Source organism: Paenibacillus sp. JNUCC-31 (genome assembly GCF_014844075.1).
Lineage (GTDB): Bacteria > Bacillota > Bacilli > Paenibacillales > Paenibacillaceae > Paenibacillus.
In genome coordinates, this window is record NZ_CP062165.1 from 3,746,517 (window position 1) to 3,861,859 (window position 115,343).

101 protein-coding genes, 17 tRNA genes and 3 rRNA genes (2 of these 121 cut by a window edge) are annotated in these 115,343 nt (G+C 48.2%); 84 read left to right on the plus strand and 37 right to left on the minus strand.

The features are described 5' to 3' along the window. Positions 1-177: the beginning of a DUF4073 domain-containing protein gene (locus tag JNUCC31_RS16170; protein WP_192272571.1), read on the minus strand. 3,630 nt of this gene lie to the left of the window's left edge; only the first 177 of its 3,807 coding nucleotides appear in the window; the start codon lies at positions 175-177; the stop codon falls past the left edge of the window. Positions 178-401: 224 nt separating this feature from the next. Here JNUCC31_RS16170 and JNUCC31_RS16175 point away from each other — a divergent pair, with 224 nt between their 5' ends. After that, the gene (locus JNUCC31_RS16175; RefSeq protein ID WP_192272573.1) at positions 402-851 is read left to right on the plus strand and encodes an SRPBCC family protein; all 450 of its coding nucleotides are present in this window, start codon (positions 402-404) and stop codon (positions 849-851) included. A gap of 168 nt (positions 852-1,019) precedes the next feature. Then, positions 1,020-2,546 carry a methyl-accepting chemotaxis protein gene (locus JNUCC31_RS16180; RefSeq protein ID WP_192272575.1) on the plus strand — a complete coding sequence of 509 codons (1,527 nt, stop codon included), beginning with the start codon at positions 1,020-1,022 and terminating at the stop codon, positions 2,544-2,546. Positions 2,547-2,632: 86 nt separating this feature from the next. Here the strand turns inward: JNUCC31_RS16180 and pyk are convergent, their stop codons facing one another. Beyond that, on the minus strand, positions 2,633-4,048 hold the full coding sequence (pyk, locus tag JNUCC31_RS16185; RefSeq protein ID WP_192272577.1) for a pyruvate kinase: 1,416 nt from the start codon (positions 4,046-4,048) through the stop codon (positions 2,633-2,635). A 112-nt stretch (positions 4,049-4,160) separates the two neighbouring features. Between pyk and JNUCC31_RS16190 the strand changes: the two genes are divergently transcribed. Then, a complete protein-coding gene (locus JNUCC31_RS16190) occupies positions 4,161-4,940 on the plus strand; it encodes an AraC family transcriptional regulator (RefSeq protein WP_192272579.1) in 780 nt (259 codons plus the stop codon). 138 nt (positions 4,941-5,078) lie between these two features. Here JNUCC31_RS16190 and JNUCC31_RS16195 read toward each other — a convergent pair whose 3' ends face one another. Next, a complete protein-coding gene (locus JNUCC31_RS16195) occupies positions 5,079-5,750 on the minus strand; it encodes a phosphatase PAP2 family protein (protein ID WP_192272581.1) in 672 nt (223 codons plus the stop codon). 381 nt (positions 5,751-6,131) lie between these two features. Here JNUCC31_RS16195 and JNUCC31_RS16200 point away from each other — a divergent pair, with 381 nt between their 5' ends. From JNUCC31_RS16200 to JNUCC31_RS16215, 4 genes are all read left to right on the plus strand, one after another. Continuing rightward, entirely contained in the window at positions 6,132-6,833 is a 702-nt protein-coding gene (locus tag JNUCC31_RS16200) for a CPBP family intramembrane glutamic endopeptidase (RefSeq protein WP_228469677.1), read from the plus strand. 142 nt (positions 6,834-6,975) lie between these two features. Further along, positions 6,976-7,212, plus strand: coding sequence for a DUF6953 family protein (locus JNUCC31_RS16205; RefSeq protein ID WP_192272585.1), 237 nt, complete (start codon positions 6,976-6,978; stop codon positions 7,210-7,212). A gap of 385 nt (positions 7,213-7,597) precedes the next feature. Beyond that, the gene (locus JNUCC31_RS16210) at positions 7,598-7,798 is read left to right on the plus strand and encodes a cold-shock protein (protein WP_024633772.1); all 201 of its coding nucleotides are present in this window, start codon (positions 7,598-7,600) and stop codon (positions 7,796-7,798) included. A gap of 190 nt (positions 7,799-7,988) precedes the next feature. Next, positions 7,989-8,216, plus strand: a complete 228-nt coding sequence (locus tag JNUCC31_RS16215; protein WP_024633773.1) for a cold-shock protein — start codon at positions 7,989-7,991, stop codon at positions 8,214-8,216. 389 nt (positions 8,217-8,605) lie between these two features. Here JNUCC31_RS16215 and JNUCC31_RS16220 read toward each other — a convergent pair whose 3' ends face one another. Beyond that, entirely contained in the window at positions 8,606-8,953 is a 348-nt protein-coding gene (locus JNUCC31_RS16220; protein ID WP_192272587.1) for a hypothetical protein, read from the minus strand. A gap of 164 nt (positions 8,954-9,117) precedes the next feature. Here JNUCC31_RS16220 and JNUCC31_RS16225 point away from each other — a divergent pair, with 164 nt between their 5' ends. Continuing rightward, positions 9,118-9,858, plus strand: a complete 741-nt coding sequence (locus JNUCC31_RS16225) for a class I SAM-dependent methyltransferase (RefSeq protein ID WP_192272589.1) — start codon at positions 9,118-9,120, stop codon at positions 9,856-9,858. A gap of 183 nt (positions 9,859-10,041) precedes the next feature. Here JNUCC31_RS16225 and JNUCC31_RS16230 read toward each other — a convergent pair whose 3' ends face one another. Continuing rightward, positions 10,042-10,686 carry a GntR family transcriptional regulator gene (locus JNUCC31_RS16230; protein WP_192272591.1) on the minus strand — a complete coding sequence of 215 codons (645 nt, stop codon included), beginning with the start codon at positions 10,684-10,686 and terminating at the stop codon, positions 10,042-10,044. Between the two features lie 327 nt (positions 10,687-11,013). Here JNUCC31_RS16230 and JNUCC31_RS33375 point away from each other — a divergent pair, with 327 nt between their 5' ends. From JNUCC31_RS33375 to JNUCC31_RS16355, 27 genes are all read left to right on the plus strand, one after another. After that, the gene (locus JNUCC31_RS33375; protein ID WP_228469678.1) at positions 11,014-11,235 is read left to right on the plus strand and encodes a hypothetical protein; all 222 of its coding nucleotides are present in this window, start codon (positions 11,014-11,016) and stop codon (positions 11,233-11,235) included. Position 11,236: 1 nt separating this feature from the next. After that, the gene (locus JNUCC31_RS33380) at positions 11,237-11,473 is read left to right on the plus strand and encodes a type 2 periplasmic-binding domain-containing protein (protein ID WP_267132511.1); all 237 of its coding nucleotides are present in this window, start codon (positions 11,237-11,239) and stop codon (positions 11,471-11,473) included. After that, positions 11,454-11,681, plus strand: coding sequence for a hypothetical protein (locus tag JNUCC31_RS33385; RefSeq protein ID WP_228469679.1), 228 nt, complete (start codon positions 11,454-11,456; stop codon positions 11,679-11,681). The genes JNUCC31_RS33380 and JNUCC31_RS33385 overlap by 20 nt, the downstream gene beginning before the upstream one ends. Positions 11,682-11,817: 136 nt before the next feature. Next, positions 11,818-13,011 (plus strand): ornithine--oxo-acid transaminase, encoded by a 1,194-nt coding sequence (locus JNUCC31_RS16240; protein ID WP_192272593.1) that lies wholly within the window; start codon positions 11,818-11,820, stop codon positions 13,009-13,011. A 52-nt stretch (positions 13,012-13,063) separates the two neighbouring features. Beyond that, positions 13,064-14,032, plus strand: coding sequence for an arginase (gene rocF / locus JNUCC31_RS16245; RefSeq protein WP_228469680.1), 969 nt, complete (start codon positions 13,064-13,066; stop codon positions 14,030-14,032). A gap of 661 nt (positions 14,033-14,693) precedes the next feature. Continuing rightward, positions 14,694-16,245, plus strand: a 16S ribosomal RNA gene (locus JNUCC31_RS16250). Positions 16,246-16,583: 338 nt separating this feature from the next. Then, positions 16,584-19,508 (plus strand): 23S ribosomal RNA (locus tag JNUCC31_RS16255). Positions 19,509-19,587: 79 nt separating this feature from the next. After that, a 5S ribosomal RNA gene (rrf, locus tag JNUCC31_RS16260) occupies positions 19,588-19,704 on the plus strand. The 16S, 23S and 5S rRNA genes sit together here with 17 tRNA genes alongside, the layout of an rRNA operon. Before the next feature lie 59 nt (positions 19,705-19,763). After that, positions 19,764-19,837, plus strand: a tRNA-Ile gene (locus JNUCC31_RS16265). A gap of 28 nt (positions 19,838-19,865) precedes the next feature. Then, positions 19,866-19,941 (plus strand) — tRNA-Ala (locus JNUCC31_RS16270). A gap of 1 nt (position 19,942) precedes the next feature. Continuing rightward, positions 19,943-20,018: transfer RNA gene (locus JNUCC31_RS16275), tRNA-Asn, on the plus strand. 3 nt (positions 20,019-20,021) lie between these two features. Then, a tRNA-Ser gene (locus JNUCC31_RS16280) sits at positions 20,022-20,113 on the plus strand. 17 nt (positions 20,114-20,130) lie between these two features. After that, positions 20,131-20,202: transfer RNA gene (locus tag JNUCC31_RS16285), tRNA-Glu, on the plus strand. A gap of 7 nt (positions 20,203-20,209) precedes the next feature. Then, positions 20,210-20,285: transfer RNA gene (locus JNUCC31_RS16290), tRNA-Val, on the plus strand. Positions 20,286-20,305: 20 nt separating this feature from the next. Continuing rightward, positions 20,306-20,379, plus strand: a tRNA-Met gene (locus tag JNUCC31_RS16295). A gap of 27 nt (positions 20,380-20,406) precedes the next feature. Beyond that, positions 20,407-20,484: transfer RNA gene (locus JNUCC31_RS16300), tRNA-Asp, on the plus strand. 144 nt (positions 20,485-20,628) lie between these two features. Beyond that, a tRNA-Thr gene (locus tag JNUCC31_RS16305) sits at positions 20,629-20,704 on the plus strand. A 97-nt stretch (positions 20,705-20,801) separates the two neighbouring features. Then, positions 20,802-20,877: transfer RNA gene (locus JNUCC31_RS16310), tRNA-His, on the plus strand. Between the two features lie 11 nt (positions 20,878-20,888). Next, positions 20,889-20,963, plus strand: a tRNA-Gln gene (locus JNUCC31_RS16315). Positions 20,964-20,972: 9 nt separating this feature from the next. Further along, positions 20,973-21,048: transfer RNA gene (locus tag JNUCC31_RS16320), tRNA-Lys, on the plus strand. Positions 21,049-21,057: 9 nt separating this feature from the next. After that, a tRNA-Leu gene (locus JNUCC31_RS16325) sits at positions 21,058-21,144 on the plus strand. Between the two features lie 9 nt (positions 21,145-21,153). After that, positions 21,154-21,228 (plus strand) — tRNA-Gly (locus JNUCC31_RS16330). Positions 21,229-21,234: 6 nt separating this feature from the next. After that, positions 21,235-21,311: transfer RNA gene (locus JNUCC31_RS16335), tRNA-Arg, on the plus strand. A gap of 16 nt (positions 21,312-21,327) precedes the next feature. After that, a tRNA-Pro gene (locus tag JNUCC31_RS16340) sits at positions 21,328-21,401 on the plus strand. A 9-nt stretch (positions 21,402-21,410) separates the two neighbouring features. Further along, positions 21,411-21,481, plus strand: a tRNA-Gly gene (locus JNUCC31_RS16345). 87 nt (positions 21,482-21,568) lie between these two features. Beyond that, complete coding sequence (locus JNUCC31_RS16350) at positions 21,569-22,207, plus strand: pentapeptide repeat-containing protein (RefSeq protein WP_192272595.1); 639 nt, start codon at positions 21,569-21,571, stop codon at positions 22,205-22,207. Between the two features lie 337 nt (positions 22,208-22,544). After that, the gene (locus tag JNUCC31_RS16355; protein WP_228469681.1) at positions 22,545-23,153 is read left to right on the plus strand and encodes a short chain dehydrogenase; all 609 of its coding nucleotides are present in this window, start codon (positions 22,545-22,547) and stop codon (positions 23,151-23,153) included. Between the two features lie 170 nt (positions 23,154-23,323). Here JNUCC31_RS16355 and JNUCC31_RS16360 read toward each other — a convergent pair whose 3' ends face one another. Continuing rightward, positions 23,324-24,184 carry a CYTH domain-containing protein gene (locus JNUCC31_RS16360; protein ID WP_192272597.1) on the minus strand — a complete coding sequence of 287 codons (861 nt, stop codon included), beginning with the start codon at positions 24,182-24,184 and terminating at the stop codon, positions 23,324-23,326. Positions 24,185-24,329: 145 nt separating this feature from the next. After that, a complete protein-coding gene (locus JNUCC31_RS16365) occupies positions 24,330-25,238 on the minus strand; it encodes a LysR family transcriptional regulator (protein WP_192272599.1) in 909 nt (302 codons plus the stop codon). Between the two features lie 169 nt (positions 25,239-25,407). On the opposite strand from JNUCC31_RS16365, the gene JNUCC31_RS16370 reads away from it, so the two are divergent. From JNUCC31_RS16370 to JNUCC31_RS16385, 4 genes are all read left to right on the plus strand, one after another. Next, positions 25,408-26,424, plus strand: a complete 1,017-nt coding sequence (locus tag JNUCC31_RS16370; RefSeq protein WP_192272601.1) for an ABC transporter ATP-binding protein — start codon at positions 25,408-25,410, stop codon at positions 26,422-26,424. A gap of 72 nt (positions 26,425-26,496) precedes the next feature. Next, a complete protein-coding gene (locus JNUCC31_RS16375) occupies positions 26,497-27,573 on the plus strand; it encodes an ABC transporter substrate-binding protein (RefSeq protein ID WP_192272603.1) in 1,077 nt (358 codons plus the stop codon). Between the two features lie 115 nt (positions 27,574-27,688). Further along, a complete protein-coding gene (locus JNUCC31_RS16380; protein ID WP_192272605.1) occupies positions 27,689-29,374 on the plus strand; it encodes an ABC transporter permease in 1,686 nt (561 codons plus the stop codon). Then, entirely contained in the window at positions 29,371-30,933 is a 1,563-nt protein-coding gene (locus JNUCC31_RS16385; protein WP_192262467.1) for an MBL fold metallo-hydrolase, read from the plus strand. The genes JNUCC31_RS16380 and JNUCC31_RS16385 overlap by 4 nt, the downstream gene beginning before the upstream one ends. 157 nt (positions 30,934-31,090) lie before the next feature. Here the strand turns inward: JNUCC31_RS16385 and JNUCC31_RS16390 are convergent, their stop codons facing one another. The 3 genes from JNUCC31_RS16390 to JNUCC31_RS16400 are packed head-to-tail and all read right to left on the minus strand — an operon-like array spanning position 31,091 to position 33,951. Continuing rightward, positions 31,091-31,645 (minus strand): GerMN domain-containing protein, encoded by a 555-nt coding sequence (locus JNUCC31_RS16390; protein ID WP_192262470.1) that lies wholly within the window; start codon positions 31,643-31,645, stop codon positions 31,091-31,093. Positions 31,646-31,686: 41 nt separating this feature from the next. Next, positions 31,687-33,102: an N-acetylmuramoyl-L-alanine amidase family protein gene (locus JNUCC31_RS16395; RefSeq protein WP_192262473.1), complete on the minus strand. Its 1,416-nt coding sequence runs from the start codon at positions 33,100-33,102 to the stop codon at positions 31,687-31,689. A 24-nt stretch (positions 33,103-33,126) separates the two neighbouring features. After that, the gene (locus tag JNUCC31_RS16400; RefSeq protein ID WP_192262474.1) at positions 33,127-33,951 is read right to left on the minus strand and encodes a hypothetical protein; all 825 of its coding nucleotides are present in this window, start codon (positions 33,949-33,951) and stop codon (positions 33,127-33,129) included. 297 nt (positions 33,952-34,248) lie between these two features. On the opposite strand from JNUCC31_RS16400, the gene JNUCC31_RS16405 reads away from it, so the two are divergent. Both JNUCC31_RS16405 and JNUCC31_RS16410 read left to right on the plus strand, forming a co-directional pair. Further along, positions 34,249-35,478: an anhydro-N-acetylmuramic acid kinase gene (locus JNUCC31_RS16405; protein WP_192262476.1), complete on the plus strand. Its 1,230-nt coding sequence runs from the start codon at positions 34,249-34,251 to the stop codon at positions 35,476-35,478. A gap of 123 nt (positions 35,479-35,601) precedes the next feature. Continuing rightward, a complete protein-coding gene (locus JNUCC31_RS16410) occupies positions 35,602-36,441 on the plus strand; it encodes a MurR/RpiR family transcriptional regulator (protein ID WP_079348896.1) in 840 nt (279 codons plus the stop codon). Between the two features lie 154 nt (positions 36,442-36,595). Here JNUCC31_RS16410 and murQ read toward each other — a convergent pair whose 3' ends face one another. Both murQ and JNUCC31_RS16420 read right to left on the minus strand, forming a co-directional pair. Continuing rightward, positions 36,596-37,501: an N-acetylmuramic acid 6-phosphate etherase gene (gene murQ / locus JNUCC31_RS16415; RefSeq protein WP_192262478.1), complete on the minus strand. Its 906-nt coding sequence runs from the start codon at positions 37,499-37,501 to the stop codon at positions 36,596-36,598. A 22-nt stretch (positions 37,502-37,523) separates the two neighbouring features. After that, on the minus strand, positions 37,524-38,486 hold the full coding sequence (locus JNUCC31_RS16420; protein ID WP_192262480.1) for an N-acetylglucosamine kinase: 963 nt from the start codon (positions 38,484-38,486) through the stop codon (positions 37,524-37,526). 309 nt (positions 38,487-38,795) lie between these two features. Here JNUCC31_RS16420 and JNUCC31_RS16425 point away from each other — a divergent pair, with 309 nt between their 5' ends. The 7 genes from JNUCC31_RS16425 (at position 38,796) to nagZ (ending at position 47,341) form a co-directional block, all read left to right on the plus strand. Further along, positions 38,796-40,199, plus strand: coding sequence for an ABC transporter substrate-binding protein (locus JNUCC31_RS16425; RefSeq protein WP_228469037.1), 1,404 nt, complete (start codon positions 38,796-38,798; stop codon positions 40,197-40,199). 55 nt (positions 40,200-40,254) lie between these two features. Next, the gene (locus JNUCC31_RS16430) at positions 40,255-41,178 is read left to right on the plus strand and encodes a carbohydrate ABC transporter permease (RefSeq protein ID WP_192262486.1); all 924 of its coding nucleotides are present in this window, start codon (positions 40,255-40,257) and stop codon (positions 41,176-41,178) included. A 23-nt stretch (positions 41,179-41,201) separates the two neighbouring features. Then, positions 41,202-42,035, plus strand: a complete 834-nt coding sequence (locus JNUCC31_RS16435; RefSeq protein WP_192262496.1) for a carbohydrate ABC transporter permease — start codon at positions 41,202-41,204, stop codon at positions 42,033-42,035. Positions 42,036-42,172: 137 nt separating this feature from the next. Then, a complete protein-coding gene (locus JNUCC31_RS16440) occupies positions 42,173-43,282 on the plus strand; it encodes an ABC transporter ATP-binding protein (RefSeq protein ID WP_192262509.1) in 1,110 nt (369 codons plus the stop codon). Between the two features lie 432 nt (positions 43,283-43,714). Next, the gene (locus JNUCC31_RS16445) at positions 43,715-44,425 is read left to right on the plus strand and encodes a hypothetical protein (protein WP_192262511.1); all 711 of its coding nucleotides are present in this window, start codon (positions 43,715-43,717) and stop codon (positions 44,423-44,425) included. Beyond that, on the plus strand, positions 44,425-45,591 hold the full coding sequence (locus JNUCC31_RS16450) for a DUF1343 domain-containing protein (RefSeq protein ID WP_192262513.1): 1,167 nt from the start codon (positions 44,425-44,427) through the stop codon (positions 45,589-45,591). The genes JNUCC31_RS16445 and JNUCC31_RS16450 overlap by 1 nt, the downstream gene beginning before the upstream one ends. A 64-nt stretch (positions 45,592-45,655) precedes the next feature. Further along, positions 45,656-47,341 (plus strand): beta-N-acetylhexosaminidase, encoded by a 1,686-nt coding sequence (gene nagZ / locus JNUCC31_RS16455; RefSeq protein WP_192262514.1) that lies wholly within the window; start codon positions 45,656-45,658, stop codon positions 47,339-47,341. Between the two features lie 447 nt (positions 47,342-47,788). Here the strand turns inward: nagZ and JNUCC31_RS16460 are convergent, their stop codons facing one another. Then, a complete protein-coding gene (locus tag JNUCC31_RS16460) occupies positions 47,789-49,246 on the minus strand; it encodes a serine hydrolase domain-containing protein (RefSeq protein ID WP_416234442.1) in 1,458 nt (485 codons plus the stop codon). Between the two features lie 208 nt (positions 49,247-49,454). Here JNUCC31_RS16460 and JNUCC31_RS16470 point away from each other — a divergent pair, with 208 nt between their 5' ends. Together JNUCC31_RS16470 and JNUCC31_RS16475 are read left to right on the plus strand one after the other, a co-directional pair. After that, complete coding sequence (locus JNUCC31_RS16470; RefSeq protein WP_192262521.1) at positions 49,455-51,428, plus strand: methyl-accepting chemotaxis protein; 1,974 nt, start codon at positions 49,455-49,457, stop codon at positions 51,426-51,428. Positions 51,429-51,788: 360 nt separating this feature from the next. Then, a complete protein-coding gene (locus JNUCC31_RS16475) occupies positions 51,789-53,006 on the plus strand; it encodes a DUF2087 domain-containing protein (RefSeq protein WP_192262522.1) in 1,218 nt (405 codons plus the stop codon). 67 nt (positions 53,007-53,073) lie between these two features. On the opposite strand, the gene JNUCC31_RS16480 is transcribed toward JNUCC31_RS16475, so the two are convergent. Beyond that, the gene (locus JNUCC31_RS16480; protein ID WP_192262524.1) at positions 53,074-55,074 is read right to left on the minus strand and encodes a methyl-accepting chemotaxis protein; all 2,001 of its coding nucleotides are present in this window, start codon (positions 55,072-55,074) and stop codon (positions 53,074-53,076) included. Between the two features lie 416 nt (positions 55,075-55,490). Here JNUCC31_RS16480 and JNUCC31_RS16485 point away from each other — a divergent pair, with 416 nt between their 5' ends. The 5 genes from JNUCC31_RS16485 (at position 55,491) to JNUCC31_RS16505 (ending at position 58,643) form a co-directional block, all read left to right on the plus strand. Continuing rightward, entirely contained in the window at positions 55,491-56,165 is a 675-nt protein-coding gene (locus tag JNUCC31_RS16485; RefSeq protein ID WP_192273061.1) for an AzlC family ABC transporter permease, read from the plus strand. Next, positions 56,156-56,485: an AzlD domain-containing protein gene (locus JNUCC31_RS16490; RefSeq protein WP_192262527.1), complete on the plus strand. Its 330-nt coding sequence runs from the start codon at positions 56,156-56,158 to the stop codon at positions 56,483-56,485. The genes JNUCC31_RS16485 and JNUCC31_RS16490 overlap by 10 nt, the downstream gene beginning before the upstream one ends. Before the next feature lie 95 nt (positions 56,486-56,580). After that, complete coding sequence (locus tag JNUCC31_RS16495) at positions 56,581-57,384, plus strand: NAD-dependent epimerase/dehydratase family protein (protein ID WP_192262528.1); 804 nt, start codon at positions 56,581-56,583, stop codon at positions 57,382-57,384. Between the two features lie 198 nt (positions 57,385-57,582). After that, a complete protein-coding gene (locus JNUCC31_RS16500) occupies positions 57,583-58,239 on the plus strand; it encodes an SGNH/GDSL hydrolase family protein (protein ID WP_192262530.1) in 657 nt (218 codons plus the stop codon). A 176-nt stretch (positions 58,240-58,415) separates the two neighbouring features. After that, entirely contained in the window at positions 58,416-58,643 is a 228-nt protein-coding gene (locus JNUCC31_RS16505) for a glucose starvation-inducible protein B (RefSeq protein WP_192262532.1), read from the plus strand. Positions 58,644-58,751: 108 nt separating this feature from the next. Here the strand turns inward: JNUCC31_RS16505 and JNUCC31_RS16510 are convergent, their stop codons facing one another. Next, positions 58,752-59,144, minus strand: coding sequence for a hypothetical protein (locus tag JNUCC31_RS16510; RefSeq protein ID WP_228469038.1), 393 nt, complete (start codon positions 59,142-59,144; stop codon positions 58,752-58,754). A 256-nt stretch (positions 59,145-59,400) separates the two neighbouring features. On the opposite strand from JNUCC31_RS16510, the gene JNUCC31_RS16515 reads away from it, so the two are divergent. The 4 genes from JNUCC31_RS16515 to JNUCC31_RS16530 all read left to right on the plus strand — a co-directional run bounded on the left by JNUCC31_RS16515 (position 59,401) and on the right by JNUCC31_RS16530 (position 67,289). Next, positions 59,401-61,329: a heparinase II/III domain-containing protein gene (locus JNUCC31_RS16515; protein ID WP_192262534.1), complete on the plus strand. Its 1,929-nt coding sequence runs from the start codon at positions 59,401-59,403 to the stop codon at positions 61,327-61,329. Positions 61,330-61,442: 113 nt separating this feature from the next. Next, positions 61,443-63,338: a glycosyl hydrolase gene (locus JNUCC31_RS16520; protein ID WP_192262536.1), complete on the plus strand. Its 1,896-nt coding sequence runs from the start codon at positions 61,443-61,445 to the stop codon at positions 63,336-63,338. 12 nt (positions 63,339-63,350) lie between these two features. Next, entirely contained in the window at positions 63,351-64,493 is a 1,143-nt protein-coding gene (locus JNUCC31_RS16525) for a glycoside hydrolase family 88 protein (RefSeq protein WP_192262537.1), read from the plus strand. Positions 64,494-64,931: 438 nt separating this feature from the next. After that, positions 64,932-67,289 carry an Ig-like domain-containing protein gene (locus JNUCC31_RS16530; RefSeq protein ID WP_228469039.1) on the plus strand — a complete coding sequence of 786 codons (2,358 nt, stop codon included), beginning with the start codon at positions 64,932-64,934 and terminating at the stop codon, positions 67,287-67,289. 141 nt (positions 67,290-67,430) lie between these two features. Here the strand turns inward: JNUCC31_RS16530 and chrA are convergent, their stop codons facing one another. The 6 genes from chrA to JNUCC31_RS16560 form a co-directional block, all read right to left on the minus strand. Then, on the minus strand, positions 67,431-67,976 hold the full coding sequence (gene chrA / locus JNUCC31_RS16535; protein WP_192262539.1) for a chromate efflux transporter ChrA: 546 nt from the start codon (positions 67,974-67,976) through the stop codon (positions 67,431-67,433). Positions 67,977-67,979: 3 nt separating this feature from the next. Continuing rightward, positions 67,980-68,567 (minus strand): chromate efflux transporter ChrB, encoded by a 588-nt coding sequence (chrB, locus tag JNUCC31_RS16540; protein WP_192262541.1) that lies wholly within the window; start codon positions 68,565-68,567, stop codon positions 67,980-67,982. 11 nt (positions 68,568-68,578) lie between these two features. Further along, complete coding sequence (gene chrS / locus JNUCC31_RS16545) at positions 68,579-69,073, minus strand: chromate efflux transcriptional regulator ChrS (RefSeq protein ID WP_192262543.1); 495 nt, start codon at positions 69,071-69,073, stop codon at positions 68,579-68,581. 322 nt (positions 69,074-69,395) lie between these two features. Continuing rightward, positions 69,396-70,508: a PAS domain-containing sensor histidine kinase gene (locus JNUCC31_RS16550; protein ID WP_192262545.1), complete on the minus strand. Its 1,113-nt coding sequence runs from the start codon at positions 70,506-70,508 to the stop codon at positions 69,396-69,398. After that, a complete protein-coding gene (locus tag JNUCC31_RS16555; RefSeq protein WP_053780067.1) occupies positions 70,501-71,151 on the minus strand; it encodes a response regulator in 651 nt (216 codons plus the stop codon). Before JNUCC31_RS16555 ends, JNUCC31_RS16550 begins: the two co-directional genes overlap by 8 nt. Before the next feature lie 160 nt (positions 71,152-71,311). Further along, entirely contained in the window at positions 71,312-71,743 is a 432-nt protein-coding gene (locus JNUCC31_RS16560) for a GAF domain-containing protein (protein ID WP_192262547.1), read from the minus strand. A gap of 375 nt (positions 71,744-72,118) precedes the next feature. Between JNUCC31_RS16560 and JNUCC31_RS16565 the strand changes: the two genes are divergently transcribed. Further along, positions 72,119-72,895 carry a Crp/Fnr family transcriptional regulator gene (locus tag JNUCC31_RS16565; protein WP_228469040.1) on the plus strand — a complete coding sequence of 259 codons (777 nt, stop codon included), beginning with the start codon at positions 72,119-72,121 and terminating at the stop codon, positions 72,893-72,895. 174 nt (positions 72,896-73,069) lie between these two features. On the opposite strand, the gene JNUCC31_RS16570 is transcribed toward JNUCC31_RS16565, so the two are convergent. From JNUCC31_RS16570 to JNUCC31_RS16580, 3 genes are all read right to left on the minus strand, one after another. Then, positions 73,070-73,600: a GNAT family N-acetyltransferase gene (locus JNUCC31_RS16570; RefSeq protein ID WP_192262549.1), complete on the minus strand. Its 531-nt coding sequence runs from the start codon at positions 73,598-73,600 to the stop codon at positions 73,070-73,072. An 85-nt stretch (positions 73,601-73,685) separates the two neighbouring features. Continuing rightward, positions 73,686-73,841, minus strand: coding sequence for a hypothetical protein (locus JNUCC31_RS16575; protein WP_192262550.1), 156 nt, complete (start codon positions 73,839-73,841; stop codon positions 73,686-73,688). Positions 73,842-73,994: 153 nt separating this feature from the next. Continuing rightward, a complete protein-coding gene (locus JNUCC31_RS16580) occupies positions 73,995-74,285 on the minus strand; it encodes a hypothetical protein (RefSeq protein WP_192262551.1) in 291 nt (96 codons plus the stop codon). 223 nt (positions 74,286-74,508) lie between these two features. Between JNUCC31_RS16580 and JNUCC31_RS16585 the strand changes: the two genes are divergently transcribed. From JNUCC31_RS16585 to JNUCC31_RS16595, 3 genes are all read left to right on the plus strand, one after another. After that, a complete protein-coding gene (locus JNUCC31_RS16585) occupies positions 74,509-76,014 on the plus strand; it encodes a DUF6359 domain-containing protein (RefSeq protein ID WP_228469737.1) in 1,506 nt (501 codons plus the stop codon). Positions 76,015-76,161: 147 nt separating this feature from the next. Beyond that, positions 76,162-76,791, plus strand: a complete 630-nt coding sequence (gene cdaS / locus JNUCC31_RS16590) for a sporulation-specific diadenylate cyclase CdaS (protein ID WP_192262553.1) — start codon at positions 76,162-76,164, stop codon at positions 76,789-76,791. 201 nt (positions 76,792-76,992) lie between these two features. Then, a complete protein-coding gene (locus JNUCC31_RS16595) occupies positions 76,993-78,099 on the plus strand; it encodes a Leu/Phe/Val dehydrogenase (protein ID WP_192262554.1) in 1,107 nt (368 codons plus the stop codon). Between the two features lie 105 nt (positions 78,100-78,204). Here JNUCC31_RS16595 and JNUCC31_RS16600 read toward each other — a convergent pair whose 3' ends face one another. Next, positions 78,205-79,068 (minus strand): LysR family transcriptional regulator, encoded by an 864-nt coding sequence (locus JNUCC31_RS16600; protein ID WP_192262555.1) that lies wholly within the window; start codon positions 79,066-79,068, stop codon positions 78,205-78,207. A gap of 220 nt (positions 79,069-79,288) precedes the next feature. Between JNUCC31_RS16600 and JNUCC31_RS16605 the strand changes: the two genes are divergently transcribed. After that, positions 79,289-80,332 (plus strand): oxidoreductase, encoded by a 1,044-nt coding sequence (locus JNUCC31_RS16605; protein ID WP_228469041.1) that lies wholly within the window; start codon positions 79,289-79,291, stop codon positions 80,330-80,332. Between the two features lie 209 nt (positions 80,333-80,541). On the opposite strand, the gene JNUCC31_RS16610 is transcribed toward JNUCC31_RS16605, so the two are convergent. Continuing rightward, positions 80,542-81,747 (minus strand): MFS transporter, encoded by a 1,206-nt coding sequence (locus tag JNUCC31_RS16610; RefSeq protein ID WP_192262557.1) that lies wholly within the window; start codon positions 81,745-81,747, stop codon positions 80,542-80,544. A 305-nt stretch (positions 81,748-82,052) separates the two neighbouring features. Between JNUCC31_RS16610 and JNUCC31_RS16615 the strand changes: the two genes are divergently transcribed. Further along, the gene (locus JNUCC31_RS16615) at positions 82,053-82,628 is read left to right on the plus strand and encodes a TetR/AcrR family transcriptional regulator (RefSeq protein ID WP_192273071.1); all 576 of its coding nucleotides are present in this window, start codon (positions 82,053-82,055) and stop codon (positions 82,626-82,628) included. A gap of 102 nt (positions 82,629-82,730) precedes the next feature. Here the strand turns inward: JNUCC31_RS16615 and JNUCC31_RS16620 are convergent, their stop codons facing one another. Then, positions 82,731-83,855, minus strand: a complete 1,125-nt coding sequence (locus JNUCC31_RS16620) for an LLM class flavin-dependent oxidoreductase (RefSeq protein WP_192262559.1) — start codon at positions 83,853-83,855, stop codon at positions 82,731-82,733. A gap of 268 nt (positions 83,856-84,123) precedes the next feature. Between JNUCC31_RS16620 and JNUCC31_RS16625 the strand changes: the two genes are divergently transcribed. The 11 genes from JNUCC31_RS16625 to JNUCC31_RS16675 all read left to right on the plus strand — a co-directional run bounded on the left by JNUCC31_RS16625 (position 84,124) and on the right by JNUCC31_RS16675 (position 96,108). Continuing rightward, on the plus strand, positions 84,124-85,515 hold the full coding sequence (locus JNUCC31_RS16625; protein WP_192262561.1) for a transcriptional regulator: 1,392 nt from the start codon (positions 84,124-84,126) through the stop codon (positions 85,513-85,515). A gap of 401 nt (positions 85,516-85,916) precedes the next feature. After that, entirely contained in the window at positions 85,917-87,131 is a 1,215-nt protein-coding gene (locus JNUCC31_RS16630) for a transcriptional regulator (protein ID WP_192262563.1), read from the plus strand. Positions 87,132-87,204: 73 nt separating this feature from the next. After that, a complete protein-coding gene (locus JNUCC31_RS16635; RefSeq protein ID WP_192262565.1) occupies positions 87,205-87,381 on the plus strand; it encodes an aspartyl-phosphate phosphatase Spo0E family protein in 177 nt (58 codons plus the stop codon). A gap of 388 nt (positions 87,382-87,769) precedes the next feature. After that, on the plus strand, positions 87,770-87,958 hold the full coding sequence (locus tag JNUCC31_RS16640; protein ID WP_192262568.1) for an aspartyl-phosphate phosphatase Spo0E family protein: 189 nt from the start codon (positions 87,770-87,772) through the stop codon (positions 87,956-87,958). Positions 87,959-88,188: 230 nt separating this feature from the next. Then, positions 88,189-90,018 carry a cache domain-containing sensor histidine kinase gene (locus JNUCC31_RS16645; protein ID WP_192262570.1) on the plus strand — a complete coding sequence of 610 codons (1,830 nt, stop codon included), beginning with the start codon at positions 88,189-88,191 and terminating at the stop codon, positions 90,016-90,018. A gap of 5 nt (positions 90,019-90,023) precedes the next feature. Further along, the gene (locus JNUCC31_RS16650; RefSeq protein WP_192262572.1) at positions 90,024-90,791 is read left to right on the plus strand and encodes a response regulator transcription factor; all 768 of its coding nucleotides are present in this window, start codon (positions 90,024-90,026) and stop codon (positions 90,789-90,791) included. Between the two features lie 103 nt (positions 90,792-90,894). After that, positions 90,895-92,190: an ABC transporter substrate-binding protein gene (locus JNUCC31_RS16655; RefSeq protein WP_192262574.1), complete on the plus strand. Its 1,296-nt coding sequence runs from the start codon at positions 90,895-90,897 to the stop codon at positions 92,188-92,190. Between the two features lie 27 nt (positions 92,191-92,217). Next, entirely contained in the window at positions 92,218-92,922 is a 705-nt protein-coding gene (locus JNUCC31_RS16660; RefSeq protein WP_228469042.1) for a hypothetical protein, read from the plus strand. A gap of 41 nt (positions 92,923-92,963) precedes the next feature. Continuing rightward, on the plus strand, positions 92,964-93,878 hold the full coding sequence (locus tag JNUCC31_RS16665; protein WP_192262576.1) for a carbohydrate ABC transporter permease: 915 nt from the start codon (positions 92,964-92,966) through the stop codon (positions 93,876-93,878). Further along, positions 93,871-94,716: a carbohydrate ABC transporter permease gene (locus tag JNUCC31_RS16670; protein WP_416234443.1), complete on the plus strand. Its 846-nt coding sequence runs from the start codon at positions 93,871-93,873 to the stop codon at positions 94,714-94,716. The genes JNUCC31_RS16665 and JNUCC31_RS16670 overlap by 8 nt, the downstream gene beginning before the upstream one ends. Positions 94,717-94,746: 30 nt before the next feature. After that, positions 94,747-96,108, plus strand: coding sequence for an FAD-dependent oxidoreductase (locus JNUCC31_RS16675; RefSeq protein WP_228469043.1), 1,362 nt, complete (start codon positions 94,747-94,749; stop codon positions 96,106-96,108). 444 nt (positions 96,109-96,552) lie between these two features. Here the strand turns inward: JNUCC31_RS16675 and JNUCC31_RS16680 are convergent, their stop codons facing one another. From JNUCC31_RS16680 to JNUCC31_RS16695, 4 genes are all read right to left on the minus strand, one after another. Further along, complete coding sequence (locus tag JNUCC31_RS16680) at positions 96,553-97,203, minus strand: amino acid ABC transporter permease (RefSeq protein WP_192262580.1); 651 nt, start codon at positions 97,201-97,203, stop codon at positions 96,553-96,555. A 129-nt stretch (positions 97,204-97,332) separates the two neighbouring features. Then, a complete protein-coding gene (locus JNUCC31_RS16685; protein WP_192262582.1) occupies positions 97,333-98,055 on the minus strand; it encodes an amino acid ABC transporter permease in 723 nt (240 codons plus the stop codon). 103 nt (positions 98,056-98,158) lie between these two features. Further along, complete coding sequence (locus JNUCC31_RS16690; RefSeq protein WP_192262584.1) at positions 98,159-98,992, minus strand: transporter substrate-binding domain-containing protein; 834 nt, start codon at positions 98,990-98,992, stop codon at positions 98,159-98,161. Between the two features lie 63 nt (positions 98,993-99,055). Beyond that, complete coding sequence (locus JNUCC31_RS16695) at positions 99,056-99,784, minus strand: amino acid ABC transporter ATP-binding protein (protein WP_192262586.1); 729 nt, start codon at positions 99,782-99,784, stop codon at positions 99,056-99,058. 467 nt (positions 99,785-100,251) lie between these two features. Here JNUCC31_RS16695 and JNUCC31_RS16700 point away from each other — a divergent pair, with 467 nt between their 5' ends. Next, positions 100,252-101,865, plus strand: coding sequence for a glycoside hydrolase family 28 protein (locus JNUCC31_RS16700; protein ID WP_192262587.1), 1,614 nt, complete (start codon positions 100,252-100,254; stop codon positions 101,863-101,865). A 172-nt stretch (positions 101,866-102,037) separates the two neighbouring features. On the opposite strand, the gene JNUCC31_RS16705 is transcribed toward JNUCC31_RS16700, so the two are convergent. Next, complete coding sequence (locus JNUCC31_RS16705) at positions 102,038-102,898, minus strand: AraC family transcriptional regulator (RefSeq protein WP_192262588.1); 861 nt, start codon at positions 102,896-102,898, stop codon at positions 102,038-102,040. A gap of 259 nt (positions 102,899-103,157) precedes the next feature. On the opposite strand from JNUCC31_RS16705, the gene JNUCC31_RS16710 reads away from it, so the two are divergent. Then, a complete protein-coding gene (locus tag JNUCC31_RS16710) occupies positions 103,158-103,616 on the plus strand; it encodes a cupin domain-containing protein (protein WP_192262589.1) in 459 nt (152 codons plus the stop codon). Between the two features lie 90 nt (positions 103,617-103,706). On the opposite strand, the gene JNUCC31_RS16715 is transcribed toward JNUCC31_RS16710, so the two are convergent. Further along, positions 103,707-104,534, minus strand: coding sequence for an aldo/keto reductase (locus tag JNUCC31_RS16715; RefSeq protein WP_192262590.1), 828 nt, complete (start codon positions 104,532-104,534; stop codon positions 103,707-103,709). Between the two features lie 360 nt (positions 104,535-104,894). Between JNUCC31_RS16715 and JNUCC31_RS16720 the strand changes: the two genes are divergently transcribed. Beyond that, a complete protein-coding gene (locus JNUCC31_RS16720) occupies positions 104,895-106,151 on the plus strand; it encodes a DUF445 domain-containing protein (protein WP_192262591.1) in 1,257 nt (418 codons plus the stop codon). Positions 106,152-106,247: 96 nt separating this feature from the next. Here JNUCC31_RS16720 and JNUCC31_RS16725 read toward each other — a convergent pair whose 3' ends face one another. The 4 genes from JNUCC31_RS16725 to JNUCC31_RS16740 are packed head-to-tail and all read right to left on the minus strand — an operon-like array spanning position 106,248 to position 109,040. After that, positions 106,248-106,601 carry a YxeA family protein gene (locus tag JNUCC31_RS16725; protein WP_192262593.1) on the minus strand — a complete coding sequence of 118 codons (354 nt, stop codon included), beginning with the start codon at positions 106,599-106,601 and terminating at the stop codon, positions 106,248-106,250. 28 nt (positions 106,602-106,629) lie between these two features. Next, positions 106,630-107,361, minus strand: a complete 732-nt coding sequence (locus JNUCC31_RS16730; RefSeq protein WP_192262595.1) for an ABC transporter permease — start codon at positions 107,359-107,361, stop codon at positions 106,630-106,632. A 12-nt stretch (positions 107,362-107,373) separates the two neighbouring features. After that, positions 107,374-108,123, minus strand: a complete 750-nt coding sequence (locus JNUCC31_RS16735; protein WP_192262597.1) for an ABC transporter permease — start codon at positions 108,121-108,123, stop codon at positions 107,374-107,376. Beyond that, positions 108,123-109,040: an ABC transporter ATP-binding protein gene (locus JNUCC31_RS16740; RefSeq protein WP_192262599.1), complete on the minus strand. Its 918-nt coding sequence runs from the start codon at positions 109,038-109,040 to the stop codon at positions 108,123-108,125. Before JNUCC31_RS16740 ends, JNUCC31_RS16735 begins: the two co-directional genes overlap by 1 nt. Positions 109,041-109,196: 156 nt before the next feature. On the opposite strand from JNUCC31_RS16740, the gene JNUCC31_RS16745 reads away from it, so the two are divergent. The 5 genes from JNUCC31_RS16745 to JNUCC31_RS16765 form a co-directional block, all read left to right on the plus strand. Continuing rightward, positions 109,197-109,910 carry a response regulator transcription factor gene (locus tag JNUCC31_RS16745; protein WP_192262601.1) on the plus strand — a complete coding sequence of 238 codons (714 nt, stop codon included), beginning with the start codon at positions 109,197-109,199 and terminating at the stop codon, positions 109,908-109,910. Next, positions 109,910-111,292, plus strand: coding sequence for a sensor histidine kinase (locus JNUCC31_RS16750; protein ID WP_192262603.1), 1,383 nt, complete (start codon positions 109,910-109,912; stop codon positions 111,290-111,292). Before JNUCC31_RS16745 ends, JNUCC31_RS16750 begins: the two co-directional genes overlap by 1 nt. Before the next feature lie 276 nt (positions 111,293-111,568). Then, positions 111,569-111,751, plus strand: coding sequence for a type A2 lanthipeptide (locus tag JNUCC31_RS16755; protein ID WP_192262605.1), 183 nt, complete (start codon positions 111,569-111,571; stop codon positions 111,749-111,751). A gap of 103 nt (positions 111,752-111,854) precedes the next feature. Next, positions 111,855-115,265: a type 2 lanthipeptide synthetase LanM family protein gene (locus tag JNUCC31_RS16760; RefSeq protein WP_192262607.1), complete on the plus strand. Its 3,411-nt coding sequence runs from the start codon at positions 111,855-111,857 to the stop codon at positions 115,263-115,265. Beyond that, positions 115,258-115,343, plus strand: the beginning of a protein-coding gene (locus tag JNUCC31_RS16765) for a peptidase domain-containing ABC transporter (RefSeq protein ID WP_192262609.1). The gene runs 2,131 nt beyond the window's last position; the window shows 86 of its 2,217 coding nt (coding positions 1-86); the start codon lies at positions 115,258-115,260; its stop codon lies beyond the right edge, outside the window. The genes JNUCC31_RS16760 and JNUCC31_RS16765 overlap by 8 nt, the downstream gene beginning before the upstream one ends.

Sequence of the window (115,343 nt, forward strand, 5' to 3'; positions counted from 1 at the left end):
ATCTCCGCTAAGCAATCCTTTTTCTTGTGCTTCTTGAATAAAGGATTGAGCCCATGAGGATGCCTTGCTCAGGTCTTTGAATGACGTGGTACTGGACTCTGCAAAAGCACTTGAACTGCTTAATGTGAGTGCAATCGTTGCAGCAGCAGCGATACCAAATTTTTTGGGATAAATCAATGAAAATCCTCCTTAAAAATAAGACTATTTACTCATTAATGGTTAAATAATACATCTAAAGTCCTGTTAATCATAATACGAAAAATAATTTCTCACAATATCATTTTGCTGAATGTTCCGGTTGTCGCGTTTTTACAATACGGGGTTTGGGGTATAACGATAGGATAGTGTTGCAAACAAGTGTCAGCTATACCTTCAATACAACACCTAAAGGGAGTGAGTTCATGGATTTAAAATACGAGTTTTATATTAATGCGGGACGAGAAGATGTGTGGAATGCCCTGATTTCTCCGGATGGAACCCGCAGCAGCTTTTTTGGCAGCGAACTTCGTTCCAATTTTCAACCGGGTCAGCCTTTCGCTTATGTAGGGCCTGGGAATGACGGTCCAGAGACGGTCCATGTATACGGTGATATCCTGGAATTTGAACCTTTATCTATGTTAAGTTACCTTGAACATCCTGGACCTTCCTATCATGCCAATCACAGCGAGCTTCAGTCTCGAGTAGTATTCAAGCTGGAAACAGTGGGGGACTGTACGAAGTTGACATTGATCAATGATCAATTTACGGACAACCATCCATCTATCGCGAACGCGCAGAACAGCTGGTGGATGATATTGAGCAGTATCAAGACTTGGGCGGAGACAGGAAAAACGCTGAATTTCGGCTGGTAAAGGTCCTGATTTTTGAATCAAGAGAAAATAAATATAACATCATAACCACATGAACAAGCGCTGATCCGGCGCTTATTTGTGTTCGTTTCATAAATAAATGAGAGTCCTCTACAATTAATGTCTGATTATGTCGAAATATATAGAAATGACTTTAGAGGAGAAATGGAGATGTTTCGTAAAAGCACCCCAAAGATGAAGCCAGCCCCTGCAGGCTCGCTTCAACAATTATTGGAATACAGTCGTAAACTGGTTGAAGACGCAGAGCAAGGGATATATACCACTCTGCTGGAATCGACCGATGATTTGCAGGAAGCTGGTGAAATTGCACATAACATTAATAAAGCCGTACATATTCTGAAGCAGCAAAATGAAGCAGCTGAAATGCGCCTCAATATGCTGAATCAGGCATTGAACTTCGGACTATGGGAATCCGAAATTGTTGCAGGAGATCCTCTGGATGGCAATAATATCATTGCTTTTTCCAAAGAATTTCGCCAGATGTTAGGCTTCAGTAATACGAAGGATTACCCCGATGTTTTTGCTAGCTGGGCCAAATCAATCTATCCTGACGACAGAACACAGCTGGTGCAGGAGATTACGAAAAACGTTAATGAATCTGAAAAGGCCGCATACAACGTAACAAGTCGAATGATAACGAAAAGTGGGGAAGTACGCTGGTTTCGTTGTCTTGGACAAGTTATCAGAAATGATAATGGGGTTCCGATTAAACTCTTGGGAATCATGTTTGATATCCATGACGAGAAGAGCAAATCCGATGAACTGGAAGCACTCGTTACCCGTTATGATCTGGTAAATCGTGCATTGGTGGAAGCACCGTGGGATATGACCGTTGTTGCCGGAGATGTGGTTAATCCGAATAATGAATTCTGGTGGTCTCCGCAGTTCCGCCGGGAACTTGGGTTTACAGATGAGAAGGACTTTCCAAATGTATTTAGCAGTTGGAGCAGCCGTCTTCACCCGGAGGACCATGACCGGACCATCAATGAATTTGCCAAACACATGAATGATTACAGTGGACGAACACCGTATGATCTGGATTACCGTCTTCAGCGTAAAAATGGGGAGTATCGCTGGTATCATGCAGGCGGTGAGACAGTTCGGGATAGTAACGGAGTACCACTCCGAGTAGCGGGAACCATTCGTGATGTGACACATGAGAAGAATAAGGAACAGATCGTTGAAGCGATGAATCAAAAAACGAAACTTTTATCCGAATCCATCGGTGAGATGGTGCGTGGAATCAACTCGATTACGGATCAGGCCCAGGAACTGGTTACTGCGCAAGAGTTATCGGCGGATGCAGCCATCCAGGTGAAGAGCAGTGCGGATGATACCAAAAATATTACAGCGTTTATTCGGGAAATTGCCAGCCAAACCAATCTGCTTGGTCTAAATGCAGCGATCGAAGCAGCCAGAGCAGGCGAACTTGGCCTTGGTTTTGGTGTTGTTGCCGGAGAGGTGCGGAAGTTGGCTGACCATAGCTCGCAGGCTACCGTCAATATCGAAGATAGCATGCAGGCTATGAAGACGTTCATTGATCAGATTCTGGATCATATTGGAAACATGTCTACACTGACGCAGAGTCAGGCTGCCCTAACACAGCAGGTAAACGCCTCGATGGATGAGATCAATATGATGGCACAGGATCTGGTGAACTATTCACGGAATATGTAATACGTAAAAAATCCACCGAGACGTATTTCTGCTCTCGGTGGATTTTTGTATGTTCAACTATATAACCGAACTTCCATAAGTTGAATTTATACTTGTTGAACTTTGATCAAGTTGGTGTTACCGGATTGACCAATCGGTACGCCAGCGGACAAGACGATGATGTCCCCTTTTTCGATATAACCGGTTTTGATGGCATTGCGTGTAGCAGATTCGAACATTTCATCGGTCGTTGTTACCTTGTCGCCCATGACTGGAATGACACCGGAAAGCAGGCAGATTTTCGCAAGTACTTCTTCATGCTGTGTAACCGCGATGATCGGTGCTTTCGGACGATACTTGGAGATCATACGCGCCGTAAATCCACTCTCGGTAGAAGTGATTATCGCTTTGGCATTCAGGACGAGGGAAGAACTAACTGCTCCTTGACTGATAACTTCGGTGATGTCAGCTACTTGTTGAGCGGACTTTTGTCCGAATTGTTCTTTGTAATCAATCATCGTTTCAGCACGGCGAGCAACAGCAGCCATCGTGCGCACGGATTGTACCGGATATTTACCTGCTGCCGATTCACCAGACAACATCACAACGTCTGCACCTTGAAGAACAGCGTTAGCAACGTCACTAACTTCGGAACGGGTTGGACGCGGATTCACTTGCATGGATTCCAGCATGTGCGTTGCAACGATAACCGGTTTACCTGCACGGTTACATTTATCGATCATTTCTTTTTGCATCATCGGTACGTCTTCAATCGGTACTTCAACCCCGAGGTCTCCACGAGCTACCATGATCCCGTCAGATGCTTCAATGATATCGTCCAGGTTGGTCATGCCTTCCTGGTTTTCGATTTTGGAGATGATTTGTACATGTTCTACGCCGCGTTCTTTCAGGATACTACGAATTTCACGAATATCGTCGCCTTTACGAACAAAGGAAGCAGCGATAATTTCGACATCGTTTTCGATGCCGAATCCGATGTGCATCACGTCACGTTCCGTTACACCAGGCAATGTCGTCTTAATTCCTGGCAAGTTAACCCCTTTACGTGGTTTCAGAATGCCGCCGCTGATGATTTTACAGTGAATATCTGATCCTTTAACAGACAGTACAGTCAGATCCACCAGGCCATCATCGATGAGGATGCGATCTCCAGGTTTCACAACGAGGTTTAATTCCGGATAGTTTACCGAGATACGCTCAGCGTCACCGAGAATTTCTTCAGTAGTCAGAATCAGCTCTTTACCCGCTTGCAGATGGCAGGACGCTTCTTTCAGTTTACCGATACGAACTTCCGGTCCCTTGATATCCATCATGATCGGTACGTATGTGTTCAATTCGGAAGCCGCTTTGCGGATATTGTTAATCCGTGCCACGTGATCTTCCAGCTCACCGTGAGCCATGTTCAGACGGGCAACCGTCATCCCTTCCTGAATCATTACTTTCAACAAGTCGATTGAGTCACAAGCAGGTCCCATAGTACAAATAATTTTTGTTTTCAACATGCTATTTTCCTCCTCATATGTTTGCTTATATGTGTATTGTAGCGTTTTCTGTCGAATCAGGGTATGAACTATAGTACAATGGTTAGAGTATAGTCCAATAATGAGGTGTATTATGGTCACTCCATTAGAAGTGCGGCACATTAACGGTGTCGGTTGGTACGAAAAAGCAGTACAGTCACAGGCAACATGGCGGCTGAGCTTGGTTACTTATGGAAAATGTGTATATTGGGTGAACGGAGAGAAGCAGATCATGGAGAAGGGCGAGCTGCTGCTCATCCCTGCTGGCATTCCGTATTACGGCAAGAGTATTCCCACTGTAACCCATACTCAAATTGTTGTTCAATTACAGGGGGATCATGCACAAGGTTTGCCCGCGCTGGAACGCAAGGAGGTCTTGCGACATAAGCCCGCATGTTATGAACTGATTCATGAACGCATGAAAGCCATCCAACAGCAATGGCAGGAACGTCCGTCTTATTATGTCATGATGAGCCAAGCCTTATTGATGGAAGTGCTTATTTATATAAACAGGGAACTGGACCGGGGGGTTATTCCACCAGAGAGACATGTGCATGCCGAACGGATGAAGCGATACATTGAGCGGCATTACCGGGAGCGAGTTACGAAAGAAGAGCTTGGGGACGAGATCGGTAAAACACCTAATTACGCTGCTGCATTATTTAAAAGCATGACGAATCAGACGATCAGCCAATATGTTCATGATCAACGGATGAAAAGAGCGGTATATTTGCTTACTGAGTCACAGCTCTCCATCCAGGAAATTGCGGAATTTCTCGGTTACCGTGATCTGTCTTACTTTTACCGGATATTCAAGCGCTTAATGGGGAGACCCCCATCTGATTTGCTTCATGAACGTCCACCCATCGTGTGAAAGCAGGTTCGTCGTGGTCTCCTTGAAAAGTTCTTACATTTAAACATCAACTTAAATCACTCAAAAAAAAGAGGGCCTCGGCCCTCTTTTTGGTCTCAGGACAGTCGAATAACTCCTGCCTTTGTAATATAAATCACATTAAGCATTGCTGCTTGTATTTGTAGCCGTGATTGGCTGCTTTGCTTTTTTGCTTGCCAAACCTGTGCGAACCGCAAAAACATGCACAGCCCAGTAGGCAGCTTCAGCGAACAGAATTCCGCCTGCTACATCCAGCAGCGAATGCTGCTTCACAAATACCGTTGAAGCAATGATCAACCACAGCCATATCGACCAGGAAATCCGGGCCAGCGGTTTGAAGTTCAAGTGGCGATTGATGATAATGAAGAGAAGATAACTTGTGAGACAGTGTATACTCGGAAAACAGTTAAATGGAGCATCATTGGTATAGATGAACTGTACAAGCGTACTGCTTAGACCCGTTCCAATCTCTTCCGGACGCGGCACGTAAGTAGGGAAGACCGCAAAAACGACGTTGGCCGCGATCACACCTACGTTATAGGTAATTAGCATACGCCAGAATAGCGATTTGTTCGTCAGACCCAAATAAAGAAATCCAAGATACAGAATCGGCATCCAGCTGACGTAAGGATAAATAAATTCTTTGATAAAAGGAATCTGTGTATCAATCCATGCATAATTGTAGAAGACATCGCTTCCGGTGTTACTGCCCAACAATACATAAATGGAGCCTTGAAGCGGTATACATAAAATGGCCAGCAAATGTCCCCAGCGCAGAAATAATGCTTTCATAGTATCCCCCTGATTTCATTTTCATTGCACAGTTTGATCTTAACTCTTCATATATAAGACGTTGCAGATGAGGAGTATCCCTGCAGCGATTCGTTTCATTACTACTATAATGGACAGATAAGCAGTTGAGCCATACCTGATTGTAAGGTAAAAGCTGTAAGAGGAATTCTCTTTTTTGTTACTTTTATCATTTTATCCAAAAAAGGATATCTGAATATTCGTAAATATGATACAACTAAATTGTCATATCAAGTTCATGTGACAACGACTAAAAATGAAATGAGGCTGGTACACTCGATGAAAACCCCGCACTCCAGGCAAAACCAATCCTTCTCCTCGGGGAGACCCGTGCTAGCGGTAGTCATAATTGAACTGCTTCTCTTGTTGGCAGTATTTGCGGCCGGAGCCGTTGCAACCGTGAAGCAACTGGATTACACATCACCTGTGCTTATGTCGTTTACTCCAATTGCTCTTGTACTCATCATCTATCTAACGATGCGCCGTAAGTGGGGAGATACCGGATTCCGCTCCTTAAGAGCCATCTCGGCAAGTCATGCAAAGTATTATATTCCGCTACTCCTTGTACTGGGTACTCTCGTGCTAAAAGGATTTACAGAATTAACCCCTTCCAAGGTGACTTTTTTTATCTGCTTCACTTTGCTTGTCGCCTTTGTAGAGGAAACGATCTACCGTGGACTTATTTTCAAAATATTGCTTCGCAAGAGTGCGGTTGCTGCAGTCGTCACTTCAAGTGTGTTGTTTTCAATCACACATATCATGAATGCACTATCCGGTCAGAGTATGGCAGATACGATGTTGCAACTGATCTATGCATTGCTGCTTGGAGCGGCGCTTGCGCTGTTGATGTTGAAAAACGGAAATATCGTACCGCTTATCCTGTTCCATTTCATACATAATTTGATTCAATTCCTTGGCAATGACCGGCAAGATGCCGGAACGCTTCCTTACGATCTCTTCATATTGGCTGTGTTGGTTGTTCATTGCGTATGGTTAACATTTAGCGTTCGAACGAAGTCATCTTCTTCAGAGAGTAGTACACCGGGGGGTTCTGTGGTGCATTAAAAGGGTCTGAATTGATTGCTGCATAACTCTGTTTACCGCCAGCCATGGGATCGTGGTATACTTCAGTCTGGCGGCATGACAGGCTTGTTCATAATCGGAAGCCCGTCCCATCCGTACAAAGGATAGATGAATAGGTGATATTGTGGAAAAGACAGCACAGGCAGTGGCTGAATGGATGGTACAGGAGATCAAATTCACCGGTACGCTTCATCAGGAAGCTGCAATTGAATATGTAAAGTCCCATTTTGGAGAAGAATTTGTATTTGTGAATGAGAATGGAAATGCTTCTTTATCAAAAGAAGTGAAGAAAGCCTTTCGCAAGTTGCACCGTGGGCAAATTGCTTGGGATCGGGATGCCTTCATGTGGGCGTGGACTTAGTTTGTATCAAGTAAATTGAGCTTTCATGTTGGTATTGGATATGCATGTCAAAAAATTTTATAGAAAATGTATAAGTTGGTTCGGATCTGCATATCCTTTCATAAGACCGCAATGAGCGGCAGGGCAAGCAACAAACCTTGTTCCAGTGCGTGCCAATAACATGTATTTCCAAAGCTGTTTGAAAAGAAAATACAAAGATTTGCTTTTTGGTGGAAACGGAGTTATAATAAAAACAAGTTGTAGAGAGTGGAAAACCTAATTCACATATTGTAAAGGGCGATCACTTATAGGTTATGACTGGTACCTTTTTCAATGTGTGAATTTTTATTTGCTTGCTGCAAAGAACAAAGGAACATGTTAATCTTTATTTGGAGGTGTAATTCACATGCAAAACGGAACAGTAAAATGGTTCAACGCTGATAAAGGCTTCGGTTTCATCGAAGTTGAAGGCGGAGAAGATGTATTCGTACACTTCAGCGCTATTACAGGCGAAGGCTTCAAAACGCTGGACGAAGGTCAACGCGTGCAATTTAAAATTGTACAAGGAAACCGTGGTCCTCAAGCAGAAGAAGTTGTAAAACTGTAATTAAAGCATAGCTGCCTTTAACATGTTATAATGGTAAAGGCAGCTTCTTTTTTTTGAGCAGTTATAAATGTAAGTCGGCCCAATAGTTGTCGAGACAGAAGTCCAGGCAGGACAAAACTTCTGCTAAGTAGTGGCTTCTGTGAAATAACGTCGGTTTAGATGTTTTTCCATAACAAAGGGGGTAGAAGTCATGTATAATCGCAAAAAACCGTTGGAAGAGATTCCACAAGCGGATGCGGCAATCTGGGAATGTACGAGTGATACGTGCAAAGGATGGATGCGGGACAATTTTGCGTTTGATAGCGTGCCTACTTGTCCGATATGTGCTTCTGAGATGGTTAGCACGACCAGGATGCTGCCATTGCTTGAAAATTCGAATAGCAATCTGAAAACGATGCCTAAAGGAAATCGGATTTAACATAGCTTACCCGCCTCTAACGAGGTGTTTTTTTTTAAGTTGAACCTGACATCTTGCATAAAGGTAAGGGTATTAAATATGAAGTTCCGGCATTCGTTTTTGGCGAATGCCTTTTTTTACGATTTTTTTCAAGTGTCCAATGATGAATAGGGATATAAGCAATTTATATTTCAGTAAATTTGTTGACGCTTACACCACTCCGCTGCTGGATTAGAATATGTGGAATCCAATGATAGTAGATTGTAACAGGGCATCCAGGAAGCTCCGCCGGTGAAGGTGTTTCTATACAAACTGCAACAGTGGCTGAAGAAGAAACCTTAGGCTGTGCTAAAGAATACAAAGAACCTTCTCGCATGAAGCGAGAAGGTTCTTTGTTCTGTCTGGAGAGTTTAGATAAACAGGAATGGCAGCAGAAACAGCGTTGCTACCAGAGCCAGTTCGATTCCTGCTCCATAGCCGTAACCCCTACCGTATCCTCCATAACCATATGGACCGTAGGCCGAAGATTTAACTTTCTTTGTTGCAACTGCATTTTTCTTGCTGCTTTTTACAAGCTGCTGTTTAGATTTGACTGAACACAGCCGTGGTCCTTGGAAACATCCGTTCAAATAAATTTTGCCATCACGACATTGACCAAGCGTACCATACATATGCCTACCGTCGTTCATAACGAGACAAACGGAACGTCCAACGTGCGGAGAAACCGTTTCTTCACATATCGGATTAATTCTGTACATGTAAATCCTCCTCATTAGGTGCGGTTGCCGCTTGAAATCAACGGTTTGTATATCATAGTAAAGAGAGGACGAATTGGTATGGACGAGTACCCGGGATTTATATAGGGAGGAGCCGTTTTTCAGTCTGCTCCATACACTGGAGGGAGTGAAAGGGAGGGGATGTCATGGATTATCATGATTTGCTGGCCCGGCTTGGGGAGGGGAGTGCCCATCCGGGAGGGTTCACGGCGACGATGCAGCTGCTGGATAAGCTGTCTTTGCCTGCGCAAAGTAAGGTGTTAGAGGTGGGATGTGGTACAGGGAGGACGGCTTGTTATCTGGCTCGAAACGGTTATCGGGTAACTGCGGTTGATCTTAACCGACAGATGCTGGAGAAAGCGGTGCGACGTGCCCGGCGAGAACGTCTGGATATTCGTTTTATTCAGGCGGATGTGAAATCCTTGCCTTTTCCAGATCATTATTTTGATGTGATATTTGTCGAGTCTGTTACGATCTTCACTCATTGGCGCAGCGCACTTGCGGAATATAGAAGGGTTTTGAAGCCGGGAGGTCTCTTCATTGATCGAGAAATGATATTGTCTGGGAGGAAGACGGAAATGATGAGCCGGAGGCTCAAACAATTTTATGGAATAAAGACACTCGCAACTATGACCACATGGAAAAGACGCCTTAAACAGAGCGGATTCACTTCGGTATTGATAAAAGAAAAATCACGCTCTATGGAAATGTGGGGGACAGATCATGATCCTCATCGAGAGATGGACGTAACTCTGTTTGAGAATGAACAAGTACAGCGTATGAGCCGCACAAATGATCGTTTGCTTCTGAGATACCGCAAAAGACTGGGCTATGCTGTCTTTGAAGCGAGAACACCGATGGATAACGTTCGTAAACAGAACGTATAGGATTATCTGTTGGCGGAGAGGTCGCTCCAATAACGGATGTGAAAACGTTAGCTGATTCAAAACGGGCATCTAAAAAAGGCACCCCGCTCTTAAAGTGGAGGTGCCTTTTTCCATGTTCTCAGGCTTGAAGTCCTGTTCAGTCAGTTATAAAGAAACGTTCACTCAAGACTGGGGATGAGCCCATTACAGCATATCGTTGTCAATGATGCGCCAGTGGTGCTTCAGCAGTGCCTCCAGCTGCAGTTTATCCTTTGCCCGAAAAGCGCTAACGATTTGACGATGCTCTTCATTTACTTCATTGAGCACACCAGATAGCTTCGGCTTGTTGTCGCTAACATAAGACTGTCGTATAAAGCTGTTTTTCAAGGTGTTTAACATCTCGATGACAGTGGCGTTGCCGCAGCGCTGGATGTACAGGTTATGAAATTGATATTGATTTTTACTGTAAGCAGCCAGATCAAGCTGGGTAATATCTTCATCCATCCGTGCGACAAGGGTTTCCATCTCCAGGAGTTCAGACGGTTTGAGTTGATCGGCCGCAAGCGTGGCGGCCAGTGCTTCGAGCGCTCCGATCGCCTGGGAGAACTCGAGTTTTTTGCCAGCATCAAAAGGAGTGACGATAAACCCCCTGCGTGGGATGTATTGCAGAAGATTGTCAGAAGCGAGTTGGAATAAGGCTTCCCTAGTAGGCGTACGACTAATGTCCAACTTTTTGCAAATCTCCGCTTCATTAATCTTCTGATTGGGAAGTAATGTCCCGTCCTGAATTTTCTGCGCGATGTAATCGTAAACGTGATCTTTCAAGGACCGGTATTTGGGTGCTTCCATACCGAATCCCCCCTTCTGTATATAGTGATGATTGGATGTATGAGGGCGTGAGTCCCTTAATGGTGCGCCGTTCGGGAGTTTCAAGTTTTTATCATCTTAACACCGAGGGGGGAGTTGGGCAAGCAAACTTAATGATCCGAGCGGTGTTAGATATATGTGAAGTGAATAACTTTTTATGGAATATCATCTTGTAAATGTGTTAAATATATTGCCACACCAGAGAATGTTTGTTAGTATTACTTACATAAAAGCCCATATATTGGATTGTGTATATTGTATACAAAATTTACGTCTTTATCATTTCACAATAGAGCAGGAGTATGACGTGTGAAAAGAGTGCTTTTGTCAGCGATGCTGTTGTTAATGGTGATGGTTATGTCTGCTTGCGGACAGGAACAAACGACGGGTACCGGATTGGAATCTTATCCATCTGCGGAAAATGGCGCCGCAGAGAAGAAAGTGATCGTGCTTGGCACCAGTGCAGACTACACACCTTATGAATTTCACAAAAGCATTGATGGCAAAGACACTATTGGCCTCACTGGATAATTTGTCGGGCAAACAGGTAGGTGTACAGAAAAGCTCCATTCAGGAAGGGATTGCTCAGGACATTCAAGGAGCCAAACTTACTTCTCTTGCCAAAATCCCCGAATTGATTCTTGAATTGCAGACTGGACGGGTAGATGCACTTATTCTGGAAAAACCGGTTGCACAGCAGTCATGGCATGACACTTCGCTACATTATACTGCCACAGGCGTTTCGGAATATGCTCCCAGCTATAGGTAATGAATTCATTATTATTATTATTAAAGACTCTTCGCTTGTTTCCATGATCGGGATTGCCGAAATTATTTACACGGCCAGAGCCGTTCAGGGTGTTACCTTCCAGCCGATTGCCCCACTCCTTGTTGCAGCTGCGATATATTTTATAATCACATGTACACTGGCTAACCTGCTTACCTGGCTGGAACGCAAGCTCTCCACATCCCGTTAATACAAATTATATGCGAGAGAGAAGAAAGATTAGGTAATTGCGGAAAAAGCGAGCAGGAGTCGTAAATGGTCGTGGCGAAGCATACATTAATATTGTATTTTGTATACAATATAATCAAAGGAGGAGATGGGGGTATATGTCGGATTCGAAAATGTTAATGGATTGGTCGGAACGTTATGCTGCACCTAATTATCATCCACTCCCTATCGTCATAGAGCAGGCTGAGGGAGTATGGGTTGAGGACCCGGAAGGTCGCCGTTACATGGATATGTTGAGTGCATACTCGGCATTGAATCATGGGCACAGACATCCGGCAATCATCCAGGCGCTGAAGGATCAGGCGGATCGGGTAACATTAACATCACGGGCATTTCACAGCAGTGCTGCCTCCCATTTCTATCAGAAGCTCTCGCACTTTACCGGAAAATCCAAGATTCTTGCCATGAACACGGGAGCTGAAGCTGTTGAAACAGCCGTGAAAGCAGTGCGGAGGTGGGCTTATCGTTGCAAAGGTGTTCCTGAGAATCAGGCTGAAATCATCGTATGCTCTGGTAATTTTCATGGAAGAACTCTGACGGTTACCTCTTTCTCATCTTCAGCAGAGTATAAAAAAGACTTCGGACCGTTTACCCCCGGATTCAAAATCATTCCTTATGGCGACAATGAAGCGCTGAGGCTGGCCATCACACCGAACACGGCCGCTTTTCTTGTGGAACCCATTCAGGGCGAGGCTGGTATTGTCATTCCGCCTGAAGGTTATCTTGCCGAAGCCTTTACGCTGTGCAAACAGCATCGGGTGCTGACTGTGGCGGATGAAATTCAGACTGGATTCGGACGAACAGGACGCCGGTTTGCCTCTGATTGGGAGGGGATTGAGCCGGATATCTGGATTATGGGTAAAGCGCTGGGTGGGGGAGTGATGCCCATCTCGGCTATTGCTGCTAATGCAGAAATACTGGATTTGTTTGAACCTGGCTCTCATGGCTCCACATTTGGGGGTAACCCACTGGCTTGTGCCGTGGCTGTCGCAGCATTGGAAGTTCTGGAGAATGAAAAGCTTGCGGAGCGCTCGGAGCGCCTGGGGAATTATTTTATGAAAAAGCTTCAGGGACTTCAAAGTTCGGCTGTACGTGAAATTCGTGGTAGAGGATTGTTTATCGGTGTGGATCTGCATGTGCCGGCACGTTCATATTGTGAGAAATTAATGTCTGTCGGTCTGCTCTGTAAGGAAACCCATGATACAACGATTCGTTTTGCTCCGCCGCTGACCATTACGGAGACTGAGATCGATTGGGCGTTGGAACGAATTACTCAGGTGTTGGGTGACTGAATACTTTTCATTCTTTGAATACTTCATATAAGCAACGAAGGAGCTGGCCTACATGGGAATCAATGATATGGAATCTGCCGGATTGCTGAATGCTTTTAATGAAACAAGTCAATCGCTTTTGCGTCATCATGATGTTGCCATCATTAAGGTTCCTTTTGGATTAGGCGGGGCACGAGGTGGGGCCGAGTTAGGTCCGGATGAACTAATTACAGCCGGGCTGAAACGAGAAATTGCTAGCCTTGGGTTGAATGTATCAAAAGAGATACGTGTCGATTGTCCCTCAGAGTCTGTTGTTCCAATTGAACGCAATCGTGTAAAATATGTCTCCGAGGTTACCCAGGTGAGCGAGAGAGTGTGCAATGAAGTATCTGATGCGATAGCAGGAGGAGCTTTTCCGCTTGTTCTGGGTGGGGATCACAGTGTAGCCATAGGTTCTCTTGCCGGGTTGTCTGCGCATTATTCCAATCTGGGTGTAATCTGGTTTGATGCCCATGCAGATTTGAATACGGAAGAACGTAGTCTGTCTGGAAATATGCATGGGATGAGTGTGGCTGCCGCTTTGGGGCATTCTGCATTTAATTTGTCTCATATTCCGTATGCGGGGCCGTTTGTTGATCCTTCCAATCTGGTCTATATTGGCTTGCGTGATCTGGATGCATATGAGAAAGAACGGATTAGAAAGCTTGGTATCAAAAGCTTTACGATGCACGATATTGATCGGATAGGTATACAACAAGTTGTTGAACAAGCGTTGGCTGTGGTGGGTGAAGGGACGGATGGCATTCATATTAGCTTTGATATGGATTGTCTTGACCCGCGTGAGGCTCCAGGTGTAGGGACACCGGTACCAGGGGGATTGAATTACCGTGAGGCCCATTTTGCACTAGAACTACTCGCTTCCACAAACCGCATCACGTCTATGGATTTGGTGGAGGTTAACCCGTTGTTCGATCAGAACAGGCACACGGCCCGCCTTGGTGTGGAGTTAATTGCTTCATTACTGGGCAAACGAATTTTATAGTCATCAAAAGATTGGATTATATAGACGCTAAGGTTATATAAGAGCCAGGGTCTGTCTCGTCCGTACCATTCAATCAATTTATTGGAGGTAGGTGTGACTTCCCTGGTTATGGTTATTGGTTGTAGTTACTCGAGTGTTGGACGGAACTATAACTCCTAATTTGTTTATATATACTCCATAACGAAATACGAAGTAACACTCCGTCTATCTTCGCGGCCTATACAATATCAGCAACTAATCTGTAGGCACTGTATTATAGAAGAAAGGGATTCGGAATTAATAGATAAGAATATGGATTTAAACTTTATTGAAAATAAGGCTTGCAATCGAAACTTGTACATGGTATATTCTAATTCCGGCCAAGAAAACACAAGAAATTCGGTGCGGCAAGCAAATCAAATAAGCTTCGAAAGAAACTTAAAAAAAAGAGCTTGCAAAGTTGGTTCGGATGTGATAAGATATAAAAGTTGCTGTGGTGAACAATGAACGACAGCGAAACAAGTTTGATCTTTGAAAACTGAACAACGAGTGAGTAACGATCTTGCTTGCAAGATCGACGCTGAGAAATCGGTACACGTTTTCGGACGGTATGGTTTTGAAGCACAAATGAGATTTTTAATCTCGTCAGATTCAAAATGAGCTTATCGCTCTTTTCAATACTTTATTGGAGAGTTTGATCCTGGCTCAGGACGAACGCTGGCGGCATGCCTAATACATGCAAGTCGAGCGGACCATCTGAGAAGCTTGCTTCTCAGATGGTTAGCGGCGGACGGGTGAGTAACACGTAGGCAACCTGCCCTCAAGTTTGGGACAACTACCGGAAACGGTAGCTAATACCGAATAGTTGTTTTCTTCGCCTGAAGGAAACTGGAAAGACGGAGCAATCTGTCACTTGGGGATGGGCCTGCGGCGCATTAGCTAGTTGGTGGGGTAACGGCTCACCAAGGCGACGATGCGTAGCCGACCTGAGAGGGTGATCGGCCACACTGGGACTGAGACACGGCCCAGACTCCTACGGGAGGCAGCAGTAGGGAATCTTCCGCAATGGGCGAAAGCCTGACGGAGCAATGCCGCGTGAGTGATGAAGGTTTTCGGATCGTAAAGCTCTGTTGCCAGGGAAGAACGCTTGGGAGAGTAACTGCTCTCAAGGTGACGGTACCTGAGAAGAAAGCCCCGGCTAACTACGTGCCAGCAGCCGCGGTAATACGTAGGGGGCAAGCGTTGTCCGGAATTATTGGGCGTAAAGCGCGCGCAGGCGGTCATTTAAGTCTGGTGTTTAATCCCGGGGCTCAACCCCGGATCGCACTGGAAACTGGGTGACTTGAGTGCAGAAGAGGAGAGTGGAATTCCACGTGTAGCGGTGAAATGCGTAGATATGTGGAGGAACACCAGTGGCGAAGGCGACTCTCTGGGCTGTAACTGACGCTGAGGCGCGAAAGCGTGGGGAGCAAACAGGATTAGATACCCTGGTAGTCCACGCCGTAAACGATGAGTGCTAGGTGTTAGGGGTTTCGATACCCTTGGTGCCGAAGTTAACACATTAAGCACTCCGCCTGGGGAGTACGGTCGCAAGACTGAAACTCAAAGGAATTGACGGGGACCCGCACAAGCAGTGGAGTATGTGGTTTAATTCGAAGCAACGCGAAGAACCTTACCAGGTCTTGACATCCCTCTGACCGGTACAGAGATGTACCTTTCCTTCGGGACAGAGGAGACAGGTGGTGCATGGTTGTCGTCAGCTCGTGTCGTGAGATGTTGGGTTAAGTCCCGCAACGAGCGCAACCCTTGATCTTAGTTGCCAGCACTTCGGGTGGGCACTCTAAGGTGACTGCCGGTGACAAACCGGAGGAAGGTGGGGATGACGTCAAATCATCATGCCCCTTATGACCTGGGCTACACACGTACTACAATGGCCGGTACAACGGGCTGTGAAGCCGCGAGGTGGAACGAATCCTAAAAAGCCGGTCTCAGTTCGGATTGCAGGCTGCAACTCGCCTGCATGAAGTCGGAATTGCTAGTAATCGCGGATCAGCATGCCGCGGTGAATACGTTCCCGGGTCTTGTACACACCGCCCGTCACACCACGAGAGTTTATAACACCCGAAGTCGGTGGGGTAACCGCAAGGAGCCAGCCGCCGAAGGTGGGATAGATGATTGGGGTGAAGTCGTAACAAGGTAGCCGTATCGGAAGGTGCGGCTGGATCACCTCCTTTCTATGGAGAATCGTTTCCTGTAACGGAAACATTCAAATACAAGTCTTCAGGAAGCATGCTTCCGAAGCGAGCTTTACTTCGTAAAGCTTTTCACTCACTCGTTGCTCAGTTTTGAGAGCTCAAACTCTCAAACAGCTTGCTTTTGCATGGAGCTTGTTCTTTGAAAACTAGATATCGAAACGAAAAATGCGAATTAGAACATTCCTTTTTAGCTGAACTTGTGTAAACAAGTTTCAATAAATAGTGAAAACTGCATTGCGATGGTATCGGATGGGAGCGACTTTTGGCTTTGCGTAAGCAAAACAAGGGAAGCGAGCAGTCGAAACCGGAGCAAATATGGTTAAGCTACTAAGAGCACACGGAGGATGCCTAGGCGCTAGGAGCCGATGAAGGACGTGGCGAACAACGAAACTGCCTCGGGGAGCTGTAAGCAAGCTTTGATCCGGGGGTGTCCGAATGGGGAAACCCAGCTGGGGTAATGTCCAGTTACTCACAACTGAATACATAGGTTGTGTAGAGGCATACCAGGGGAACTGAAACATCTAAGTACCCTGAGGAAGAGAAAACAATAGTGATTCCGTCAGTAGCGGCGAGCGAACGCGGAGAAGCCCAAACCAGAGAGCTTGCTCTCTGGGGTTGTGGGACGTCTCACATGGAGTTACAAAGGAGCCGGTTAAACGAAGAGGTCTGGAAAGGCCCGCCAAAGAAGGTAAAAGCCCTGTAGTTGAAAGTCTGCTCTCTCCGAGACGGATCCCGAGTAGTGCGGGGCACGTGAAACCCCGTATGAATCCGGCAGGACCATCTGCCAAGGCTAAATACTTCCTAGCGACCGATAGTGAAGCAGTACCGTGAGGGAAAGGTGAAAAGCACCCCGGAAGGGGAGTGAAATAGAACCTGAAACCGTGTGCTTACAAAAAAGTCAGAGCCCGTTTTAGGGGTGATGGCGTGCCTTTTGTAGAATGAACCGGCGAGTTACGTTCCCGTGCAAGGTTAAGGTGAAGAGCCGGAGCCGCAGCGAAAGCGAGTCTGAATAGGGCGAATGAGTACGTGGACGTAGACCCGAAACCGGGTGATCTACCCCTGTCCAGGGTGAAGGTGCGGTAACACGCACTGGAGGCCCGAACCCACGCACGTTGAAAAGTGCGGGGATGAGGTGGGGTAGCGGAGAAATTCCAATCGAACTCGGAGATAGCTGGTTCTCCCCGAAATAGCTTTAGGGCTAGCCTCGGAAAACAGAGTCGTGGAGGTAGAGCACTGATTGGGTGCGGGGCCCGCAAGGGTTTACCAAGCTCAGTCAAACTCCGAATGCCATAGACTTACTTCCGGAGTCAGACAGTGAGTGCTAAGATCCATTGTCAAAAGGAAACAGCCCAGACCATCAGCTAAGGTCCCCAAGTGTGTGTTAAGTGGGAAAGGATGTGGAGTTGCACAGACAACCAGGATGTTGGCTTAGAAGCAGCCACCATTGAAAGAGTGCGTAATAGCTCACTGGTCGAGTGACTCTGCGCCGAAAATGTAACGGGGCTAAACACACCACCGAAGCTATGGCTTGATGCTTGCATCAGGGGTAGGGGAGCGTTGTATAAGGGTTGAAGGTGTACCGTAAGGAGCGCTGGACATTATACAAGTGAGAATGCCGGTATGAGTAACGAAAAGATCAGTGAGAATCTGATCCGCCGAAAGCCTAAGGGTTCCTGAGGAAGGCTCGTCCGCTCAGGGTAAGTCGGGACCTAAGGCGAGGCCGAAAGGCGTAGTCGAAGGACAACAGGTCGAAATTCCTGTACCACCGTAAGCCGTTATGAGCAATGGGGGGACGCAGCAGGGTAGTGACGCGGACTGATGGATGTCCGTCTAAGCAGTGAGGCTGATGTGTAGGCAAATCCGCACATCGTAAGGCTGGACTGTGATGGGGAGCGAAAATTATAGTAGCGAAGGTCATGATCTCACACTGCCAAGAAAAGCCTCTAGCCAGGTGATGGTGCCCGTACCGCAAACCGACACAGGTAGGCGAGAAGAGAATTCTAAGGCGCGCGGAAGAACTCTCGTTAAGGAACTCGGCAAAATGACCCCGTAACTTCGGGAGAAGGGGTGCCCCGGTAGTGTGAATAGCACGAGGGGGCCGCAGTGAAAAGGCCCAAGCGACTGTTTAGCAAAAACACAGGTCTGTGCGAAGCCGTAAGGCGAAGTATACGGGCTGACGCCTGCCCGGTGCTGGAAGGTTAAGGGGAGCGGTTAGGAGCAATCCGAAGCTGTGAACCGAAGCCCCAGTAAACGGCGGCCGTAACTATAACGGTCCTAAGGTAGCGAAATTCCTTGTCAGGTAAATTCTGACCCGCACGAATGGCGTAACGACTTGGGCGCTGTCTCAACGAGAGATCCGGTGAAATTTTAATACCTGTGAAGATGCAGGTTACCCGCGACAAGACGGAAAGACCCCATGGAGCTTTACTGCAGCTTGATATTGAATTTGGGTACGATCTGTACAGGATAGGTGGGAGCCTTTGAAACGTGAGCGCCAGCTTGCGTGGAGGCACCGTTGGGATACCACCCTGATCGTATCTAGGTTCTAACCTGGTACCGTAAATCCGGTGCGGGGACAGTGTCAGGTGGGCAGTTTGACTGGGGCGGTCGCCTCCTAAAGAGTAACGGAGGCGCCCAAAGGTTCCCTCAGAATGGTTGGAAATCATTCGAAGAGTGCAAAGGCATAAGGGAGCTTGACTGCGAGACCTACAAGTCGAGCAGGGACGAAAGTCGGGCTTAGTGATCCGGTGGTACCGCATGGAAGGGCCATCGCTCAACGGATAAAAGCTACCCTGGGGATAACAGGCTTATCTCCCCCAAGAGTCCACATCGACGGGGAGGTTTGGCACCTCGATGTCGGCTCATCGCATCCTGGGGCTGAAGTAGGTCCCAAGGGTTGGGCTGTTCGCCCATTAAAGCGGTACGCGAGCTGGGTTCAGAACGTCGTGAGACAGTTCGGTCCCTATCTGTCGTGGGCGTAGGAAATTTGAGAGGAGCTGTCCTTAGTACGAGAGGACCGGGATGGACGTACCGCTGGTGTACCAGTTGTTCCGCCAGGAGCACCGCTGGGTAGCTATGTACGGAAGGGATAAGCGCTGAAAGCATCTAAGCGTGAAGCCCCCCTCAAGATGAGATTTCCCAGTATGTAAGACCCCTTGAAGACGACGAGGTAGATAGGCTGGGGGTGGAAGTGCAGCAATGCATGGAGCTGACCAGTACTAATCGGTCGAGGGCTTATCCAAGTTGCAGGTTGTAATCGCAGGTTTCGTTTCGGATCTAGTTTTCAGAGAATAAACTCTGAATGTAAGGCTAAGCTAAGCGTTTGGTGGCGATGGCGGAGGGGTTCCACACGTACCCATCCCGAACACGACCGTTAAGCCCTCTAGCGCCGATGGTACTTGGACCGCAGGGTCCTGGGAGAGTAGGACGCCGCCAAGCGAATTCCCTTTGGGGTATTTTTTTTGCCCCCCTTGTAAGGAAAAAAGGGATACATATTAGGGCCCTTAGCTCAGTTGGTTAGAGCGCACCTCTGATAAGGGTGAGGCCGGTGGTTCGAGTCCACCAGGGCCCATAGTAATACCAGATATACTAAAGTATATGGGGCCATAGCTCAGCTGGGAGAGCGCCTGCCTTGCAAGCAGGAGGTCAGCGGTTCGATCCCGCTTGGCTCCACCATTCCCTGATAGCTCAGTTGGTAGAGCACTCGACTGTTAATCGAGTTGTCACAGGTTCGAGCCCTGTTCGGGGAGCCATATGGAGAGGTGTCCGAGCTGGCCGAAGGAGCACGATTGGAAATCGTGTAGGCGTCACAAGCGTCTCGAGGGTTCGAATCCCTCTCTCTCCGCCAGATAAATTTTATAACAAGGCCCGTTGGTCAAGGGGTTAAGACACCTCCCTTTCACGGAGGTAACAGGGGTTCGAATCCCCTACGGGTCATAAGTATGGAGGCTTAGCTCAGCTGGGAGAGCATCTGCCTTACAAGCAGAGGGTCGGGGGTTCGATCCCCTCAGCCTCCACCATATAGTTTTCTGAATAACGACGCGGGGTGGAGCAGCCCGGTAGCTCGTCGGGCTCATAACCCGAAGGCCGCAGGTTCAAATCCTGCCCCCGCAATTATACTTTCTTCATTGAAAGTGATCTGGAACCGTGGTGTAGTTGGCCTAACATGCCTGCCTGTCACGCAGGAGATCGCGGGTTCGAATCCCGTCGGTTCCGCCATCTTGATTTTTGCTTCAGGGATGAGAATCCGTTTTTGGGTTCGTCGGAGCATTCACTTCGAGAGCATCAGCTTCGCAGTCTCGAACGAAGTGAGAGTATCCCGTCGGTTCCGCCATTTTTAATCAAGTTTCACATTTACACCGTGCCGGTGTGGCTCAACTGGTAGAGCAACTGACTTGTAATCAGTAGGTTGGGGGTTCAAGTCCTCTCGCCGGCACCATTTATTGCATTTGCCTCTGAACCTATACTACAATGTATATTACAGGTACAGAAGGGAATACTGAGATACTCTCAGCGAATGTAAGGGATAGCTTATGGCGATCGTGGCGAAGTGGTTAACGCACCGGTTTGTGGATCCGGCATTCGGGGGTTCAATTCCCCTCGATCGCCCCATGTTTTCTTAATGGGGATTAGCCAAGCGGTAAGGCAACGGACTTTGACTCCGTCATGCATAGGTTCAAATCCTATATCCCCAGCCATTTTATTTTGAGTCATTAGCTCAGTTGGTAGAGCACCTGACTTTTAATCAGGGTGTCGAAGGTTCGAGCCCTTCATGACTCACCATTATATTTTGCGGTCGTGGCGGAATTGGCAGACGCGCACGGTTCAGGTCCGTGTGGGCTAACCCCCGTGGAGGTTCGAGTCCTCTCGACCGCACCAACTATTTTTGCGGACGTGGCTCAGCGGTAGAGCATCGCCTTGCCAAGGCGAGGGTCGCGGGTTCGATTCCCGTCGTCCGCTCCAATATTTGCGCCCTTAGCTCAGCTGGATAGAGCGTTTGACTACGAATCAAAAGGCCGGGAGTTCGAATCTCTCAGGGCGCGCCATTATTTTCATAAGTATCGGGATGTAGCTCAGCTTGGTAGAGCACCTGGTTTGGGACCAGGGGGTCGCATGTTCAAATCGTGTCATCCCGATCTTTATATGCGGGTGTAGTTCAATGGTAGAACTTTAGCCTTCCAAGCTAATAGCGTGGGTTCGATTCCCATCACCCGCTTCATGGTAACATCAAAAAGAGCTCTTGCTTACTGCAAGGGCTCTTTTTGATATAGTAATTGTAAATATGAAAATAGTGGGAGGGCTTATGAAAAATAAAATAGAAACGCCAAAGATTCCCTTGGAGCTGGAAGACTTATCGTTAGCCTTAGAAGCGTGGGAGAGCAAGGAAGAAATTAAGCAAAGTCGATTCAGTAATATCTTGATTGAACATCAGAGCGCCAGCAGGGTTTCATTTGATAAAGTGATTTTTGAGAATGTGATATTCAGCGAGTCCTCTCTACCGGAAGTGGAGCTTACCGATGTGATCTTTGATAAATGTGATTTGTCCAATATGAACTTTAATGGTTCTTTCCTTCATCGGACAGAATTTAGAAACTGTAAAATGCTTGGTACCAATTTCGCTAATAGCAGGCTTCAAAATGTAAGCTTTCAAGGCTGTGTAGCGGACCTTTCTTTATTCCGGTTCTCCAAGTTTAAACAGGTGAAGTACACGGAATGTTCTTTGGTGAGCAGCGATTTTTTTCAAGCAACACCACAGAAATTGGGGTTCTCTGAATGCAACATGGACCAGGCCTTTTTATCGGGTGTAAAGCTTAAGGGAATGGACCTCAGTGATTGTACCTTTGACAGCTTACATGTGGATATTGAAGATCTGGATGGATGTATGATCTCCGATGCACAGGCCGCTTCTTTCGTTGGGTTATTAGGATTAATTGTGAAATAGCCTTAGCCCTGCGTGAACTCGTAGTGAGAGATTGAATTCGCTCGCATTCGAGCTGTCACTTCCCTTATTTTGCTTGCGCAAAGCCAAAAGTCGTTCCATTTCGATCACTTGCTCATGCAATCTACCGTTTTATTGAAGCTTGTTTTCACAAGTCCAGCTAAAAGGAATGTCCTCATTCACAAGATTCGATTCGTTATCTAGTTTTCAAAGAACAAGCTCCATGCAAAAGCAATTGGCTATTTCTATAGTCAGCCGTTTGATTATGTGAGTGATCTTTGTTTAAATGAAGAGATCAACTAATCAAGAATTTCATGCTTTCACTGATAAAAGGAGGCGTATGATGAAAAGGGCTCTGGTTATTGGAGGAAATGGGACATTAGGCAAGGCCGTTGTTGCGAAGCTTAAAGAATATTCTGTTGAGGTAGTTACAGCCGGCAGGCAATCCGGAGATTATCAGGTGGATATGACCTCGACAGAGAGTATTACATCTCTCTTTGAAACGGTAACTAATATTGATTACGTCATTGTTGCTGCAGGCCAGACCCATTATGCGAAATTGGAAGAACTGACACCTGAGAACAACATGATTAGTGTACAGGGCAAATTACTCGGTCAGGTGAATATCGTGTTGATTGGACAGCACTATATTAACGACAAGGGGAGTTTTACGCTGGTCAGTGGCATTATACAGGACCATCCCATTCTGAAAGGCGCGTCCAGTGCTATGGTTAATGGTGCAATCGATTCATTTGCCAAAGCAGCAGCGTATGAGCTGCCCCGAGGGATACGTCTGAATTCCGTTAGTCCTAACCTGTTTGTTGAATCGGCGGAAAAATATAAAGGTGTGTTTATCGGATTTAATCCGGTGCCTGTGGAACGGGTCGCCAATACGTTTATCCAGAGTGCACTTGGGATCGAAACCGCCCAGAACTTTAAAATATACTAACTGTAAGGAATAGTAAATAAAAAGGAGATCAACAGAATGTTCCTGTTGATCTCCTTTTGTTTTGAATGAAAAAGAGCTGAGACTTTGAGTTATGGGGCAGACAGGCCCCTCTCCTACAATTAATGCAGGAAAAGAGGCCGGGGATAGATAGATTATTCATTCTGGAGCGATCAGTATCTTTCCAGAATCGTTTGTGTTTTCAGGCCATCGGCAGGTATAAGCCAGTTTTTGTTCTGGAGGACTTGCAGCAACTGGGCACGAAGTCCGGATACGGCTACAGCATCATCGGTTTTGAAGGAGATCTCTACCATGTTCTCAATACCTGTACCTGCTGCGTTACGGATTGGCCATACTTCAAGCGTAAGCTCTTGCCCATTCCATGTGCCTTCATAGCGTTGGAACGTTATTGGGCCGTAGGCGCGGGCTTGGGTGAGTTGTTGTTTACCCCAGTTGGAGGAGGACCAATTTTTTAATTTGCCAGGCAGCTTGTCCAATAACATGCTCAAAGCTTCCTGCTGTGATGGAAGTTGAACGCCTGTGGCTTTGGTATCCACCTTTTTGGTGTTGGAGAAGCTCAACGTTTGTTTGCCATATCCCCAGTCAATCTCAGCTTCATAGTTATCATCTGACGCATCAAATCCCTCTTGGTTAGCCAGAGTCAGCGCTGCATTAACATCGCCATTGATGACAGGATAACGCTTTTTATAAGTCAATTCATAATTGTTCTTGTCATCCTTCTTCCGAAAACGAACATCCCATCCCGCTTGATTCAGATTCAGGGAATTGGTATCAAAATACTCTGCACTAATGTTTCTTGCTGTGGAACTCAGGCCGAGTGTCTGAATGACTTCACTGCGTGGTGTCCCATCTGTGTTCAATACCAGTTCCGGCTTAGCCAGGAACTTCACTTCATAAGCTGGAACGGCATTGGCTGCTGCTGAAGCCTGTGGTGCTTCCAGAAACGTCAGTCCACTTCCCAATGTCACGATGCTCAGCATGAATGAGGCAGTTACCTTTTTCCATTTTTTCAAAACCAATCACTCCCTAGGCTGGATTAATGTACAGACTCACTTTATCCCCTGAGTATGTGAAAGCGATTAAATGGAAGGGCCCGTTGCGTTAATCCTGCATAGATTTGATGAATGCCAAGCGATAGTTTATATGGGACAGCAGGGATTATGAGCTGAAAAGAGAGAAGCTGTGACTCAAGTCCTGCAGTACTTCTTTGAAGCGATCGACTTGAACTGAAGGATGACGATCTTTATTGTGGACGGTGTAAATATGCCGCGGAGCTTGCTCCCCCGGAATGGGGAGGACCTTGATCAGCCCATGCTGCTCTTCCCACTTTACTGCCATTCGTGACATGAACGAGATATGACCGCCGAGTAGAACCAACTGCTTAATCGCCTCCAGAGAGTCCATCTCAACGGTGCTACGCAGACGAATATCATGTTGCTCCAGCCATTGGTTGGTTAAACGGCGAGTACTGGATTCATTCCCATGCAGCGCAAAAGGAACCTGTGCCATATGCTCGGGTTTCAATGCATCCCTTTGAGCCAAGGCATGCTGTGGAGAGCAGATTAATACCAGATCATCCTTACACAACGTTTCTGCTTGCAGTACTGGCCCTACAAACGGTTCGGAAGAGATTACACCCAGATCAATCTGATGGCGGATCAACATTTCGCGGATAATGGGTGAAGGCTTGACCGATAACATCATTCGAATACCGGGGAATTCTTGAGAAAATGTATTCAAAATAGGTGGCAACAGATACGTTGCAGGTACATAGCTCGCTCCAATGTGCAGGGTGCCCCGATATAGGCTGTCATATTCCTTTACTACTCGGCGTGCCTCCTGGGTCAGGGCATTAATTTTGACGGAATAATGTAAGAGGGCTTGTCCAGCCTCGGTGAGAAATGTCTTTCCACTACGCGATTCGAATAATCGCACTCCCATCTCCTCCTCCAGGGACTTCATATGAAAGGTAACGGTAGGCTGCTTGATCCCGAGAAGCTCGGCCACACTGGTCATATGATGATGCTTATCCATGAGTTCAACAATTTGCAGTTTAATCAGATTCAACGAACTCAACACTCCTCTCCGGTAACTTGAATCACCTTATATAGATTTAATCTATGAACATCAACAGAATTCATCTAAAAAGTTAATTCCAATTTTACATTCCTAACATACAACTCACGACAGCGGACGTTAGACTGAGAACAGTACAAGAAGACAGGCAGGGATGCTTATGAAAATGGAAATTAGGGGAATTCAAAAATCATTCAATCGCACTCCCGCGCTGCTGCCCACGGATCTAACGCTTCAGCATGGACAGTTTACGACACTGCTCGGCCCATCGGGCTGCGGCAAAACGACACTGCTGCGCATGCTGGCGGGGCTGGAGCAGCCGGATGCGGGAGAAATCGTCGCGGATGGCAAGAGTTTCTACTCGGCAACGAAGCGGATAGATGTACCGACCCATAAGCGTAATCTGGGTATGGTGTTTCAGGATTTTGCACTATGGCCGCATATGACGGTGTACGAAAATGTGGCGTTCGGCCTGAAGGCCGGAAAGCAGAAATTGGATCTGCGCCAGAAGGTGACCGAAGCACTTGGCATGGTTCGCCTGCAAGGCATGGAGGATCGGTATCCTCATCAGCTGTCAGGAGGACAGCAGCAACGGGTTGCTTTTGCCAGAGCGGTAGCGGTGAGACCGGGTATTATCCTGTTCGATGAGCCGCTAAGTGCGCTGGATGCCGTGCTGCGGGAAGAGATGCGAATTGAGATGATGTCATTGGTGCGGGATATGGGACTGACAGCCCTGTACGTCACCCATGATCAGGTTGAGGCGATGTCGATGTCAGATGAGATTGTGGTGATGGAGAAGGGACGGATATTGCAAAAAGGAACCCCGGAAACGATCTACGCATCGCCAAGCGATCCCTTTGTTGCTTCGTTTATCGGAAAGTCCAACTGGCTTACGCCTAATCAGTCCATGGTGAGACCGGAACATGTCTCCTGGAGCAAAACAGGTCATGATGATCTGTGTTATCAGGCGGTAGTGCTCAGCGTCAGTTATGTAGGAGAGCGTTATGAAATTCGGGTACAGATGGAGGGGCTGGGTGTGTGGACAGCCTATCTGGATCGAAGAGTGCGTGTCGGGGAAAACGTCCAGCTCTATGTGTCCCCTGAGCGGATCTGTCGCATGAACGGGCAAGAAAGCCCGGATGTGAAGCGGCGAGAATTCATAGCAGCAGCTAACTAACCAATAAGGACAGCGTGAGTTTGCAGAAACTTGAATACGAATATAATCAGAAACCAAGGGAGATGGAATGAGATGTTGGGTATGAAAACACGAAAAAAAAGCGCAATGCTGTTATTATCAGCGGTAATGAGTATCAGTTTGTTTGGATGCAGTACGGGTAATTCAACCACCGGGAATGCGGGTCAAGCTGCGGGGGAAGGCAGTAAGGCAGCTGCATCGGCGGAAACGACGAAACCAGCCGGTGGCAAGCTGGTGTTGTACAGTGCAGGGCCTCAGAAGCTCGCGGATAACATTATCAACGGATTCACAGCCAAGACAGGCATTGAAGTGGAGATGTTCCAGGGCACGACAGGCAAAATACTGGCTCGCATGGAAGCGGAAAAATCCAATCCGGTAGCGGACGTCGTTATCCTGGCCTCCCTGCCTTCAGCCCAAGCGCTGAAAGCGGATGGACTGACACTCCCGTATCCTGACGCGGAGAATGCAGACAAGTTGAACAAGGAGTGGTCGGATGCTGAAGGCAATTATTTTAGCTCCAGTGCTTCGGCACTTGGCATTGTCTACAATACCAAGCTGGTGTCCACGCCACCAACCAGTTGGGCTGAACTTGCAACACCGGCCTGGAAGGACGTAGTCAATATCCCGGACCCTACGCTGTCTGGTTCGGCGCTGGATTTCATTACGGGATACCTGAGTGTGAATGGAGATAAAGGCTGGGACTTGCTGGACAGTTACAAGGCGAACGGTGTAGCAATGGCAGGAGCGAATCAGGAAGCGCTTGACCCGGTCATTACCGGAGCGAAGAGCATCGTAGCAGCAGGTGTGGACTATATGGCGTATTCCTCCAAGGCTAAAGGTGAACCGCTGGACATCGTATATCCGGAGGAAGGGACTGTAATCAGTCCAAGACCGGCCGCGATTCTGAAATCGAGTTCGAATGTAGAGAATGCCAAGGCATTTATCGACTACCTGTTGTCCGATGAGGCACAAAAGCTCGTTGCAGATGCTTACTTGATTCCGGGACGTGAAGACATCGAGGCGACCAACCGGGCGAATCTGAAAGATATCCCGCAGCTCAAAGTGGATTGGAACTGGATGAGTGAACACGGAGATGAGACAGCGGCACGTTTCTCCGAGACTTTTAAATAAGATTATTTATTTTCCTGAGCATCTTTGAATTAGATATAACGGCTGGATCTTGAGAGTAATGGAAAGTAAGCAACATAGAGAGTGTCTTGTGGAAGTCATGTGAGGTGAAAGCATAGTGAAACCTGTTGTAGTAGACAACAACCGTATTTTTCGGAGAGTGGGCGTGATTCTGGCCCTCTTTCTGCTGACGATAAGCATTGGTGTACCGCTTTTGCTGATTTTCTGGCAAAGTGTGTATCCGAATGGGCAATGGGATTGGATGGCTCCCATTCGGACGATTACCGGCCATCACTTATCCGGGGTGCTGCTCAATTCGGTCTGGCTTGGCATCTGTGTGGTAGCTGTAACCACGCTGCTGGCGTTGCCACTGGCCTGGATGATGGCAAAGACCCGCATGGGACAGCATCGCTGGGTGGACGTGATCCTGATGATTCCGTTCATGACCCCGCCGTATATCGGCTCCATGGGCTGGATTCTGTTTATGCAAAAAGGGGGATACCTTCAGCAATGGGTGCCCTCCGCTGCAAGTTGGAGTGAGTTATTCTTCAGCTTCTGGGGCATGGTGCTCATTATGAGCTTGCATCTGTTCCCCTTCCTGTACCTGTTGCTTCGTGATGCGATCATTCGCATTGGAGGCAATCTGGAAGAAGCGGGAGCTGTGCACGGGGCACGTGCGGGATACCGGTTTAGACGCATTATTTTACCACTGCTGTTGTCTTCTTACGGCATGGGGATCATGCTTGTTTTCGTCAAAACGATTGCCGAATTCGGAACGCCAGCAACCTTCGGACGCAAGATTGGTTATTATGTCATGACCTCCGAGATCCACAAGTATATCTCCAGTTGGCCGATTGATTTTGGCAAGGCGACCTCGCTCGCTTCCGTGCTGCTGTCGGTCTGCCTGGTGATGTGGTACATGCAGTCGGCCATGAGTCGAAAGTTCACGTACCGTCTGGTCGGGGGCAAAGGCCAGCGTTCCAAACGATACTCCCTACGCGGCGGAGCGGGTTGGCTGTGCGGGTTGTATCTCGCGTTGCTGCTGATTCTGTCGGTGGGCATTCCGTATTTCTCCATTATTGCTGCGTCGACGATGAAACTGCGCGGGGCCGGATTGTCCTTCGACAATCTGACGCTGGATCATTACCGGGAGTTGCTGTCATGGGGATCAGTCAGTATGAAAGCCATCGGGAACAGTCTGGGGCTGTCACTAGCAGCTTCAACGGTTGCGGTTATTATCGGTACAGGTTTGGCCCTGACGATTGGCAAATCGTCTTCCTTGATAAAGCGTGTCATTGACCTGTTCAGTCTGCTGCCGAATACGGTACCGGGCATTGTCATGGTGGTGGGTCTCATCCTGTTCTGGAATTCACCATGGATGCCGTTCACGCTTTACAACTCGTACGGAATGGTTGTTCTGACGTATGTGGTGCTCTTCTTGCCGTACACAGTGCAGTATGTCAAATCAAGCTTCACCCAGATAGACGGAACGTTGTTCCAGGCAGGTCAGGTCTTTGGCGGAAGACCGTTGTATATTCTGCGACGCATTCTTCTGCCTCTGATTATCCCCGGTATGTTGGCCGGGTGGATGATGACATTTACGATTGCCACCCGGGAGCTGGTAGGATCACTGTTGATTTTGCCTCCATCGATGCAGACCTCGGCTACGTATATTTTTGCTCAATTTGAACAAGGTCAGGTCTCATTGGGGATGGCGATGGCCGTGGTTACTGTCGGTATGACGGTACTGATGCTGCTCGGCATCGAGGTTCTGAATTCGAAGAGAAAGTGGAATGCATCATGATCAAACTAAAGGTATGGGGCGGCGCCGGGGAGCACGGGCGCTCTGCCTATCTGCTGAGAGGGAGCCGGGTTCAACTTTTGCTGGATTGTGGCGTGAAAAAAGAAGGAGCCGGCGAGTACCCGTTGATTGAACCGGAAATCGTTAAAGAGCTGGATGTAGTTTTGTTGTCTCACGCCCATGAGGATCATTCTGTCGCTATTCCGTTGCTCTATAGGATGGGGTATGAGGGTGAAGTATGGACAACGCGGGAAACCAGAGAGCAATTAGACACCTACTTCAGAGCTTGGCGAAGAAATATGGAGAGGGCAGGACACACCCTCCCATATGAAGAAGGCGATGAACAACTGATTCGCTACCGATTTCTGGAGGATGAAGCCGAAGGTGGAACCTGGTTTGAAATGGTCCCTGGCGTCTCGGTGGTGTGGGGGCGTAGTGGCCACCTTGCAGGATCGGTATGGTTCGGACTGGAAATGGAGGATAGGCGGATATTCTATTCCGGTGATTACACCTCCGAATCCATGCTTTTGCAGGAGGATAGTCCAGCGGATGTATTGTGGCAGGCAAGGGTACCACGTAACAGGCATGGATTCGATGCTCCAGTTAGTCAACGTTGGAAAACGGATATACGAACCGTCGTGAATGGTGGGCATGTCTTGGCAGGAGAGCCATCCACGTCGCATACTCTTCCCTTTGCTGCATCCGAAGGGGTGTTACGATCCCATGTATCATTAGGTAGAACTGTGGAGCAAGAGGATGCCTATGCCGTATCCAAGGGAGTAGAAGTAAACAAAGCATCTTCAATCGGTCTGCTGGATTTGGTGATTATGGATGCCGCATATGGTACAGACCGCGATACGCAGGCCAACAAACTGGAGCAGCTGGAACAGGCCATTCATGAGACGATTGCTCGGGGTGGAAAGGTGCTAATGCCTATGCCCTCAGTGGGCCGTGGTCAGGAAATCATGCTGTGGGCACAGCAGCAGTTCCCGGACGTTCCAATTATAGTGGAACAAGGGCTGGTGGATGGGTTGAAACAGCTTCTACGTGCTCCATATTGGCTAAAGGAAGAGGAAGAACACATTCCAGGTGCCGTGAAGGAAGCGATTGGTTGTTTTTTGAAGGGGCATGGATGGGAGACGCCAGTGACAAAGGAAGAGCGGGAGCGGCTACTGAATCAGCATGGGGCCACATTGTGGTTCATTCCGGACGGGATGATGCAGTCCTCTCTTGCTCGCTGGTACTATAGCCAGTTTGCGGAGTATGAAAATAATCTGGTGCTGCTCACTGGGCATGTTTCTGCTGGCACCTATGCTCACAGGTTGTTGCAGAATCCTGCAAAACAAGGAGCGTGCGAGGTGCGGAAAATTCGTTATAAGGTGCATCAGGGCTGGAAGGATGTCGAGAAAATGCTGCATCAGGTTCCTGCGAGGCATACGGTGCTTGTGCATGCGGACAAGGAAGAGACGGATCGTTTGAGAGCGGGGTTACTCAGAGAACCACGTTTCTCGGGGAAAGGAATGCTGCATTCGCTATCTCCTGGAGATGAACTCTATCTGTAGGTTGGAGTTTTATAAGGATTGGATTATGCAGGGCGCCCGTGGGGGCGTCTTTTTGAATGTGGATTTTTATAAGAAATGCAGGATGAAAAGCTAGGCTTCTCATCCTGCATGGGAGATGACTCAAGGAGAGAATCATCCGATGTCTTTTAGAATTAGATTAGGGCTTGCGTTGAATAGGATGCTCCAGCTCTGAATGACCCATCAAGCTATCCAGGGCTTCACCGTCCACCAGTATATCGATACTTTCTACTTCATCATATTGAAACATCGTCTGGGTCAGTGCATCCAGTGCAAGCAATTCGCCACTGGTTCCCAATTTGGCCTCATCCGGAATATGAACATCCAAAGTGACTTTGCCCTCGCCGTACTGTATGGAGAGCAATTCAACCTTATCCCAGAGAGATACGAGCCCTGAATCGGTATTGTTTTGTAAAGCTTCAAATGTTTTTTTATATTTCTCGGAATCGTCCTTGTATTCAATTTCCTGCTCTTTTTTCTCAAGTTCCAGCACCTGTGAATCGGCGAAATACACATCAACCGTTTGTATGCTCATTGTGCCCAGATCCACCTTTGTTTCTGATTGATTTGGTGAAGGTCCCCCCTGTACAGCCGGATCGGCCGATCCGGATTCACTGACTGGCTTCTGAGCACAACCCATGCCAACAATCATGAAGAAGGATAAGACGAGTGCACATCCCAATTTCGTTTTCAATGGATCACATCCTCCAGCAAATTTACATTATGTTTTATCCTTTAATTTATACCCAGATATTCTTTAATCCCATCGGCTATCGCTTGGGCGGCTTTCATCTGAACAACATCGGACGACATCAGTTCTTCATCCACAACATTACTCAGGAATCCCACTTCCAAAAGTACAGCAGGCATGGTCGTATCTCTGATCACTTCCAAGTTGCCATTTTTCACACCACGGTCTTTGAGACCCAGGGCTTTAACCAAACGCTGATGAATGATATTGGCTAATTCCTTGCTGCTGCTCCGTTGATAGTAGAACGTCTCTGTACCTGTCGCGTGGGGTGATGACTCCACATTATTGCCATGGATAGATACAAATACATCCGCGTTTAATTGATTGGCGAGCCGAACACGCTCAGGGCGAGTGGGATAAGTATCACCGTCACGAGTCATGACTAATTCGATATCCGGCTCATTGAGAAGCAGTGCTTGTACTTTGAGAGCCAATGCCAGATTATATTCTTTCTCGGGTTTGTTGGTGATGCTGGTTGAACCTGGATCTTTACCCCCATGGCCGGGGTCGATGACAACAACCTTGCGTCCTGAGTCGCCTACAGGAGTTACAGGAACGGGTGTGACGTTATCTCCCGAAACATTTAGATCGATAATTAGTTTATCGGCAATGATGTTCTGGCTGTACTGTACATCCTTCACCTGATTCAATTCAACGACAATTCGGACTTGACCAGGGTCTTGTTTAAAAAGAGAATATCTAACTTCCGTTACATTGGGGTATGCGTCCACATCCAATTTGCCATTCATGTTTTGATTCAAAGGTTGCGATAGATCACCAAACACGGCTCCGGGCAGATCCACGACCAGACGATCGGGATTCTTCAAAGTCGTCATCACGGGTTTGGATTCACCATCCATAGACACGACGAGCTGATTGTTGGCAAATTGGATATCGGTAACCTGGGCTAACGAAGTTGGGTTGCCGTTCCCTGAACTGTTGCCAGGTTCGCTATTAGGCTCCTTATTGGTGTTCGTTAAGTATACGACTTTCTCCTTGTTGTCCCATTTCACTGTAAGCCCCATTTGTTCACTGACAAATCGAATGGGCACCACCAGAGTTTTATTCAAAATAAGTGGGGCTGTGTTCAGGGTAACTTGCTTGTCAGCAACCATGGCTTGTTTTTGATCTACGGTTAAAGATATCGTCTGGTCATCTTGCTGGATTTTTACATTGCGTGCTTGTTGATTCCAATCGACTTTGAATTTCAAATTCTCGGCAACGACACGAATCGGAATCATGACGTTCTTATTCACGATGGCCACCTGAACGTCACTTGGGAGGATTAATTCCTCACCGTCCAAAACAATTTTTGACGTGCTCACAGCGGCACTTCCCTCATTAGGGAGTACAACCAGAAAGAACAGACTCAAAAACAGAAGTAAAATCGTTTTTTTCATTATGCACCTCTACTATTTAGATCGTTACTGTATGGGATACTTATCCAGCTTGAACCATTCGGTAAACTCATTACGACTGATTTTCTTAACAGGCTTCACCTTGTTACTCTCTATGTTATATCTATAAAGTATCATTTGGTCGGATGGGTACTCACTGATGTAATCTAGTATTTTTCCGTTTTTTTGCCACAACATCAGGTTGGTACTAATATAATTGGTTGCCCTTGGTAGGTATTTGAAGCTCTCTTTCTGAACATTGTAGATGGCTAGTGAGCTCTTGGAGGGATCTCCGTATGAAAAGGCGATCTGATCTTCGTTGGGTGCCCAGTTATAGGTGGCAATGGTTTCTATGTTTTTCTTACCTGCTTTTTTCAATCGTTCATTTAATTCCATCACGTCACCCGTTTGAAGGTTAAGCAGCATCAGCGTGTTTCCTGCGCTACGTTTTGCGTGTATAGCAAGCCATGTATTGGAGTTGGAGGCAACAACACTTGTGATATCGAGCCAACTGTCCTCGAAATTACTCGTTTCAATCGTATGTTTCTGGCTCCCCTTGGTGACGACAATGGATTGAATTACGTTTTGTTCAAATGTGGGCTTACCTTCCAACTTCACTGTAGTAGCGGTTAAAGTCATATTTCCTCCTTTCCAGATGATTTTGTTGGTACTGTTGTTCCTTTTAAACGGTTTGATGCTTGAATAGATGGAAGGATTTACAGAAGTCTCATTAACGGAACGTTGTGAAATTAGTTCTGGTGCAGCTGGTTTAGCACCAACAATGGATGACGATGTAGTCGTCAACCCCCCCAGTAATAGCACTGTCGAAAACCAAATAGCAGCATGGTTCATCCTTATATCTCCTTCCACTTGTGACAGTTTATAACACCCAACATATCAATTCCAAAATATACCTCCATTATATAAACGGTAAAATTGTAAAAATGTTTCTTTTTTGATCGTTACTTATCTGTTTTTATTCATAGAAAGCATCCTGTGAGTATTCCAGCTGAGACAAAGGGTAGCTATGTTCGGAGTTGTGTAATTAAATTTCATAAAATATTTGACTTGTGAAATTTAATATCATATACTGGGTGAAATTATGGCAGGGTGACGTGTTCATCGGGTCTGGCGGGAGGTTGTGAATGGATGGATACAGGCAGCTATCCGATGTGGGAGCAATATCGCTTGAAACGGGAGCATTACATCATTGGACTGATGTCAGGCACGTCCCTCGATGGAACGGATGCGGCATTGGTGCGTATTTTGACAGATGAAAGCGGGGCACTAGAAAATATCGATCTGGTTGACTTCGTCTGCGTACCGTACTCCAATGAATTAAGAGAAGTGCTGATTCGATTATGTTCACCGGAGACGGCACGTGTGGATGAGCTGACGGCTGCACATTTTGGCGTATCGGAGTGGTATGCACACAGTGTCAGAGAGCTTATTCGGTCGTCAGGAATTACATCCGGGCAGGTGGATGCAATCAGTATGCATGGACAGACCGTATGGCACGCACCCGTTGCTTCGGCTTTTCCGGGGCCAACAGGCGAGATCCTTCCCGTGGTGTCCACGCTGCAGATTGGTGAATGCGCCGTTGTACGTGAACGAACGGGCCTGCCGGTGATCGGCAATCTGCGGGCACGGGATATGGCAGCTGGCGGGGAGGGAGCGCCCCTTACCCCTTATGCCGATGCGTTAATGTTTCGTAGCCCAACGGAAGGGCGACTGGTGCAAAACATCGGCGGCATTGGCAACGTGACAGTGCTTCCATCAGCGTCTTCTAATGAGGGTATTTCGGCTTTTGATACGGGACCTGGCAATATGGTGATGGACGCGATTGTACGCCAGGCGACAGGTGGGCGGCAGCATTATGATCCGAATGGAAGCATGGCCGCACAAGGGGCGTTTGATCAGGGTCTGGTGGATCTCTGTTTGGACGACGATTATTTCAAAAGGCTCCCTCCCAAGAGCACTGGACGTGAAGTATATGGTGCGGCATATGCAGTGCGCTTGATGGAAATGGCCTCTGCGCGTTCCTTATCCCTGGAAGATACGCTGGCTACCGCCACCTGTTTGACTGCGGAGACGATTGTGCGGGCAGTGGAGGATTTTGTATTGCCGAAGGTGCAAATTTCGGCCATGCTCGCCTGCGGTGGCGGCACTTCCAATGCCACGCTGATGGAGATGATCCGTCAGCGACTCCCGGAAGGCATCCGTTTGGAACGAACAGCGGATTATGGCATACCGGATGATGCCCGCGAAGCGATTGGGTTTGCCCTCCTTGGCCATGAGGCACTCATGGGCAGAACCAACACGCTCCCGGCAGTAACTGGTGCCAAACACGCCGTAATATCGGGCAACCTGACACTGTAGTTCAGCAAGGCTTTTGAATGAGTTGGATATCCAAGGGAGTTTAATCAATTAGACTCTATTGAAATTATAGGATAAAATGCTTGTACATGAAGGCAGTACGGAAAGGAGGAGCGGATGGAAGGCATGAAAGGTGGACTTGTACGTTTACGCGCATTAATGGATGACTTGACTCCGTCGGAACGAAAGATTGGAGCTTACATTCTGGATCATCCACAAGAGACGGTTCAGTCCTCGGTGGCACAGCTGTCTGAACGGAGCGGTGGCAGCCCGGCTGCCATTATCCGTCTCTGCAAATCGCTGGGTGTAACGGGTTTTCAGGAGCTGAAGCTGAAGATTGCCGGAGATCTGCAGACAGGTGAGCAATACCAATATACGGAGATTCGTCCCCAGGACTCCATGGAGAGCATTATTCAGCATGTGTCCGCAAACAATATTCAGTCGGTGAAGGATACCGTCCATATTTTGGACCCGCGTCTGGTGGAACAGGCAGTGGACGTGCTTCATCGGGCGAAACGAATCTTTTTCTACGGGGTGGGGGCCTCCAACCTGATTGCGCTGGATGCACACTATAAGTTCATGCGAATCAATCGCACAAGCTTTTCGTTCGCCGATCCGCATATGCAAATTTCGTCCGCAACGACGCTTCGCGAAGATGATGCGGTGGTATGTATCTCGTATTCAGGGGAGACTTCGAACGTGATCTCCTGTCTGAAGCATGCTCGTGAAGGCGGCGCTGCAACGATTAGCATTACCAAGTGGGGGAGCAATACGCTCAGCAGTCTGGCGGATGTGCCCCTGATGATTACTTCCACCGAAAGCGATATCCGGAGCGGAGCAACTTCATCACGGATTGCGCAGTTGAACGTGATCGACATTTTGTATCTGGCGATTGCCAGCCGCGACTACAACCAGTCGGTGGAATATTTGGAGAAGAGCCGGCAGGCTATTCTGGAGCATAAGTGAAGTAGAACCATATGAATCCCCTTTCTGTTTATACATACAGGAGGGGATTTTTTGACGAGAATTATATCCGCTTTTAGAATAAAAAAATTATAAAAAGAACCCAGACTAATGTCGGGCTCTTCTCTTTCAACCTCTAGAAATACCTCTGCATGGCTCAGGAAGGCCCTGCAATGGCGCTGCGGACAAATCCGTCAACCAGATCCAGCCTGCGCTGGGCTTCCACCGCGTCCACGCCTGCCATCAGCATGACGATTGCCGTTTTTACATGACCGTCTGCGCCGGCAAAAGCCTGTTCAATGTCCGCTTCATTCGCTCCGGTTGCCAGATGGATCATGCGTTTGGCCCGATGGACAAGCTTCTCATTGGAAGGATTCAGATCGACCATGAAATTACGGTAAACCTTGCCCAGACGAATCATGGCGGTCGTGGTCAGCATGTTCAGAATCATTTTCTGGGCGCTGCCTGCCTTCATACGTGTAGAACCCATGACAACCTCCGGGCCAACAACAGCCTCGATGCTTACATCTGCCAGTAGGGTCATCGGTGTACCTGCGTTGTTACTCAGACTGATCACAGTAGCTCCGATCTTTTTGGCGTGTCTCATCGCACCCAGCACATACGGCGTTCGCCCACTGGCGGCAATGCCAACCACGACATCGTTTTCGTCCAATCCATGTTCATCCAGGTCCGCAGCTCCTAATTCTTCGCTATCTTCAGCACCTTCCACCGGGTCTTTCACTGCCCGGAATCCTCCTGCAATAATGCCCTGCACCATAGAGGGAGGGGTTCCATAAGTTGGCGGACATTCTGAAGCGTCAAGTATCCCCAAACGTCCACTGGTACCTGCACCTACATAGAACAGCCTGCCGCCGGACTGGAATGCCTTCAATATGCGGTCCGCCGCTTGGGCAATGACCGGGATCAGGGGCTGAATGAGCTCTGCAATCCGTTGATCTTCCTTATTGATCAGTTCCATAATTTCTGCCGTTGGCAATTCATCTATGTGATCCGTTAGTGGATTGGGTTGTTCCGTTAATAATGAGTTCAGCATGTGATTCATCTGTATGGCCTCCTTCTCTCTTTTAAAATGATACATTCAGGGAACGGCGTCTTCTTGCCAGCAGTGCTGCACCTACCGATGGAGCAGGGGCATCTTCACGATATACAAATTCCAACTCTCCATAATATCCCGATAACTTCTGGATAAATGTATTTCGGAAAAGCTCAGCGTATCGAAACAGCGACCCGGACAGGACAACCTGAGTAGATGCAAATTCAGGATGACGGGCAATCAACGCTTTGGCGGTATCCGCCAATTGTAGAGCTTCATCGATGATCAGTGCCCGAGCAACCTCATCCCCCGAATCAGCAGCTTCTATAGCAAGACGGGCGATGGATGCTGTCTCGCTTTTGCCCCAATCAGCCTGGTACACCCGCGCCTTTAGCCCGGATATATCCCTAAGGTTCAGCTTCTGTATAAGAAGCGGAGTTAACCGGGTTGGAGGGAGAATGCCGTCATAGCTCTGCATGACTGCTTGAAGCACACGTTGTCCAATACGATATCCGCTCCCCTCATCTCCGAGCAGATGACCCCAGCCTCCTGCCCGGTACCGTTCTCCTTCCAGCGTAAATCCGTACACGATGGACCCTGTTCCAGAGATGCACAATACACCGTGAGTATGTCCGAGAGAGGCCATCAGGGCAATCTCTCCTTCGGATACAACCCAGACAGGACAGCTTTCTGATCCCTGTCGATTACGACTCTTCATATAGTTATTTACTGCGTCGGATATAAGTTGCCGTTCTTGAACTGTATCTACACCTGACATGCCGAGGCATATACCTTCACAATTTGTCGATAAATCACTTTTTAGATTAAATAGCTGTTCCAGCACTCGTTGCAGTTCGGAAAGGGCCTGTTCCAGTGGTACGCTGTGAGGATTCGTGGGACCGCCGCTGAGCCGGGCGAGAATTTCGCCAGATTCAGAAATGATTGCTGCATCAGTATTGGTACCGCCTCCATCCACGCCTACATATACTCGCAAAGTGGCTCACCTCGATTGCTTGAGTTTTCTTTTTACATAGTATAGAGGCATAAAATGAAAAAGTAAAATTAAATTTTATAATTAAAAATAATGTTGAATTTTTATTTCATAGCTCATATAATGAACTCAATCTACAATTTTGGAAGGAATTAATACTGTTAATGTCAACTAAGTTGACGCTATATTGCATTTAAGAGATTAATCCTGCGTACGTTCAGGTCTAATCCATAAGGGAGGTGCATTTTCCTTACTGCCACGCTCAATAGTCTGTTAAGCCGTTTAAGGATGGATGATTTCAAAAGGGGTAGCATGGTTAGGCAATGCAATTATCGGGAGACGACACGCGAAGGAGATGACGGGATGAAAAAGAAGGGTCTGGTATGGGCAATGTTGTTGATGATGGTCATGGTTACTGCCTGCGGGAATAGCGGGGGTGCTGCTTCAGATGATCCCAATGCAGAAGATACGGTGACCGTATGGACGTATCCAGTACATGGGACATATGAAGATGAACTGAAGGATCTGATCGTTGATTTCAATAAAGAACACCCAAATATTACCGTGAAGACGGAAATGCTCTCCTGGGCGGAAGGGCCCAAAAAATTCGATGTCGCTTTGAACGCGGGCAACCCGCCGGATCTTTACTTTCATAGTGTAGACGGCACATATGTGAATACAGGATTGGCACTTGAGCTGGACAGCTACCTGACACCTGAGATCAAGGATGACTATCTGCCAGGTACGCTTGAATTAGGTCAGATCCAAGGGAAACAGTACGGACTGCCGTTGTATCAATTCCAATGGGCATGGGGCGGCAACAAACGCATTCTCGAGGAAGCGGGCATGGACTGGAAATCGATTCAGCAAAATGGCTGGACCTGGTCCGAATTCAACGCTGCCGCAGCCAAGCTGACCAAAACGCTGGATGGCGGGGCTAAACAATATGCACTGGTTACCGACGGAACCTCGCTTGATTTCATTGAAATGCTGTCCCGAAACAACGGCATGATTGACGTTCTCGACAAAGCCGGCACGTTCCAATGGAATGATGGCCGTATTCTGGATACGCTCACTTTTATCAAAAATCTGATGGATCAAGGGTATATGCCGAAGGAAACGGCTGCACTTGCTCCAGCCAAACGGACGGATATGTTCTACGCCGGTGAAACGGCGATCATCTCCAAAGCGATTCCTTATTATGATGTGATGATTCAGAACCGCAACAAGGATATTGATGACGGCAAGGTACAAGGAGAGAAAATTGATTTTGTTCTGCTGCCTGTACCGCATAATGACGATCAACCTGCGGCGACAACGATGGGCGGCGAAGGATATGTAGCCTTCAAACAAAAGAAGGACAAAGGCGAGCAGCATGCCAAAAATACGTTCCTGGTGATGGAGGCGCTCAGTGGTGCCAAAGCAGGGAACTCGGCTAATGAATTGGCTCTTCCATTCGTAAGACAATCCCAGGTGGATCTGTTTAAAGGAAAAGAACTTGGTCAAGCGGATAATCTGGCTGCTGCGAAAGTCATGGCAGAGGATATTGCTATGCCGGTTGTACTGGAACTGGATATCGACAAAGCATCACAGCAAAAACAATTCAAGGAACAAGTGGTGAAGCCTAACATTCAGGCACTGTTCTCGGGTGAGAAAACACCGGAGCAGATCGCAGAAGACTTCAAGAACAAAGGCCAGCAGATGTTCGGACAATAACTTGGACAATCAAACATAACGTATAACCACACTGATTAGGAGAGGAGGATTCGCCATGCAGACCGCCCTTGCGCCAAAACCGTCTGTGCCTCGGACCTCCCGGGCTGCCCGGTTTTGGCGAGACTACGGGTGGGCGTATTTGTTCATTTTGGCGCCTGTCCTGCTGTTTCTCATTTTCACACTGTATCCCGTTCTGACGGCTCTCGTGATGAGCTTCCAGAAATACAACATTATGAACTCGACGTGGGTTGGATTGGATAACTACGAGCGACTGGTGAAAGATGAGACGTTCTGGAAGTCGATTAAAAATACACTCATCTTTACGGTAGGTACCGTACCAGTCAACATCCTCATTACATTTGTGCTGTCCTACTTCATCTTCCAGATGAAAAGCAAGTGGCAGACGTTCTTCAAAGCAACATTGTATCTGCCTGCGGTAGCATCCGGGGTAACGATTTCCATCGTATGGCTGGCGATCTTCGATCCAACCGATTCGGGACTGCTGAACCGCTTCCTCGGTCTGTTCGGCCTTGATCCGGTGATCTGGCTGGGCCAGTCGGGAACGGCACTATTTTCACTCATTCTGATGAACTGGCTCGGATCGCACGGAGCGGGTATTATCCTGTACCTGGCAGCCATGGGCGGTATTCCAAAGTCGTTGTACGAAGCGGCAGATATTGATCATGCCAGCGGCTGGACCCAGTTCAGCAAAATTACATGGCCGCTCCTCAAACCAACGACGCTATATCTGCTCGTGACAGGTGTGATTACGTCCTTCCAGGTGTTCATCTCGGTATATCTGATGACACAGGGTGGGCCGAACTTTGCGACCACAACGATTGCTTACCTGATCTACGAGACGGCATTCAAGTTTTATGAGTTCGGATTGGCTTCTGCACAGTCGTTCGTACTGGCGATTATCATCATTGTCATCTCCGTCATACAGTTCAAATATTTCTCCAGCGATATTGAGTATTAAGCATCCGGGGGTGAATGAAATCCATGAAATCAACTCAGAAAAAGACACTGCTTGTTGTTGCATCCATTCTGCTGGTGGTCTGGGCACTGGTGACGGTCATTCCGATGTACTGGATGCTGGTCGGTTCGGTGCAGGATAGTGCGATGTCGGCATCCTTCAAACCGCAGATGATCCCGGAGCAGCTGTCGTTATCACCATATGAGCGCTTTTTTGCCAAAACCGATGCCTGGCGCTGGTTATATAACTCGCTGCTTATCTCGGTCATTCTGACCGTGACGAATGTGTTCTTCGCCTCCCTGGCGGGATATGCGTTCGCCAAACTGAAATTCCCGGGAAGTCAGGCGGTATTCTGGACCTTACTGGGGACGATGATGATTCCGGCACAGGTGACACTGATTCCCTTGTACATTCTGATGGTCAACGTGTTTGACATGGGGGATACGTATACGGCCATTATTCTGCCTGCGGCTGTCAGTGTGGGCAATATTTTCTTAATGAAACAGTTCATGTCGACACTGCCCACATCGCTGATTCATGCGGCACGTATTGATGCATGCAGCGAGTTCGGCATCTTCTGGAAAGTGATTCTGCCGATGGCGAAGCCGGGGATCGCGGTGCTGGCGATATTCACGTTTGTCGCTTCGTGGAATGAATTTTTCTGGCCATTCCTGATCACTAATTCCAACGAGATGCGCACCGTTCAGGTGGGGCTGGCTTCGTTCGTATTTGCCGAATCAACGGACTTCGGCGCCATGATGGCAGGGGCAACGATTGGTGCACTGCCGATGATCATTCTGTTTTTCTCGCTGCAACGTTATTTCCTACAGGGCATTACGATCGGTGCGGTAAAAGGTTAACTCCTATATATGTTCAACTAAACATTTACACTAACAGCGATCGGAAGGTTGTTCTGTCATCGGAGTGCCAGTGTAAATAATCATTAGTTGAACTTATATAGTTCAGGACAAGCGACAACGTAAAGGGGGATCTACCTATGGCACGCGTGGAGTTTCGCCAAGTGCGCAAAGAATTCAAAGACGATCATAAAGGAACGTTCACGGCTGTGGCCGGCTCGGACTTTGTTATAGAAGATAAGGAATTCGTGGTTTTTGTGGGTCCTTCAGGTTGTGGCAAGACGACGTCACTGCGGATGATTGCGGGACTGGAAAAACAGACGAGTGGCGATATTGTCATCGGGGAACGGGTTGTGAACGATCTGCATCCGAAGGATCGGGATATCGCAATGGTATTTCAGGATTATGCACTCTATCCGCATATGACCATCCGTGAAAATTTGTCCTTTGGCCTGAAAAATCTCAAGAAGCCAAAGTCCTATATCGATGAAAAGGTACGGAACGCTGCCTCCATTCTGGGACTGGAAGCAATGCTGGAGCGCAAACCGCGCGAGCTGTCCGGTGGTCAACGCCAGCGTGTGGCGGTGGGCCGGGCAATCGTCCGTGATCCGCAGGTGTTTCTGTTTGACGAGCCGCTCTCCAATCTGGATGCCAAGCTGCGGGTGCAGATGCGGGTGGAATTGGGTGAACTGCATAAACGGCTCGGTGCCACGATTGTATACGTCACGCATGATCAGGTGGAGGCCATGACACTCGGGGAGCGCATCGTGGTCATGAATCATGGAGATATTCAGCAGGTAGCTTCACCGAAAGAACTGTATGCGAGTCCGCGCAATATGTTTGTTGCCGGATTTATCGGTTCCCCGGCGATGAACTTCATTGATGCCCGGATCGAAGGTACACAGGTCGTCGTGGAGGGAACATCCTTCACCTTGCCAGAGGATGTACTCGCTCGTCTTCAGGGTTATCAGGGTAGGCAGGTGATTATGGGCCTGCGTCCAGAGCATATTTTTGGTGACGACGTCGCTCCGAATATCCCGACAGATCATATGCTGAAGGCGCGGGTCCAGGTAGTGGAGCACCTGGGTTCCGAGAATCTGGTGTATTTCCATTCGGGTGCCCGTACTGTTACGGCTAAGGTCCACCCGGAAACACATGCTTATGTAGGCATGGACAAAAATTTTGTACTGGACCTGCGTAAGGCGCACTTTTTTGACCCGGAGACGGAATTGGCGATTGGACGGGAGTAAGCGGGGCTGTTCTAAAAGCAATGAGCGTGAATGTGTACTATTCTTTGCTCGTTATGATTTTGTTTTAAGGAACCTTACACACGTTATTCGCTCCCATTTGCACCGGTTTGAAATGTAACGAATCACAGAGACGTTATTTACTCGAGGATGTTGTTTTTTAGGCTCTGACGCCTTGTTTGTACCGAAATAACGGCACTGAAGTTCGTTAAAATTAGCATGCCTCGAAAATCCGTCGTTTAAGGTGCGGTAGATTCGTTAGCACGTTGCAAGTTGGGTACAACATACTAACCGGCGGTGCTGTCAAGCCAACCGAAATGGGGAGCCCTTTTAAGACAGCCCTTGTAGGCGAACGCTTCGCTTCTCCAGATTTGTTCTGTTTTCTCCGTTATCGTATAAATGTTTAGTCCAACTTATATAGAAGGGAGAATAAAAATGCGTAAGCTGAGTGAAGTGTTGGTCAAGTCGGGGGCGGAAATCTATCGGGATATTATTCCGGTCGCCCTGTACAGTATTGTCAGCTCCATCGTGCTGGTGCCCGTTCTAATGTTTGCTCCGCTACCGATCGCGGTGTTACTGCTGGCCGTGATGTATATGCCAATCCTGTTTGGTGTCAGTTATGCCGTACATCACAGGCTGGAACGAAGGGAACGCCGCAACGGGCTTAAGGATATTTGGAACGGAACGATGAAAGGATTTATCCCTGGAGGGGCAGTAGGTGTGCTTTTCGCCTTGCTTGGCTTCATTCTCTGGTCAACCTGGTGGTATTACGGCGGACAGGGCGGGATTACAGGTACAGCGGTGAGCATGTTCCAAACATTCTTTGTCCTCATGGCGTTGATGTCGCAGTTCTATACCTGGCAGCTTGTCTTGCAAAAGAACATGGGCATCTTTCAGGCGATGGGGGAAAGTGTGAAGCTATTCTTCCGTCATCCGGGGTACACGATGGGAGCCTGTTTTCAGGCATTATGTCTAACGGCCCTGTTGATGCTGACGGTTGTTGGCTTCGGAGCGTTGTTCGCGGGCATGTTTGCCATCTATCAGTATAAGGTCGCCCTTAATGTGCTCGAACCTGAAGAGGAACCTGTCCCATCCAGCGGCAATGACCACCAACATGGCGGGTGGATAAGTCAGGGGAATGTGTAATGGGCGTCAGAGCTGGAGTTGATCTTCTGTCGGGAGGGCTCTCTCACCCATGGTTAACGGATGCATGTATTGGCCTGATGACAAATCCCACGGGTATTACGGCTGATTTCGTCTCTACCGTGGATGTTTGTGCTGGATTGGCAGATGCCAAGCTTACTGCGCTTTATGCTTGTGAGCATGGATTAAATGGTGAGCTTCAGGCGGGCGTACGGTTCGGGGACACGCTGCATCCAAAGTTAGGTATTCCGGTATTCAGTCTTTATGGGTTACACAAGAAGCCTACGCCTGCGATGCTGGCCGAAGTGGACACCGTGCTGTTTGATATCCAGGATGTCGGCGTCCGTTATTACACCTATGCATCGACCTTGTTCCACATGATGCAGGCCTGTGCTGAAACGGGCAAACGACTGCTCGTGCTGGACCGTCCCAATCCGCTGGGCGGGGATGTGGTGGAGGGCGGCTTGTTGAGCGCGGGGTATGAATCACTCGTTGGTGCCTGGCGTGTTCCTGTCCGCACCGGACTGACGGTCGGTGAGCTGGCCCTGTTGGTGAACAGTGAGCTGGACGTCCCCTGCGAATTGGATGTAATTGCGATGGAAGGATGGCAACGCTCCATGGAGTTTACGGACTGTAATTTGCCCTGGATGCTGCCTTCTCCCAATATGCCTACACTGGACAGTGTACGGGTGTATGCGGGTACGTGTCTGTTTGAAGGTACCAATGTCTCGGAGGGCAGAGGTACGACCCGCCCATTTGAATGGATTGGAGCACCGTGGGTAGACGGTGAACGACTTGCGGAACGCTTTCGGGAACACAAACTGGAGGGTGTACATGTGCATCCGGTGTACATGTCGCCAACCTTCTCCAAGTATGCGAGTGAGCTATGCGGAGGTGTGAGGATTTTCGTGACAGACAGCAGCGTATTCCGGGCGGTAGACACAGGGCTGGTGCTTTTGCATGAGCTGGCATCGCTCTACCCGGAGCAATTTCGCTGGTTGGAGCCACCGCAGCCGGGTTCCCGCTATTTTATTGATCTGCTGACCGGAGGCAGGGAAGTCAGAGATGTCATTCATAACCGGGAAGAATTAGTTCGGTTGATAAAAGCATGGAATGTAAAGGCAGAGGAATGGAAGGAGCGGCGGAAGCCGTTTTTGCTATACCCATAAAGAGAAATGTTCATAGATTATTACGTCATGTACGGATGATGTTGTTATCGGGAGGAGGTATGGAATGAGTGGGCAGAAAGAGCAATACCAGTTAAAGCTGAAGCAAATGACCTTGCGTGAGAAAATCGGGCAAATGCTGCTATGCGGCTTCCATGGTACCGAGGCTGCCGGGGATGTGGATGCTTTTCTCCGAAAGTATCCCGTTGGCGGCGTAATCTATTTTGCGCGCAACGTGGAGTCACCGGATCAGGTAGAGCGGCTATCGTCGGGGCTGCAACGGATTGCTGTCGATAGCGGTAATGTGCCGCTCTGGATATCCATTGATCAGGAGGGTGGCATGGTAGCGCGGATTACCGAAGGGATTGCCTTGATGCCGGGACAGATGGCGATTGCCGCAGCAGGTTCCATCGAAGATGCATACCAGGCAGCTTATATCAGCGGAATGGAGCTGAGGTCTCTGGGAATTAACATGAACTTTGCTCCGGTCCTGGACGTAAACAACAACGCCGCCAATCCGGTAATCGGTGTGCGCTCATTTGGGGAATCACCGCAGTCCGTGGCAGCGTACGGTGCAAGAACCGTAGCGGGATTACAGGATGCATGCATTTCGGCGACGGCCAAACATTTCCCGGGCCACGGGGATACGGATACTGATTCGCATCTGGATCTCCCGGTCATCACCCATGATCGGGAACGGGTAGAGCGTATGGAACTGATTCCGTTTCGGGCTGCCATAGCGGCAGGTGTCGATGCGATGATGTCAGCGCATATTTATTTTCCGGCTCTGGAACCGGAGCGTCTGCCTGTTACGCTATCGCGAGCTGTCTTAAGCGGATTGCTTCGTGAGGATCTGGGTTATGAAGGTATGATTGTGACGGATTGTATGGAGATGGACGCGATTGCTGTCAACTATGGGACTGTCGATGCAGCCGTGATGGCGGTGGAGGCCGGTGCAGATCTGGTGTTGATCAGTCACACAGCCAACCTCCAGGCAGGAGCCTTTGAAGCGTTGGTAGCAGCCGTCCAGAGCGGACGAATCAGCGAGAGTCGTATCGATGAATCGGTAACCCGTCTGTTGATGTATAAGGCAAAACGGGGTCTGCTGGATCATGGAATGGGTGCACATGATAATGAAGTGCGAGGCGGGGTATCGACTCCATTCTCCCCTGAGGCGTCAAAAGGTCCAGCTCCATTCAAGTTCCCAGAGCGTAACCATACGTTACACCAAAAGGTGGCCCGACGAATCAGCGAGAACAGCATCACTTTAGTGATGGATCAGCTGAATATGCTGCCTTTGAAACCGGAACGTACGCTGGTCATTACGGTTGCCACATCGGTGACGACGATTGCCGACGAACAGCTGACTCAGGTGGTTACCCTGGGCTCGGCTTTGTCACATTGCGGACTGGATGTTGTGGATATAACGGTCACCCCAGAGGAAGTTGCCATTTGTTCAGCCCGCCTGCTTCAAGCTGCGGAAGAGGATAACATTCGCCAGATTGTCGTGGGGACGTATAATGCAGGCAGTGTCTCTGGTGATCCGCAGTGCAGGTTAATCGGCTGGCTGCAGCAATTGGGCAAGCCGCTGGCTATTGTGGCACTCCGTAGTCCCTATGATCTGCTGGCGATCCCGGAGGTGCAGGTCTATGTGGCTGCGTACGAGAGCAGACCGCTTGCCATGGATAGCGCCGCTCGGGCGCTGATGGGGCGTATTCCTTTTGTCGGTAAGCTTCCTGTGTCCGTTAAATAGAAGGTTCTTGAATGAAACGAATGAAGCCAATGAAACGATAGTAGGAGTTCGGAACATAAAGATATGAGCGACAAAAAACGGCTATAAAAAAAGCCAACCCGCATTCTATGGTTGACCTAATCATACGTAGGGGCTGTCCCATAAGTCATGAGCATGACGGGGTCAGCCCTTTTTGGTGTTATGTTTAAAGAATCAAGCGCGTCCTATTTGCTCCCATTCATACAGGTCTGAGGTGTAACGAATCGTAGAGCCGTTATCTCGTCATTTTTTTCGATTTTCAAGGTTCTAACGCCGGTTTATGAAGGGATAACGTTGCTGAGATTCGTTAAGCTTTTCATTCCTTGAGAATCGGACTTTTAAGGTGCAGTAGGTTCTTTAGCACTCGGAGCGGGAGAAAGAAAGCCCCTTTAAGAACAGCCCTTTCACTGTATAGACGAATTATCGTGATTAGTTCAGATTCAGAGCCTCAGCTGTCTTTGCCTCGACGTCATCCAAAAGTGAAGTCATGTCCATACCTGCATGGTTACCGAGCAGAATAATGGTAATATCATCAGATAGATTGCGTGAAAAGGCTGTAGCGAAACCGCCGCCGCTACCGTTATGGAAGACAGTGCGATTTTCATTTTTTTTCTTGAGAATCCAAGCGTAGCCATAGTTTTTATCCGAATATGGCTTGTACATCTGTTCAATTGTATCCTGACTCAGAATCTGATCACTGTACAACGCACGATCCCATCTCAGCATATCGTCCACGGTAGAGTAGATCGTTCCTGAACCAGATTGTGAAACATAATAAGGGGCAGTTACCCACTTGTTATCCTTCGCAACGAATCCGCTAATGGTATGGACTTTGCGGGAGGCTTCACCGGAATTGTTCATGCCCAGCGGCTTCAAAATAGTCTGCTGTACATAATCGGCATAACTCATGCCGGACACCTGTTCAATGACATAAGCGAGCAGGACATAACCGCTGTTGCTGTACAGATAGGCACTGCCAGGTTTGAATTTCAACGTTTTGTGCCGGATTTCCTCTACCGTTTCTTCCAATGGAGTACCTTCACCCCGTCCGAAGGCGGATGGAAGACCTGAAGTTTGGGATAACAGCATATGCAGGGTGATCTCGTCACCCTTCGGTATACCGGAAATGTAGTTGGAGATAGGGTCCTGGACATCCAGCTTTCCTTTTTCCGCCAAGCTGAGAATAGAGGCCGCAGTGAAGGATTTGCTCAGTGAAGCAATCCTGGTCTTCTGATCCGGACGATTCAGTGTCTGTTCATCCGCAAGTCCGTAGCCCTGGCGAAGAAGTACTTCACCTTTGCGAGCGATCAGTGCCATACCTGGATAATGTATTTCACGCAAGTAACTGTCTACACTGGCGACTTCATTGTTCAGAAGGCTTACTTTATCTGTTTCAATATTAACGCTCATTTGTCCTGAAGCCATACGTTGCACCTTGATGTCGGCTTTCAGTGCGTTCGCTACCAGCCTTACCGGTACCATCAAAATACCGTTCACCGTTCTGGAACTCACACTGGAGGTCAGGTGGACATGGTTGACCTTCATGGATTCGCTGCCAGCTTGATGAACGAGCTTGTCCCGACCATAGGTGATGGTTGCCGTTTTGGTAGGGGCGTTCCACTTCAGAGTACCCTTAACGGAATCAACGACATCCCGGAGCGGTACAAACGTGGTTCCTTTGATGATCAGCGGTTGGTTCTTCCAGGATTGTTGTTCACCATTAACTTTAATATGAACGGTCTGTTCCAGCGTTGCTGCGGATGCTGCCGCACCGAATTGACCCAGAACGGGACCAGCAACCAGAATGAGTGCAAATAAGATGCGGAAAATGGATGAATAGATAGGGGTAACAGGATGTTTCAGGTGGGAATTGCGTAAGATTCGAATCCTCTCCTTCCAATCGTTTCATGGATCGCCAGCTTATGAGCATTGTAAACGATCTCGCAGAGAGGGTCAAAACGGGGAAAGAGCATAATCTTTTATTATCCTAACAGAAATAATAAAATTTCGAATGAATTTAGTATTCATACATAATATTTTCACCGGGTCTGTCCGATAAAAAGAAGGGTGAAGATATTGATGGGGGATAGTTATAATGAAGAAAAGGATTCGCAATTGGTTTACATTAACCGTAAAGAAACGTCTGATTGCTGCGCTGCTCCTGTTCCTGATTGTACCGAGCATTAGTGTGGGGTGGTTATCTTATCAAAAAGCAGCAGACCAAGTCAGGGAAGAAATTATTCGTTCCGCACAGGCAAAAACGGAGATGCTTAGTCTGCAAATTACTCAAATGCTGGATATGGAGAAGGATAACGCAGCGCAGTTTGCCGCGGGTATTACTTCAACAGATATAATCAATAAATCACCAGCTGTTCAAAGACAAATGGATCGTATGTCCAAGGCTCACAAAGAATTGGGTGTATTAACCGCGGGTGCTGAAGATGGTAGCTGGATGAAATCACCTGATCCAGGTCAGCAGATCTATGATCCGCGCGAACGCAGCTGGTATACGATGGGTATGTCACAAGACGAACCCATTATCTCGGACACGTTCCAGTCGGTAACCACGGGTGAGTGGGTTGTGACTGCGGCCGCAAAGCTGTCCGATGGCAAAGGGGTGTTTGGTGCCAATGTCAGTCTCAACCATTTGAAAGAATCCGTGGATAAGATACATATTGGTGAAAAGGGAAAACTGTATATGCTGGATAACGGCGGAAAGTTCCTGTTCCATTACAAGATCGAATCAGGTGTACAGTCCGATGAGAGCTATATTCATGAGATGTATAAAAAAGATGCCGGAACCGTGAAGTACACGTATGATGGACAGGAATTGGAAGCTGTGTATTATACGAACCCCGAAACCGGTTGGAAAATTGTTGGTGAGATGATTCCTTCCGAAGCGGCTGATGCGGTGAGACCGATCTTGATTCGTGCCTTCACTCTGGTAGGGAGTTCGCTGATCATTGGTTTGATTCTGCTGGTATTCATTATTCGCAGCATTCACCGTCCATTGTTGCAGCTGACGCAGGCAGCTTCCCAAGTAAGTGCTGGCGATCTGACTGTTCGGGTGGGATTACAGCGCCGGGACGAGTTTGGTTTACTCGGGGAAAGCTTTGATACCATGACTTCTTCGCTCCGAGACGTTCTTGGAGAAGTACATGATACGTCGAGCCAATTGGCGGCTTCCTCTGAGGAATTGATGGCGAGTTCTGAACAGACATCCAAGGCAACCGAGCAGGTGGCTGAACTGATGCAGGATGCAGCGGCAGGGACGACTAAACAAAACGATAGCCTTGCTGCAACTGGACAACTTGTAGGTGAGATGTCCATCGGAATCAAGGAAATCTCATCAAGTGCCGAAGATACCGCTCGTATCGCTGTTGAAGCCTCTACCAAGTCAGAAGCGGGAATGGTTACGGTGGAAGAGGCAGTGACTCATATTCAGCAGGTGAATGATGAGAGTGAGGCCATGGTTGCGGTCATTCAGGATCTCCGAGCCAAAAATGAAGAGATTCTAGACATCGTGGCCGAAATTACGGCTATTGCCAAACAGACCAATATCCTTGCCTTGAATGCTTCCATTGAAGCATCAAGAGCTGGTGAACAGGGACGTGGGTTTGCCGTCGTCGCTAATGAAGTGAAGTCGCTGGCCAACAATTCGGGCAGTGCTGCTGAACGAATTAATGAACTGATGCGCGAAATGCAAGAGAAAACAAATGCAGTGCAGTCTACCTTTGCCCGTACAGGAGAAGGAATGATCAAGGGCTCGCAAATGATTACGGAAGCTGGCGAGGCATTCAGAGATATTCGAAATTCTGTACAGTTGGTTGCAGCACAGGCTGGTGAAGTGTCGGCAGCATCCCGTCAGATTGATGGGGGCATGAGTCATGTGACCAAGGCAGTCAATGACACGATTGTTCTATCCGATCAGATTGCCTCAGGAACCGAAGATGGTTCAGCTGCTGCACAGGAGCAGCTCGCTACGATGGAAGAGGTCGCAGCTTCTTCGGCGGCATTGTCCCGTATGGCTGAAGACCTGCAAAGCATGATTGAGCGTTTCAAGTTATAACAGAAGGCTAACGGAGACTGCCGCGTCTTAAAAGACGGAAGTCTCGGACCTGGGTAAATCAGAGCGCATCGCCCTGTACCGGGCTCACTAGAGTAAAATAAAGCTAAAGAAAAGGGTTGTCCTACGTCATGCTGATGACTTCGGACAACCCTTTTTGTATTGGAGCGTTCTCTATTTATTTTTATGGATAACATACATAGGGCACTTCCCTTGACAAATAACAAACAAAAATGTATTGTGTCTATAAATAAACAAACAATAAAATAATGTAATTAGGTGTAAAGGGTTAATACATGGTTATCAATGCCAACATCTTTACATCCATTAAACCTATTAAATCCTATCAAAGGAGCCAATTCAATGAAATCATCGGAATCCTTGTTGCAAACCGCCTCACTCGAAGAGATCAAGTGCGGATATGTGAAGGAAGAACCTGCATTCATATGTGTCTGCTGTGGCTACAGAACGGAATTAGGCATCATATACCCTGAAGAAGGCGTGCTCTACGAAGCAGAGCGTTATATGCGCGTTCATATTGAGAAGACTCACGGATCGGTGTTCGAATATTTGCTGGAGCTGGACAAAAGTATTACCGGATTGTCCGATGTTCAGCGGGGCCTGCTGGGTCAATTTTACGAAGGGAAGAAGGATACCGAGGTGCAGAAGGCGCTCGGAATCGGGAGTGCTTCCACCATCCGCAATCATCGGTTTGTGCTGAAGGAGAAAGAGCGGCAGGCCAAAATTTTTCTGGCGCTGATGGAACTGCTCAAAAGCAAGGATACTCATGCGCCTGCGGAACTGGTGCTGCCTGTGACAAGACATGTGAAGACCATCAACCGGGATCAATTCGAAATTACGGAACAGGATCGGGAGAAGGTGCTGCGCAAATATTTCCCCGAGGGTACAGATGGACCGTTGACGACTTTTCACATACAGCAAAAACATAAATGGATCGTGCTGACCGAGATAGCCAAACGATTTGAACCCGGACAACAATATACCGAGAAACAGGTCAATGAGCTGTTGAAAATGGCATACGGCGATTATGTGGAGCTTCGCAGGTATATGATCGACTTCGGGCTGCTGGTGCGCAAGGAAGATGGGAGCCGATATTGGCTGGCGAACGATGCTGACCAGAATGGTAAAGGAAAGAAGCACGGACATAAAGGATCGGAAACGGAGACAGAAGCACTAAAAAGGGAGGGCAAAGAAATGAATCGTCGCAAAGAACTGCAGGAACAGGCCAAGGAAATCAAAACAGAGGCGGGAGTCTATCAGATCCGCAATGAACGCAACGGGAAAGTGTTTCTCGATAGCACACTTAATCTGAAAACCATTAATGGTCAGAAGTTTATGCTGCAAATGGGCAGCCACCTCAATCGTCAATTGCAAGCGGAATGGAATGAATACGGGGACGATGCCTTCGTCATCGAAGTGCTGGAGAAGTTGAAAAAAGAAGACAGCCCGTACTTCGATACCAAGGACGCATTAGCCAAATTGGTAGACCGCTGGTTCGATCAGCTGGAGCCGTATGGCGATAAAGGATACCATGGAGATAAAAAGGAATCTGGTCAATAAGCTTAACTTTATACTAAAAAACTCCCTTTGCCCTGGTTGGGCAAAGGGAGTTTTGCTTGGGTCCTGTTTATAGCTTGAACTGCTCCACCAGTTTCTGCAGTTTATGAGCCAGGTGGGCGAGAGAATCGGCAGACGATGAAATCTCCTGCATGGAAGCAACCTGTTCCTCGGTAGCAGCAGAGATATTCTCCGTTCCATCGGCATTGGTTTCCGAGATGGTATGAATCTGCTCAATGGATTGTACCACTTCTGCTGTGCTTGCTGACATTTGCTGTGACGCGGCTGCGATGGTCTCAAGCTGATCGTTTACGACTCCAACAGCCTGGCTAATCTGGGCAAAGGCTTCGTCTGCAAACTGAACGGCTCGAATCCCGTTGCTCACATCCCGTTTTCCAACCTGTGCATCTTGATTTGCTCGCAAAATTTCCTGTTGAATCGCTCCAACCATCTCTACAATTTTCTGTCCAGACAAGCTGGATTGTTCCGCCAACTTGCGAACTTCGCTGGCAACAACGGAAAATCCGCGTCCATGCTCGCCTGCTCTTGCCGCTTCAATGGATGCGTTAAGGGCTAGCAGATTGGTTTGTGCAGCGATGTCTGTAATAACAGATACCATCTCACCAATGGATGCAGAGTGTTGCCCAAGTCGTTCAGCGGTCTCTACCATATTTTGTACGAAGCGACTTACTGAATCCATCTCGGATACGGCTGTCCGCATCGTGGCATTCCCTTGATCCGCCAACTCGCTTGCTTGCATGGCGGCTTCGGATACTTGCTGTGTGCTGTTCGTTACCTGTCCAACACCTCCAGCCAATTCGTTCATCTGCTGCGACGTATGCTTCAAACTTGTGGCTTGTTTCTCAATACCTGCTGCCGATTCTTCTGTGATCAAGGCAACTTGTTCTGTCGCTTTAGTCGTCTCGGACGAGTTGACAGCCAGTTGCGCGGAAGATGCGGTTAACTCGTCCGCCGTATGACGCACATCGTGGATGACGTTACGCAAAGATTGGCTCATTTTATTAAAACTGGTACTGAGTTTTCCGAATTCATCTTGTCCCGTAACAGGGACCTCGATGGCCAGATTACCATTGCTAATTTCGTTGGATGCAGTCACCAGACGTTTCAGTGGTCGGGTGATCGACTGCACAATCCAGAAAATAATGATGGAGCTTACAGCAATAGCAATCGCTACAACGACAAGTGTGGTATACAGGATAGGACGGACGGATTCGGTCACTTCATTGTTATCAATGACACCTACTACGGTCCAACCCGTTGTTTCATTTGTTGCGAAAAAAGCATGTTCCTGGGTGCCATTCAGCGAATAATCCAAACTTCCATTTTTCTGTTCAAAAATGGTTTTATAAGGTTCCATCGTGCCTTCAGTTCCCGGTTTTTCGGTAGGGTGTACGATGATTTTATTGGCATTATCGATGATATAGATATATCCTTTTTTTCCGATTTTGGTTGTGTTAACCGTTTGGGACAGGCTTTCAAGGGACAGGCTCACAGAGACAACGCCATGACCATCGGCTGAAGTCTGGGCTACCGATGCAACAACATTGCCGGTATTGCTTGATATGTAAGGAGTGATTACAGTGGGGATGTCTTTGTTCTGCGTAGCAGCCTGATACCAAGGGCGCTCGCGTGGGTCATATCCAGCCTTGTTCACCGCTGTTACAGGGGAATTGATATAGACGCCTTGGTCGGTACCGATCGAGGCCAGTTCTACGTCGTTATGTGTTTCCTTGTAGGCATCGAGCAGAGTGCGGATCGTCTCTGTTTCATCCCCCTGTTTCGGTCCGACGTTCCCGGCATCCAGCTGGCTAGCTAGGAAATCAACATTTTTACGCGTGGCTCCAATGATCTGATCAATGGTCTGATTCAGTACATTCACACTGCTGATGGCGTTTTCGTACATTTTTTCTTCAACCTTGGCTTCAGCTGTTCGGAACGAGATCATGCCCAAACTGATTGTCGGAATCAGCAATACAATGGCAAAGGACAAAATCAGCTTTTCTCTCATCTGTAACGTTCTTGCAGTCACACGGTTACGCATCTTCTTCATACACATTCCCCCTAGATAGATCCCATCCCTAGTCTGATGGACAGGTTCATCTGGAAACAGATAGTACATTCCATCCTTTCCAGATGTTTCTGGTGCTATCGTATGACAAAATTCGAGTTTGTTCAACATTAATTATGGGTTTTGTGAAATTTTTTTTGAGGATACATAGGTATTTTGGATCACATCTGTTCTGCAAAAGGAAATCTGTCTCTCCACGGATACCTCATCTTGTGGTATATTTCTGAATTAATGTAACGAACACGGATGTACATGGACATGTTGCATTCATACAGAGAATGGATTTGGTTCTGCCATATGCGGAATGAACTGGAGAGGGGATGCACGGTTTGGATAAATCTATACCACTGACATCTGGACCTGCAGGCACAGAAGAGGTACAGGATAAAGCTTCATTTATGCAAGGAGTTAAGGACTGTATCCCGACACTGCTTGGGTATCTAAGTATTGGCTTTGCAGCGGGTGTCATTGAAATGACCGCAGGTCTAAGTTTGGCGGAGACGGCTTTGCTCAGTCTGATTCTATATGCTGGATCGGCCCAATTTATTGCCGCAGGCATGCTGGCATCGAACGGGTCAGCGACGGCCATCATTTTCACCATCTTCTTCGTGAATCTTCGCCATCTGCTGCTGAGTGCAGCCGTATCACCGTATTTTCGTCATCTGACGCCGTTTAAAAATATGTGGATCGGCTCGCTGCTTACCGACGAGTCCTTTGGTGTGGCGATGACACGAGCGATTGGCCGGAAAACGCTGAGTGAGCGCTGGATGCACGGATTGAACATTACAGCATATCTGAACTGGTTTGTGGCGAATATGGCGGGAGCTTACTTTGGACGCTGGATAACCAATCCCGAGCGGCTGGGGCTTGATTTTGCCCTGCCTGCAATGTTTATTGGTCTGGTTGTGCTTCAGCTGATGCAGCGCAAAAATAAAAAATTACACATCAATGTGGCGATCATTGCTGTTGTCTGTGTAATCTTCGCCAGCATGGCTTCGCTTGGCAGCATGAGTGTCATTGTGGCTGCGGTCATTGCGGCAACGATGGGAGTAGTGATGGAACGATGGAAGTAAGATGGGATGTATTCTGGATTATTATGGGTTCAGCTTTGTTAACGTTCATCCCGCGCGTATTGCCGCTCATGCTGTTCAGTAAAATACAGATTCCGATGTGGCTGTTACGTTGGCTTGAATATGTACCTGTGGCAGTCATGGCGGCCCTGATCGGTCAGGAATTGTTTATGGCGGACAACCAGGTAGTGCCGATTACGCATAATGCGGCCCTGTGGGCAGCGCTGCCTACCATTGCCGTGGCAATTTGGACCCGCAGTCTGCTTGGAACCGTACTTGTCGGCATTGTTGCGATGATGATTTTGCGGTACTTGATGGGATAACTAACCGGGGTCTATGTGGATCAGGTAAATCCTTCGCTCTATCGGTTAATAATGTTCATTAGGAACTCTTAATTGGAGCGAAGGGAGTTAGATCCATGGATAAACCGAAGCACAGACTGCTGATAACGGGAGCAGCGGGAGTCATTGGCCGCAGTCTGCTGGAGGGACTGAGAGAAAAGGGCAAGTATGAGATCGTGGCTGCTGATCTTCATGATGACCCTCAAGCAGGCATTGTCGCAATGGATGTGACAGACGGAGAACGACTGAAAGAGCTGATGCAGGGTGTTCAGACGGTGCTGCACATTGCATGGGCCAAGGATGAAGAAGATTTTCTGGGCAAAGTCCTGCCCATCAACGTAACAGGGGCCTACCATGTGTATGAAGCTGCACGCTTGAACGGTGTACAGCGGGTCATTTTTGCGAGTTCAAATCATGCGACAGGGTTCTATCCAACAGGGGAGGATATCAAAGTGGATGATCCCTATCGGCCAGACAGTTTTTATGGACTTAGCAAATGTTATATAGAGCTGCTTGGACGATATTACGTGGATAAATATGATCTGTCGTCATTCAATATTCGAATTGGCAACTTCTCGGGCGATGCGCATCCGCATTCTGAGCGTTCTGCACACATTTGGATTTCGCCAAGGGACATGGTGCAGCTTGCCGAGTGCTGCATTGAGGCAGATTCAAGCATGAAATATGTTAATCTATATGGGACTTCAGCCAATACGGATAATTATTATGATATTGGATATCTGGAACAGAAGATTGGGTACCGTCCGGAGGACGATGCAGCAGAGTTATGGGACGAGGCGAAGCGCAAGGGAGCGCCGGATAAGCAGGACGAAACGGAATATCAGGGCGGAGGATATGTCGCGAAGGAACCAAAATCCTAAAATCTTAAAATCTTAAAGATCTGAAACGTCTTATAGACGCGTAGAACTGTAGGTGACATTGCAGGAAGTACAACGCGGAGAGTTAACTGAAAAGGTTTCGTTCTGAAAACGCTATTTTCTATTGCGTCCGAAAGGGATAAAATGGAGACTGAAGGGTTGAGGTTTTCATTTTACATACAGGAAGGAACGGTTTTGGTTATGAGTACACATTCATCCGTTATACTTTTTCAGGGAGACTCCATTACAGACGGGGGAAGATCGCGCAATGATGATCCGAATCATGTTCTCGGGCATGGCTATGCATATCTAATCTCAAGCAAACTGGGTGTGGAACTGGCAGCCAAGCAGCCAACGTTCTACAACAGAGGAGTTAGCGGGGATCGCGCTTCCGATCTGTATGCACGCTGGAACGAGGATACGTTCAGCTTGAAGCCGGATCTGATCAGCATTCTGATCGGTGTGAATGATGCCTGGCGCACCATAAATGGTGAACCCAGTGGAGTGACGGATCGTCTTGGACGTGCTTATCGTCATTTGCTGGAGGAAACACGCGAAGTGATGCCGAATACCGGGCTGGTTTTAATGGAGCCGTTCATCCTTAAAACCGGAGCTACAGTGGAGCGTTGGGACACTTGGCAGGAGCGTGTCGGACAATATCAGCGGCTTGTTGCTGAACTTGCCACAGAATTTGGTGCTGTGCTGGTTCCATTGCAGGATGTGTTTAATCAGGCCACTGAAAAGGCTGATGCTGCTTACTGGTTGTGGGATGGTGTGCATCCAACGGCAGCAGGTCATGAGCTTATCGCCCGTCAGTGGTTGTCTGTCGTACAGGACAGTCCACTTAAAATTCAATAAAAATGGAGCATGGGGTCTGTACAGATCCTGTGCTCTTTTTTTATATAACGAAATAAAAAAGAAATGATCTAATTAAAAATGACATATTTAGAATATATATGTTTTAATCCCAAATGAGAGGGTAATTAAAAAGCGTAGCACACTATATTCAATACCCGATAAGGAGTGAATTCAAAATGGCACAGAATAACCAAAACGGAAAAATGAGCCGTGAAGAAGCAGGACGTAAGGGTGGAGAAGCAACCTCCAAGAATCATGATCAGGAGTTCTATCAAGAGATTGGCCGGGAGGGCGGAAGCGCCCGGGGCAACAATGATGGGAACGATGATCAAGGTGGCAAAATGAGCCGTGAAGAGGCAGGACGCAAGGGCGGACAAGCTCGGTCCCGTAATCGGAACAATTAATTCATTGATATAGGAATACTGTATAGTCCAAGCAAACAAGGCCAGATTTCACCTGTGGAAAAGGGTGAGTCTGGCCTTGTTTTTTATGAGAGTTGTTGCACTGACAGGTCAGGCAATATGTGGTTCGATCGCTTGACGATAACTGTATAGGGATTCGTCAATGATGGTACGCAAGAAAATGGGATCTATATCAAAGAGCAGGGATTCTGCGTAACGCCAAGCATTTTCTTCGATACGCAGCCGAATTTCAGCTTGCTCAGGAGCCGTAGGAGGTCCATCCAGAAGGTTAGACAAATCCATCAATTCTACATCCTCGGCATGTCCCAGTTCATGAGCCAGAATGACATAAATATAGGCCTTTAATGGAGCGAGCGAGCCAAACAGCATTCGGCATTGTTCCATAATTTCTTTTTTATATAGATACACGGTGTGGCTTCCCATGTGATATTTACCACCGACGAGACGACTATCCGGAAAATGGGGCTCAACCTGGACAAACACACGGCTATTGGAGCGGTGCAGCAGTTCAGTTACAGCCTGATTAAATAATTCAGTATTCAGTATGGTTCACCTGTCCTCATAATGGAATGAAATACATATGCCATGAGTCCGACAACCCTTTTACGAGAAAAACCTCTGAAAAGTTTCATTTATTTTCATTATTTATTTTTTTATACAACATTAATTCGAACTCCCTTCATTTTTACTAGACGATGGGCTAAAATGAAATCGGTTACAAAATTAGGGAGGAATTCTCATGACGATTCACCCTGGATGGAATTGGACGGCTGATGATATAGAAATGGCCATGAGGCATGGTGCATATAGTGGTTTGAAGTACATCTGTCGTTGGAAAGATAGATTGGCTGACACGTTGAATGATCCCGACTATGCTTCCTTCTGGTCAGATCTAAGAGTATATGAGCAGAAAGCGAGTACGGAGAACCTGCCTGAGTTATCTTTTTCCCTATATCGCCAATTCAGGGAGACAGGTGAACGCCAAGCGTATGAGCTGGCATATTTTGAGCGGCGCGGGAGACTCGCTGCACTGGGATTACTTGCTGCGGCATCGCCATCAGCTGAGCGTCTGCAATTGCTGGAGGACCTGATCTGGAGTGTCTGTAACGAACCAACCTGGTGTCTGTCCGCCCATGTACCTGAAGGGAAAGAAGCTGGCGCAAGGGAACACATTGACCTGTTCGCTGCAGAAACAGCGCAAACGCTCGCAGAGATGATCATCCTTCTCAATGACGTTCTAGACCAGCGTGTGGTGCGAAGGGTGCGGGCTGAGACAGAAAGCAGGATATTCACCCCGTTGTACCAGGAGCAGCGGATATATGGTTGGGAGAACGCAGAGCACAATTGGTCAGCGGTGTGCAGCGGCGGCTGTGGAATTGCAGCTCTCCTTCTGTTGGAAGATGAGCATCTTAGGGCCAAGGCTGTACAGCAGACTATTCATTCCATGAATGCTTTCTTGAAGGGGTATGGGATGGATGGGGGATGTGCTGAAGGTGTAGGTTACTGGGTTTACGGGTTCGGTTTTTATACGTATTTTGCAGAGATGCTGCGAATATTCAGTGCAGGAACACTGGATATGCTATCCGATCCCCAAACGAGAGCAATCGCTGCTTTCCCCGGAAATATTCACCTGTCAGGCGGGGTATTTGTCAATTTTTCGGACAGTCGCGAGCGGGAGACTATTCCGCCCGGCCTGCTTTCTCTTTTGGCCGAGCGACAGCAGATTCAAGTCCATTTGGAGCATCGTATACCGCTTCTGGCAGAGGACCCCTGCCGCCGATGGGCCCACGCTTTGCGTAATATCCTTTGGACTAATCCGGCTGTATACAAAAGGGGAAACGAAGCACAGATGCCGGCAGTCCCAGTCTATCTGGAGAACTTGTCGTGGGGGATAGCCCGAGGAGTACTGGCAGCGGGAGAACAAAAGGAAATGACTGCAGCTTTTGCCGTAAAGGGCGGTCATAACGAAGAGCCCCATAATCATAATGATCTGGGACATTTTATCCTTCATGGCGGCGGAGAAAACATTCTCTGTGACCCAGGTTCAGGCGAGTATACTCAGGCCTATTTCGCACCTGGGCGGGAAAGCATTTTTCAAATTGGTTCTCAGGGGCATAGCGTTCCGGTCATCGAAGGAGCGGGTCAGCAATCCGGACAGCAAGCAGAGGCGAAAGTATTGCATATCAAGCGATCATTTCCGGAGGGGATAGAGGCTGCATTTGATTTGACGTCGGCTTACCCAGATGCTCCGACACTGGCGAGGTATACCAGGCATTTGAGTTGGAACTGTCCGCCGGGAGCCTCCGAAGCGGAGCTTTTCCTTGAAGACTACTATCAGTGGCAGCAACCTTCTGATCCGTGTAAAGAAGAGCACCTGACCGAAAAGCCGCCAGTCGTTGAGCATTTTATGAGTCGAATTTATCCTGTCGTACAGGAAGCATGGGTCCAGTGGGAAGGGAGAAAGGCCGTAGTGACGATGCATTATGATGCTGACCTCTGGGATGCACAGGTGGAAGAGGTAGAGACGGTGGATCACGATCACCTGCCCCTGACATTTTACCGGACGGCATTATCCTTGCAGCAAACGGCAAATGAAGAGGGGAATTCCCGAAATTACACCGTAAAAGAGACATGGTGCAGATTGAAATTCTCCGTACATCCAAAGTAAGGACAGAAATCAGAAGTAACGGTGAATCCGGATTAATGCAGCAGGAACCAGGAACGACTCGGACCAATTCAATCCCAGATGGAAGTCGGGATCAGAAATGAGGGTGATTTGTTTTGTTAGCGTATACATCGGATTCAGCATATCCATGGAAAAGTGAACTGGATAGGTTCCGAACCGAAGCGGAGCAGGCGAGGCTTGCAGAACCTAGCGGATGGGATCGATCGCGCAAAATAGCACTGATCGAAGACATTGTACGTGCCTACTCGGTATATCAGCAGGAGAATGGTGCCATTATGGACCCCTTTTCTGATCGGGAGCGCTACTATTCAACGCCCGCTTATGCATTTGCAGCTGCGGTTCTGGTCAAGAACGGGCGGACCGATCTGCTCTCCTCGGCTGCAGCAGCTCTGACTCACAGCATCTCATTGGTTGTTCGTGGCGAGGTTCGGGACAATCATGCCGATTTTTTCCCCATACTTATGTTGAGAGCCTATATGCTGCTCCAGCCCCTATTGCCAGAGCAAGCGACTCAATGGGCAGCCGAGCTGGAACGGATTCAACCGGAAGAAACCTATGTATTTACAATGTCCAAAATGAATAACCCGAACCGGATGATTAACTGGAATGCCATCATGATCTCGGGAGAATACCTTCGCTACCGCGAGCAGTTGGCGAGTGAAGGGATCGAATGGATGGATCAGTACCTGGAGAGCTACCACCTGCCGCGTTTTACAGCACTTGGCCTGTATCAGGATGGTCCACTGGATCGGCCAAACAGTCCGCTCGCGTATGATATCGCTACCCGCTATCACTTGGGTGTTATGCTGGATGCCGGATATGACGGTAGCTGTTCGTCTTCTTTGGCTGAGTACATTCGGCGCGGGGCATTCACTTCGCTTCTGACGCTATCTCCGCTGGGCGAGATTCCTCCGCGAGGACGCAGCTCACAGCATCAATGGAATGAAGCTGCGGCTGCATACGTGTTCTCCAGTCATGCCTCAGCTGCAAAGCAAATCGGTGATCTTGTGATGTCAGGCGTATTTGCGCGTGCGGCCAATCTGTGTTTTGCAGCCGTGGACCGATGGAAAATGGAGGACGGCCGTTTGAATATCGTTCGGAATCGGTATGCTCCGACCGTTCGCCACGGATACGAGATCTATACCAACCATACGTGTTATAACCTGTGGACGGTTGCGGCACTAGCCAATGCGTATCTGTGCGATCCCGGGGATGAAGTGGCTGAATTGCCCATTCCGTCCGAGATTGGTAGTCGAGTTCTTCAAATGGATGGCTGGTTTGAGACCATCACGGCTTCAGTACCGGGCCAGCAAATCGTGTTACATACGGCTCTGAATGACCCCTATACGGTACCCGGTTTAGTGCGGATTCATCAGCAGGGGCTTCCGGGACTCATTGGTCCCGCTGCTGCTGGGCATGCCGTGTCTGGATTCACTGAATTTTCGGAGGGTGAGACGAAGGCGATCAGTTATTGTCCGGCCTGGCGGACAACGGATGGACAGTGGCACAGCCTGGCTGCAGGTATTCCTTGCGGAGTTGAATATAATCGGGATGCCGGAATCAACCCTTCTGATGGAGGGGGAGCAGTCGTCTTTAACGTAGCGGAGGATCAAGGGCAGGCGACCAACACATTCACAGTGGACTGGGTGGGCCCACTGGTCGGATTAAAGGCACTTCGGACGTATTATACGCAGCGGCCGGGTTTGTTAACGGTCACGTATGAGTTCGAAGGAGAGATTGAAGCGGCTGGGGCTGTGATTCCGCTGATGTACAGCGATGGTGAGGAACAGGCTGTCATCACGGTCTCCGGTGATCATGTTCGCTGTGAATATTGTGGAGCTTACGTGGAATCGACCGTGCTTGATAAAGGAGGGGAAGTTCACCTTCAAGATTATACGGTGGCTTCTCGCAATGGTTTATTAAAGGAAGTACGGATGATCGTGAGCGGCAGTCAGAGGATTACGTTTACGGTTCGTCTGGGCAGGATTTGAAAAGAGGAGGCAATGCTCGTGAATACATCAACATCGGTAACATGGGTTGAAGAAGCATGGCGGCAAGGAGCAGCCAAAATCATTCGCAATGCGCAGCGCATCAAGGATACATTTCCGCACACAGCTTCGCAGGGTACGTACGATCAGAATGATCCCGAATGGTGGACAGCAGGCTTCTGGCCAGGATTGTTATGGCTTGTCTATGGTGAGTCGCCAAAGAGCGAAGCTGTCGCTCCGTTATACCGTTATGCCGAAAGTTGTGAGCGGCAATTGGAGGGCTGTCTGCGTGATCCCGAATCGGTCGATCACGATCTCGGGTTCATCTGGCTGCTTAGCGGCGTAGCCAACTACCGCCAGACAGGCAGCGCGGATGGCCGGCGGCGAGGAATGCTCGCCGCGAATCTGCTTGCTGCCCGCTTCAACGTGCGCGGTGAATTCATCCGCGCCTGGAACTTCAGCTCGTCAACGATGGATACGCGCGGCGTAGCCATCATTGACAGCATGATGAATCTGCCGCTGCTCTACTGGGCATCCGAGCAGAGCGGCGACCCCCGCTTCCGCTGGCTGGCGGAAGCGCATGCGGACACCGTGGCGCGCGAATTCGTCCGCGCTGACGGGTCCATCTGCCACGTGGTGGAGTTCGATCCACTCACGGGGCAGAAGCTGCGGGAGCATGGCGGGCAAGGCCATGCTCCAGGTTCTGCCTGGGCGCGGGGTACCGCCTGGGCGTTGCACGGGTTTGCGCTGTCTTTCCGGTATACGGGCGAAGCCCGTTATCTGGAGACAGCGGAGCGGGCGGCCGATTTCTTCCTCGCCATGCTTGGCGAAGAGATCGTGCCGGTGTGGGATTTCCGCGCACCTGCAGAACATCAGGTGGCGTGGGACTCGTCCGCTTCGGCGATTGCCGCAAGCGGCCTGTTGGAGCTCGCGAAGCTGTCGCCGCGCGGTGAAGAATATGCAGCCGCGGCAGAGCGTATCCTCCGCGGGCTGCATGAGAACTACAGCTCCGGTGACACGGCAGCGGAGGAAGGTCTAATCATGCAGGGTACCGTCCACTATCCAGAGGGTCGTGGCTTAAATGTGCCGATTATCTACGGCGATTACTTCTATATGGAGGCCTTGGCGAAGCTGCGTGGCCGTCCAGGTTTATTTTAAGCGGATGGAGAACAGGAACTTCACACATAACACCACCGGATAGTGTGTATGCGCGGGCCTGAGTATGCAATTTGACTTACAACTGTACAACTGTCCGAGTGTGCCTGCCTCCATGTTGGAATTCACATTCCTTTGTTGGAGGCGGAGCACACTTCAGTATAAAGATTACAGATCGTTAGACTGGATGCTGTATTTTCTGACCAAAGGAGTCATTGGGTCCCCCGATCATATGAAATACAATTCAATATAGTGGCTATACATAGATTATGCGGAATACATGCGGGTATGAATCGATTAAAATCAGCCAGATAGCGGAACAGATTTCCACTATTTTTCCTGAAAATGACCTGAAAGTCTAAACATCTGGAAAGAACTTGCCGACATTAAACCTAAGAAATAAATGAAAAGAATCGGAGGGAAATGATGTTAAAGCCAAGATTGACCAAGTACATGGTGATGATGCTGGTATTGGTGCTGAGTATTTCCAACGTAGGCTTGGCCGCTGCGGCAGATAAAGAACTGTCCAAAATTGTAGTTTCCAAAAATGAGTTGTCGCTCGAAGTGGGTGATTCCAGTTCGGTCACGGTGACAGGAGTATATACCGATAATACATCGGCAAACGTGACAATCAGTTCATCCTGGAGTAGCAGTGATACTTCGATAGCGACTGTATATAATGGTGCCATTACTGCCAAAAAGGAAGGGACGGCAACCATTACAATTTCGTATCTGACTCAGAGTCAGACGGTTCAGGTGAATGTAACCAAAAAGGTCAAAGCCCTGTCCAAAAACGTGCAGTCGCTGGACTTGCGTACAGGGGATAGCAAAGACATTATTTTGACGGCAACCTACAGTGATAACACGACGAATGCCGAAGCCTCCAAAGTTGCCGAGTGGTCATCCGATGACGAGAAAGTGGCAACGGTTGTGAATGGTAAAGTGACGGGACAGAGTGCCGGTACGGCCGTTATTACAGGTAAAGTAGGCAGCCAAAGTGTGACTGTGGATGTGAACGTTGAGGTTGTTAAACGTGTGGATGTAGACAAGAAAACAGTCAATCTGTTATTGAACAAAAGCGAAAGTGTGAAATTGACAGCCACCTATCCAGATGGCACAACCAAAGATGTAACGGACCTGGCGGAGTGGACGTCAAGTAACGAAAAAGTAGCAGATGTGTTAAAAGGTGAGATCACAGGATACTCGGCAGGTTCTGCCAAGATCACAGCCAAATATGGAACGAAGTCCGTATCCGTAGATGTGGATGTCGATCTGACAAGCAAACTGAGTGTGGAGAAACAGAGCATTTTCTTCCGTCTAAGCGAGTCCAGCAAAACAGCAAATGTCGTGTTAACTGCCTCTTACCCGAACAGCGCTGATGTGAATGTAACGGATCAAGCGACATGGACATCCAGCAATGAGAAGGTAGCGACAGTATTCAAGGGACAAGTTACAGCGATTGGCGCGGGTTCTACAACAATCAAGGCAGCGTATAGCGGTAAAACAGTGGAAATCGTTGTCGATGTGGATACGGCAAGATACCTGGATATTGCGGGTATCGATGATAAACTGGCCATGAGTGTTACGGGTGATAACAAAACCAAGAAACTGGTAACTAATGCTGAATATATTGACGGAAGCAAAGAAGACGTAACCTCCAAAGCAACATGGACGTCCAGCAATGCGGATGTTGTATATGTATCTGGCGGTGAACTGATTGCATATAAATCGGGAACAGCTACGATCACGGCGGCATACGGCGGCAAAACCGTCAAATTTACAGTGAATGTGGACGTACCGGACAAGTATGAAATGGACAAGAAAAAAGCTTCGGTAGCTGTTAAGGGTACTTTGTCTGTAAAAGTGCTGGCTGTCTACGGTGATACGTCCAAAGATGTATCCGAAGATGCAGCGTGGAGCAGCAGCAGTGAGAAAATCGCTGAAGTGGACAGCAAGGGTGTTGTAACGGGTATTGCAACAGGTAAAGTTACCATTACAGCGAAAATCGAAGGCAAAACATTAACTCTGCCTGTTGAAGTAGGCATGGCTAGTGGGCTTGAGGCGGACGTAAACTTTGTGGTGTTGTCCTCCAAGGAAACACAGCAAATTGTACTTACAGCAACGGATGAAGATGGTTTGTCCCAGGATGTATCCTCCGAAGCAACATGGAAATCAAGCAATTCACGTGTAGCAGATGTGAAAAAAGGGATTATTACTGCGGTAGGCAGCGGTAAAGCCAACATTACGGCTGAATATGGTTCCAAGAAAGTGATCATTCAGGTTGAAGTGGATGTCATTTCACGTATTGAAGCATCCGAGCCGGTGCTTTCCCTGAAATCAGGGGATACCGCTGATCTTACGGTTACTGCGTATCTGAGCGATGGCAGTGAGCGTGATGTCACGGATAAAGCGGAATGGAAAACCAACAGTTACAAAGTAGCTCAGGTAACCAAAGGCAAAGTGAAAGCTACAGGTTCAGGCAAAGCGAAAATAACAGCCAAGTATGGCAGCAAGTCTGTAACCATTACTGTAGATGTAGATATGCTGAAATATTTGCAAACCGATAAAGTAACCCTCACCATGAAGCCTGGGGACAAAGTAACGGTCGTTGCCACGGCAACATATGTGGATGGCAGTGAAGAGAACGTATCCAAACCGGCGCTATGGAAATCTTCCCGTATTGCGACAGCATCGGTGAAGGATGGTATTATCCAGGCCAACGGTAAAGGAAAAGCGACGATTACCGTGACTTATGCAGGTGTGAAAACCAAAGTAACTGTAGTTGTTGAAGCGAAGTAATATCTTCAAGTAAGCAGGTAAAACTAGCAATTTTATGTACGGTGATGACAGCTTAAATGCTGGCATCACCGTTTTTTTATTGGAATAGCATTCATCCCTTGAATAGGGAAAAGCCGTTCCTCGAATGTGATGACGGATGAATTACATCGTGTGAGACAGAACCAGCGCACCGTATGCAAAAGCAATGACAATGAGAATGGCTGGATGCAGTTTGGTTTTGGTCATGACCCAGAGCGAGATGCCGGCGATGATCAGTGTCTGCCAAATACCGATGGAATCAGTGGATACCTGACCGAACTCCCAGGTAAGCAGAATCATGAGTACAGCGATTACTGGCTGTACGAGCAAGGTCATGCCCTTCACCTTTGATGAAGTACGGTGCTTGTTCAGCAAACGGAGCAGGAGGATCAGTGCAGCGGCTGAGGGCACAATCGTGGCAAAACTGGCAATGAATGCGCCAAACCAGCCAGCTACCTGATAGCCAACAAATGCCGCAATTTTGGTCGCGATCGGACCGGGAAGTGCATTGCCGATGGCGAGTACATCACCAAATTGTTCGGTGGTCATCCACTTGTAGTGGTTGACCACTTCTTCCTGCATTAACGGGATGGAGGCAGGGCCGCCCCCATATCCCAGGATGTTGGCTACAAAAAATCCCCAAAACAAATCCCACCAGGTTTGAAGCATCGCTTAGGACACCCCCTTGTCGGAATTGCCCCTGGATTTAAAACGCTGGACCATATCCAGATGAAAGACGCCATATCCGAGGAAGACGGCAATCACAATACCGGGGTGAATGTCCAGCAGCTGCAATAGCACAAACGCAAGGACACCGAACAGGGCGGCGAAGGCCGAGCCGAGTCCCTTCCATGCTTTCTTGGCGAATTCGTAAGCCATCATGCCGAGCATGACGAAAATGACCGGGCGTACGGCTGCGACCATGCCTGCTACAACTTTAGATTCGCGCAGTGCGTACATGGAACCAAGGAGCGCAATGATGGCAATGCTCGTTGGCAAAATGTGGGCCAGTACAGACAAAATAGCGCCCAGCACGCCCTTGGTTTTATACCCGAGATACGCAGCCATCTTGGTCGCGATGGGACCAGGCAGGGCATTGGCAATGGCCAAAATCTCACCAAACTCCTCATCGCTGACCCACTTATAACGGGTAACGGCTTCGTAACGGATCAGTGGAATAACCGAAGGGCCGCCCCCATATCCCAAAACTCCGGTTCGTACCATTCCAATGACGAGACCGTTGTAGTCTTTCCAACTCATGCTGTTTCCTCCTAGAGTCTCATGCCCATTCGGCTTTTATATCGTTTTAACAACAGCTGTGACTCTACCTTGACAATGCCTGGCATCTTGTAGAGCTTCTCCAGCAGGAACTGCTCCATCTCTTCCATATCTGCAAAAATACCATGCATGTGCAGGGTGCTGGGGCCTGTCATATGATAGAGGCTGGTCACTGCTGGCTCTTCGTCCAGTTTAGCGGCCACTTCATCCAGAAATAGCGGTTCTACATCGACATTAAAAAAGGCAGAGACCTGAAGTCCGACCTTGCCCGGATTGATGACCACCGTGAAGCGTTCAATGATTCCCTTTTCGGATAAAGCATTAATGCGGGCCTGAACGGCCACACGTGACAAACCAATCTGTGTACCCAGATCGGTATAGGATATCCGGCTATTCTGATGAAGCGCGGCAATGATTTTGCGATCCATCTCGTCCAGATTGTACATTTGCGGAATTTCTCCACCCTTGGAGGAGCGTTTCTCTGACATGGTTAACCATCCTTTTCTTTCACTATATAGAATGAGGTATTACGATTAGAGATACATGCAATAGGTATGTGGCATTCATATTCTAATGACGAATCGTAATGGGAGTCAATAGATTTATCGTGAATGTTGAATTTATCTGATTCCAAGCTTTCATTTTGTCATTTAAGCCAAACGGATACGAGGAACGAAAAGTGGGCTGCAGACATGAATTGAAAAAAAGACTACTTACGAGTACCTCCGTAAGCAGTCTTTTTGCAGGGATGCTGAAGTCTATCATGGCAACACGACGAGCGGGGGATTCAGTTTCCCGTACATGATCAAGTTAATGAACAGCTTTGGGTAGGCAAAGGGTAACGACAGTTCCTTCCCCTGGCTCCGAAGAGATGGTTAGAGTACCTCCGGCTCCGCGGGCTCGCTCCTCCATACTGAATAGACCGACACCGTTACCAGCCGTCGCACTGTTGAACCCTGCGCCGTGGTCCTCGATTTTCACAACGGTGGTCTCTTCCGAATCTTCCACCGTCACAAGGGCTTCTGACACATCGGCATACTTGGCCACATTGGTTAACGCCTCCTGAATAATACGGTACATGGCGATCTCCCGATTCATATCCAGTCGTTTTCGCAGGTTGCATTCCAATTCCACTTCAATTCCATAATGGCGGGTGTAGTTCTCAATGTAGGTACGAATGGCGGGAACAACGCCCAGATCATCCAGTACAGACGGCCTGAGCTCCCAAGCCATGCCGCGTACATCCTCCATAATGCCCGTCACCTGTTTCCGCAGTGCCTCTACACCAGGTAGAGGCTGGTCCGCCAGCAGCCGATCCATCTGAATAACGAGGGAGAAGAGGCTCTGCCCAATGCCGTCATGCAGCTCGCGGGAAATGCGACGCCGTTCCTCTTCCTGAATATTCATCACTTGGGTCATCATCGTCTGCAACTCGCCTTCAACCTGTTTCAGCTTGGTGACCTCACTCCGTACTGCCAAATATTGATAAGGCTCTCCATCATTATCGAGGAAGGGTACTATGGTGGTATTCACCCAATAATGGCTGCCATCCTTGGCGCGATTACGGATCTCTCCATTCCAGACTCGTCCGGAAGAGATGGTTTCCCACAGCGTTTTCATAAAATGTTTGCCGTGATAACCGGAATTAATGATCCGGTGATCCTGACCAATTAATTCTTCCCGATTATATTGTGAGATTTCGCAAAATTTATCGTTCACGTACTGGATCTTTCCTTTACGATCCGTGAGGGCAACAATGGACGACTCATCCAGGGCAAACTTCAGGTCACTAAGCTGATGCAGAGAACCTTTCAGCCTGCTGCGGAATTCTGTATCCGTAATGTGACCGTCAATATCCTTCAGTAACTGACGCACAGGCTGATCAGCAAATCCGCTAAGTCTGTTTTCACGTGTGCTACTCAAAGTTTAACAACCCCTTTTTCATTGCAAACTTCACCAATTCCGGTCGGGTACGCAGGCCGAGCTTCTCCATCAGATTGCTCTTGTGAGATTCGACCGTTTTCACACTGATGACCAGATGTTCAGCAATTTCCTTGTTGGCATAACCTTTGGCGATCCAGGACAATATCTCTTTCTCCCGCTCGGATAACGTGTCATAGGGTCCGGCGTTCTCCTGCTTGGCTTTGTCTAAATATTCACTCATCAGCCGCTTGGTCGCACTTGGGTACAGATAGGCGCTTCCCTCTGCTACGGAGCGAATAGCGGCGAGCAGTTCTTCATGCGGCGCGCTCTTGAGAATATATCCGGAAGCTCCCGCATGGATAGCGCGGAACAGATATTCTTCATCGTCATGCATGGTCAGTATCAAAATGGAGACATCCGGCATCAATTTCTTCAATTCAGCGGTAGCTGTCAATCCGTCCTTGCCTGGCGGCATGCTGAAATCCATCAGGACCACATCGGGCTTCAATTCTTGTGCCTTGGCAATAGCTTCATCTCCATCTGCCGCGTCTCCAACAATATGAATATCATTCTTTCCGTCGAGCAGGGCGATCAGCCCGGAGCGTACGACAACATGGTCGTCGACAACTAATAATTGAATCACATCATCTTCCTCCTGTCCGCTTCAACCATTCTTTCTTTATCATACCAAAAAAGAAAGCCATTCAGAGGTTAATCTCTGAATGGCTTGGATTCTTTGTAAAAAGTCCTGCTACTTCCATAAGGAAATAACAAGACTTCTTAGCGTTTTACAGAAGATATCTTTATCCATATACTTTCGATTCCAACTGTATAGCAACCTGCTCGGCCTGCCGGATTTTCTCCGGAGAGAAGGTGCAAGGCAGTCTGCTGCCAACGAGCAGAACGGCGCCAGGCACGCTTCCATCCTGAAACACAGGGACCGCTATGGCACAAACCAGCCGCTCTGCCAGCATTAGCGGGCATCTGCCAGGTATGTGTTCTCCAGTGGATTGTACATCAGTCAAAACGGTTCGCCCGGTTCGGAGCGCTGTGCCTACCAAATCTTGTCCTGGACGCATTTCCATGCGTTTCACCCGTTCATTGCTGGCACCGGAGGTATACTTCCAACGCAGCATCGTCCCGGACAGACAAGCCAGTCCGCAAAAGTCGCTTGAGGTGTTCAGGCGCAGGCTGTCGATCACCTTCTGAATGCCAGATGGCAGTTCATCATGCATGAGAGGACACTTCCTTTTTGGGATCATACGGTACGTTACGTTCTAATCCATATCATTATCCTGTGGTCAGGGAACATCTTAATATAAGGGTATTACGTGTTGTTTCTATTGTAGCCTCTTTCCCTCGCATTGTAATTCAGGGAAAACCCCTATTTCCGTTCTGCAATTTGCTGATCCTGTGTATAAGCAGGCCCTCAGGCCAGCAATGCCAAGGTTTTTTTCGATTAAGGAGTCGTAGAGGGACCTCATAAGTGTGACTTATCTCACAGCAAATTCAGGGAGTTTCCCGCTCAGGTTCAGGTAATCCCCCGATAACCCCCAAGCTATATTCGCGGTATGATAGATACATAAGGAACACCGAGGGGGACGATGGTAATGAGTACGGTATTCACAGAAAGAACAACCCAGGCGGCACAACAAGAACAGACGGAGGCGAGCAAGATGACACGAGAAACAGGTGGAATCCTTTCGTTTGTTACAGCTGAACAGTGGGGGTTGATCGAGGCCAAGATGCAACCGAAACGGGTAAAGTCGGGGTACAGTCTCTTTCTGGAAGGTGATGAAGCCGGATATCTGTACTACATTCGCTCGGGAAGAGTGAAGCTGACCAAGTCAACCGAGGACGGCAAAGAAATCATTTTGTCGATTCAGCAAACCGGGGATCTGATCGGAGAGTTTGGCGGCATCGGCGGATTGACCCATAGCTATAGTGCCGAGATGTCAGGCAAAGGGGAGCTCGGGATCATCTCGCTCAGTGATTTGGAAAGCGTGCTGAGCAAACATGGTGATCTTGCCTTGAAATTCCTGCAATGGATGGCGCTTGCCCAGCGTATAACCCAGTCAAGGTTCCGTGACCTGCTGCTCTACGGCAAGGCAGGGGCGCTCGCATCGACGCTGATTCGCGCCAGCAACTCGTACGGCAGAGTGACACCGGATGGCATCGTGCTGGACATGAAGCTGAATCATACTGAGTTATCAGAGATGATTGGTGCAACGCGTGAGAGTGTGACGCGCATGTTGGGAGCCTGGAAAGAACAGGGGACGCTGGACACCATGGACGGGAAATTGATGATTAGGGACCTGGCAGCCTTGCGCTGTATGTGCGGATGTCCTACATTTCCAAGCTGCCCGGTAGAGCTGTGCCGATTGTAATGAAAGCAAGTTGAATAGGGAAGGAAACACCTTCGATGGCGATTGGGGTCGTTACGGAGAAATCAAAAGCTGACGTCCGATTTACTCGGGGTCAGCTTTTTTGGCGTGGTTAACATTTATATGATAGACCCTAAGGGTAAAAAAATATTAGAAGCAATCATGCCTAGAGGGCATTCACTCACCTGCATATTCCTTTGCAAGAATGGAATATAGACACGAATCATGATATTTCCCTTTGTAAAACCAATGTTCTCGCATCAGACCTTCACGCTGCATGCCAATCTTCTGCATCACCTTCTCGGAAGCCTTGTTGTTCGGGCGGCATTTCGCATAAATACGATGCACGCCGAGTGTTTTAAATCCAAAACCAAGCATTGCCCGGGCTGCTTCGGCAGCATATCCTTTTCCCTGGTAAATTGGATGAAGAACATAACCGATCTCTGCGTTCGTATTCTCCATATGGAGGCCAACACCGCCGATCAGGAGGCCCTCCTTTTCCAAGCATATCGCCAGTTCAAAGCCCTCTCGTGGTTGGGTTTGCTGTAAATTCAGTACATATTCCACATAAGCCCGCGTATCTTCTTCCGTATTCGGTCCCCATGCGGTATGCTGCGTAACCTCTGTCATGGATGTGTAGGTATGTATACGTTCCTGGTCTGTCTCCCGAATATCCCGGATGATGAGTCGTTCTGTCTCCATTTGCATCGCTATTCCCTCCTAGTAAAACAAAAATAGCCCAATAACCGATCCTTGTAAAGGATGGGTCATGAGCTATGTAAATGTAAGAGTGTTATTGTGGTTGTTTACATTTAACTGCGGGATAAGTATAAGCCAGCTTGCGGATAATTTCCTTTTGCCATTTCGTATCACCCAGATTGGTAGCCAGGTTCAGAAGATCCAAGTAATCGTCGAGCTGCAGATCAGCCTTTTGCAGAGTTGTATTCATTTGATGTTCGTTCCCCTTTATCTATAAAATCGTTAAGTCATGTACAGTAAACAGAAGATGATAGACAAGCTCAATAATGATAATCATTATCATAGTTATATGTTCATTATGCAACGAACGACGGCAAAATGCAATGCCAAGGTTCGAATGAACTTAACTTTTTTTCGGAAAAAGGCTCATCCACAATACATAGGGAATGTACACCCCCAGATATGCGGAAGGATAAAGGAACCACCCATTCAGCAGGAAATGGTGAATTTCTGTGGTGAACGTCGTCATATGGGCGTTTGTAGCATACACGTCGCCTGCAATGACAGTGGCCGCACTATAAAAGCAGAGCAGGGCAAGTACATGGAAAATGCGGGTCACCATCCGGGAACGAAGCGCAACAAAAGCCATAATAAGTGGAACAATCAGCAGGAGCAGAAGAAATAAAAGCTTCATCAATACAGGTCTCCTTTGGGATACTTTTGTTAACCAGTATGGGCAAGTCATGGAAGTTCCAAAAGTTTTTTCAAACATTTTACAAAAAGAAAGAGGAATTCATCATATGAACGATTAAATTAAAGGAGATAACCCATTATCAGGTAATTATGAGGAGGAGAAGGCACGTATGAAGAAAGCGATATGGCAGCATTGGATCGGGGCATTCCTGGTCTTTATCCTGATGGCAACGGCATTGCTGGGGCCTGGTTCACTAAGTCCGGTACAGGCGGCTGCACCACTTACGGTATCGCAGGCCATTGCTGCCCAGAGTGGTGGCGGAACGGCAACGGTAGAAGGATATATTGTTGGACATGCTACCGGTTCGCTTACAGCCAAGTTTACATCTCCTTATGCCAATGACTTCAACGTCCTGATTGCAGATTCTGCGACAGAGAAGACCAACGCGAAACTGCTGGATATTCAGATCCCTGCGTCGTACCGTTCACAATACGGACTGGCTTCCAATCCGAATCTCGTGGGGCAGAAGATTATCGTAACCGGAACGCTTGGTGCATACAACAGTTATGCCGGGGTTAAGAATCCTACCTCAATTGCACTCTCCTCTGGAACAACCAATCCTGATCCTGATCCAGGCACGACGCTGCCGGATGGTACAGGGAAGAAAGTATTGTTCGACAACACGCACGCTCAGACAGCAGGGGCTGCGGACTGGATCATTGATGGGGCATTTTCGGACTTTGCCAATGGTCTGCGAAACGCAGGCTTTACCGTGGATCAGCTGGAACGCAGCATCCCGTATACCTTCGGTGAGCAAGCGATCACCTTTAATAAATTGAAAGATTATGATGTCTTCGTTATTGGCGAAGCCAACGTACCTTTCAAAGCGACAGAGCAGGCTGCGCTGCTGCAATATGTACAGAATGGCGGCAGTGTCTTCTTCATCTCCGACCACTATAACGCAGACCGGAACAAAAACCGCTGGGATTCCTCCGAGGTGTTCAACGGCTATCGTCGTGGTGCATTCCTGAATCCAGCCAAAGGCATGTCGTCGGCAGAAGCCGAATCTCCAGCCATGCAAAGCGTAACCAGTTCCGACTGGCTGGCATCCAATTTCGGCATTCGATTCCGCTATAATGCACTCGGTGACGTGAATGCAACGGATATCGTTGCACCTTCGCAGTCGTTTGGCATTACAACGGGTGTGAGCGCTGTAGCCATGCACGCAGGCTCCACGCTTGCCATTATTGATCCGAACAAAGCCAAAGGTCTGGTGTACGTGCCTAGCGGGGTATCCAAATGGGGCAACGCGGTCGATCAGGGCGTATACAATGGCGGCGGACGGGCTGAAGGTGCCTACGCAGCGATCGCCAAGGTAGGAGCAGGTAAAGCGGCATTTATTGGTGATTCCTCACCTGTAGAGGATGCCACTCCGAAATATCTCCGCGAAGAGACAGGCGCTTCCAAAACAACGTATGATGGATTTAAAGAAGTGAACGATGGTGTATTTCTTGTGAATACCGTGAAGTGGCTGGCTGTGAAGGAGAGCTACACCAGTCTGGCGCAGGTGTCTGGACTGACATTGGATACGCCGACCAGTCTGCTTGCTACGGAAGCTCCTGCTTCTTCCACTGAGCCAAAAACCGAGCCATGGGCTGTGCCGGCAGCAGGATACAAATGGTATGATCCTACAACGTTCAAGCCAGGTTCGTATGGCAAAGCACAATGACAAGACGATAAACATGAGGTCATATACATGATGAAGTAGCCTGTCCGCCAAATGCGGACAGGCTTTATTTTGCATAAATGTCCGGTACGGAGGGAAACGTAGGGGTACTTATTATGATGAGCGAGATGCACAGGAAAGGAGGAAGTCATGATGAATCGGCAAGCAGATTGCGACAGTTCATCCATGAGACAGAAACTTAAAGGGGATCTCCATCGTGTGGCGGACCGAATGAATCTGACGCTGTCCCGCTTTGACAATGACAGTGTATGTCTGCTGGGCCAATTCGCGGAGATTCGGGCTGAGATCAAGCAGATCGAGGTCCTTGCTTCCTCCTTTTATCTGGATTGTTACCTGTCTCCCTTTACCGAGAAATTTGCCGAGCTAACTGCCAGTGTTCAGCATTTGTCTGATCGCAGATATGGTGCCCTCATCGTGATCGAACGAGAAGTGCCGCTTGACCAGATGATTCATTCCGGGGTTGCGGTTGATGCCAAGGTCACGCATGCGCTGCTGGAATCACTGTTTATTCCAGGGGCACCATTGCATGACGGGGCTGTGCTGATCCGTGGCAATCAGATTGTATCCGCGGGCAATGTACTGCCCTTGTCGCAGGCGGTTGCACAAGAGCGGAAGATCGGCACACGGCACAGGGCTGCGCTGGGATTGAGTGAACTGACAGATGCCGTTGTGCTGGTCGTCTCGGAAGAGACCGGTCAGGCTTCATTCGCCGTGGGTGGGGAGCTGCATCCGATTAACGTGGTTGAAACCTTGCCATAGAATACATGCCGACCGTCGCGTATACACGGATTCCATGATGGAGTAATTGAACCTTTTTCTCTGTGAGGAGAGAAAGGTCTTTTTGTCACATCATAGAGGTGATTTAGCACAAACTTGATATTCATGGGTACAATAGAGGATGGAAGATCAGCAGAATTATGCGAATCGATTGTAAAAATGGTTGGAGGAGACGGTTAACCCATGAGTTGGTTTGAAGCAATGGAGCATCACGATTATGAGCAACTGGTACTGTGCCAGGATAAGGCTTCTGGACTAAAAGCTATTATTGCTATTCACGATACAACACTCGGCCCTGCGTTGGGAGGCACACGGATGTGGACCTATGCTTCGGAGGAAGCAGCCATTAAAGATGCATTGCGCCTTGCCCGGGGAATGACATATAAACATGCTGTATCCGGACTGAACCTGGGCGGAGGCAAAGCGGTTATTATCGGTGATCCGCGACGTGACAAAAGTGAAGCGATGTTCCGGGCTTTCGGGCGATATATCCAGGGACTGAACGGGCGTTATGTGACCGCAGAGGATGTGGGAACAACGGAAGAAGACATGAACCTGATCTATCAGGAGACCGACTATGTCACAGGCATATCACCAAGCTACGGATCATCCGGTAATCCATCTCCTGCAACAGCGTGGGGTGTATTTCGAGGAATGAAGGCCGCTGCAAAGGAAGCATTCGGTACGGACTTGCTGGAAGGCAAAACCGTGGCTGTTCAGGGTGTGGGTAACGTGGCGATGCGTCTATGCAAATATCTGTACGAGGAAGGTGCGCATCTAATCGTTACCGATATTCACAAGGATTCTGTGAAGCAGGCTGTAGATCAATTCGGTGCAAAGGCTGTAGACCCTGCCGACATTACTGGAGTAGATTGTGATATTTATGCCCCGTGTGCCCTGGGTGGTACGATTAATGACGATACGCTGAAACAGCTCAAATCCAAGGTCGTGGCAGGTTGTGCCAACAACCAGCTGCTGGAGCCTCGCCATGGTGACAAGCTGCATGAGATGGGAATCGTATACGCACCCGACTATGTTATTAATGCAGGTGGCGTAATCAATATCGCGGATGAGCTGAACGGCTACAATGCGGATCGTGCTTGGAGTAAGGTCGGGGAGATCTATAATAATCTGGAGAACATCTTCAATACGTCTCGGACTGAAGGCATCGCAACCTATATTGCCGCAGATCGGCTGGCTGAACGCCGAATTGAACGGATGAAGAATACGCGCAGTACATTTCTTCAGAATGGTCATCACGCGCTGAGTTCCCGGAGATTGCGCAGGTAAACGGTGAGGATTTATTAAGAAAATATCACACAGTTCGAAGGCGGGCATCCATAGTGGATACCTGCCTTCTTTTCTTTGGTTGACGAGTAATTCAAGACGAGTAATTCAAAATGTAATGCACTTCTGATTCAGCAGCTTCACAAATCGGTCTAACGCGCTGCTGACGTATCGGTCTTCACCCCGGACAAAGGTCGTTGTGGTATGTGTGAATCGTTCAGCCAGATCATGCACGGAAAACGCATCTGGTTTCTTGTGAATCACGCTGCACGGCATAATGGTAAAAGCAATCCCCGATTCAACACAGCTAAGCAGGTTTTCCATTGTGCTGACTTCAATCATGTTGCGAGCGGACAATCCCTCTTCTTGCAAAAATTCCTCCGTAATTTCACGGTATGGACAGCCCTGCGGGAACACAACCCACGATACCTGACACAGGCTTTCAGGTGGTGTGTCCATATGTTTGGAGATGATATGCACTGTGTCCTGCATTTCATATTCCACTTTCAGTCCCTCTTTCACACAAGCGCCACTAATAAAGGCACCATCAATCTCATATTCCTGTATTTTCTTGCGCAGTACTTTGGGTGAAGTGGCATTAACAAGTGAGATGGAGACCTCGGGATAGGTCACCTGGTATTCATTGAGAATCTCCATGAAACGGCTGGAAGCCGCCGTCTCCACAATTCCGATTTTCAGTGCGCCGGAAGGCTTCCCCGGATCCGTCATATCCTGGTGCAAATCGTTTAACAGGTCACGAATACGTGTCGCATACTGGACAAATCGTTCTCCCTTGGAAGTCAGCACCACCCCTTTGGGAAAACGGTTGAACAGCTGCACCTGATATTCCTGTTCCAGCTTTTTGATGCGTGTGGTGACATTGGATTGTGCGTAATTCAGTTCTTTGGCGGCCTGCGAGATTTTGCCTGACCGTGCTACCTCGAGAATAATATCGATATCCGAGAGTTCCATGGCTCTGACCTCCTGATTGTATGATTAGCTCTATACAAAAGTTGCAATGAGATAATGAAGTATTGGAGTTTGAGGTATCTCTATGGGAGATACATCTATATATTTCAATCATTTTACGATATATAGATGCCAGCTTACAATATCGTTATCAACAGCGCATTTTACAGAGCTATGGAATGATGCAAAATGCCGACAAGGAGAAGGAGTTGTGATGAATAACATGTCTACATTATTGAGTCCAGTGACGATCAACGAATGGCATTTGAGAAACAGGGTGGTGATGGCACCTCTTACCAGAGGGTTTGCCAATGATCAGGATGGAACAGTGACCGAGGAGATGGTGGCTTATTATGAGCGTCGTGCCCGAGATGGCGTGGGACTAATCATTACAGAAGGTATCATCCCTTCGCTGGCGGGCAAAGGAACCTATGGTATCCCCGGATTATATACATCAGAACAGACTGAATCGTGGAAAAAGGTAACGAATGCCGTCCATAAACACGCAGGCACTATTATTGCACAACTGTGGCATGTCGGCAGATTGTCTCACTCCGATCTGATCGGTACCGCTCCGCAGGCACCTTCCAGCCTTCAAGCAGAGGGGAGAGTCCACAAATTGCATAAGCCCTATCAGATACCTCAAGCGATGAGTGTGCGGGATATCCAGGCTACCATTGAACAATTTCAAACGGCTGCCCGTAATGCAGTATTGGCCGGATTCGATGGGATTGAGCTTCATGCCGCGCATGGTTATCTAATGGATCAATTTATTAATGAGAAGACGAATCACAGAACGGATGAATACGGAGGCGATATCCAAGGGAGATTGCGTTTTCTTCGGGAGATCATCGTTGCAGTGAAAAAAGAAATCAGTGTGGATCGCATATCAGTACGCTTTTCCGAGAAAAAGGATGATGACCCGTCCTATGTCTGGGCAGACAAGGCTGGCATGATTGACGCATACCTGAACCTGTTCCGTGAGACAGGCATAAGCATTCTACACCCTTCCACGGAGAGATACACCAGAACGTGGGAAGGAGAACAAACTTTTCACCAGAGTATTCGGAGCCAATGGGATGGAATCATCATTGGTGTGGGTAATCTGGATGTTCAGACCGCGAAGCTGGCTGTGACGGATCGGATCATTGATTTGGCTGCGTTCGGCAGACCGTTTATCGCCAATCCCGATCTGGTGCAAAAATGGCATACGGGTCAGCGGCTGGTTGAGTATGATGCGAAAGCACATCTGTCTGTTTTAGTGTGAACACAATGCTTTTGAACCATATGCAAGTGAGATTGCTTCGATGGAATTGGAAGCCACCAAAGTGGCAGGGGTTATTGTGTGGGGAGAAGATGAAGCGGTTCGGGCAAAAACTAAGAAGTTCAGTGTCATGAAGTAGGTGTGAACATAACAAAAAGGGCAGATGCTGATCCTAGAGATCATTCTGCCCTTCTTTACATATCAAAGGATGGTTATGGGTTGCTGACGACGGCAGCTTTCTTTTCTGTTAAGTAGTATACGAGTGCCAGCAGAGGCATCACCAGACCAATCAGTGTAGTGAGACTCCAACCCCCATGCGCATAAGACCAGCTGCCGAGAGATGATCCAATCGCGCCCCCGATAAAGAAGATCGACATGAAAATCCCGTTTACCCGTCCTCTTGCTTCACTTAAGGAATAAATGATGCGCTGTCCCAGTACCAGATTGCCCGATACCGCCATATCCAGCGTGATGGCGACGATCACAAGCAGAATAAGTGTGGCGGTAGAGTGACCCTGGAACAGATATGCGAGCCCAAAGGATGCAGCGGCAATCACCATAGCGAGTCCGGTCAATATGCGGGTTAGGCCTTTATCAGCCCATCTTCCGGCAATCGGTGCTGCAATGGCGCCTCCGACACCAGCCAGTGCAAACCAGGCAATTCCCTGCTGGGACATGCCATACTCATTGGCGAGCTGCATGGGAACGGTGGTCCAGAAGAGGCTAAAGGCACCAAACAGACTGGCCTGATAGAGGGCTCGGCGGCGGAGCATGGGAAATGTTTTCAACAGGGAACCTAATGACAGGATTAATTGTCCATACTTCATCGCAGGTTGTGGCTGACGCTCAGGAAGTGCGCGGGACAGAAGCAGTGCGAGCAACGCAATCACAACCGCAGAGAAAATGAAAACAGCCTGCCAACTGAATGCGTCTGTTATAAAACTTGCGACAGGCCGAGCCAGCATGATGCCCAGCAGCAGACCACTCATCACATTGCCGACCACCCGTCCGCGCTGCTCCTCAGAAGTGAGGTAGGTGGCATAGGGGACCAGAATTTGCGCAACGACGGAACCGATCCCGATGACGAGGGACGCACCCAGAAATAATACGGCATGAGAAGAGAAGGCGGCGGCAATCAATGCAACGACCAGAATGATGAGGAAAAAAGTGACCAGCCGTTTATTCTCCAGAATGTCACTGAGCGGTACGATGAACAGCAGGCCAATAACATAACCGATCTGTGTTAACGTCACAATCAGCCCGGCAGCAGCAGAGGACAAGCCAGTTGTAACACTGATTGGTCCTATAACCGTCTGGGCATAGTACAGGTTAGCAGCAATCAGCCCACATGCCGCGGCCAAAACTAAAATCAACCAGCTTGGAACCGATTTTGTCTTCACATCGTTTTGCAAATGCATGATTATCATCCTCCAATATTTTATGTTATTGATCCTTAGTGCCGTAATGCCACTCATCACCATGACCAGTTGTCGTCCAAACCTTCGTGACACTTTTGTGGATCCACTAATTACTAAACGGTTCGTTTACTAATTACAAACATATAATAAACTAAACGTTTAGTATTGTAAATAGGCATAGGCATTTTTTTTGAATATCAAAGTGAGGTAAGATTGAAATTGTTTAATGTATCGGTCTTTTAGTATAATGAACGTACAGTTTTTATGAATTACAGATGCATTTGTTACACCAAGGAGGGCTTATGATGACAGCCAAAAGAGGGCGTCCCCGCAATGTGGAAACCCAGAATGCGATTCTTGCAGCTTCCTATGAATTATTACTGGAACACGGCTTTGGAGCGATTACGATCGAAAAAATTGCTGAACGTGCTAAGGTGAGCAAAGCAACGATATATAAATGGTGGCCTAATAAAGGTGCTGTCATTATGGATGGGTATATGTCTGCGGCAACGGCAAGATTGCCTGTACCGGATACAGGATCGGTATTTGAGGATGTGCGCATTCATGCGAGCAATCTGGTTGATTTTTTGATTAGCCGGGAAGGAAAAGTGATCACACAGATTGTCGGAGAGGGACAATCTGATCCAGGGCTTGCAGAAGAATACCGAACCAGATACATTCAGCCTCGTCGGCGCGAAGCGTGGGGAATTTTTGAAAAAGGTGTAGAACGGGGGGAGTTGAAAAAAGATTGTGACATCGGCCTGTGTATAGACCTCGTCTATGGAGCGATGTTCTATCGCATGTTGGTGACTGGCGAACCGTTAGATACTGAATTCGTGCAGCGTTCGTTGATTTCATTGTTTGAAGGCATTAAATCTTGATCATAGAGAAAGACATTCCGGGGGAGGGATAGGGCGATTCTTAGAATCACCCTGGGTGCAAAAGGTATGTGGATTAAGGGGGAGTGCGTGAGGAACTGAGCACTATACCTGGAAGATCGGTGAGATGGCTGGGGGCCATGAATCGGGAGAAGGCGAAGTGGAAGAGGGAAGTGACTGGTTCAAGATCGGAGATTCGTTCCATATGAAACTGGGGATTTCACGTCGTAACACGGGCGCTACATCCTGGGCAAAGCGTTCTACCTGCTCCAGCTGCTCCGCATGACTGAGACCATCCACGCTAATGCTCAATACCTGATGTCCATAGGCGGCATGGTAATTGAGGATCTTCTCAATGACCTGCTCTGGACTACCAATCAGTACAGGTCCGTGCGCAATGTTATCCTCCAGGTCCTTAAAAGGCGATTGGTTGTGCTGTGCAGCGGCCGTAGCATGGAATGCTTCATAATAAGGCGTATAACGACGAATTGCCTCTTCGCGTGTATTCGCGAGGTACAGGCTGCCTGCCCCGGAGCCAACCACCGCTCGGTTCGCATCATGACCATAATAATCGAGACGCTCCCGGTAATGGTCAATTAACGCTTTGTACTTTGCCTGCGGGTGGAAGGAATTTGAGCTAAATATCGGTTCGCCATACTTGGCTGCAAGCTCGGTAGAGCGGGTGCTCGATGCGCTGCCATGCCAGATCGGAATGGATTGCTGGAGTGGTCTCGGCTGAGTGGTAACCTCATGAAGGGGAGGGCGATACGTTCCCTGCCAGGTTACATTCTCTTCAGTCCACAGCCGTTTCAGCAGTTCGTAGCGTTCACCGAGTGAATCCCATTGTTCCTCTTCGCTAATGCCAAACAGGGGATAGTGCCGAGGGTCATTGCCTTTCCCGATGATCATCTCCAGCCGTCCACCGGATAATTGATCCAGTGTGGCATAATCCTCGGCAACCCGTACCGGATCAAGTATACTGAGAACAGTGACCGTTGTTAGCAGCCGGATCCGTGAAGTCGCAGCAGCGACGGCGGTGAGCACAACGGGAGGCGAAGAGGACAGAAATGGAGCGCCATGCCGCTCACCGATCCCATATGCATCGAATCCCAGCCGTTCGGCCAGTTTGGCTTGTTCCAGAATATTGTGGAACTTCTGTTGTGTTGTTAGTGATTCACCGGTAACGGCATTTGGAAGATTCATCATGAGACTGAATAGGGCAAATTTCATCTAACCATCCCCTCGGATTGGATTGGAAAAGCACTGGGTTGTCTAATCCTATGGAAATAGTAGGATATTCAAGCTAAAGCTAACTTTAACATGTTGCCATGCATTCTTCTAATGGATTTTTTCTATAAGGCGGGTTAAACACGCTCATCCCTGGACATAGGGGCAGGAAATTGCCACGATTTTTATTGACCGCTGTAAAATTTAGGATTAAAATTGTACATATCATAGAAATTCAAATTTATGGATTTTCATTGTGGAGGTGGGAGACATGGAACCTACAACTACGATACGCTCCTTTATTGAGGACTACATCAGGAAACAGGGCTATACCCTGCAATACTTTGCCGATATATCGGGTGTGAACGCTGGAACGTTAAGTGCGATCATCAAAGGGACGCGGCCAATCGCCATGGCTCAACTGGATCTGATTACTCAAGGTATGAAGCTGGAAGAGGGGCATTTCTACGAAATTTACGGCGCTGAATGTTTCGTGGAGTCTGCCCCGCATTGGAGAAGGCTGGAGCCGTTTCTGCAGCGTTGTGCCGAGCTGGACAAGCTCGAATGCATTCAGAAGGTGATCCAGCAAGTGACGGATGATCGTTCGTACATTTCGGAATTGTTCGAGATGGCAGAGGGCATGCTTGAACGAGGACAAAAGAAAGCAGCCCGCATGTTATATGAATGCGTTGCCGAGTGTGAGAAGTACCAACACTCGGAACGTCTCGCGTTGTGCCAATATCGCATTTTCACACTATCTCTGGGTCAGGATCAGCATGAAAATCTCAGGGCGGCAGTTCACTTTGAGCCATATATTAATCGGCTGGATGAAGAGCGACAGCTCGATGCGATCAAGGATCTGGCGAATACATATTTGGCTTTGAGATATTGGGACAAGGTGTCCGATCTTGGAGGAGAGTTGGAGCAGAAAACAAGTTTCTTGAACTCTTATAAAAAGAGAAAGACGGAAACTCTAAGAATCGCAGCTTATCCTATTTTTGTATATTCCGCATATTCAAATTTGCTACGGGCAGCCGCATGTGATGGAAGGGAAGAATACTCTGAAGCCCTCCGATATACTGAGGCGTACTCTAAATTAATTAGAATTGAACAACCAAATGAAGAAGATCTCATATTCATTAATAAGTTTAGTGGATGGGCGGAGGTAAACCATTACTTATACAGACTTATGATGGGTGATTCTGAGGTCATACGGCCTTATATTGCCTTTATTGAAAAGAATGAGGCAGAGATTTTGCCTGCATTAGTCAAAATAATGGAAGCGGCAAACCATCATAATATAGATGTTGATGCAGTTCTCAATCGGTTGGAGTCATACATTTCAATGTACGCCAAAACTTATGGGGATATCGGGAGTTATACGGAACAGATTACGAGTGGAAGATACGTGCAATTCCTTAAAGAGGTAGCAATATACCAATTTCAGAGAGAAAGATACACAACAGGATTTCAGTACTTGTTAAACTGTCTGGCTCTAGCCAAAAGTATGAAGAGTGAATCCATCATTATACAGTGTGTAGCTCTATTTGAAAGACATAGAGTCAGAGCTTCAATAGATTTAGAAATTAAATATAAAACTTTAATTGAGGAGGTCTACAGTAATTATGAGAAAAAAAGCAGCTTTGATCGTAGTTTTGTTTAGTGCTGTTATATTATTTAGTTTGTATCCTCAACCTATTCCCAGTAATACTATGATGTATAGTCCAAGCACTCATGGTGGTGCAGGATTGTAATTGCACTATACTCCAATCCTCAAACTAGGCAAGCGGTATTGATCCTATCTAAGGACTATACTGCTTTTTATTTTGCGCACATTGACCATTGTAAAATTCAGGATTAAAATTACAAATATTAAGAACGGATGAATCCTTAAGTTTAGTATGGTTGATGGGGGTGGGAAAATTGAAACTTGCACCTACGATACGCACATATATAGAGAATCACATAAGAGAACGAGGATATAAACTACAGCAATTCTCAGATGTCACGGGTGTCAACGTTGGCACACTAAGTGCCATCCTTAAGGGCAGCAGGCCTCTAGCCATGAATCAATTGGATCAGATCACATCTGGAATGGGGCTTGAAAAGGGATATTTCTATGAAATGTACAGTGTGGAGTGTTTTGTGGAAGCGGCACCGCATTGGAGACGTTTGGAACCTTTTCTGTATCGCTGCGCTGAACTTAACAAGCTAGACTGTATTAAAAAGGTAGTTTATCAGGTTACAGATGATCGATCCTATATTTCAGAACTGTTTGAAATGGCAGAGAATCTATATTCCAAAGAAATGAATGAAGCGGCGCTTATTTTATATGAATGTGTAGCCGCAGGTGAGAAATATCAGCACTCGGAACGGTTGGCGTTATGCCAGTACCGTATTTTTTTGCTTCATAAAACAATGAGCAAATTCGATAATCTGGCAGCAGCGGTCCAATTTGAACCCTATATTGAGAAATTGGATGAAGAAATACAACTGGATGCTGTTAAAGATTTGGCGAATGTTTATAATACAATACATCATTGGGATAAGGTATATGAATTGGCCGAAGAACTGGAACGAAAAGTTGATTTTCAACTTGAACTTCAATCTCGAAGACGAAAAAATAAAAAAAGAATTGCCTTTTACCCCATATTTACATATAAAGCATATGCGAATCTATTGAAGGCAAGTGTCTGTGAAGTGCGTAAGGAATATGAAAAAGCTTTGGAATATACAGATGTTTACGTGAATGTTATTGAAATCTCTAATCCAACAGAAGAAGAGCGAGAATTAATAGAACGTTTCAAAGGATGGGCAGTGGGAAATCGGTATTTATACCGTTTGATGAATGGGAATTATGAGGTTATTGAACCTTATCTGAATTACCTTGACGCTAATCCTCATGAGATTTTAACAGCATTCGTAAATATTGTGCAAGCAGCTAACCAGCACTCACTGGATATTGATTCTGCATTGCATAGGTTCGATCCTTATATCAAACAATTCAACACGGATTTGCATTTAAAAGGAACGTATAATATGCAAATGTTGAATCATAGATATATACGTTTTTATTATGAATTAGCAAAGTACAGGCTCCACCAACAAAGATACGCAACGGGGATTGAAACTTTGCTCACGAGCCTGGAGCTATCATCATCAAGTAACGATGACCTAATGTCTATTAAATCTATTGATTTGTATGGAAAATTTAGGAGACATGCAACGAACGAGCAGGAAGAGCAGTACAACAGATTAATAGAAAGACTGAGAAATTAAAAATTTGCAAAGCATTCTATTATGAATTTTTTAGATATGTACCCTAGAATAATTTGAAAAAGGGGTGCATGCGGTGATAGAACTGGAACAGATCAGAGACCAAATCGAGCAGAACAGGCAGGATATGCGTCGATTGGTGGAGAAGTATGGTATAAATGACGATAAGGTTCTCCAGCAGTCTATGATGCTGGACGAACTGATTAATAAATATATTCGACTTAAAACGAATGGTATCGAATCGCATAAGTAATAGCATCGGTTGAGCATCAATTGAACCTACAGAATATCGGTCCAGCATTTATATTCATGATCTTTGCTATCATCATGGTACGTGTTGCGGGGATTCTGAGGCGCTCCAGAGAGAGCAATTACAGCATACAATTGAGACACATAATTTATAATTTATTCTTGTTGCAATTTTTGCACTAAGGACTCCATTTCCTCATAAATGCAATATGTAGAAGAACTAAATAATGTATATCTACATATTGTAGTTGTGATGGATTTCACGGATTAATGCAACAAGCTGATTTATGAAAGTATTCCGTTGCAAATAATCATTTTATTTTGCAAAGGAATAAAATATGAATTTTTTGGCAATGTATCCTAAAATATTTTAAAAAGAGGGGGTGCATGCTGTGAGAGAACCGAAGCAGATTAGAGACCAAATCGAACGGAACAGGCATGAATTGAGTCGTTTGGCGGAGAATCATGGCATGCAAGACAAACAAGTCCTTCGACAGTCCATGGTACTGGACGAGCTTATTAATGAATATAATCATTTTAAATATAAAAACCGTTTCAGGAACAGACAGCCGATTGCATAATGCAGTCGGTTTTTTTTGTTCTGGATCCCTTAGAAGTGGCATGTCGACTGTAGCGAAACAGTCGGCTTTTTTGCATTTCTCCGAAACCCTTGTCTCCATCTTGAAATTCCGTACCAATCCCATGATTGGCAGGATAGCCATTGATCATTAAAACTGGATATGATGACCCCAGTTATATCCAGCTTGATCTGTGAAGGGGGATCATACAATGATCGGAGGGGGAGGGATGAATGGAAATGATGGACAAGGTACAGGATTATTTTGGAAGAAACATGAACCTGCGCACCAAGCTGCTCCTATTGTTCCTGGGGCTAACCTTGCTGCCGCTAAGCTTGCAGGGAGTCGTGAATTACCTGCATTTCTCGCAGACGATTGATCGCAAGACGGAGCAGTTCACCATTGATATGGTTCGCCAGATTAATACCAATCTGAATCGGCTGCTCAAGGACTTCGAGCGGTTGTCGCTCTTGCCGCTCTACGATCAGATGGTGCTCGGCATTCTGGGCAAATACAATGCTCCGATGGGATCGGGTACATGGGCGCGGTCCGATGATTATCTGAAAATGAAGCTCTACACTTCCGGTCAAGCGTATGACCGACCGGAAATTCGTGGCATCCATCTGATCAGCAACAGTGGCATTTTGTTCTCCAATCTGGATTCGCTGGCAGTGAATCCGGTATGGGACAGCAGGCAGGATGACTGGTTTGCAGAGCTTAACGGCTCGGAAGGGGAATGGCGTCTGCTTCCTCCGCACGAACCCAGCTATTACACGGGCAGTCATGAAGAGCCGTATATATCGGTTGCCCGTGAGATTCGTGATCCGGGGACACTCCAGCGACTGGGCTACATTCTGATCGACATCCGGCTGGAAGCCTTCGGCCAACTCTTGTCCAATCTGAATTTTGAGCAAAATGCGAGCCTGATGATTGTCGACAGCAAGCAGCGTCTCTTGTTCGAGCGCACCTCTGCCGGAGGTCTTTCCGCATACGACAAACTGTTAAAACATGGCCAGCTTCAAGGCTACGCAGGCAACCAGAAGGTTGTCCTTGATGGGAAGCCCTATCTCTACGTACAGCACCATTCCAGCTATTCAGGACTTTCGGTGATCAGCCTTACACCTATTGCCGTTATTCAGAAGGAGTCGGGCGAGATGCTCACGTTTACGTTTGGATTCGCTGTGTTATGTATGGCGGCCGTAGCAGTTCTCGCGGTTCTCTTATCCTATCGCATAACGAGGCCGCTGATTCGATTGAAACACAATATGATTCGGGTAGAGCAGGGAGACTTTAGCCAGCGCGTAGCGCACTTTAGCAGTGATGAGTTCGGACAGATTAGCCGGGGTTTTAACCGAATGATGGAAGAGATTAACCGACTGTTCAACGAGGTATTTCTGTTGGGCATTCAAGAGCGAGAGGCGGAGTTGTCAGCATTGCAGAGCCAGATCAATCCCCATTTTATATACAACACATTGGAGTCCATCAACATGATGGCGGTTCGCCAGAAGCACGCTGAGGTGTCTGATATGGTGACGGCACTTGGCAAACTGCTGCGCTATACGATTGATAAGGTGGACCGGAGGGTTCCGCTTCAGGAAGAATTAGCTTTTGTACAATCCTATGTACGCATTCAACAGGTACGTTATGACGGCAAGCTGGAGGTAATCTACGACATCGATGAAGCCATTACAGTGTGTCTGATTCCAAAGCTGATATTGCAGCCGTTGGTGGAGAACGCTGTCTACCATGGCATTGAAGGACAGGCGGATGGCGGAGTGATCTGGGTATCTGCATTGAAATTTGATGATGAGCTGCTGCTGATTGTGCGTGACAATGGCAAAGGCATGACTCAGGCGGAGATTGATGAATTAAATGAATTCATTGCTCGGCAGCCTTCCAATGAGGCCTTACGCTGCCATGCCGGGGACAGGCTGGGGCTTAACAATATCGCCCAAAGGCTCCACCTCATGTATGGAGAAGGCGGCAGCCTAAGCGTCGATAGCAGTCCCGGGCAGGGTCTGGCGGTCACGATATCCATTGAACTTCAACCGAAAGGGGAATGAAGCGCATGTATAAAGTATTGCTTGTGGAGGATGAGACGGTCATCCGTCAGGGACTGAGAGAGCTGATTGTACAGGCGGCTCCTCAGTTCGAGGTAACAGGTGAAGCTTCGAGCGGAGCCGAGGCACTGGATTTTCTGAGATGTGAAGTACCGGATGTGTTGATCACGGATATTCGCATGCGTGAAATGGACGGGCTGACACTGGTATCCAAAGCAAGAGATATGTACCCTGAATTGCTGATGATCATCATAAGCGGCTACGGGGAGTTTGAATATGCACGCAGGGCAATGGAATACGGGGTGTTGAACTATCTGCTGAAGCCGATTGAACGTCATGAACTGGCATTATGCATCCAAAAAATTCAATTGCTGCTGGATCGCAGGTACGGCATTTCAACCCTTCCAGTCACTGAGTCATCTGGGAAAGTAGAGCACTCCGGCGGAGATACGCGGAAAATTATCCGAGATGTGAAGGAGCACATCAAGCAGCACCCCGATGGGGATCTGCGACTTCAGACCATAGCAGCTCTGGTTAATCTGAACCCCACCTATCTAAGCCAGTTGTTCAAGAACGAAACAGGAACCAATTATTCCGAATACATTGCTGAGGCTCGTATGGAACGGGCCAAGTGGCTGCTGGTTAACACAGGACTCAAAATCTATGATGTTGCAAGGTTATCCGGGCATCAGAGTCCCAAGCACTTCATGCTGGTATTCAAGCAGCAGGTGGGCTGGACAGCAGGGGAATATCGTGACCGATTCAGTATTTCTTGAAAAACCATACCATTTCTGTAATTGACGTGATTTATGCGCTGAGGGTGCCTTCGTTATACTTTGGTTGCACATGTATACCACCAAGTCCATAAGGGGGATTTTCATGAAAAAAGCAGGGCTGACGTTGATACTCTTACTCATGATGTTGGCTTCGATCGGCTGCACAAGCTCCAATTCCGGAAGTGATCCTGGGCAAGCAGCCGGGGAGAATGGAGAGGTTGAGCTCAAATTCATGATGTGGGGCAATCAGGCACATATGGATGTATACACCAAGCTGATCGATGGCTTCACGCAGGAAAATCCAGGCATCAAGGTGACGATGGAATCCGTACCTTTCGCGGAATACCAGCAAAAAATTTCGGTGCTTGCCGCTGGCGGCTCTCTCCCGGATATCGCCTGGGTATCGGAGCGGATGATACCTCAATTCAAATCCAATCACATCCTGGCCGATGTATCCGAGTTCAAGGATGATGCACAGTTCAAGCTGGATGATTATATACCAAGCACATTGGATTTGTTCCGTGATGGGGATCAGCTGCTGGGGCTGCCTTTCTCCACACCTCCGGTGGTTATGTTCTACAATAAAACGCTGTTCGACAAAGCCGGCCTGACTGATCCCAATACGCTCGCCGCTCAAGGGAAATGGACATGGGAACAGTTCGAGGAGTCCGCCAAGGCGATTACCAGCAAGGAGGCTGCCAACCGAATCTATGGCGCCAACTTCTTTCGAGACTGGAAGACCTGGGCTGTGCTCTCCTCGTATTCCTGGTCCAATGGCAGCGGCCCATTCGATGAAGGCATGACGAAGTTTACCTGGAATGATGCCTATGGCGTACAGACCTTTGAACTGCTGGAGCGCATGATGTTCACTGATGAATCACACCCGAAAGCGGGCGAGCAGGTCAGCTTCGATGCAGGCAATGTGGGCATGTTCTTCGATAACTACAGCTATGTCTCCAAAGCAAGGGAGATTACGGATTTTGAATGGAGCATTGCTCCCATGCCTTCCGGTTCACAGGGCAGCGTACCAATGCTTGGTCAGGCTGGATATGCCATGTTCAACGACAGCAAACATCCGGAGGAAACCAAGAAGCTGCTGAAGTATTTTGCCAGTGAGCAGGGCATTCAGGCGACGGCCACCTACTTTGTGCCTCCGCGTACCTCTGTGCTGAACTCCGATGCGTTCATTAATCAGCCGAATAATCCGAGCAAGGAGCATATTGTACAGGCGGTGATTAATGAAATGCCGAAAGCGCGCTTGATTCCCGGCCATATCCGTTGGCAGGATATCGATAATGCGGTGCTGCAGGGGTTTGACCGACTGTTCGCCCGTTCAGCGACACCCGAGGATAATCTGAAGCAAATGCAGGAAGAGATCCAAAGCGTGCTGCAACAATAAATAATTATATAGAAACAGGAGGTGAGCATGATGGGCAAATTCAAGGCATTGCTTGATCAGAAATCTCTGTCACTTGTGGTCAGCCTACCCGAGAACGACCTATCTATGGCGAGGGCAGCAATGGAAGAGGGCGCTGATGCACTGAAGGTGCATTATAATGTCGGTCATCGCGCCAGCGGGAACCATTTTGGTCCACTGGACAACTATGCCGAAGTTTTTCAGGCGATCCGGAGCGAGTTTGGCGGCCCGCTTGGGGTCGTGCCGTCCGGCAGTATTGATGGAGCGAGGCGGGAGGATGTGGAGCGCCTTGCGGGGTTGGGTTTTGACTTCTATTCCATCTATGCACATCACTTGCCATCCTTCATGCTGGATGGTCTGGGGCTGGACCCAACGTTTGCGATCAATGACGAATATGAACCTTCACTCGTAACATCAGCAGCCCACTATGGCTTCACCGCCCTGGAGGCATCCATTGTGCCCGGGAATGATTATGGTACACCGCTAAGCTTTGCGGACGTGCTCAAGTATCGCCGTCTGGTCTTGCAGGCGCAGATTCCGGTATTGGTTCCTTCCCAGCGTAAGCTTGTGCCGGAGGATGTCCGGGTGCTACACCATACCGGGGTCAAGGCGATCATGCTTGGAGCGGTCGTAACAGGCAAAATGGAGGATCAGCTGCGTAGGGCTGTTAACGGGTTCCGCAATGCGGTGGACAGTCTGAACAGACTGGACTAAGAAGGATTGGGAGAAATTTGATAAAGGGGGAGGGCCTGATTGTGACCCATTCACGCAAGCGTACAGGAAGAGGTCCGCTCGCCAGAGAGGCCCAGATCGCTGGATGGCTGTTCGTATCACCGATGGTGCTCGGATTTACCCTGCTGCTGCTGTTTCCCATGGGTTTGGCGTTATACATGAGTCTGACTGATTGGCCGCTGCTGGGGGATCATCGTTTTATTGGACTGGAAAATTACCGGAATATTATGACAGACGCCATGTTCTGGAAAGTGCTCGCCAATACGGTCTATTTCACTGCGGGGCTTGTACCGCTTAACATTGTGCTCGCCCTGCTGCTCGCATTGCTGCTATCCAGAAGTTTACGCGGCATCGGAATTTTCCGCACAGCCATCTTCGTTCCGGTCATGACCTCGCTGATTGTATGGTCCATCGTATGGAAGCTGATGTATGCAACGGAGTCTGGACTGATCAATCAGCTTCTGTTGATGATCGGCATCAAGGGGCCGGCCTGGCTTTATAATCAGGATCTGGCGATGCCTGCGGTTATTGTGACAAGTGTACTGAAAAATGTGGGTCTGAATATGGTGCTGTTCATTGCAGCGATTCAGCAGGTGCCGCGTTCATTGTACGAAGCGGCAACACTGGACGGCGCGGGCAAAAGGGGAACCTTCTTTCATGTCACGCTGCCCATGATTACACCAACGGTCTTTCTAACCATGGTGATGACCGTCATTGGCTCGCTCAAGGTGTTTGGGCAGATCTACGTCATGACACAAGGAGGGCCGAGTAACAGCACGAAAGTATTGGTCTATTATATCTGGGAAAAAGCATTCAAATTATTTCAGTTCGGCTACGCCTCTTCGCTTGCGTATGTGCTGTTCTTTATCGTGCTAATTCTGACGCTGCTGCAATGGCAGCTCCGAAAGAGGTGGGTATTCAATGAAGGCGATGCCTAATCCTTCGATTCGCAAGGCAGGGGGTGCTCTTGGGACGTATTTGTTGCTGACACTGATCTCGCTGATCATGATTGTTCCATTTATCTGGATGATATCGACGTCGTTCAAGGAGCCTCAGAGCATATTCACCTATCCACCGCAGTGGATACCAGAATCGTTCCGATTTCAGAACTACATCGATGTTTTTCGATTGATTCCGTTTCATCGTTTTTATCTGAACAGTGTGTATATTGCTGCTGTGGTTGTGCTGGGTACGGTGTTCTTTGCATCTCTGGCCGGGTACGCATTTGCCAAAATTCCGTTCAAGGGACGTAATGTGGTATTTCTCATTCTGCTGAGTGCGATGATGATTCCCCATGAGGTGACGGCAATTCCGATGTTTCTGTTCATGCGGCAGCTGGGATGGATTGATACACATCTTCCGCTGATTTTACTGCCGATTTTTGGGGCGGGCGGCGTGTTTGGCATCTTTGTGATGCGGCAGTTCTTCATTACGGTACCCACCGAGCTGGAGGAAGCGGCGATGATTGACGGCTGCAACCGATTCCGGATCTATGCACGTATTATGCTTCCGATTGCCAAGCCCGGTATGGCTACGCTGACAATCTTTACTTTTGTGACGATCTGGAATGAGTTTTTCGATCCGTTGATTTTCATTAACTCGCGAGAACTGATGACGCTGCCGCTTGGGTTATCCTTGTTCACGGATGAAGTGGGAACAGCCTGGCAATATCTGATGAGCGCCACCGTCATGGCGACCCTGCCGCTGCTAATTGTCTTTTTCCTGGCACAGCGGCGCTTCATTGAGGGAGTTGCCATGACAGGACTGAAAGAGTAGCCCATGCAATAGAACGGAAGGAGTGATAACTTGAGTGAACGGATAAGGTTGGGTATCACAAAGGAAGAAGCGGATGTGGTTGTTGTTGGAGGGGGGCCAGCGGGTATAGCGGCAGCGATCGCTGCTGGACGACAAGGTGTTCGAGTAGTACTGGTGGAACGGTACGGGTTCGTTGGTGGAATGTCGACCGCCGCCATGGTCTACCCTTGGATGACCTTCCACACGGAGAGTGGTGAACAGGTGATTCGGGGCATCGCCCAGGAAATCGTTGACCGACTGCAGGCGCGCGGTGGCTCTCCGGGACATCTTCGTGATACGGTTGGATTTGTGCATACCGTTACGCCGTATCATCCAGCCATCTATCAGGTGGTTGCGGCGGAGATGTTGCAAGAGGCCGGTGTCCGGTTATTATTGCACAGCTTCGTGGATGGAGTTGTCGTTGTGGATGATCGGGTGGAGGCGGTGCGTCTGACAAACAAGTCTGGCCGCATGGAGCTCAGAGCGAACGTATTCGTGGATGCCAGCGGTGATGCGGATGCGGCTTATCTTGCGGGTGCTTCTGTGGCAAAGGGGCGAGATGGCGATCACCAGTCACAGCCGATGACCATGAAATTCAGAATGCGTGGTGTGGACCTTGGACGAGTGAAGCGATATATGCAGGAGCACCCGGAAGATTTCTATACCAAGACGCCTTTCTCCGAGCTGGACAGTATTCCGTTAACCGGGGTGAGCGGCTTCTATTCCCAATGGAAAAAAGCGGGTGTGCCGATCAACCGTGATCAGGTGTTGTTTTTTACCGGACCGGCTGAAGATGAAGTGTTGATTAACTGTACCCGGGTGCAGGGGCTCGATGCTACGGATGCAGAGGATCTGACCTCTGCCGAACAGGAAGGCAGGAAGCAGGTGCTGATGATCGCTGAGTTTTTGCAGCGCGACGTTCCTGGATTCGAACGGGCTTCGATCTCGGCAGTAGCGCCCCAGATCGGTATCCGGGAATCCAGGCGGATCATCGGACATTATGCGTTGACCCAGGCGGATGTGGTTGCAGGGCGAAAGTTTGACGATGTAATCGCCAGAAGTGGCTATCCGATTGATATTCATGATCCCTCGGGTCAAGGCGTCGTAGCAGCCTTTATCGAAGGAGACGGAGCATACGATATTCCGTACCGCTCTCTGATTTCCCGCAATATCCGCAATCTGCTGGCGGCAGGACGCTGCATCTCCACCACACATGAGGCTCACGCAACGACAAGGCTGACTCCAAGCTGTATGGCTACGGGAGAGGCAGCGGGGACAGCCGCTGCTTTAGCTGTGAAGATGAACCTTGATCCGTTGGAGCTGCCGATCGGGCTGCTACAGGCGGAATTACGTCGCAACGGAGCAGCGATTTAGGGATGAGCTGAGTGGCAGGTGAATGATAATAAGTTGTCATCATTAGAAATTTACAGGATATTTCGAAGACAGCAGGCCAATCGGGGAGAGATGAGAAATTCTAACGAAGCTGAGACGTCTTATTCGGGGATAGAAGCTGAAATGAAAAATGTAACGAATCTCAGTGAAGCTATTTTACTCCAAACACTGAAATAGCGGGTAAAAGCGGGGAGATCGGAGGAATAGAGCGTCTACGATTCGTTAGATTAGAAAATGTCGCAAATATGGCTAAATAAGCTTTCCTCAGTTCGTTAGAAATGGGTGGGAAGTTCGTGAATTTATGAGCATAACTGTACGTCCCAAAAAAACTCCAAATCCACGTATGCAGTGGATTTGGAGTCTTTGGGGCACTTTCATTCTTTTCATCCATTTGGTTCTTTGCTTCATGTCTATTCCTTCCGTGTATCAATTCATCCGCGCTTCAAGCCGGCGTGCCACAATGGACAGCGTATAGTTGATGACGAAGTACAATACGGCTGCGAGCAGCAGGGCAGGGATGACGTAATCGAAGCTTTGACCACCGAGAATCTGCACGTTGTGCATCAGCTCCGGCAGGGAGATAATAATCGCCAGTGACGTATCCTTGAGCAGCGAGATAAACTGGCTCACCATCGGCGGCGACATGCGCCGTAAAGCTTGGGGCATAATAATGCCGCCCAATGTCTGCATGTAACTCAGACCGGAGGAACGGGCGGCCTCTATCTGACCGCGTTCAATCGATTTGAGTCCGCTGCGGACAATCTCTGCGATCATGGCGCCTTCGAACAGACTGAGTCCAACGACGGTGGACCAGAAGACCGACATTTTGATCCCAAGCTGAGGCAACACCATATGAATGAAGAAAATGATGAGCAGCAGCGGCAGATTCCGGATCGTATCCACGATGACGGCCACAATCTGTGACAAGACCGGAATTCGTGTGTACCGAATGGTACCGAGCACCGTCCCGAGTACAAAACTGAATACAATCGACAGCCCTGCGACTTGCATGGTGATCAGGAATCCGTGCAGCAGGAAACGAAGGTTGGGCCAGGCGTAGGCCCCGCTAAAGTCCATAATTCATCAGCCTCCTTCTGTGTGCGGACAGGGAATGTAAAGTATTAGAAATACCGGTTGCATAGCATAGTAGAGTAGAGGTGCACCTTGAAATGGTGTGCTGAACACAGAGAGAATATAGCTCAAATGTTACATCGTGACCTGACCTGTGGGTTTGGTCTTTTTCGGTTTGCCTTTGGCTCTACCTGCGTCGGCATCGCTTTGTCCAAACCTTCGCTCCATATAGTGAACCAGGAAGCTGAGCGGCAAGGTCAACACCAGATAGAACAGCGCAACAATGGTGTAGACGCTCAGCGGCAGGAACGTATCCGAGTTGATCAGATCGGCAAAATACATCAGATCCATGCCAGCCACGACCGCCAGGATGGATGAGTTTTTGACCAAATTGATAAACTGGTTGCCGATGGACGGCAATACAATTTTGATCGCCTGCGGAAGAATGATCAGGTTCATGGCCTGTACATAAGACAAACCGGAAGATCTTGCGGCCTCTAGCTGCCCGCGAGGGACCGTCTGAATACCCGCCCGGATCGCTTCGGCAATAAATGCTGCCGTATAGATGGTCAAACCGAGTGTGCCCGAGATGAATCCATCCAGTGAGATGCCGAGTGCAGGCAGTCCGAGATAGAAGAAAAACACGACGAGCAGCAAGGGGATGTTGCGGATAAACTCAACAAAAGCCGTGCCGATCCAGTTGAGCGGCTTGATAGGCGAGATTCGAAAGATGGCCATGATTGCACCAAGAATAAAGCTGCCAATCAAGGCCATAATGCTCACCTGGATGGTATTGAGGAAGCCTTCCAGGAATCGATCCGAGTGTTTGATCAGTATACTGAAGTCCAATTTGCCCATATAGGCGAAGCCTCCGTTCTCCAGATGTAGAAACGGCGATTACGTCCTGCCCATGCAACGCATACCACAGGCGCAGTCGCCGCTTGATCATCAGTAATCGAGGTTACTCGGGCTTGCTGCCCAGCCATTTCTCGTGCAACGTATCATATTCGCCGCTATCCTTCATGCTTTTGAGCAGGCTGTTTACCTCTTCTACGAAGGCAGTGTCGCCTTTGCGAATCGCCATGCCGTAAGGCTCGCTCGTGAAATTGCCACCAACCAGCTTGAAGTTGTTATCCGTCTGCTGCATGCCGATCAGGATGATGTTATCGGTCGTCAGTGCCTCGCCTTTACCCGCTTTGAGGGCTGTGAAGGCATCTTGGTAATTGTCGTATTCAAGCACCTCGGCATCCGGGGCTTTCTCGCGAATATTTTGAGCCGAAGTAGAGCCTTTGACGGCCAGCACTTTCACGCCTCCCAGACTATCCAGACCGGTAATGGTGCTGTCATTTTTTACAAGAAGGGATTGCCCGGCTTCAAAGTAAACATCGCTGAAGTCCACTTGCTCTTTGCGTTCGTCCGTAATCGTCATCGTGGCGATGATGATGTCAATGTCGCCATTTTGCAGCATCGGAATGCGCGTTTTGGATGTCACTTCTTTCAGTTCCAGCTTGGTTTCGTCCCCAAGGATCTGCTTGGCGAGTGCTTTGGCAATATCAATATCGAAGCCTTCGACTTCGCCGCTTGCCGGGTCTTTCAGACCGAACAATTTCGTATCATATTTCACGCCGGCAATGAGCTTGCCGCGCTCTTTAATCTGTTCAATCGTCCCTTTGGCCTTGGCATCCCCGCCTGAACCGCCGCTATTGCTGCTTTCCTCTCCGGTACTACAGCCGGACAAGACAAGGGATAGAATCAATACGAGCATAAACGACGACCACTTCAACCTATTTTTCATTGGATAAAGACCCCTTTTCGAAATGGATTATGGTATGGATGTTTTGAATTTCTGTGGTGAATCTCAGTGGTGAATCAGACGACTCAGGAATTGCTTGGCCCGTTCTTCTTTCGGGTTGTCGAAAAATTCAGCGGCGGCCGCTTCTTCCACAATCCGGCCTTCATCCATGAAGATGACCCGGTCTGCGACCTCGCGGGCAAATCCCATCTCATGTGTTACGACAACCATCGTCATCCCGTTATGGGCCAGAGATCGCATGACATCCAGCACTTCCCCGATCATTTCGGGGTCCAGCGCGGAGGTGGGTTCGTCAAAAAGCATGATTTTGGGCTCCATGGCGAGACCTCTTGCGATGGCTACACGCTGCTGTTGTCCACCGGACAACTGGGAAGGATAGCTGTCTGCTTTGTCGGCAATGCCTACGCGGGTCAAATATTTCATCGCCGTTGAAGCTGCCTGTGCTTTGGGTTGTTTGCGCACCTTCATCGGTGCAAGGGTAATGTTATCGATGACTTTTTTGTGAGGATAGAGATTGAAGTGTTGAAATACCATGCCAATGTCTCGGCGGAAGAGGTTGATGTCCACCTTTTTCTGATGTAAAGGGACACCACTGACGACTAGTTCACCTTCGGTAATTGTCTCCAGGCGGTTGATGCAGCGGAGCAAGGTGCTTTTGCCTGAGCCGGAAGGGCCGATAATCACAACGACCTCTCCTTCTTCAATGTGAAGATGAATATCTTTGAGGACATGAAAATGACCAAAATGCTTCTGGACACCCCTAAATTCAATCAAGAGTACACCCCATCCTTTCTGCCACGTTTGTTTGAGAAGGAATATTAAGGAATAAATTGAAACTAGTTATTTAATCATACATACTCATCCTGCCAAAGGCAATTGGTTTGTTATAAAAAATGACATAAGTAATAGGTTTTATAGGGCTATAGCCCAAAATTATGTTATATATCTGTCATATTATTAAACTCTTTGTGACGAATCCTGACAGAAAAATGAATCGATTCTCCTAGTGGTTTTACAACCATTGGAATAGATGTATAGAGTATACTGGAAGAGATATTCAATTTATGACTCTGATCATAAAAACAAATAACATGAAGTTCCAATCGCAATTGGCAAAAAAGATCAACCTGGCTACCTTGGGACATTGATATGATGGAGCGAGATGCCATTTCATCGAAAGAATGTTATGCAATAGTGATAAGAGTCCGATCCCATTACAAGCAGAGAGGATGTTCTGAACGATGAATACATATTACTCCCCACTCCGTAAAGGTCAAGGTATTGAATCCGATGTGCAAGGTTATGAGGTCACTTTACCGGATATTCCGGCCCGGGAATTTCAGATTACGGATTTTGGAGCTGTAGGGGACGGTGTTACAGATAATACCGAGATGTTTCGTCTGGCCATAGCGACTTGCGCAGAAGCCGGCGGCGGTCGGGTTGTTATCCCTGCGGGGATCTGGCTGACGGGTCCGATTGTCCTCCGAAGTCGAATTGAACTTCATGTTCAGACAGGTGCTCTGGTTACGTTCAGTCGTAATTTTGATCAGTATCCCCTGATTGCTTCCAGCTTCGAAGGTTGGCAGGCCGTGCGGTGTCAGTCACCCATTGATGGTGAACACCTGGAGGATATTGCGATTACGGGCGAAGGCACTTGGGATGGTGGTGGCGAGGCCTGGCGCCCGGTGAAGCGTTCCAAGATGACTTCTTCGCAGTGGAACCAGTTGGTTTCATCCGGTGGTGTGGTAGAGCAGGCGGATGGAGATGATGCGATCTGGTGGCCTTCGACTTCGGCCCTTGAAGGTGGCACGATTGTGAGTCGTCTGCATTCGGAGCAAGTGCGTGATGTGGCAGCATACGAGGGAGCCAGAGACTTTTTGCGTCCTAACATGGTTAGCTTGCGTCAATGTAAACGGGTGCTGCTGGACGGCCCAACGTTCCAGAACTCACCTGCATGGAATCTGCATCCATGGGCATCGGAGCATGTCACGATTCGTAATGTGAGTGTGAGGAATCCGTGGTTCTCCCAGAATGGGGATGGACTGGACATTGACTCCTGCAGACATGTTGCGGTGGAAAACAGTGTATTCGATGTGGGTGATGATGCCATCTGTCTGAAATCCGGCAAAGATTCGGAGGGGCGGGAACTCGGTCTGCCATCCGAATACATCACCATTCGGAACTGCACGGTGTATCACGGTCATGGGGGTTTTGTCATTGGCAGTGAAATGTCCGGCGGCGTGCGGCATGTGCGGGTCTCGGATTGTACGTTTATCGGAACGGATATTGGGCTCCGCTTTAAAAGCGCGCGTGGGCGCGGCGGGGTGGTTGAAGATATTCAGGTGGAGCGCATCTATATGAAAGATATCATTATGGAAGCCATCTCGTTTTCCTTTTTCTATGCGAATCAGGAAGGCTCGGCTCGCGGCAGCGATCTGTCCCAGGAAATTAGCGAAGAGACCCCGGTGTTTCGGGATATCCGAATCTCGGATGTCGTCTGTGCGGGGGCGGAGACGGCGCTGTTGGTGAGCGGGCTGCCGGAAATGCCTTTGGACGGTCTGGTGATTGAAGGGTACAAAGTAAATGCACGAAAAGGAGTGCAGTGCGCGCATGCGAAACATCTGCGGATTGCCGAACTGCACGCGAATATTACTGAAGGTTCACTGATTCATCTGCACCAGTGCAAAGGGGCAGAAGTGGAAGCTATTGAGGGGGCAGGCCCGGATGGACGGCTTCTGACGGTGACTGGACATGAATCAGCAGGTATTGTTTGCCGGGAGGGTGATGCTGATGAAGAGGGGCGACAGATCTCCGTCGGTCCTGAAGTACGAAGTGGTGTAATCATTCGCAGGTAAAAAATTCCGTTTGGCTGAAACGGAGAGTGCTTGACGTTCTTCATCACGTATACAATCTCTAATGTCCATGTTAAAAGGAGCGTACCACAGGGCCATTTCATGACCCATGGTACGCTTTTATGTTGAATCGTCCGCCTCAGAAGGAGGCGGAACTCGTTTGGCGTTTTGCTTTCTAGGAGTGAACACCTTGTTCTTTGCGATACCGGAGCGGTGTCGTTCCGGTCACCTGTTTAAACGTTTTATTAAAATGAGCCGTGTGCTCGAATCCTACCTTTTCCGCAATCAATTGCACCCGCTCCTGAGTCGAAAGTAAACGTCTCTGTGCTTCACGAACCCGTACAACACGCAAATATTCGCTAAACCGGAATCCGGTAAAACGGCTGAACATCCGGCTCAAATACGATGGGCTGATGTAAAAGCGCGCTGCAGCCTCTTCTAACGTAAGGGGGTCACTATAATGATTATTCACATATGCAGCGATTTCACTGATCTTATCCTGCATCGGATGAATCGGACCCGGAGAGGACTGACGGGTATTCTCTTCAACCCGGTGGATGTTAATCAGGACCTGGGCAAGCAGGCTTCTAACTGCGATTTCATAATGAGGCTTGCGTTCCTTGCACTCTTGCAGCATTTGCCACAGCATTCGTTCCATTTCGGGCTGGTCCGCTTCGGTGAAATGCAGCATCCTTGAACAAGCAAAGGGCAGCAGACCGCATAGGCCGAGCTCCATCCCGGTGGCAAAAGCAGGTGAGAACCCAATCAGAATCCGCTCGAAGCCGGGCGTGGTTCCTTTGGACGTGGTATGTATATCATGGGGATTGATCAGGATCAGATCGCCTTTGCAGGCGGTAAGAAGCTGGCCATTCATGGAATAAACGCGTTCTCCTTCAAGGAGATAATACAGCTCGTAAAAAGGATGGGCGTGAGGCTGTGGCATGGCGTTTCCATCATGTCTGCTCATATATTCAATGGTGAATGAACTCTCGCCAATCCGATATTTGGGTCCAATCCGATCCTCTATAACACTCATAACACGGCTCCTCTCTGCGCCAGCTGATTTACGGTTATATCCACATCATAACGGAAAATCCAGTTTGTTGTAAACGCTATCATATGGGTGAAAGCTCAGGTCAACCTGAATCAATGGAACACTGGGCCGGTGAAAGTGGTTGGGCTTGTGTAGCCTGGAAAGGTGACAAAAGTCTATTCATGTTTTACAGTAGGAATAGTGAGGCTACACTCTGGATATCGAGTACCTCCAATACAATTTGGAAGGAAGGAAACAGGTTATGACGACACATGAATTATCGCCATTGGTTGCTGCACTGAATATGCAGCCCCACGTTGAAGGCGGTTGGTATAAGGAAGAATGGAAGGCATCGTATCAAATTCCACAATCCGTACTGCCGGATACATACTCGGGCCCTCGATTCTCGGCAAGTTCGACGTATTTCCTGCTGCACTCGCATGAAGTCTCGGAATGGCATACCGTTTTGTCCGATGAGCTCTGGTTGTGGCATAGCGGCAGTCCGGTTGAATTGAAATTGGGCGGCAACGGGGAAAACCCGGAAAATGAAGAAGTGCTCGTATTGGGTATGGATATCGAAGCGGGGCAATCACCGCAGGTGCTCGTTCCAGCCGGCGTATGGCAAACGGCACGTCCATTGGGTGATGAGCCTGTGCTGGTAACGTGCGTTGTAGCGCCAGGCTTCCATTTTGATGATTTCAAACTGGTTTCCAAGGGCTAATATAACCATGAATGAACAAGCAAAATCCCGCTCCTGATGCGTCTGCATCCGGAGCGGGATTTTTTTGAGGGTTGAAATCCTGATGATATGTTAAAAGTTAAAGTTATCCGGATCAGAACCGAAGCGTTTGTTCTCGTTCAGTTGATTAATGTGCTCGACTTCTTCCGTTGTCAACTCAAAGTCATAGAGGTCTGCATTATCGCGAATGCGCTGTGGTGTAACGGATTTCGGTATGGTCACAATGCCATTTTGCAGATCCCAACGCAGGATAACCTGTGCAGGTGACTTGCCGTACTTGGCAGCAATGTCCTGAAGCAGCGGATGTTCCAGGAGATGTCCCTGACCAAGTGGAGACCAGGCTTCAATCTGAATCTGATGTTTGCTGCAATACTCCCGAAGTTCCGTTTGAATCAGGAGCGGGTGGAGTTCCACCTGATTCACAGCAGGTTTAATGGTGGCATCGGTCATCAGGTCTTCCAAGTGATGAATCTGGAAGTTGCTTACACCAATCGCACGGATGCGTCCTTCCTTGTGCAGCTTCTCCAGTGCTCTCCAGGTATCTTTATACTTTCCTTTGACAGGCCAGTGAATGAGGTAGAGATCCAGATATTCCAGTTCGAGTCGTTCCATACTGGCTTCGAAGGCTGCCAAAGTGGATTCGTAACCTTGATCCCCGTTCCATACCTTGGTGGTAATGAACAGATCCTCGCGGGCGATTCCGGATTCACGAATACCCTGGGCTACACCCGTTTCGTTGTTATACGCTTTGGCCGTATCGATGCTGCGGTAACCGGCCTGAATCGCCGTTTTGACGGCTTCAACCACTTCTTCTCCGTCCTTAACCTTAAATACGCCAAAACCCAGCCAAGGCATTTTGACTCCATTGTAGAGTGTCGTTGTGTCCTGCACGTGTTTCATGGTCCGAAATTCCTCCTTTGATTCATCAATGATTTCATGATGTAATTACCCTGTGGTCTGGCCACCAATCGGAAAAAGGGAAGCCATCTGTATTAATTATACTAAACCTCTTTGGCATTGGAAAAGAATACAACCATTTCGATAGGAAAAATCCTTAATTTATCCTTTTTCGCCAGGCAGAGGTTTGGTTTTGACTCGTGCGGGTGATAAGATGAAGTATACGAAATATGGAAACAGAGGTTTACCTTATTGAAGGGTTCACAGATGAACAGATGAACAGAGGAGCACGGGAGCACGGGAGCACGGGGAAGTCGGGTAACACTCAACCCGTGTGATTAACGATAAAGGAGTAAGAATATAATGGCTAAACCGAAACAAACCAAAAAAGCAGCAGCGTGGTCTCTCGTTGTTATGGGAGCCGGATTTGCCGCCTCATTGCCGTTTCAGGGCGGTATTGTAGGAAAAATGCTGGTAGGCTCATTTGAGGCGGGGTTGGTAGGCGGACTTGCGGACTGGTTCGCTGTAACAGCGTTGTTCCGTCATCCGCTGGGTATTCCGATTCCACATACGGCACTGTTGCCGAAGAATCGGGATAAGATGACCGAAGGTCTGGTCTCTGCGGTGGAAAATAACTTGCTGAACAAGGATAGCATCACCGAGAAAATCGCAGGCTTTAAAGCGGCGGAGACGGTACTGGATACGTTAACACGTGAACTCCATAGCGATGGAATCAAAACCATGATTGATACGCTCTGCAAACGTATCCTTGCCGGTCTTCCGCTGGAGCAGATTGCGCCACTGGTGGCGGGTGAGATCAAATCACAGGCAGGAACCTTTGATCTGGGTCCGATTCTGGAACGGGCTTCGATCCAGATGAGTGAGCGTGGACATGATGCCAAAGCGCTGGACTACGCTTTGAAGCAGGCAGAGGAGTGGCTGGTGAAGCCGGAGACCATTATGTTTTTGGGCGAAAGCGGTCTGAAGGCGATCAGCGGAATCCAAATGAACGGATTGATGCAATTTGCGATGAATGCGTTCATGGGCTATCTGAACGAGGAGCGTATGGGTGGCATTTTGCAGGGATATCTGTTTGACCGGGTAGAGGACATGAAGCGGGAAGGCAGTGCTCTCCGTTACAAAGTGCTCGATCTGTTGCGAACCCAGGCTATCCGACTGGCGATGAGTGAGAGTGTGCAGGATGGAGTCAACGGCTGGAAGAACAGCATGCTGGATGGATGGAACGCAGAGGAAACCGTGCTGAACAAACTGGTCGAGCTGAGGGAAAAGGCGCTGGCTGCGATGGAAGATGGACAGTATGTGGATACATATGCGCTACCTGCCATTGAGCGTGTTTTGTCTGATTTGCGTTCCGATGAAGCGTTGTTAGCAGGATTGAATGCCAAGATTGTGGAAGGTGTAACAACGCTACTGGAGAAGAACCATTCCAAAATCGGTAACCTTGTGCGCGAAAATGTGGGCAAAATGGACAATGCCTCCCTGGTCTCGCTGATCGAGGACAAAGTAGGGCAGGATCTGCAGTGGATTCGGATTAACGGAGCCGTTACCGGGTTTATAATCGGAATTGCACTGACCGCGCTGCGGATGGTATTGGAATAACATGCAAAGAGCCACCCTTGAAGTGGAAATTGGGGTAGGCTCTTTTTGTTATGCCAATTATCGATGGTTAGAGGACTGTAGTCCCCCATATTCTTTCTATTTGGAGGTCAACTGTTTTGCATGCCCGGGCAAATCGTCTGCCGTAACCTCTTCCCAGTGTGTTACACCACGCAGCGTGGATACATATAGTTTCAAGTAAGCGCCAGTTTTAAGCAGCTTGCTGGTAGAGAAGCTCAGTGTTTTCGATTTTCCCTCGTCCGTATATCCGACCAGTTCATAGGCATATCTGCCGTTATCATCTTTGTTGACCGTAGACTGATTCACAATGGTATAGTAGGTTGTTTTGCCGGCAGGGTTATCGGGAGTCAGTTTGGCCGGGTCCATGAAGAAGAGCCACAGGCAAGTTAAAATAACGAGTACCAAAGCGAGAATGGTGAGTGCTTTTTTCATATTTTGTACTCCTTTGATCTGTGTAAATTTAGGATGATGCGATGTCTTTGTATTTCAGGCGGCGAATGGACCAGATAGCAAACAGAAGAATAAAGAGACTGTTCATCAACAGAAAGACGATATTCTCCGCGGAGGTCAGTCCCTTCTGGCTCAGTACGCCCATGCCTATGGTTAACAGGGAATAAGGGAATAACATGCCGATTTTCAGCACATACATGCCCAGTCCGAGAAAGACCGCACAAAGGCTGATGCCAATTGGCGTAGCGAAGCTTCGTATCCGTATCGATAACCCCAGTTGCAGTGCGGCAATGGATATAGCGGCGAACCAGCCTCGCAGGCTCCACACCACCGTTTCCATCGGGAATGAGCCCGGTATGGAGAACAGTTGGCCTGCTGCCCAGTACATGAGCATGAAGAAGGCTTGGGCCGAGAAGATCAAAATGCCGACAATGACCAACTTGGCGACAAACAGACTGGTGACCGACAACGGAGAAGCCAGAATCATATTCCAGTTGCGATTGCTGTGTTCCAGGCGGCATACAAAGGCACAACAGATGGCGATCAGGATGGGAAGGAAGAATTCTCCATAGAATAAACTGACCTGTGTCCACAGGCTGTACCACCCGTTTTGCAAGGCCGCTTGATTGAAATAAAAGTTAAAGCATCCGATGAGCAGGCTGATGATAGGCAGAATGGCCAGTACCAGGCTGATCCGGGAATGCCGAAGTTTAAGCCATTCGGCGGAAATACTCCTCAGCATGTGGTTCCCTCCTCAAATCTCTTGTCTTGAAGCATGAATATTCCCTGCAAAATAGAAGATGGCAGCCATCAACAAGGCGGCTATGAACAGACCGAAGGGCAGCATACCCGATACATAGGTGCCTGAAGATGCACTGTAAATGTAAGTGACCGGATTCAGATCCATGTAGTAGGACCAAATGAAGAGGTGACGAATACCTGCAGGGAACAACCCTGAAGTTGTTCCGATAAATCCGCCCAACATGCCCAGGCATAATGCAAAGGCCTGATTGCGGACCGTAAGAGACAACCATTGTTGGAGTGCCGTTATTGCAAGCGTAGTTAACAGTGTCCCTGCAGCGAATTGCACAAGCAGGGAGAATGGCAGCGGTCCGGGAATATTTTTGGATAGACCAAAACCTACAATGAAGACAGCCTGAGCAAGGATACCGTACAGGATCAGGCTGTTTGCACAGATGTATTTGGCTGTGTAGACATGATTGCGTCCGGTGTTGGTCGTCATTAGCATCTTCCATGTGTTTCCCTTATGCTCCATGTCACAGATTCGGGATACAACGATAGCCGATATAATCGGCAGAAACAGACCGTTCATGGAAGCAATGCTGAAGATCAGCGCTTCCCAGCTCGCATTGGCTTCACTTCGGGAGATGGAGATGCTCATGGACATGGAGGCCCAGATCATCTCTGCAGCAAGAAACAGAGTTAGCATGACCCAGATCTTTTTGCGACGAATTTTGAAATATTCCAGAGATAGAGCTTTCATTACAGACTCCGCTCCTTTCCGGTCAGATCGAGGAAAATATCCTCCAGACTTTTTTTGTGTTCCTCAATACGGATGACGGGAATATCGTGTTCCACCAGCACTTTGTTCATCCGTGAGACATCCTCGTCACGAAGATAGTCGAACACAAGCTGCTTCCCCTGTATCTTGGGCATGTAGCCTTGAGTCAAAAGGATTTTCTCTGCCCTTGCCGGGTCTGTGGTCTGAAAACGAATGGTAGCCTTGTTGTTGGCCTGAAGGCTCTGCATGGTTCCCTGGAACAGCAGCTTACCATCGCTGATAATACCCACTGAAGTAGCAATCTGTTCAATCTCTGACAACAGATGGCTGGAGAGCAGAACTGTTATGCCATATTGACTTGGAAGGGACTTGATCAATTCCCGGATCTCACCGATACCAGCCGGATCAAGTCCATTTGTAGGCTCATCGAGGATCAGCAAGCTGGGGAAGGCGAGCAGGGCCATGGCAATACCAAGCCGTTGCTTCATGCCCAGAGAATACTGATCGGCCTGCTTGTGTTTTTGATTTTCGAGCCTTACGATTTTGAGGGCTTCGTCAATATTTTTAGTTGGTACATTCCGCAGTCGCTGCATGACTTTCATATTCTCGAGTCCAGTCAAGTGGCCGTAATAGGATGGGGATTCGATCAATGACCCAGTCTGGTTCAGAATGGACGGACGATGTTTATTCAGATCTTTGCCGAACACCTTTACGGTGCCTTCGGTGGGTTTGATCAAACCCAACAGCATTTTTAACGTGGTTGTTTTGCCAGCTCCGTTAGGGCCCAGAAACCCAAAAATCTGCCCTGTTTCAACAGCCAGATTAACCTGGTGTACGCGGTTAGTACCGCCATAAGATTTGGACAGGTTATGAGTTTCCACGATGGGGGAAGTGTTCATTATTGATCTCAACTCCATTTCACTAGTGTCTCTGTTGCTCTAAATATAGATCAGGCTTCTTGCTCGTGGCTGAAGATAACCTTACATTTACCTTAAATGGAAATGGAAAATATCGGGTGAATACCTTTATCATGTATAATAAAAAGGGTGATGTGAATGGACTTAATGAAGAATAAGAAAATATTGATCGTTGATGATGAGCCCGAAATCCGGGAAATGATTGAGCGTTTTTTACGTAAAGAGGGTTTTTTTCGGGTATACACGGCCGATAACTTCGTGAATGCCTTGGCAGTATGCAGGCTTGAAAAGCCGGATGCAGCTATCCTGGACGTGATGCTTCCAGACGGGGATGGCTTCTCTCTGCTCTCTTCGATCCGGTCATTCTCGGATATGCCCGTTCTGTTCCTGTCTGCGCGTGGTGAAGATGAGGATCGACTGCTCGGTCTGGGCCTGGGAGCAGATGATTACATGGTTAAACCCTTTCTTCCGAGAGAGTTGATCCTTCGGCTGATGGCCATTCTGAAACGGGTATATGCCTCTAATACGGTGGAGAGGTTGCCTGTATTCCGGTTGGGTGGACAAACCATTGATTTGGAAAGCGCTGTTGTACAGGGGAGAGATAGGGAGCTTCCACTGACAGCCAAGGAGCACGCCATACTGATCAAGTTGTATGAGAATCAGGGCCGGATCGTAACCAGTGATGCCCTGTGTCAAGCCGTATGGGGAGACGAGAGTTATGGTTATGAAAATACACTTATGGTGCATGTTCGGCGAATTCGGGAAAAGATTGAGGAAGACCCATCCAAACCGGTATTTCTGCTAACGGTTCGGGGACTTGGTTATAAACTGATGGCTCAGGAGTCCAGGTAATGGATGGCGTTGTTCGAATTCTTAGAAGGTTCGTCGGGTCAACCATTCTGGTATCTGTGGTGCTGTTACTATTCAATCTAATTCTGCTAGGTTCGCTGATCTTCAAGGAAATTCATGAGGGTCCTTCCCCTGGTGCGGTTGTGAAGCAGATGGCCAGTGGCCTGAGCAAGGGAGAGCAGGGGGACTATGCTCTGGACAGTGATGGAATGCAACTGCTGGATACATATCAGGCTTGGGCGATGCTGCTTGATCCTCAGGGCAAGGTACAGTGGAGCGAGCGGCTTCCGGCTGAAATCCCGCGCTCATATAACGTGACGGATGTTGCTAAATTCTCTCGGTATTATCTTAAGGAATACCCGGTGTATGTGTGGGAACGTGAAGATGGATTATTGGTCGTAGGCTACCCCAAGAATACGTACGGAAAATACCAGTTCGACTTTCTGGCAGAGTGGCTCAAGTCATTGCCTGTTCGGATTATATTATTATTGGTGTGTAATGTGGCTCTTGCTCTTCTGGTATCCATATTAATTGGAACGCGGGTGATCCGTAGTATTCGACCGTTGATCCATGGCATTCATGCACTGGCAAAGGAAGAACCTGTTCATGTCGAGACCAAGGGTATATTTAATGATCTGTCTCAAAGCATCAATTCAACATCCCGCATGCTTCAGGACAAAAATGACGATCTAAAAGCAAGGGATGAAGCGCGATCCAACTGGATTGCAGGCATATCTCATGATATACGGACACCATTGTCAATGATTCTGGGATACGCGAGTGAATTGGAGGAACAATCGGATTTGACAGCCGAGCAGAAACAGCAGGCAGCCATTATTCGTCGTCAGGGTGAACGTCTGCGATCACTGGTCAGTGATCTGAATCTGGTATCCATGCTGGAGTATGAGATGCAGCCCTTACATTTGAAGTCGATTCGACTTTCCGTTCTGGCAAGGCAAGTGGTTTCGGATTTTTTGAACAATGGCCTGGATGAACGATATCCGATCTCGCTACATGTCCAGGACGAGAGTCTGCATGTGATGGGAGATGAGCGCTTGCTGTATCGTGCAGTAACGAATCTGGTACAAAACAGTATTAGGCATAACCCGGATGGGTGTGCAATTGAGCTGGAAACGAAGCGTGCAGCGGAGGATTTATTTTGTGAATTTGTGGTGTCTGATGATGGAGAAGGGATTCCCAAAGAGTACTTGGACGATGTAGTGGTTCTCCCCTATACCGCAGGGCGTATACGGCCTTCCCGCCAGGGACATGGTTTGGGACTCCCCATGGTAGCAAGGATTGCGCAGGCCCACCGGGGCAGGCTTGTTCTGGAGAGTGGAAGCGGAGAAGGGCTTAGAGCAGTATTGAAATTACCAGCAACGTAGAAAGTACCTGTCTTGGGACAGGTATTTAAAATTGTATGCGTATAACAACGTAATAACACAATCTTGTCGTGATGGAAGTAAAATTCACTTTTTTTGTCAAAATGATGGAAAAAACAAAAAAAGAGATTTACAAAAAATAGCAAATCATGATAGAGTAAGGACAAGGAATAATTACATAATTTTAAATTTATGTAATTAAATGTATTCCAATTCAACTTTGGTGTTTAGCTTTTTTTAAGCTATACATATAAAAAAAATTGAATGGAGGTTTTTTCAATGAAACAATTCAATCTCGAAGCACTGGGAGCAATCGAGGACATCAGTGATGACGAACTTATGGTCATTACAGGGGCGGTATCGGTAATTGATGCCCAAGCTAGCGGTGGTGTATTCTGTACGGTAAGTCATGAATGCCATTATAATTCGGTTTCACCTTCTTCCTGGCTGACTTGTTGTTAAATTTTGCTCTCATCTTCAAGCACATAGCTGATTTCAGTTATGTGCTTGAATTTTTTATGAGGGTTTTGGGCACCAAACATCAATTAGAAGGGGAGATAAAACGATGAGCATACAAGAGCAGTTAAATAACTCCCGCTGGAGTGATGCACTCTACCTAACGGAGAAATATAAGCAGTTTGTGCAGCGATATGCTGTCCCAGTTCCCGACGATGTCTTATCTAGCGGGGATGCTGCTGCTGAAATAAATGAAGAAAATATAATCACTAACAATCAGAGTGTGGACATGCCTGTAGGACAAAATTCTGATTCTGGAAGGATGCAGCAGTGGCTCGACAAGTTTTTTCAGGATCAGGAGCATTTGTCGGATCGCTTCAGAGCAGAATCGATGAATGTTGATACGGTGCAGGATTTGTTTAATGATATGGGCTTCTTGTATGAATTTGCAGAGACGCCTTGGCACCAGGAACTTCGGAAAACATTCCTTGAGAATGACCATTTGGAAATTGAACATTTTATTGAGGGTGATACGGAAGAAATTCCGTTTTTTGAGTTTTCCAGACCCTTTCTGCAACGATCGATTCAGATCATGACTGAAGGCTTGACGGATGGATATGACTGGTTGGACAAACGGCGTGTTACCGGGCTGGTTCTGAAGACGGTTTCGGATAAAGTATTCCACATGTCTGCCAAAACACTAATCTATGAATTAAATAAAGCGAGATTGCAAGCAGAATTGAGAGGTGAGGATTCCCGGCAACGATATCAGCACTTTGTGAGTCAGAGAATAAAGTCCAGAGAACAGATTCTGGCCTTTTTGTTGGAATATCCTGTTCTTGCCCGGGGTATTGTTGAGCACACTCTGCGAATCAGCCTGAATATGATGCGTGTTCTGGAGCGCTTAACGAGGGATCGATATGAACTGGAAACCTTTTTTGAATTCAAGCTGGATAAGCTGGAGGATATCGTATTTCTCGGGGATTCCCATAATGGGGGAGCCAGCGTATTGCGGCTGAAGTTTTCGGAAGGGGTCAATGTCATGTACAAACCAAGGGACATGGCCATTGATACCGCTTTTGCCGGACTGCTGCAATGGTTTAACGATCAGAAGATCGGATTGCCTTTCCGCATTGCCAAATCGCTGGATCGTTCCGAATATGGCTGGCAGCAGTTCATTCCGTATGAGGAAGTTACAAGTCTGGAGGGAGTCGAACGTTTTTTTGAGCGGCAGGGGCAGTATCTGGCCATTCTGTACGCCGTTAACGCAACAGACATGCACATGGAGAACATCGTTGCCCAGGGTGAGCATCCATTCTTCGTTGATCTGGAATCGCTGTTGCACAATCAACCCTTCAAGTACACGGAAGAGAAGGATCAGTATACAGCCCTGGAGAAGACCCTTTCCATATTGAATGACTCCGTGTTAAAAACAAGCATGCTGCCCACGTTGGACTCCAACGCTTTGTATCACAGTGATCTGAGCGGGCTCGCAGGAGATGTGGATCAGATACTCAATACGTATGAGATTCACGATAAAAACACAGATACCATGAGAATAAAAAGAAGCAAGGTAAGTGTAAGCCGGTTCAGCCACCTGCCTTCATATGAGCATACACCAATTAAACCTGAACGATATATCCAAAGTTTAAAAAAGGGTTTCTATCGTATATACAGTGCCATCATGGAGCAAAAAGAGTTATTTATCTCAACCGTTTACAATTATTTCCATGGCTGCGCTGTACGGACTATTGCTCGCCCGACCATTACGTATTTTACGCTGATCGAAGCCAGCTCCCATCCAAAATATCTTAGAAACGGACTGGATAAAAGTCTGTTGTTCGACATGATGTGGATCATTGTGCGGCAGGATCGTAATCGTGAAAAACTGGTGAAATATGAGTGCCATGATCTGTTGCACGGAGATGTGCCTATGTTCCAGACCTTCATCGGTGAGGAAATGCTGTTTCACCACCATGACAACAAAGTGATTGATGGCGTATTTTCCTCTGATATTTTAACGCAGACCGCGGATAAAGTGCGGGCAATGAATCAGGAAGACATGGAGATGCAGTGGGAATTTACTGAGCGGACACTCCAGACCAAGTATGTGCTGGAACGCTCATTCGCCATGGAGAAGAGTACAGCAAGCGTTCGGCCGGAAAAATTGAATGAACATCGAATACCCATGACTAAAGAAGAATATCTGCATGAAGCCGTAAGGATCGGGGAGTACATAAAAGATATTGCTATTATGGGAGATGACGGCCGCTCGGTGTCATGGATCAGTATGGGTATGGATGCAGATGAGAAGTTAATCTACAAGTCTTCCGAGTTGGGATTATATAACGGAGTAACAGGCATTGCCTATTTCTACCTTTATCTGAGTCAGGAGACGGGTGACCCTAAATATGTGCAGATGGTTGATCTGTGTATCCAGACAGCCTGGGAAATGATTCGCAAAAAAATAGACAGGAACATCTCATTGTTCACTGGCTACGGATCACTCCTCTATCTGCTGGTGCATAAAGCCAAAGTGTGTTCGGAACAGGGTATCCATCCTGCTATGATGGAGTTGCTCGATATACTGGACGAGATGATCGATAATGATCAGCAACTGGATGTAATCTCGGGTTGTGCGGGCACATTGATGGCATGTGTGGACATGTATATAAGTTTTCAGTCGCAACAAGCGCTGGACGTGGCTGTACGATGCGGAGACCGCTTACTGAATCTTGCACAACCGATGGATCATGGCATAGCTTGGGTGACATCAGCGATCAATAAAACACCACTTAGCGGCATTGCACATGGGAACGCAGGCATCTGTCTAAGTCTGGCTCGACTGTACAGTGCTACAGGCAACAAAGCCTATCTTGAAACCTGTATGGAAGGACTGAAGTATGAGGAATCCCTCTACAGCCCGGAAGTAAACAATTGGAAAGATCTGCGATTCACCGATGGCAGCATGCCGGAAGAACATTATGTCATGTACTGGTGTAACGGTGCACCCGGTCTGGGAATCGCCCGAATAGGGATAGCGCAGCAATTGAACTCCTTGGGAGCTATCGATATGTTAGAAACAGACATCCGCAGAGCGATAGCTAAAACGATGGAAGACGGTTTTACAGAAGTTAGCTATTCGCTCTGCCATGGGGATATGGGCAATTTGGAGCTGATGCTGCTTGCAGCCGATTATTTGCAGGATGAAGCATTGGAGGAGTATTCGGTTCAGATGGCAGACTATATTATGGCACAGGTGAGAAGTGATAACGGTCATTGGAGATGCGGGATTCCTGGTCGTCAGCAAATTCCAGGACTGATGCTCGGACTTGCCGGCATTGGGTATCAATTGCTGCGACTGTATAACCGTAAACTGCCTTCAGTACTGATGATGGAGGGGCCGGAACGCAAGGAAATGAGGGATATAGCACAGACATACGTTATGGAAACGGCATCCGCCCAGCAGCAGATGAACACTGCGGGACAGCCATCTCATTTGGGGCGTAACTATGCCTGAACGGCCTGTATTCCGTCGCGGGAAGAGACAACGCAAAGTCCCTGTCAAACTACAAATGAATCAATATGATTGTGGTCC

What these genes read in the sequence shown, in the direction of transcription:
- JNUCC31_RS16755 (WP_192262605.1), top strand. Translation starts at nt 111,569, where the DNA reads ATGAAACAATTCAATCTCGAAGCACTGGGAGCAATCGAGGACATCAGT.
- JNUCC31_RS16495 (WP_192262528.1), top strand. Translation starts at nt 56,581, where the DNA reads ATGGATAAACCGAAGCACAGACTGCTGATAACGGGAGCAGCGGGAGTC.
- JNUCC31_RS16175 (WP_192272573.1), top strand. Translation starts at nt 402, where the DNA reads ATGGATTTAAAATACGAGTTTTATATTAATGCGGGACGAGAAGATGTG.
- JNUCC31_RS33385 (WP_228469679.1), top strand. Translation starts at nt 11,454, where the DNA reads ATGCTCCCAGCTATAGGTAATGAATTCATTATTATTATTATTAAAGAC.
- JNUCC31_RS16210 (WP_024633772.1), top strand. Translation starts at nt 7,598, where the DNA reads ATGCAAAACGGAACAGTAAAATGGTTCAACGCTGATAAAGGCTTCGGT.
- JNUCC31_RS16680 (WP_192262580.1), bottom strand. Translation starts at nt 97,203, where the DNA reads ATGGACTTTAGCGGGGCCTACGCCTGGCCCAACCTTCGTTTCCTGCTG.
- pyk (WP_192272577.1), bottom strand. Translation starts at nt 4,048, where the DNA reads ATGTTGAAAACAAAAATTATTTGTACTATGGGACCTGCTTGTGACTCA.
- JNUCC31_RS16660 (WP_228469042.1), top strand. Translation starts at nt 92,218, where the DNA reads ATGATGGGCAAATTCAAGGCATTGCTTGATCAGAAATCTCTGTCACTT.
- JNUCC31_RS16355 (WP_228469681.1), top strand. Translation starts at nt 22,545, where the DNA reads ATGATGAAAAGGGCTCTGGTTATTGGAGGAAATGGGACATTAGGCAAG.
- rocF (WP_228469680.1), top strand. Translation starts at nt 13,064, where the DNA reads ATGGGAATCAATGATATGGAATCTGCCGGATTGCTGAATGCTTTTAAT.
- JNUCC31_RS16630 (WP_192262563.1), top strand. Translation starts at nt 85,917, where the DNA reads ATGAATCAATTGGATCAGATCACATCTGGAATGGGGCTTGAAAAGGGA.
- JNUCC31_RS16180 (WP_192272575.1), top strand. Translation starts at nt 1,020, where the DNA reads ATGTTTCGTAAAAGCACCCCAAAGATGAAGCCAGCCCCTGCAGGCTCG.
- JNUCC31_RS16525 (WP_192262537.1), top strand. Translation starts at nt 63,351, where the DNA reads ATGCTCGTGAATACATCAACATCGGTAACATGGGTTGAAGAAGCATGG.
- JNUCC31_RS16560 (WP_192262547.1), bottom strand. Translation starts at nt 71,743, where the DNA reads ATGCATGATGAACTGCCATCTGGCATTCAGAAGGTGATCGACAGCCTG.
- JNUCC31_RS16230 (WP_192272591.1), bottom strand. Translation starts at nt 10,686, where the DNA reads ATGGAAGCACCCAAATACCGGTCCTTGAAAGATCACGTTTACGATTAC.
- JNUCC31_RS16385 (WP_192262467.1), top strand. Translation starts at nt 29,371, where the DNA reads ATGATCAAACTAAAGGTATGGGGCGGCGCCGGGGAGCACGGGCGCTCT.
- JNUCC31_RS16515 (WP_192262534.1), top strand. Translation starts at nt 59,401, where the DNA reads ATGACGATTCACCCTGGATGGAATTGGACGGCTGATGATATAGAAATG.
- JNUCC31_RS16595 (WP_192262554.1), top strand. Translation starts at nt 76,993, where the DNA reads ATGAGTTGGTTTGAAGCAATGGAGCATCACGATTATGAGCAACTGGTA.
- JNUCC31_RS16395 (WP_192262473.1), bottom strand. Translation starts at nt 33,102, where the DNA reads ATGAAAAAAACGATTTTACTTCTGTTTTTGAGTCTGTTCTTTCTGGTT.
- JNUCC31_RS16475 (WP_192262522.1), top strand. Translation starts at nt 51,789, where the DNA reads ATGAAATCATCGGAATCCTTGTTGCAAACCGCCTCACTCGAAGAGATC.
- JNUCC31_RS16445 (WP_192262511.1), top strand. Translation starts at nt 43,715, where the DNA reads ATGCGTAAGCTGAGTGAAGTGTTGGTCAAGTCGGGGGCGGAAATCTAT.
- JNUCC31_RS16700 (WP_192262587.1), top strand. Translation starts at nt 100,252, where the DNA reads ATGAATACATATTACTCCCCACTCCGTAAAGGTCAAGGTATTGAATCC.
- JNUCC31_RS16350 (WP_192272595.1), top strand. Translation starts at nt 21,569, where the DNA reads ATGAAAAATAAAATAGAAACGCCAAAGATTCCCTTGGAGCTGGAAGAC.
- JNUCC31_RS16220 (WP_192272587.1), bottom strand. Translation starts at nt 8,953, where the DNA reads ATGTACAGAATTAATCCGATATGTGAAGAAACGGTTTCTCCGCACGTT.
- JNUCC31_RS16655 (WP_192262574.1), top strand. Translation starts at nt 90,895, where the DNA reads ATGAAAAAAGCAGGGCTGACGTTGATACTCTTACTCATGATGTTGGCT.
- JNUCC31_RS16195 (WP_192272581.1), bottom strand. Translation starts at nt 5,750, where the DNA reads ATGAAAGCATTATTTCTGCGCTGGGGACATTTGCTGGCCATTTTATGT.
- JNUCC31_RS16425 (WP_228469037.1), top strand. Translation starts at nt 38,796, where the DNA reads ATGGTTAGGCAATGCAATTATCGGGAGACGACACGCGAAGGAGATGAC.
- JNUCC31_RS16490 (WP_192262527.1), top strand. Translation starts at nt 56,156, where the DNA reads ATGGAAGTAAGATGGGATGTATTCTGGATTATTATGGGTTCAGCTTTG.
- JNUCC31_RS16480 (WP_192262524.1), bottom strand. Translation starts at nt 55,074, where the DNA reads ATGAAGAAGATGCGTAACCGTGTGACTGCAAGAACGTTACAGATGAGA.
- chrB (WP_192262541.1), bottom strand. Translation starts at nt 68,567, where the DNA reads ATGAGTTGGAAAGACTACAACGGTCTCGTCATTGGAATGGTACGAACC.
- JNUCC31_RS16620 (WP_192262559.1), bottom strand. Translation starts at nt 83,855, where the DNA reads ATGAAATTTGCCCTATTCAGTCTCATGATGAATCTTCCAAATGCCGTT.
- JNUCC31_RS16435 (WP_192262496.1), top strand. Translation starts at nt 41,202, where the DNA reads ATGAAATCAACTCAGAAAAAGACACTGCTTGTTGTTGCATCCATTCTG.
- JNUCC31_RS16410 (WP_079348896.1), top strand. Translation starts at nt 35,602, where the DNA reads ATGAAAGGTGGACTTGTACGTTTACGCGCATTAATGGATGACTTGACT.
- chrS (WP_192262543.1), bottom strand. Translation starts at nt 69,073, where the DNA reads ATGTCAGAGAAACGCTCCTCCAAGGGTGGAGAAATTCCGCAAATGTAC.
- JNUCC31_RS16370 (WP_192272601.1), top strand. Translation starts at nt 25,408, where the DNA reads ATGAAAATGGAAATTAGGGGAATTCAAAAATCATTCAATCGCACTCCC.
- JNUCC31_RS16715 (WP_192262590.1), bottom strand. Translation starts at nt 104,534, where the DNA reads ATGAAACACGTGCAGGACACAACGACACTCTACAATGGAGTCAAAATG.
- murQ (WP_192262478.1), bottom strand. Translation starts at nt 37,501, where the DNA reads ATGAATCACATGCTGAACTCATTATTAACGGAACAACCCAATCCACTA.
- nagZ (WP_192262514.1), top strand. Translation starts at nt 45,656, where the DNA reads ATGAGTGGGCAGAAAGAGCAATACCAGTTAAAGCTGAAGCAAATGACC.
- JNUCC31_RS16400 (WP_192262474.1), bottom strand. Translation starts at nt 33,951, where the DNA reads ATGAACCATGCTGCTATTTGGTTTTCGACAGTGCTATTACTGGGGGGG.
- cdaS (WP_192262553.1), top strand. Translation starts at nt 76,162, where the DNA reads ATGATGAATCGGCAAGCAGATTGCGACAGTTCATCCATGAGACAGAAA.
- JNUCC31_RS16375 (WP_192272603.1), top strand. Translation starts at nt 26,497, where the DNA reads ATGTTGGGTATGAAAACACGAAAAAAAAGCGCAATGCTGTTATTATCA.
- JNUCC31_RS16570 (WP_192262549.1), bottom strand. Translation starts at nt 73,600, where the DNA reads ATGCAAATGGAGACAGAACGACTCATCATCCGGGATATTCGGGAGACA.
- chrA (WP_192262539.1), bottom strand. Translation starts at nt 67,976, where the DNA reads ATGCTTCAAACCTGGTGGGATTTGTTTTGGGGATTTTTTGTAGCCAAC.
- JNUCC31_RS16645 (WP_192262570.1), top strand. Translation starts at nt 88,189, where the DNA reads ATGGAAATGATGGACAAGGTACAGGATTATTTTGGAAGAAACATGAAC.
- JNUCC31_RS16575 (WP_192262550.1), bottom strand. Translation starts at nt 73,841, where the DNA reads ATGAATACAACTCTGCAAAAGGCTGATCTGCAGCTCGACGATTACTTG.
- JNUCC31_RS16730 (WP_192262595.1), bottom strand. Translation starts at nt 107,361, where the DNA reads ATGCTGAGGAGTATTTCCGCCGAATGGCTTAAACTTCGGCATTCCCGG.
- JNUCC31_RS16485 (WP_192273061.1), top strand. Translation starts at nt 55,491, where the DNA reads ATGCAAGGAGTTAAGGACTGTATCCCGACACTGCTTGGGTATCTAAGT.
- JNUCC31_RS16440 (WP_192262509.1), top strand. Translation starts at nt 42,173, where the DNA reads ATGGCACGCGTGGAGTTTCGCCAAGTGCGCAAAGAATTCAAAGACGAT.
- JNUCC31_RS16745 (WP_192262601.1), top strand. Translation starts at nt 109,197, where the DNA reads ATGGACTTAATGAAGAATAAGAAAATATTGATCGTTGATGATGAGCCC.
- JNUCC31_RS16605 (WP_228469041.1), top strand. Translation starts at nt 79,289, where the DNA reads ATGTCTACATTATTGAGTCCAGTGACGATCAACGAATGGCATTTGAGA.
- JNUCC31_RS16505 (WP_192262532.1), top strand. Translation starts at nt 58,416, where the DNA reads ATGGCACAGAATAACCAAAACGGAAAAATGAGCCGTGAAGAAGCAGGA.
- JNUCC31_RS16650 (WP_192262572.1), top strand. Translation starts at nt 90,024, where the DNA reads ATGTATAAAGTATTGCTTGTGGAGGATGAGACGGTCATCCGTCAGGGA.
- JNUCC31_RS16240 (WP_192272593.1), top strand. Translation starts at nt 11,818, where the DNA reads ATGTCGGATTCGAAAATGTTAATGGATTGGTCGGAACGTTATGCTGCA.
- JNUCC31_RS16600 (WP_192262555.1), bottom strand. Translation starts at nt 79,068, where the DNA reads ATGGAACTCTCGGATATCGATATTATTCTCGAGGTAGCACGGTCAGGC.
- JNUCC31_RS16215 (WP_024633773.1), top strand. Translation starts at nt 7,989, where the DNA reads ATGTATAATCGCAAAAAACCGTTGGAAGAGATTCCACAAGCGGATGCG.
- JNUCC31_RS16615 (WP_192273071.1), top strand. Translation starts at nt 82,053, where the DNA reads ATGACAGCCAAAAGAGGGCGTCCCCGCAATGTGGAAACCCAGAATGCG.
- JNUCC31_RS16450 (WP_192262513.1), top strand. Translation starts at nt 44,425, where the DNA reads ATGGGCGTCAGAGCTGGAGTTGATCTTCTGTCGGGAGGGCTCTCTCAC.
- JNUCC31_RS16685 (WP_192262582.1), bottom strand. Translation starts at nt 98,055, where the DNA reads ATGGGCAAATTGGACTTCAGTATACTGATCAAACACTCGGATCGATTC.
- JNUCC31_RS16190 (WP_192272579.1), top strand. Translation starts at nt 4,161, where the DNA reads ATGGTCACTCCATTAGAAGTGCGGCACATTAACGGTGTCGGTTGGTAC.
- JNUCC31_RS16625 (WP_192262561.1), top strand. Translation starts at nt 84,124, where the DNA reads ATGGAACCTACAACTACGATACGCTCCTTTATTGAGGACTACATCAGG.
- JNUCC31_RS16565 (WP_228469040.1), top strand. Translation starts at nt 72,119, where the DNA reads ATGAGTACGGTATTCACAGAAAGAACAACCCAGGCGGCACAACAAGAA.
- JNUCC31_RS16470 (WP_192262521.1), top strand. Translation starts at nt 49,455, where the DNA reads ATGAAGAAAAGGATTCGCAATTGGTTTACATTAACCGTAAAGAAACGT.
- JNUCC31_RS16670 (WP_416234443.1), top strand. Translation starts at nt 93,871, where the DNA reads ATGCCTAATCCTTCGATTCGCAAGGCAGGGGGTGCTCTTGGGACGTAT.
- JNUCC31_RS16580 (WP_192262551.1), bottom strand. Translation starts at nt 74,285, where the DNA reads ATGAAGCTTTTATTTCTTCTGCTCCTGCTGATTGTTCCACTTATTATG.
- JNUCC31_RS16725 (WP_192262593.1), bottom strand. Translation starts at nt 106,601, where the DNA reads ATGAAAAAAGCACTCACCATTCTCGCTTTGGTACTCGTTATTTTAACT.
- JNUCC31_RS16500 (WP_192262530.1), top strand. Translation starts at nt 57,583, where the DNA reads ATGAGTACACATTCATCCGTTATACTTTTTCAGGGAGACTCCATTACA.
- JNUCC31_RS16710 (WP_192262589.1), top strand. Translation starts at nt 103,158, where the DNA reads ATGACGACACATGAATTATCGCCATTGGTTGCTGCACTGAATATGCAG.
- JNUCC31_RS16690 (WP_192262584.1), bottom strand. Translation starts at nt 98,992, where the DNA reads ATGAAAAATAGGTTGAAGTGGTCGTCGTTTATGCTCGTATTGATTCTA.
- JNUCC31_RS16740 (WP_192262599.1), bottom strand. Translation starts at nt 109,040, where the DNA reads ATGAACACTTCCCCCATCGTGGAAACTCATAACCTGTCCAAATCTTAT.
- JNUCC31_RS16430 (WP_192262486.1), top strand. Translation starts at nt 40,255, where the DNA reads ATGCAGACCGCCCTTGCGCCAAAACCGTCTGTGCCTCGGACCTCCCGG.
- JNUCC31_RS16760 (WP_192262607.1), top strand. Translation starts at nt 111,855, where the DNA reads ATGAGCATACAAGAGCAGTTAAATAACTCCCGCTGGAGTGATGCACTC.
- JNUCC31_RS16585 (WP_228469737.1), top strand. Translation starts at nt 74,509, where the DNA reads ATGGCAACGGCATTGCTGGGGCCTGGTTCACTAAGTCCGGTACAGGCG.
- JNUCC31_RS16750 (WP_192262603.1), top strand. Translation starts at nt 109,910, where the DNA reads ATGGATGGCGTTGTTCGAATTCTTAGAAGGTTCGTCGGGTCAACCATT.
- JNUCC31_RS16225 (WP_192272589.1), top strand. Translation starts at nt 9,118, where the DNA reads ATGGATTATCATGATTTGCTGGCCCGGCTTGGGGAGGGGAGTGCCCAT.
- JNUCC31_RS16705 (WP_192262588.1), bottom strand. Translation starts at nt 102,898, where the DNA reads ATGAGTGTTATAGAGGATCGGATTGGACCCAAATATCGGATTGGCGAG.
- JNUCC31_RS16735 (WP_192262597.1), bottom strand. Translation starts at nt 108,123, where the DNA reads ATGAAAGCTCTATCTCTGGAATATTTCAAAATTCGTCGCAAAAAGATC.
- JNUCC31_RS16720 (WP_192262591.1), top strand. Translation starts at nt 104,895, where the DNA reads ATGGCTAAACCGAAACAAACCAAAAAAGCAGCAGCGTGGTCTCTCGTT.
- JNUCC31_RS16610 (WP_192262557.1), bottom strand. Translation starts at nt 81,747, where the DNA reads ATGCATTTGCAAAACGATGTGAAGACAAAATCGGTTCCAAGCTGGTTG.
- JNUCC31_RS16405 (WP_192262476.1), top strand. Translation starts at nt 34,249, where the DNA reads ATGGATACAGGCAGCTATCCGATGTGGGAGCAATATCGCTTGAAACGG.